This is a genomic window from Pseudomonas sp. 7SR1 (assembly GCF_900156465.1).
Lineage (GTDB): Bacteria > Pseudomonadota > Gammaproteobacteria > Pseudomonadales > Pseudomonadaceae > Aquipseudomonas.
Genome location: NZ_LT707064.1, coordinates 2598387 through 2711270 on the forward strand (window position 1 = coordinate 2598387; position 112884 = coordinate 2711270).

104 protein-coding genes, 2 tRNA genes, 1 other RNA gene, 4 pseudogenes and 1 riboswitch (2 of these 112 running past the window's edge) are annotated in these 112884 nt (G+C 62.1%); of the genes and pseudogenes, 64 read left to right on the forward strand and 47 right to left on the reverse strand.

What is annotated here, in order from left to right:
• The 3 genes from BW992_RS11845 to BW992_RS11855 all read right to left on the reverse strand — a co-directional run.
• Window positions 1–101 carry the start of a tyrosine-type recombinase/integrase gene (locus tag BW992_RS11845; protein ID WP_076406278.1) on the reverse strand. The gene continues 1141 nt to the left of window position 1, outside the view, so only the first 101 of its 1242 coding nucleotides appear in the window; its start codon is at window positions 99–101; its stop codon lies beyond the left edge, outside the window.
• Between the two features lie 166 nt (window positions 102–267).
• Window positions 268–344: transfer RNA gene (locus tag BW992_RS11850), tRNA-Met, on the reverse strand.
• A gap of 103 nt (window positions 345–447) precedes the next feature.
• Window positions 448–2505 (reverse strand): methyl-accepting chemotaxis protein, encoded by a 2058-nt coding sequence (locus BW992_RS11855; RefSeq protein ID WP_072396778.1) that lies wholly within the window; start codon window positions 2503–2505, stop codon window positions 448–450.
• A 333-nt stretch (window positions 2506–2838) separates the two neighbouring features.
• Between BW992_RS11855 and BW992_RS11860 the strand changes: the two genes are divergently transcribed.
• The 6 genes and pseudogenes from BW992_RS11860 to BW992_RS11880 all read left to right on the forward strand — a co-directional run bounded on the left by BW992_RS11860 (window position 2839) and on the right by BW992_RS11880 (window position 9794).
• The gene (locus tag BW992_RS11860) at window positions 2839–4056 is read left to right on the forward strand and encodes an MFS transporter (protein WP_072396781.1); all 1218 of its coding nucleotides are present in this window, start codon (window positions 2839–2841) and stop codon (window positions 4054–4056) included.
• 830 nt (window positions 4057–4886) lie between these two features.
• Window positions 4887–5861, forward strand: a pseudogene (locus BW992_RS27485) (PDC sensor domain-containing protein); the annotation flags it as partial.
• A gap of 429 nt (window positions 5862–6290) precedes the next feature.
• A pseudogene (locus BW992_RS27490) lies at window positions 6291–6809 on the forward strand (methyl-accepting chemotaxis protein); the annotation flags it as partial.
• 313 nt (window positions 6810–7122) lie between these two features.
• Entirely contained in the window at window positions 7123–8676 is a 1554-nt protein-coding gene (locus tag BW992_RS11870) for a TerC family protein (RefSeq protein WP_072431549.1), read from the forward strand.
• An 82-nt stretch (window positions 8677–8758) separates the two neighbouring features.
• Complete coding sequence (locus tag BW992_RS11875) at window positions 8759–9202, forward strand: DUF3592 domain-containing protein (RefSeq protein WP_123397795.1); 444 nt, start codon at window positions 8759–8761, stop codon at window positions 9200–9202.
• Between the two features lie 4 nt (window positions 9203–9206).
• The gene (locus BW992_RS11880; protein WP_072396789.1) at window positions 9207–9794 is read left to right on the forward strand and encodes a hypothetical protein; all 588 of its coding nucleotides are present in this window, start codon (window positions 9207–9209) and stop codon (window positions 9792–9794) included.
• A 95-nt stretch (window positions 9795–9889) separates the two neighbouring features.
• Here the strand turns inward: BW992_RS11880 and ychF are convergent, their stop codons facing one another.
• The 8 genes from ychF to BW992_RS11920 form a co-directional block, all read right to left on the reverse strand.
• Entirely contained in the window at window positions 9890–10990 is a 1101-nt protein-coding gene (ychF, locus tag BW992_RS11885; protein WP_072396791.1) for a redox-regulated ATPase YchF, read from the reverse strand.
• Window positions 10991–11012: 22 nt separating this feature from the next.
• Window positions 11013–11597, reverse strand: coding sequence for an aminoacyl-tRNA hydrolase (pth, locus tag BW992_RS11890; protein WP_072396792.1), 585 nt, complete (start codon window positions 11595–11597; stop codon window positions 11013–11015).
• Window positions 11598–11763: 166 nt separating this feature from the next.
• Entirely contained in the window at window positions 11764–12366 is a 603-nt protein-coding gene (locus BW992_RS11895; RefSeq protein ID WP_072396804.1) for a 50S ribosomal protein L25/general stress protein Ctc, read from the reverse strand.
• A gap of 138 nt (window positions 12367–12504) precedes the next feature.
• Window positions 12505–13446: a ribose-phosphate pyrophosphokinase gene (locus BW992_RS11900; protein WP_003171603.1), complete on the reverse strand. Its 942-nt coding sequence runs from the start codon at window positions 13444–13446 to the stop codon at window positions 12505–12507.
• Between the two features lie 47 nt (window positions 13447–13493).
• Window positions 13494–13568, reverse strand: a tRNA-Gln gene (locus tag BW992_RS11905).
• A 37-nt stretch (window positions 13569–13605) separates the two neighbouring features.
• Window positions 13606–14457 carry a 4-(cytidine 5'-diphospho)-2-C-methyl-D-erythritol kinase gene (gene ispE, locus BW992_RS11910; RefSeq protein WP_072431552.1) on the reverse strand — a complete coding sequence of 284 codons (852 nt, stop codon included), beginning with the start codon at window positions 14455–14457 and terminating at the stop codon, window positions 13606–13608.
• Between the two features lies 1 nt (window position 14458).
• Window positions 14459–15076 (reverse strand): lipoprotein insertase outer membrane protein LolB, encoded by a 618-nt coding sequence (lolB, locus tag BW992_RS11915; protein ID WP_072396816.1) that lies wholly within the window; start codon window positions 15074–15076, stop codon window positions 14459–14461.
• A 4-nt stretch (window positions 15077–15080) separates the two neighbouring features.
• Window positions 15081–16805, reverse strand: coding sequence for a tetratricopeptide repeat protein (locus BW992_RS11920; RefSeq protein WP_072396818.1), 1725 nt, complete (start codon window positions 16803–16805; stop codon window positions 15081–15083).
• 166 nt (window positions 16806–16971) lie between these two features.
• Between BW992_RS11920 and hemA the strand changes: the two genes are divergently transcribed.
• The 6 genes from hemA (at window position 16972) to BW992_RS11950 (ending at window position 22353) form a co-directional block, all read left to right on the forward strand.
• Window positions 16972–18261, forward strand: a complete 1290-nt coding sequence (gene hemA / locus BW992_RS11925; protein ID WP_072396820.1) for a glutamyl-tRNA reductase — start codon at window positions 16972–16974, stop codon at window positions 18259–18261.
• A complete protein-coding gene (gene prfA / locus BW992_RS11930) occupies window positions 18258–19340 on the forward strand; it encodes a peptide chain release factor 1 (protein WP_072396822.1) in 1083 nt (360 codons plus the stop codon). Before hemA ends, prfA begins: the two co-directional genes overlap by 4 nt.
• A gap of 14 nt (window positions 19341–19354) precedes the next feature.
• Window positions 19355–20185 (forward strand): peptide chain release factor N(5)-glutamine methyltransferase, encoded by an 831-nt coding sequence (gene prmC / locus BW992_RS11935; protein WP_072396824.1) that lies wholly within the window; start codon window positions 19355–19357, stop codon window positions 20183–20185.
• Window positions 20179–20934 (forward strand): molybdopterin-synthase adenylyltransferase MoeB, encoded by a 756-nt coding sequence (locus tag BW992_RS11940; RefSeq protein WP_072397207.1) that lies wholly within the window; start codon window positions 20179–20181, stop codon window positions 20932–20934. Before prmC ends, BW992_RS11940 begins: the two co-directional genes overlap by 7 nt.
• The gene (gene murI / locus BW992_RS11945; protein ID WP_072396826.1) at window positions 20927–21718 is read left to right on the forward strand and encodes a glutamate racemase; all 792 of its coding nucleotides are present in this window, start codon (window positions 20927–20929) and stop codon (window positions 21716–21718) included. The genes BW992_RS11940 and murI overlap by 8 nt, the downstream gene beginning before the upstream one ends.
• 116 nt (window positions 21719–21834) lie before the next feature.
• On the forward strand, window positions 21835–22353 hold the full coding sequence (locus BW992_RS11950; RefSeq protein WP_072396828.1) for an acyloxyacyl hydrolase: 519 nt from the start codon (window positions 21835–21837) through the stop codon (window positions 22351–22353).
• 184 nt (window positions 22354–22537) lie between these two features.
• On the opposite strand, the gene BW992_RS11955 is transcribed toward BW992_RS11950, so the two are convergent.
• The 7 genes and pseudogenes from BW992_RS11955 to BW992_RS11980 all read right to left on the reverse strand — a co-directional run bounded on the left by BW992_RS11955 (window position 22538) and on the right by BW992_RS11980 (window position 28303).
• The gene (locus BW992_RS11955; RefSeq protein ID WP_371128612.1) at window positions 22538–22804 is read right to left on the reverse strand and encodes a YkgJ family cysteine cluster protein; all 267 of its coding nucleotides are present in this window, start codon (window positions 22802–22804) and stop codon (window positions 22538–22540) included.
• Window positions 22755–22865 (reverse strand): annotated as a pseudogene (locus BW992_RS27495) (hypothetical protein); the annotation flags it as partial. The pseudogene BW992_RS27495 and the gene BW992_RS11955, both read right to left, overlap by 50 nt.
• Before the next feature lie 6 nt (window positions 22866–22871).
• Window positions 22872–23642 (reverse strand): SDR family NAD(P)-dependent oxidoreductase, encoded by a 771-nt coding sequence (locus BW992_RS11960; protein ID WP_072396832.1) that lies wholly within the window; start codon window positions 23640–23642, stop codon window positions 22872–22874.
• A gap of 118 nt (window positions 23643–23760) precedes the next feature.
• A complete protein-coding gene (gene phrB / locus BW992_RS11965; protein ID WP_072396834.1) occupies window positions 23761–25221 on the reverse strand; it encodes a deoxyribodipyrimidine photo-lyase in 1461 nt (486 codons plus the stop codon).
• Window positions 25222–25232: 11 nt separating this feature from the next.
• Complete coding sequence (locus tag BW992_RS11970; protein WP_072396836.1) at window positions 25233–26171, reverse strand: MerR family transcriptional regulator; 939 nt, start codon at window positions 26169–26171, stop codon at window positions 25233–25235.
• Entirely contained in the window at window positions 26171–27133 is a 963-nt protein-coding gene (locus BW992_RS11975; protein ID WP_072396838.1) for a YbgA family protein, read from the reverse strand. Before BW992_RS11975 ends, BW992_RS11970 begins: the two co-directional genes overlap by 1 nt.
• A gap of 183 nt (window positions 27134–27316) precedes the next feature.
• Window positions 27317–28303, reverse strand: coding sequence for an NAD(P)/FAD-dependent oxidoreductase (locus BW992_RS11980; RefSeq protein WP_072431555.1), 987 nt, complete (start codon window positions 28301–28303; stop codon window positions 27317–27319).
• A 197-nt stretch (window positions 28304–28500) separates the two neighbouring features.
• On the opposite strand from BW992_RS11980, the gene BW992_RS11985 reads away from it, so the two are divergent.
• The gene (locus BW992_RS11985; RefSeq protein WP_072396842.1) at window positions 28501–29406 is read left to right on the forward strand and encodes a TIGR01777 family oxidoreductase; all 906 of its coding nucleotides are present in this window, start codon (window positions 28501–28503) and stop codon (window positions 29404–29406) included.
• An 8-nt stretch (window positions 29407–29414) separates the two neighbouring features.
• A complete protein-coding gene (hemH, locus tag BW992_RS11990) occupies window positions 29415–30440 on the forward strand; it encodes a ferrochelatase (RefSeq protein ID WP_076406283.1) in 1026 nt (341 codons plus the stop codon).
• A 144-nt stretch (window positions 30441–30584) separates the two neighbouring features.
• On the opposite strand, the gene BW992_RS11995 is transcribed toward hemH, so the two are convergent.
• The gene (locus BW992_RS11995) at window positions 30585–31859 is read right to left on the reverse strand and encodes a uracil-xanthine permease family protein (RefSeq protein WP_072396846.1); all 1275 of its coding nucleotides are present in this window, start codon (window positions 31857–31859) and stop codon (window positions 30585–30587) included.
• A gap of 2 nt (window positions 31860–31861) precedes the next feature.
• Window positions 31862–32500 carry a uracil phosphoribosyltransferase gene (gene upp / locus BW992_RS12000; RefSeq protein WP_072431557.1) on the reverse strand — a complete coding sequence of 213 codons (639 nt, stop codon included), beginning with the start codon at window positions 32498–32500 and terminating at the stop codon, window positions 31862–31864.
• A gap of 175 nt (window positions 32501–32675) precedes the next feature.
• Between upp and BW992_RS12005 the strand changes: the two genes are divergently transcribed.
• Window positions 32676–33233, forward strand: a complete 558-nt coding sequence (locus BW992_RS12005; protein WP_072396850.1) for a hypoxanthine-guanine phosphoribosyltransferase — start codon at window positions 32676–32678, stop codon at window positions 33231–33233.
• A 3-nt stretch (window positions 33234–33236) separates the two neighbouring features.
• Window positions 33237–33710 (forward strand): WbuC family cupin fold metalloprotein, encoded by a 474-nt coding sequence (locus BW992_RS12010; protein WP_072396852.1) that lies wholly within the window; start codon window positions 33237–33239, stop codon window positions 33708–33710.
• A gap of 10 nt (window positions 33711–33720) precedes the next feature.
• Here the strand turns inward: BW992_RS12010 and dauA are convergent, their stop codons facing one another.
• Complete coding sequence (dauA, locus tag BW992_RS12015) at window positions 33721–35445, reverse strand: C4-dicarboxylic acid transporter DauA (protein ID WP_072396854.1); 1725 nt, start codon at window positions 35443–35445, stop codon at window positions 33721–33723.
• 186 nt (window positions 35446–35631) lie between these two features.
• Between dauA and BW992_RS12020 the strand changes: the two genes are divergently transcribed.
• Both BW992_RS12020 and BW992_RS12025 read left to right on the forward strand, forming a co-directional pair.
• The gene (locus BW992_RS12020) at window positions 35632–36117 is read left to right on the forward strand and encodes a hypothetical protein (protein ID WP_072396856.1); all 486 of its coding nucleotides are present in this window, start codon (window positions 35632–35634) and stop codon (window positions 36115–36117) included.
• A 61-nt stretch (window positions 36118–36178) separates the two neighbouring features.
• Complete coding sequence (locus BW992_RS12025; RefSeq protein WP_072396858.1) at window positions 36179–36466, forward strand: PA4642 family protein; 288 nt, start codon at window positions 36179–36181, stop codon at window positions 36464–36466.
• 107 nt (window positions 36467–36573) lie between these two features.
• Here BW992_RS12025 and mqo read toward each other — a convergent pair whose 3' ends face one another.
• A complete protein-coding gene (gene mqo, locus BW992_RS12030; protein ID WP_072396860.1) occupies window positions 36574–38082 on the reverse strand; it encodes a malate dehydrogenase (quinone) in 1509 nt (502 codons plus the stop codon).
• A gap of 737 nt (window positions 38083–38819) precedes the next feature.
• The gene (locus BW992_RS12035) at window positions 38820–39053 is read right to left on the reverse strand and encodes a hypothetical protein (RefSeq protein ID WP_072396871.1); all 234 of its coding nucleotides are present in this window, start codon (window positions 39051–39053) and stop codon (window positions 38820–38822) included.
• 198 nt (window positions 39054–39251) lie between these two features.
• On the opposite strand from BW992_RS12035, the gene BW992_RS12040 reads away from it, so the two are divergent.
• Entirely contained in the window at window positions 39252–39836 is a 585-nt protein-coding gene (locus BW992_RS12040) for a YajG family lipoprotein (protein ID WP_072396873.1), read from the forward strand.
• 115 nt (window positions 39837–39951) lie between these two features.
• On the opposite strand, the gene BW992_RS12045 is transcribed toward BW992_RS12040, so the two are convergent.
• Window positions 39952–40158, reverse strand: a complete 207-nt coding sequence (locus BW992_RS12045) for a hypothetical protein (protein ID WP_003185312.1) — start codon at window positions 40156–40158, stop codon at window positions 39952–39954.
• A gap of 349 nt (window positions 40159–40507) precedes the next feature.
• On the opposite strand from BW992_RS12045, the gene BW992_RS12050 reads away from it, so the two are divergent.
• Complete coding sequence (locus BW992_RS12050; protein ID WP_072396875.1) at window positions 40508–40792, forward strand: hypothetical protein; 285 nt, start codon at window positions 40508–40510, stop codon at window positions 40790–40792.
• Between the two features lie 208 nt (window positions 40793–41000).
• Here BW992_RS12050 and BW992_RS12055 read toward each other — a convergent pair whose 3' ends face one another.
• Window positions 41001–42167: a 1-acyl-sn-glycerol-3-phosphate acyltransferase gene (locus BW992_RS12055; RefSeq protein WP_072396877.1), complete on the reverse strand. Its 1167-nt coding sequence runs from the start codon at window positions 42165–42167 to the stop codon at window positions 41001–41003.
• Between the two features lie 140 nt (window positions 42168–42307).
• On the opposite strand from BW992_RS12055, the gene BW992_RS12060 reads away from it, so the two are divergent.
• Genes BW992_RS12060 through BW992_RS12070 form a run of 3 tightly spaced genes read left to right on the forward strand, consistent with a single transcriptional unit; the run spans window position 42308 to window position 43421 of the window.
• Window positions 42308–42490, forward strand: coding sequence for a CPXCG motif-containing cysteine-rich protein (locus BW992_RS12060; protein ID WP_053146513.1), 183 nt, complete (start codon window positions 42308–42310; stop codon window positions 42488–42490).
• Window positions 42491–42501: 11 nt separating this feature from the next.
• On the forward strand, window positions 42502–42762 hold the full coding sequence (locus BW992_RS12065) for a putative signal transducing protein (RefSeq protein WP_072396879.1): 261 nt from the start codon (window positions 42502–42504) through the stop codon (window positions 42760–42762).
• A gap of 35 nt (window positions 42763–42797) precedes the next feature.
• The gene (locus tag BW992_RS12070; RefSeq protein ID WP_072396881.1) at window positions 42798–43421 is read left to right on the forward strand and encodes an SOS response-associated peptidase; all 624 of its coding nucleotides are present in this window, start codon (window positions 42798–42800) and stop codon (window positions 43419–43421) included.
• Between the two features lie 57 nt (window positions 43422–43478).
• Here BW992_RS12070 and BW992_RS27500 read toward each other — a convergent pair whose 3' ends face one another.
• Window positions 43479–44321, reverse strand: coding sequence for a methyl-accepting chemotaxis protein (locus BW992_RS27500; protein ID WP_371264418.1), 843 nt, complete (start codon window positions 44319–44321; stop codon window positions 43479–43481).
• Window positions 44322–44384: 63 nt separating this feature from the next.
• Window positions 44385–45617: pseudogene (locus BW992_RS27505) on the reverse strand (methyl-accepting chemotaxis protein); the annotation flags it as partial.
• 216 nt (window positions 45618–45833) lie between these two features.
• On the opposite strand from BW992_RS27505, the gene BW992_RS12080 reads away from it, so the two are divergent.
• Window positions 45834–46649 (forward strand): M48 family metallopeptidase, encoded by an 816-nt coding sequence (locus BW992_RS12080; protein ID WP_053146507.1) that lies wholly within the window; start codon window positions 45834–45836, stop codon window positions 46647–46649.
• Between the two features lie 109 nt (window positions 46650–46758).
• On the opposite strand, the gene BW992_RS12085 is transcribed toward BW992_RS12080, so the two are convergent.
• From BW992_RS12085 to BW992_RS12095, 3 genes are all read right to left on the reverse strand, one after another.
• Window positions 46759–47343, reverse strand: a complete 585-nt coding sequence (locus BW992_RS12085; RefSeq protein ID WP_072396885.1) for a TMEM165/GDT1 family protein — start codon at window positions 47341–47343, stop codon at window positions 46759–46761.
• Window positions 47344–47433: 90 nt separating this feature from the next.
• Window positions 47434–47556, reverse strand: a riboswitch (yybP-ykoY riboswitch).
• A 49-nt stretch (window positions 47557–47605) separates the two neighbouring features.
• On the reverse strand, window positions 47606–48604 hold the full coding sequence (locus tag BW992_RS12090) for a class I SAM-dependent methyltransferase (RefSeq protein ID WP_072396888.1): 999 nt from the start codon (window positions 48602–48604) through the stop codon (window positions 47606–47608).
• 33 nt (window positions 48605–48637) lie between these two features.
• Window positions 48638–49603, reverse strand: coding sequence for a 2-hydroxyacid dehydrogenase (locus BW992_RS12095; RefSeq protein ID WP_076406285.1), 966 nt, complete (start codon window positions 49601–49603; stop codon window positions 48638–48640).
• A 116-nt stretch (window positions 49604–49719) separates the two neighbouring features.
• On the opposite strand from BW992_RS12095, the gene BW992_RS12100 reads away from it, so the two are divergent.
• The 6 genes from BW992_RS12100 to BW992_RS12125 all read left to right on the forward strand — a co-directional run bounded on the left by BW992_RS12100 (window position 49720) and on the right by BW992_RS12125 (window position 59618).
• Window positions 49720–50349: a LysE family translocator gene (locus tag BW992_RS12100; RefSeq protein WP_072396892.1), complete on the forward strand. Its 630-nt coding sequence runs from the start codon at window positions 49720–49722 to the stop codon at window positions 50347–50349.
• Between the two features lie 165 nt (window positions 50350–50514).
• Window positions 50515–52197 carry a fatty acid--CoA ligase gene (locus BW992_RS12105; RefSeq protein ID WP_072396894.1) on the forward strand — a complete coding sequence of 561 codons (1683 nt, stop codon included), beginning with the start codon at window positions 50515–50517 and terminating at the stop codon, window positions 52195–52197.
• A gap of 334 nt (window positions 52198–52531) precedes the next feature.
• Complete coding sequence (locus tag BW992_RS12110; protein ID WP_076406287.1) at window positions 52532–54391, forward strand: DUF1302 domain-containing protein; 1860 nt, start codon at window positions 52532–52534, stop codon at window positions 54389–54391.
• A gap of 24 nt (window positions 54392–54415) precedes the next feature.
• Window positions 54416–55780: a DUF1329 domain-containing protein gene (locus BW992_RS12115; RefSeq protein ID WP_072396899.1), complete on the forward strand. Its 1365-nt coding sequence runs from the start codon at window positions 54416–54418 to the stop codon at window positions 55778–55780.
• 372 nt (window positions 55781–56152) lie between these two features.
• Window positions 56153–58891 carry a LuxR C-terminal-related transcriptional regulator gene (locus tag BW992_RS12120; protein ID WP_076406289.1) on the forward strand — a complete coding sequence of 913 codons (2739 nt, stop codon included), beginning with the start codon at window positions 56153–56155 and terminating at the stop codon, window positions 58889–58891.
• Window positions 58892–59117: 226 nt separating this feature from the next.
• On the forward strand, window positions 59118–59618 hold the full coding sequence (locus tag BW992_RS12125) for a methylated-DNA--[protein]-cysteine S-methyltransferase (RefSeq protein WP_072396903.1): 501 nt from the start codon (window positions 59118–59120) through the stop codon (window positions 59616–59618).
• Window positions 59619–59696: 78 nt separating this feature from the next.
• Here BW992_RS12125 and BW992_RS12130 read toward each other — a convergent pair whose 3' ends face one another.
• The gene (locus tag BW992_RS12130) at window positions 59697–60134 is read right to left on the reverse strand and encodes a YhcB family protein (RefSeq protein ID WP_072396905.1); all 438 of its coding nucleotides are present in this window, start codon (window positions 60132–60134) and stop codon (window positions 59697–59699) included.
• A 148-nt stretch (window positions 60135–60282) separates the two neighbouring features.
• Here BW992_RS12130 and BW992_RS12135 point away from each other — a divergent pair, with 148 nt between their 5' ends.
• The 3 genes from BW992_RS12135 (at window position 60283) to zapE (ending at window position 63488) form a co-directional block, all read left to right on the forward strand.
• A complete protein-coding gene (locus BW992_RS12135) occupies window positions 60283–60912 on the forward strand; it encodes an alpha/beta hydrolase (RefSeq protein ID WP_076406291.1) in 630 nt (209 codons plus the stop codon).
• Window positions 60913–60936: 24 nt separating this feature from the next.
• Window positions 60937–62292 carry a tryptophan--tRNA ligase gene (locus tag BW992_RS12140; protein WP_076406293.1) on the forward strand — a complete coding sequence of 452 codons (1356 nt, stop codon included), beginning with the start codon at window positions 60937–60939 and terminating at the stop codon, window positions 62290–62292.
• A gap of 101 nt (window positions 62293–62393) precedes the next feature.
• Window positions 62394–63488 (forward strand): cell division protein ZapE, encoded by a 1095-nt coding sequence (gene zapE / locus BW992_RS12145; RefSeq protein WP_072396921.1) that lies wholly within the window; start codon window positions 62394–62396, stop codon window positions 63486–63488.
• 192 nt (window positions 63489–63680) lie between these two features.
• Here zapE and BW992_RS12150 read toward each other — a convergent pair whose 3' ends face one another.
• The 3 genes from BW992_RS12150 to BW992_RS12160 form a co-directional block, all read right to left on the reverse strand.
• The gene (locus tag BW992_RS12150; protein ID WP_072430581.1) at window positions 63681–64517 is read right to left on the reverse strand and encodes an IS3 family transposase; all 837 of its coding nucleotides are present in this window, start codon (window positions 64515–64517) and stop codon (window positions 63681–63683) included.
• Complete coding sequence (locus tag BW992_RS27210; RefSeq protein WP_072430580.1) at window positions 64514–64816, reverse strand: IS3 family transposase; 303 nt, start codon at window positions 64814–64816, stop codon at window positions 64514–64516. Before BW992_RS27210 ends, BW992_RS12150 begins: the two co-directional genes overlap by 4 nt.
• 109 nt (window positions 64817–64925) lie before the next feature.
• Window positions 64926–65822 (reverse strand): GlxA family transcriptional regulator, encoded by an 897-nt coding sequence (locus BW992_RS12160; protein ID WP_172834656.1) that lies wholly within the window; start codon window positions 65820–65822, stop codon window positions 64926–64928.
• 244 nt (window positions 65823–66066) lie between these two features.
• On the opposite strand from BW992_RS12160, the gene BW992_RS12165 reads away from it, so the two are divergent.
• Window positions 66067–67203, forward strand: coding sequence for an acyl-CoA dehydrogenase family protein (locus tag BW992_RS12165; RefSeq protein WP_076406295.1), 1137 nt, complete (start codon window positions 66067–66069; stop codon window positions 67201–67203).
• Between the two features lie 130 nt (window positions 67204–67333).
• On the opposite strand, the gene BW992_RS12170 is transcribed toward BW992_RS12165, so the two are convergent.
• Complete coding sequence (locus tag BW992_RS12170; protein WP_076406297.1) at window positions 67334–68374, reverse strand: NADP(H)-dependent aldo-keto reductase; 1041 nt, start codon at window positions 68372–68374, stop codon at window positions 67334–67336.
• Window positions 68375–68619: 245 nt separating this feature from the next.
• Here BW992_RS12170 and rplM point away from each other — a divergent pair, with 245 nt between their 5' ends.
• The 7 genes from rplM to BW992_RS12205 all read left to right on the forward strand — a co-directional run bounded on the left by rplM (window position 68620) and on the right by BW992_RS12205 (window position 73493).
• The gene (gene rplM, locus BW992_RS12175) at window positions 68620–69048 is read left to right on the forward strand and encodes a 50S ribosomal protein L13 (RefSeq protein WP_053146474.1); all 429 of its coding nucleotides are present in this window, start codon (window positions 68620–68622) and stop codon (window positions 69046–69048) included.
• Window positions 69049–69062: 14 nt separating this feature from the next.
• On the forward strand, window positions 69063–69455 hold the full coding sequence (rpsI, locus tag BW992_RS12180; RefSeq protein ID WP_072396930.1) for a 30S ribosomal protein S9: 393 nt from the start codon (window positions 69063–69065) through the stop codon (window positions 69453–69455).
• Between the two features lie 255 nt (window positions 69456–69710).
• A complete protein-coding gene (gene petA, locus BW992_RS12185; RefSeq protein WP_039591565.1) occupies window positions 69711–70304 on the forward strand; it encodes a ubiquinol-cytochrome c reductase iron-sulfur subunit in 594 nt (197 codons plus the stop codon).
• The gene (locus tag BW992_RS12190) at window positions 70304–71515 is read left to right on the forward strand and encodes a cytochrome b (RefSeq protein WP_053146468.1); all 1212 of its coding nucleotides are present in this window, start codon (window positions 70304–70306) and stop codon (window positions 71513–71515) included. Before petA ends, BW992_RS12190 begins: the two co-directional genes overlap by 1 nt.
• Window positions 71515–72297, forward strand: coding sequence for a cytochrome c1 (locus BW992_RS12195; protein ID WP_072396932.1), 783 nt, complete (start codon window positions 71515–71517; stop codon window positions 72295–72297). The genes BW992_RS12190 and BW992_RS12195 overlap by 1 nt, the downstream gene beginning before the upstream one ends.
• Window positions 72298–72448: 151 nt before the next feature.
• A complete protein-coding gene (locus tag BW992_RS12200; RefSeq protein ID WP_072396934.1) occupies window positions 72449–73066 on the forward strand; it encodes a glutathione S-transferase N-terminal domain-containing protein in 618 nt (205 codons plus the stop codon).
• A gap of 16 nt (window positions 73067–73082) precedes the next feature.
• Window positions 73083–73493: a ClpXP protease specificity-enhancing factor gene (locus BW992_RS12205; protein WP_072396936.1), complete on the forward strand. Its 411-nt coding sequence runs from the start codon at window positions 73083–73085 to the stop codon at window positions 73491–73493.
• Between the two features lie 318 nt (window positions 73494–73811).
• On the opposite strand, the gene BW992_RS12210 is transcribed toward BW992_RS12205, so the two are convergent.
• The 4 genes from BW992_RS12210 to BW992_RS12225 form a co-directional block, all read right to left on the reverse strand.
• Window positions 73812–74390, reverse strand: coding sequence for a BON domain-containing protein (locus tag BW992_RS12210; protein ID WP_072396938.1), 579 nt, complete (start codon window positions 74388–74390; stop codon window positions 73812–73814).
• On the reverse strand, window positions 74387–74980 hold the full coding sequence (locus BW992_RS12215; RefSeq protein WP_007928463.1) for a phosphoheptose isomerase: 594 nt from the start codon (window positions 74978–74980) through the stop codon (window positions 74387–74389). Before BW992_RS12215 ends, BW992_RS12210 begins: the two co-directional genes overlap by 4 nt.
• 110 nt (window positions 74981–75090) lie before the next feature.
• Window positions 75091–75453 carry a YraN family protein gene (locus BW992_RS12220; RefSeq protein WP_076406299.1) on the reverse strand — a complete coding sequence of 121 codons (363 nt, stop codon included), beginning with the start codon at window positions 75451–75453 and terminating at the stop codon, window positions 75091–75093.
• The gene (locus BW992_RS12225) at window positions 75453–77264 is read right to left on the reverse strand and encodes a penicillin-binding protein activator (RefSeq protein ID WP_076406301.1); all 1812 of its coding nucleotides are present in this window, start codon (window positions 77262–77264) and stop codon (window positions 75453–75455) included. The genes BW992_RS12220 and BW992_RS12225 overlap by 1 nt, the downstream gene beginning before the upstream one ends.
• Window positions 77265–77504: 240 nt before the next feature.
• On the opposite strand from BW992_RS12225, the gene rsmI reads away from it, so the two are divergent.
• The 18 genes from rsmI to lpxC all read left to right on the forward strand — a co-directional run bounded on the left by rsmI (window position 77505) and on the right by lpxC (window position 96950).
• Window positions 77505–78377 (forward strand): 16S rRNA (cytidine(1402)-2'-O)-methyltransferase, encoded by an 873-nt coding sequence (rsmI, locus tag BW992_RS12230; RefSeq protein WP_072431565.1) that lies wholly within the window; start codon window positions 77505–77507, stop codon window positions 78375–78377.
• A gap of 74 nt (window positions 78378–78451) precedes the next feature.
• Window positions 78452–78805, forward strand: an RNA gene (gene rnpB / locus BW992_RS12235) — RNase P RNA component class A.
• A gap of 308 nt (window positions 78806–79113) precedes the next feature.
• A complete protein-coding gene (gene mraZ / locus BW992_RS12240) occupies window positions 79114–79569 on the forward strand; it encodes a division/cell wall cluster transcriptional repressor MraZ (protein ID WP_072396977.1) in 456 nt (151 codons plus the stop codon).
• On the forward strand, window positions 79566–80513 hold the full coding sequence (rsmH, locus tag BW992_RS12245) for a 16S rRNA (cytosine(1402)-N(4))-methyltransferase RsmH (protein WP_072431566.1): 948 nt from the start codon (window positions 79566–79568) through the stop codon (window positions 80511–80513). The genes mraZ and rsmH overlap by 4 nt, the downstream gene beginning before the upstream one ends.
• Window positions 80510–80803, forward strand: a complete 294-nt coding sequence (gene ftsL / locus BW992_RS12250; protein WP_053146444.1) for a cell division protein FtsL — start codon at window positions 80510–80512, stop codon at window positions 80801–80803. Before rsmH ends, ftsL begins: the two co-directional genes overlap by 4 nt.
• Entirely contained in the window at window positions 80803–82542 is a 1740-nt protein-coding gene (locus BW992_RS12255) for a peptidoglycan D,D-transpeptidase FtsI family protein (protein WP_172834658.1), read from the forward strand. Before ftsL ends, BW992_RS12255 begins: the two co-directional genes overlap by 1 nt.
• Entirely contained in the window at window positions 82542–84005 is a 1464-nt protein-coding gene (locus BW992_RS12260) for a UDP-N-acetylmuramoyl-L-alanyl-D-glutamate--2,6-diaminopimelate ligase (protein WP_072397004.1), read from the forward strand. The genes BW992_RS12255 and BW992_RS12260 overlap by 1 nt, the downstream gene beginning before the upstream one ends.
• On the forward strand, window positions 83998–85365 hold the full coding sequence (locus BW992_RS12265) for a UDP-N-acetylmuramoyl-tripeptide--D-alanyl-D-alanine ligase (protein ID WP_076406303.1): 1368 nt from the start codon (window positions 83998–84000) through the stop codon (window positions 85363–85365). Before BW992_RS12260 ends, BW992_RS12265 begins: the two co-directional genes overlap by 8 nt.
• On the forward strand, window positions 85365–86447 hold the full coding sequence (mraY, locus tag BW992_RS12270; protein ID WP_072397008.1) for a phospho-N-acetylmuramoyl-pentapeptide-transferase: 1083 nt from the start codon (window positions 85365–85367) through the stop codon (window positions 86445–86447). Before BW992_RS12265 ends, mraY begins: the two co-directional genes overlap by 1 nt.
• Before the next feature lie 5 nt (window positions 86448–86452).
• Window positions 86453–87799, forward strand: a complete 1347-nt coding sequence (gene murD, locus BW992_RS12275) for a UDP-N-acetylmuramoyl-L-alanine--D-glutamate ligase (protein WP_072397010.1) — start codon at window positions 86453–86455, stop codon at window positions 87797–87799.
• A complete protein-coding gene (gene ftsW / locus BW992_RS12280; protein ID WP_072397012.1) occupies window positions 87796–89013 on the forward strand; it encodes a putative lipid II flippase FtsW in 1218 nt (405 codons plus the stop codon). The genes murD and ftsW overlap by 4 nt, the downstream gene beginning before the upstream one ends.
• Window positions 89003–90073 carry an undecaprenyldiphospho-muramoylpentapeptide beta-N-acetylglucosaminyltransferase gene (gene murG, locus BW992_RS12285; protein WP_072397014.1) on the forward strand — a complete coding sequence of 357 codons (1071 nt, stop codon included), beginning with the start codon at window positions 89003–89005 and terminating at the stop codon, window positions 90071–90073. Before ftsW ends, murG begins: the two co-directional genes overlap by 11 nt.
• On the forward strand, window positions 90066–91526 hold the full coding sequence (murC, locus tag BW992_RS12290) for a UDP-N-acetylmuramate--L-alanine ligase (protein WP_076406305.1): 1461 nt from the start codon (window positions 90066–90068) through the stop codon (window positions 91524–91526). The genes murG and murC overlap by 8 nt, the downstream gene beginning before the upstream one ends.
• Window positions 91523–92488: a D-alanine--D-alanine ligase gene (locus BW992_RS12295; protein ID WP_072397018.1), complete on the forward strand. Its 966-nt coding sequence runs from the start codon at window positions 91523–91525 to the stop codon at window positions 92486–92488. Before murC ends, BW992_RS12295 begins: the two co-directional genes overlap by 4 nt.
• A 2-nt stretch (window positions 92489–92490) precedes the next feature.
• Entirely contained in the window at window positions 92491–93357 is an 867-nt protein-coding gene (locus BW992_RS12300) for a cell division protein FtsQ/DivIB (RefSeq protein WP_042729561.1), read from the forward strand.
• A 15-nt stretch (window positions 93358–93372) separates the two neighbouring features.
• Window positions 93373–94632, forward strand: a complete 1260-nt coding sequence (gene ftsA / locus BW992_RS12305) for a cell division protein FtsA (RefSeq protein ID WP_053149737.1) — start codon at window positions 93373–93375, stop codon at window positions 94630–94632.
• A gap of 100 nt (window positions 94633–94732) precedes the next feature.
• Window positions 94733–95926: a cell division protein FtsZ gene (gene ftsZ, locus BW992_RS12310; protein WP_072397020.1), complete on the forward strand. Its 1194-nt coding sequence runs from the start codon at window positions 94733–94735 to the stop codon at window positions 95924–95926.
• Between the two features lie 112 nt (window positions 95927–96038).
• Window positions 96039–96950 (forward strand): UDP-3-O-acyl-N-acetylglucosamine deacetylase, encoded by a 912-nt coding sequence (gene lpxC, locus BW992_RS12315; RefSeq protein ID WP_010452622.1) that lies wholly within the window; start codon window positions 96039–96041, stop codon window positions 96948–96950.
• Between the two features lie 143 nt (window positions 96951–97093).
• On the opposite strand, the gene BW992_RS12320 is transcribed toward lpxC, so the two are convergent.
• From BW992_RS12320 to BW992_RS12340, 5 genes are all read right to left on the reverse strand, one after another.
• Window positions 97094–98590: a sensor domain-containing diguanylate cyclase gene (locus BW992_RS12320; protein ID WP_076406307.1), complete on the reverse strand. Its 1497-nt coding sequence runs from the start codon at window positions 98588–98590 to the stop codon at window positions 97094–97096.
• Window positions 98591–98835: 245 nt separating this feature from the next.
• Window positions 98836–100203, reverse strand: a complete 1368-nt coding sequence (locus BW992_RS12325; protein WP_072397024.1) for a heavy metal sensor histidine kinase — start codon at window positions 100201–100203, stop codon at window positions 98836–98838.
• Window positions 100190–100864, reverse strand: a complete 675-nt coding sequence (locus BW992_RS12330) for a heavy metal response regulator transcription factor (protein ID WP_072397026.1) — start codon at window positions 100862–100864, stop codon at window positions 100190–100192. Before BW992_RS12330 ends, BW992_RS12325 begins: the two co-directional genes overlap by 14 nt.
• A gap of 9 nt (window positions 100865–100873) precedes the next feature.
• Window positions 100874–103987: a multidrug efflux RND transporter permease subunit gene (locus tag BW992_RS12335; RefSeq protein WP_076406309.1), complete on the reverse strand. Its 3114-nt coding sequence runs from the start codon at window positions 103985–103987 to the stop codon at window positions 100874–100876.
• Window positions 103984–105141 carry an efflux RND transporter periplasmic adaptor subunit gene (locus BW992_RS12340; protein ID WP_076406311.1) on the reverse strand — a complete coding sequence of 386 codons (1158 nt, stop codon included), beginning with the start codon at window positions 105139–105141 and terminating at the stop codon, window positions 103984–103986. The genes BW992_RS12335 and BW992_RS12340 overlap by 4 nt, the downstream gene beginning before the upstream one ends.
• Before the next feature lie 233 nt (window positions 105142–105374).
• On the opposite strand from BW992_RS12340, the gene BW992_RS12345 reads away from it, so the two are divergent.
• Window positions 105375–105632 carry a hypothetical protein gene (locus BW992_RS12345; protein ID WP_072397032.1) on the forward strand — a complete coding sequence of 86 codons (258 nt, stop codon included), beginning with the start codon at window positions 105375–105377 and terminating at the stop codon, window positions 105630–105632.
• A gap of 19 nt (window positions 105633–105651) precedes the next feature.
• Here BW992_RS12345 and BW992_RS12350 read toward each other — a convergent pair whose 3' ends face one another.
• Window positions 105652–106620: a LysR family transcriptional regulator gene (locus BW992_RS12350; protein WP_072397034.1), complete on the reverse strand. Its 969-nt coding sequence runs from the start codon at window positions 106618–106620 to the stop codon at window positions 105652–105654.
• 323 nt (window positions 106621–106943) lie between these two features.
• Between BW992_RS12350 and BW992_RS12355 the strand changes: the two genes are divergently transcribed.
• Genes BW992_RS12355 through BW992_RS12370 form a run of 4 tightly spaced genes read left to right on the forward strand, consistent with a single transcriptional unit; the run spans window position 106944 to window position 111746 of the window.
• Window positions 106944–108455 carry an efflux transporter outer membrane subunit gene (locus tag BW992_RS12355; RefSeq protein WP_072397036.1) on the forward strand — a complete coding sequence of 504 codons (1512 nt, stop codon included), beginning with the start codon at window positions 106944–106946 and terminating at the stop codon, window positions 108453–108455.
• A gap of 10 nt (window positions 108456–108465) precedes the next feature.
• The gene (locus BW992_RS12360) at window positions 108466–110670 is read left to right on the forward strand and encodes an FUSC family protein (RefSeq protein WP_072397038.1); all 2205 of its coding nucleotides are present in this window, start codon (window positions 108466–108468) and stop codon (window positions 110668–110670) included.
• Entirely contained in the window at window positions 110660–110860 is a 201-nt protein-coding gene (locus tag BW992_RS12365) for a DUF1656 domain-containing protein (RefSeq protein WP_072397040.1), read from the forward strand. The genes BW992_RS12360 and BW992_RS12365 overlap by 11 nt, the downstream gene beginning before the upstream one ends.
• A gap of 10 nt (window positions 110861–110870) precedes the next feature.
• Window positions 110871–111746, forward strand: coding sequence for an efflux RND transporter periplasmic adaptor subunit (locus tag BW992_RS12370; RefSeq protein WP_072397042.1), 876 nt, complete (start codon window positions 110871–110873; stop codon window positions 111744–111746).
• Between the two features lie 170 nt (window positions 111747–111916).
• Here the strand turns inward: BW992_RS12370 and BW992_RS12375 are convergent, their stop codons facing one another.
• Window positions 111917–112741: an SDR family oxidoreductase gene (locus BW992_RS12375; protein ID WP_072459364.1), complete on the reverse strand. Its 825-nt coding sequence runs from the start codon at window positions 112739–112741 to the stop codon at window positions 111917–111919.
• Between the two features lie 35 nt (window positions 112742–112776).
• Window positions 112777–112884: the 3' end of a multidrug transporter gene (locus tag BW992_RS12380; protein WP_072397046.1), read on the reverse strand. 357 nt of this gene lie beyond the right edge of the window; only the last 108 of its 465 coding nucleotides appear in the window; the start codon falls outside the window, past its right edge; the stop codon is at window positions 112777–112779.

The following is a 112884-nucleotide window of genomic DNA, read 5'->3' on the forward strand; positions in this document are numbered from 1 at the left end:
AGCCCAGGACTGTCTAGTTCGCGGTATGCCCCGGCCTCAGGCTCCAAGCTGGAAAGTGTTGTATCAGCGAGAGGACGTCGCTTGATATCGGCGCGCTTCATCCGTGTATGCCTCCAGTTCAATTAGTTCTGAAGCATACACGTGGGCATACACGGTGGGGAAGGATAGGGGTAGATAGAGGTGGGCAGCCAGAAACAAGAAAGCCCGCACGAGGCGGGCTTCTTGAGGTGATTCATAGACTGCTGTAGACATCTATGGATCGGTACTTGGTGGCTACACAGGGACTTGAACCCCGGACCCCAGCATTATGAATGCTATGCTCTAACCAACTGAGCTATGTAGCCAAGTGGCGCGCATTATTCGCCGGTAACGAGGAAGTGTCAAGCGTAAATCTGAAATATTTCTCTGCGCTTTCAACTGCTTATCCATCCTCGCCACAAATGCCTGTCAGCCGAGTTGAAATCTTCCGGTGTTGGCGCTCAGAGCCTGGCTTCCCTGGCTCAGGGTATCGGCTGCCAGGTTCACTGCCCGTGCACCTTCGAGCAAGCGCATGGCCGCCTGGTCGACCTGCTGGATATTGCCGCTGACCTCATCGGCTGTACTGGCCTGTTCGTCCACGGCGGTGGCGATCTGCGCCAAGGTATCGGTGACGCTTTGCACGGCGCTGGCAATTTCTCCCAATCGTTCGCCCAGGCTGGTGACGGCTTGCGCATCGGTCTGTGCCTGCTCGCAGGCGGCTTCCATCAGGCTGACGGCTTCGTTGACCGTGGCGCGCAGGCTGTCGACGGTGCCCGCGATCTGCTGTGTGGAGGATTGGGTGCGTTGCGACAGGCTACGGACTTCATCGGCCACCACTGCAAAACCACGGCCTTGCTCACCGGCGCGAGCGGCTTCGATGGCGGCGTTGAGGGCCAGCAGGTTGGTCTGCTCGGCCACGCCGCGGATGGTGTCCACTACCATCTGGATCTGTTGCCCTTGCTCGCTTACCCGGCCCAGTGCGGCGGCGGTGTCGTTGAGTCGCTGGTTGAGTTGCTGGATGCTCGCCGTGGTGCGTTGGCTGTCGCGGCTGCTGTCGGCGGCGATGCGTCGGGTCTGTTGGGCGCTGCCGGCTGCCTGTTCGCAGCTTTTGGCCACGCCTTGGGACGTCGCGGCCAGTTGCGTCGCGGCAGCCGCGATCTGGCTGATCTGCAACTGCTGGGCCTCGACTTCGCCCAGGGCCCCGCTGGAGTGGGTGTTGAGGGTGCGCACGGCGTCGCTCACTTGCAACGTCTCATGATCGACCCCCAGCAGGCTGCTGCGTAGCTGCACCACGGCAACGTTCAAGGCTGTGCTGATGGCCGCCAGTTCGTCGCGTCCCTGCACCGGCACTTGCAGGCTGAGGTTACCGTCACGCAGGGCTTCGGCCAGTACGGTGATGCCGCTGGCGCTACGGCGGATAGACGACTGCAGGCAAATGAACAGATAGAGCGCTGCCAGCAGCAGGCAACCCAGTACCGTCGCCACCAGGACGAACTGGCGGATCGCCGAGCCGTGGTAGTGGTCCAGCCGCGTATCCAGCGCCACCAGGGATTGCTGGCGCAGGAGCGCCAGGTCGACGAGGAGGGCATCCAGGTGCTTCTCGAAATCTTCCGGCTTGAGATTGATAGAACCGCCGAACACGCCGTCATCCAGGACTTTGAGGCCCGCATCCAGATGTTTGAGGCTGCCCTGGTATTGACCGGCCCAGCCTTGCAGTTCGCTGGGCAGGCGTGCCTCCAGCAGCCCGCCGGTCTTGAGCAGTTGATCCCGGGCGTCACCGATCCGGCTGCGCAGGTCGCGCAATTGCAGGCGGCTCTGCAGGGTGAATTGGCCTGACACCACCGAAGCCTGGCCCACGCTGGCCAGGCGCCCGACCCGCTCGATCAGGTCTGGGGTCTGCTGGGTGGAGATCTGGGTCAACAGATAGGTCTCGAGCCAGGAGGCGAGGGTCAGGCGGTTGTCCATCACGATCTGCTCGCGCAAGGCTTGCAAGGCGCTGAGCGACGCGGTGAAGCGATCATAGCCGTCCGGCCACCAGCCTACGGAGCCCAGGCTTTTCGAATCCAGGCCTTTGAGGCTGTCTTGCAAGGTCTGGTAACGGCTGAGGGTGTCGCCTTCGGCTCCTTCCGTCTGCAGGGTCGTGCCCAGTTCATTGGCGGCCTGGTTGAGGGCCGGTTGCACGGCGTCGAAAGCCGCCATCGCCGCGAGCGTGGCTGGCGTGGGTTGTCGGTTGGTCTCCGTGGCGCGCCACCGGGCCGCACGGTTGCGCTGGGCGGTCAGCAGGTTGTCCAGGTTATCCAGGGCCAATAGCTGGCGTACCCCGGCGCGTTCGCCGGAAATCAGGTTGAGTTTGTCGCGATAATCCTGGCCGATGATCCACAGGCTGCCCATGATCGGCAGAATGAAAAGCAGGAACAGCAGCTGGAATTTACGGGCGAAACCGAAACGCCCCAGCAGCCTGATGCCCGGTGATAGAAAAGCCTGCATGCCCATACTCCCCTGAACACCCTTGCACTGTTTTTGTGCGTTTCTACACAAGTGCGCAAACGGGTGCCCTTTTAAAAGGCCTCGAAAGTTTGCCCAGGTCCGCTCTGTAGGCAGGCTCTGTAGCGAAACTTCCCATTCTCGGTCCCCTTTGTAAGAGGCCGCGTCGTAGGCGATAAGCAAGGCAAGATTCAGACCATGGCTTTGAGCTATCACCTTGCTCGAGGACAATTTTTCACAGTAGATAGCTAGCTAATGGGATAGCCTTGTTGCACCGAAAAATGGCACATTGATGAACCTGCCCGTGTGCACCCATCCGATGTATGGAAACCTCCCATGGCTATCAGCAATCCCCAGGCCGGCATTGCCCCCATTCCGACCGCCACCGACAGCAGCCCCCTGGTCATGCGCATCATTGGCGCCGTGGCACTGGCGCATCTGATCAATGACCTGATCCAGGCCGTCCTGCCCTCGATCTATCCGATGCTCAAGGACAGCTACGGCCTGAGCTTTACGCAGGTGGGCCTGATCACCTTGACCTTCCAGCTCACCGCTTCGCTGCTTCAGCCCTGGGTCGGCTATCACACCGACCGGCACCCCAAGCCCTGGCTGCTGCCGGCCGGTACGGTGTGCACCCTGATCGGCATCGTGATGATGGCCATGGTGGGCAGCTTCGCCATGATCCTGCTGGCCGCCGCGCTGATCGGCATCGGTTCGTCGACTTTTCACCCGGAAGCCTCACGGGTTGCCCGACTGGCCTCGGGCGGGCGTTACGGCCTGGCGCAGTCGACGTTCCAGGTCGGCGGTAACGCCGGTTCCGCGTTCGGTCCCTTGCTGGCGGCGGCGATCATCGTTCCATACGGGCAGGGAAATGTGGCCTGGTTCGGTCTGTTCGCGCTGTTCGCCCTGTTTGTGCTGTACCGCATCAGCCGCTGGTACGCCAATCACCTGAACCTGTTCAAGCTCAGGCAGGGCCAGGCGGCCACCCATGGTTTGTCCAGGGGACGGGTACTCAGTGCGCTGGTGGTGTTGGGGCTGTTGGTGTTCTCCAAGTATTTCTACATGGCCAGTTTCACCAGCTATTTCACTTTCTACCTGATCGAGAAGTTCGACCTGTCGGTGGCCTCCTCGCAGTTGTACCTGTTCCTGTTCCTCGGCGCAGTGGCGGCGGGCACGTTCTTCGGCGGTCCTATCGGCGACCGGATCGGGCGCAAGGCGGTCATCTGGTTCTCGATCCTGGGCGTGGCGCCGTTCACCTTGATCCTGCCCCATGTCGACCTGCTGTGGACCAGCATTCTCAGCGTGGTCATCGGTTTCATCCTGGCGTCGGCGTTCTCGGCCATTGTGGTGTACGCCCAGGAACTGGTGCCGGGTAATGTCGGAATGATCGCCGGAGTGTTCTTCGGGCTCATGTTCGGCTTCGGCGGGATCGGTGCCGCGTTGCTGGGGCATCTGGCGGACATCCATGGCATCGAGCATGTGTACTGGCTGTGTTCGTTCCTGCCTCTGCTGGGTGTGTTGGCGATCTTTCTGCCAAGGACCAAGAAAGCCTGAGGCGGGCGGTACCGATGTGGCAGGGGACCCCCAGGTCCCTTGCCACGGGCTGTGTTCAACGCTGTTCGACGAGGGTGAAAAAGAGCGGCCGGCCCCGTCGGCGTAGTTGCCCATCCTTTGGAATAACCGTGGCGAACGTCCAATCAGTAGCCGACGAGTCAGTGCCGTTACTACCAAAGTACTGATTTGTATAAGTCCTAAGTTGATGTTGTAGAAATATTGCCCGTGCTAATTTGCTGCCGTGGTTGTTGGTTTGAATGGATTCTGCGGCTTTATTCAAGGTGACCCTGGGTTACAGCAGAAGTGGGCTTCTACATTCTTTCCGCCTATCACCCTCGTGTCGTCGAAAATAACGCCTCCGGTCTTTGATTCGAACGCCTCTACCGCCGCCCGGTGAATAGAGCGATGAACCTTGCCTCCACCTGCCACGTTTCATGCTGATGAGTCAGCTGTATCGCCGTGCCCCTGAAGGCGTTCGCCTGAGAAACGGCGTAAGCAGCAACGATCGTTTGTTATCCGCCACGTCGTGCACACGTTGGAATGCCGTCGTCGTTGACGTCGGCAATAAATAGAATCAGGCAGGGGTTGATATGAAGTTCAAGTCATTGCAGGCACGCATTTGTGTCACGGCGGGCGTATGCCTGTTTGTCTCATCGATCAGCCTGGTTGTGTACGGGCTCTTCAGTGCTCGGGCCAATGAGCAATATGTCGCGATCGAAGTCAGCGCGCTGATTGAAAAGTCGACCATCCGGGAAATCCAGAACCTGGCCGAGTCCCGTGCCAATGCCATCCAGGCCAGGCTGCAGAATGCGCTGGATGCGGCCCGTACGATGGCCAATACCTTTGCCGCCAGCAAGGTGGCGCAAAGCCCCCTGGCCCTGGGACGGGAACAGATCAACAGCGTCCTGCTCGGCGTGCTCAAGGATAACCCGGACTTCAACGGCACCTATTCCTGCTGGGAGCCCAATGCGCTGGACGGGCAGGATGCTGCGTTCCGCAATGCCGAGGACGGCAACAATCCGCTGACCGGCCGCTTCACCCCGTATTGGACACGCAGTGCCGACGGCCATATCGCGGTGCAGCCCCTGGTCGAATACGACTCTGCGGACCGTCACCCCAACGGTGTGCCCAAGGGCGGCTGGTACAGCGGGCCGCGCGATACCCTGAAGGAGAGTGTGCTGGACCCCATTCCCTATGTGGTCCAGGGCAAGAACGTCTGGCTGACGACTCTGTCGGTCCCCATCGTGGCCAACGGCAAGTTCTATGGGGTGGTCGGAGCGGACTTCGATATCGCCTTTATCCAGAAGCTCAGCGAGCAGATGTCCGCTGAACTCTACGACGGTAAAGGTACCGTCACTATCTTGAGTAACCAGGGACTGGTAGTGGCCGACAGTCGGCGTACCGATCTGATTGGCCAGCCCATCAAGGCCCTGTTGCCTGGGTCGTGGGAAAAAGTGCTTCGCGACATCCAGGGCGGGCAGGGCGATGGCTTGCTCAACCCGCAGACGCAGGACATCGAAGTGCTGATGCCCATCAGCCTGGGTCGCACGGGCAAGCCATGGGCGGTGCTGATTCGCCTGCCCAAGGCCGTGGTCATGAGCCAGGCCATCGCCCTCGAACAAGAGCTGCAGGCGCGCAGCATCAACAACAGCATCTGGCAGGTGTCGGCGGGGATGCTCATCTCGCTGCTGGCCTTGGCTGCCTTGTGGTTTGCCGCCGCGAAAATCGTCGGGCCGATTCGCGAGGCCGCAGCCTTGGCCGCCAATATCAGCCTGGGGGATTTTTCCCGGCGCCTGGTGCAGAAATCCGAGGATGAAGTGGGCCAGCTGTCGGCCGCGCTCAATGACATGTCCGAAAGCCTGCAGCGGCAGGTCCGGGTGGCCGAGCGCATTTCCGAGGGCGATCTGGACCTGGAGGTGCGCTTGTCCTCGCCCAACGACACCCTTGGCAAGTCCCTGGAGAAAATGGTCAGTAACCTCAACCAGCTGATCTGCGAAGTCCAGGCCAGCGCCACCCAGATTACCGGCAGCTCGGCCCAGGTCACCGACCTGAGCCAGTCGTTATCCGAAGGGGCGTCCAACTCCGCATCGTCCATCACTGAAATCAGTGCCGTGATGACGCAGATGGCCGCGCAGACCAGGGACAACGCCGACAACGCCAGGAAAGCCGATGAGCAGTCACAGGCTTCGAGGGCCGATGCGGGTGAGAGTGACAAGCTGATGAGCGAGCTGATTGCCGCCATGACCGAGATCGACAACTCGGGCAAGGACATCACGGCGATCATCACCACCATCGATAACATTGCCGCGCAAACCAACCTGCTGGCCCTCAACGCAGCCATCGAAGCGGCCCGGGCGGGTGAGCTGGGACGCGGTTTCGCCGTGGTGGCCGATGAAGTGCGCAGCCTGGCTGCCCGCAGCGCCGAGGCCGCGCAGCAGACGGCGGCGTTGATCGCCGACTCCTCGAGCAAGACCCAGCGGGGCATGATCATCGCGGGCCGGACTGCTGAGTCCTTGAAGAACATCGTCAATGGCACCAGCGCGGTTTCCAATCTGGTCTCGCTGATCTACCAGGCGTCCAGCGAGCAAGCGTCGGGCTTGCAGCAGGCCAGTATCGGGCTGGAGCAGATCGATGAGGTGACGCAGAAAAACCAGTCGAACTCGCAAGAATGCGCAGTGGCTGCCAAGGACCTTTCGGAGCGGGCCTCGTTGATGCAGCGGGTGCTGGGACGCTTCAAAGTCAAGAGAGGCTGAGCGCTACAGATCTGCGCCGGATGAAAAAATCCCCAGCAATGCCGGGGATTCTCCGGGGCCGAGCCGTGGGGCGGCGGGGGCATCGCTGTCTCCATGGGCTGGGTGTTGTCAGATCCGGTAATAATTCATCAGGCATGAGGCGTTCGGAAACGTTGTAGGATTTTTTTCCCCTATTTCTTTTCAGGTCTCTATGAACGCCCCGCTGGAACCTCCCTGTCGTCTGTTTCAATGCACGCCCCCCAAGGGTTCGCTTCACGTCGATAGGCATGCGCCTGCACCATTGCCCTCGATGCTGCGAAAGGAGCTGTAATCCATGGAATGGATCGTCGACCCCACGGCATGGCTTGGCCTGCTGACCCTGATCGTGCTGGAGCTGGTGCTCGGCATCGATAACCTCGTATTCATTGCCATCCTGGCGGACAAGCTGCCACCCGCGCAGCGCGATCGTGCGCGGATCATCGGTCTGTCCCTGGCGCTGTTGATGCGCCTTGGCCTGTTGGCCAGCATTTCCTGGATGGTGACCCTGACCGCGCCGTTGTTCGAAGTCTTCGGCAAGACGTTTTCGGGACGGGACCTGATCATGCTGTTCGGGGGTGTGTTCCTGTTGTTCAAGGCCACCATGGAGTTGCATGAACGCCTCGAAGGCCATGTGGTGCAACGCTCGGGTCAGGGTGCCTATGCGATGTTCTGGCCGATCGTCGCGCAGATCGTGGTACTCGATGCGGTCTTTTCGCTGGACGCCGTGATCACGGCGGTGGGCATGGTAGAGCACTTGTCGGTCATGATGATCGCGGTGATTTTCTCCATCGGCCTGATGATCATCGCGAGCAAGCCCCTGACGCGCTTCGTCAACGGCCATCCCACCGTCATCATGCTTTGTCTTGGCTTCCTGATGATGATCGGCTTCAGCCTCACCGCGGAAGGTCTGGGTTTCCATATTCCGAAAGGCTACCTGTATGCCGCGATTGGCTTCTCGATCCTGATCGAGCTGTTCAACCAGGTGGCTCGCCTGCGTCGCAGGAAGAGCCTGCACGGACAGCGCCCCATGCGCGAGCGTACCGCCCATGCCGTCCTGCGGTTATTGGGGGGACGCAAGCCGGATGCCGACGAAGTGGGTGAGGAGATCGCCGACATGCTGGCGGGCAATGACACCGACCAGGTGTTCGACCGACGCGAACGCGTCATGATCAGCGGGGTGTTGCAATTGGCAGAGCGCCCCATCCGTACGGTGATGACTCCCCGTGCCGAGGTTGATCACATCGATGTGGCCGACTCGCCCGAGAACATTCGTACACGGCTGATGCATTCGTCGTACTCCCGGTTGCCCTTGATCCGGGAAGGGCGGGTGGATGAGCCATTGGGTTTTGTCCACAAGAAAGAGCTGTTCAAGGAACTGCTGGCCGGCAACCAGCCGAATCTGCAAACCATGGCCCGCAAGGCGATCAACCTGCTGGATACCTTCACGATTCTCAACGCGTTGGAGCAGATGCGCAAAGAGTCGACCCACATCGCGTTTGTGGTGAACGAATTCGGTGACTTCGTGGGGCTACTCACCATGACCGATATCCTTGAGTCCATCGCCGGTGAGTTGCCCGATGCCAGTGAAATCGAAGGGCCGAATATCGTGGCCCGGGAAGACGGCTTTCTGGTCAGTGGCGCGTTGAATCTCAGCCAGGTTGGCGAGCACACGGGCTTGCAGGCGAAAGCCACGGACGACTACCAGACCTTGGCCGGGATGGTCATGAGCTTGCTGGACCGTCTGCCTGTCATCGGCGACCGGCTCAATTGGCAGGAATGGAGCATGACGGTGGTGGAGGTCCAGGAACGTCGAGTGACGAGGGTGCTGCTGCGGAAAGAGGAGGCATAAAAGGAGCGAGGCTTCAGGTGCGGCAGGGGCAGGCTTCTTGCTATCCTGCCCCTCTCTTTCATGGACGAGTACTGAGATAACCATGGCTAACGACACCCCGTCGCGGATCGGCAACCTGTTGCTGGGCCTGCTTTTTGCCCTGATTGGTATCGGCTTGCTGAGCGTTGCCGTCAATCTCACACTGGAGCGACGCGAGTTCCTCGCCCATGCACAGAGCGCCGATGGCGTTGTCAGTCGCTTGAATGCCGGTGGCTCGCACCCCGAGATCGCCTTCACCACCGCCAATGGTGAAAAAATTTCCTACCCCCAAGGCGGCTTCATCTTCGGCTATCGACAGGATCAGCCGGTACGGGTGCATTACCTGCCCGAGCAGCCGACAGGCAGCTCCATCGTCGATGACCCGTTCGCACTGTGGGGAACCCCCGGTGTATTGGGGCTGATCGGTCTGGTATTCACCCTTGTCGGTCTGGTGAAAGTCACTCGACACCGTGGCCGCGGTGCGGCTCATTCACCTAAAGGACTTTGAACGTATGAGCTACAACATTCCACTCCCGGTCAACGAAAGTCGCTGGCAGTACCAGACCGCCAGTGGCGGCGGCCTGACCGTGGTCATGGTGGCGGGCAGTGGCGGCTCGATCATCCTGCGTTCGCCCCAGGGCGAGGACGTCAGCTACCGCTACGGCGGCGTTGGAGTCGGCGTCGGCTTTGGCGCGAGGCTGCCACGTTTCGGCAAGATCAATATCCAGATCAAGGGCAAGAGCGTGGCTGGCGTGGGTGCGGCGGAGGCCTTCCCCAGCACGGGCAAGGTGTTTGTCAGCGATGCCTTGGTCGACCGCGATCTGACCAGTGACGACATCACCGGACCCTGCATGTACACCGAAGTGGGCGTGGGGCTGGTGGCGGGCGGTTCGGCCACAGCGTTGCTGTTCGGGCTTGACCCCAAGTTGCTGGCATTGTCGGTGGCCCTGAGCTCCAACCCGGCGACTTCGCTCATTGCGTCCACCACGGTCAACCGGCAACTGGCGCGGTCTGCCAAAGGGGCGCTGGTCATGGCTGGCTTGAACGCCGGCGTGCAGGCCGGTGGCGGTGCCGCGATCTACATGGGCTATCTGTTCTAGGGGTTTTCCAGCGCCGGATGATCAAACGATCCTGGAAGTAGCCCACACACGAAAAAGCCGCGAATCAACGCGGCTTTTTCGATGCCAGATGAGGCTTAGACGTTGAAGCGGAAGTGCATCACGTCGCCATCCTTGACGATGTAATCCTTGCCTTCCAGACGCCATTTACCCGCTTCCTTGGCCCCGGCTTCGCCCTTGTACTGGATGAAGTCGGCGTAGGCGATGACTTCGGCGCGGATGAAGCCTTTTTCGAAGTCGGTGTGGATCACCCCGGCCGCTTGCGGGGCAGTGGCGCCGACGCGGACGGTCCAGGCGCGGACTTCCTCCACTCCGGCGGTGAAGTAGGTCTGCAGGTTCAGCATTTCATAACCGGCACGGATCACGCGGTTCAGGCCAGGTTCTTCAAGGCCCAGGGCCTCCAGGAACATGTCCTTCTCCTCGCCGTCGTCCAGCTCGGCGATTTCCGCTTCGATCTTGTTGCAGACCGGAACCACCATGGCGCCTTCTTCTTCGGCGATGGCCTTGACCACGTCCAGGTGCGGGTTGTTCTCGAAGCCGTCTTCAGCCACGTTGGCAATGTACATGACCGGCTTGGTGGTCAGCAGATGGAAGCCCTTGATCACAAGCTTCTCTTCGGCGCTCATGTTCTTCATCAGGCTGCGTGCGGGCTTGCCTTCGGTGAAGTGAGCGATCAATTGCTCCAGCAGGCCTTTCTGGGCAACTGCGTCCTTGTCGCCGCCCTTGGCATTGCGGGCGACTTTCTGCAGTTGTTTTTCGCAGCTGTCGAGGTCTGCGAAGATCAGTTCCAGGTCGATGATCTCGATGTCGCGTTTCGGGTCGACGCTGTTGGAAACGTGGATCACGTTCTCGTCTTCGAAGCAGCGCACCACGTGGGCGATGGCGTCGGTTTCGCGGATGTTGGCGAGGAATTTGTTACCCAGGCCTTCACCCTTCGAGGCGCCGGCCACGAGACCCGCGATATCGACGAACTCCATGGTGGTCGGCAGGATACGCTTGGGATTGACGATAGCCGCCAGTGCATCCAGGCGCGCATCCGGCATCGGTACGATACCGCTGTTCGGCTCGATGGTGCAGAAGGGGAAGTTCTCGGCCGCGATACCGGATTTGGTCAGGGCGTTGAACAGGGTGGACTTGCCGACGTTAGGCAGGCCGACGATGCCGCAATTGAATCCCATGGTGTTTCCCCGAGAGTTAGAGTCAGGCCTTCTGGCTGTGCAGGTTTTTCATCGCGCGGTTCCATTCACCGGCGAGGATATCCGGCAGCACGCCGAGGGCAAAGTCGATGCTGGCATCGAGTTTTTCCTGTTCGGCGCGAGGTGCGCGACCCAGGACAAAATTTGAAACCATACTGGCGACGCCCGGGTGGCCTATGCCGAGCCGCAGGCGGTGAAAGGTATTCTGATTACCCAGCTGCGCGATGATGTCGCGCAACCCGTTGTGACCGCCATGGCCGCCGCCCTGCTTGAGCTTGGCGACGCCCGGAGGCAGATCGAGTTCGTCGTGGGCCACCAGGATTTCTTCAGGCTTGATGCGGAAGAAACCGGCCAATGCCGCCACGGCCTGGCCGCTACGGTTCATGTAGGTGGTGGGAATCAACAGACGAACGTCCTGACCCTGATGCGAAAAACGCCCGGTCAGGCCGAAATACTTGCGATCGGCCGTCAGGCTGACGCCTTGTGCGTGCGCGATGCGCTCAACAAAAAGGGCCCCTGCGTTATGCCGGGTCTGTTCGTATTCGGTGCCTGGATTTCCCAGGCCAACGATCAGTTTGATGGCAGTCACGATAGGGGCCCTTCCTGGAGTGTGGATAACAAGGTCGCGGTCAGGTGCTTTGGCGACAGTGGACGAAAATTGCGGATCTACCCTTGAGTAAACTTCGCGTTCCCGCCCGCTGCCTCGCTACGTTCCAGTCCGCGATGTTTCCGGTCACTCCGGCGACAGAGTGAAATTACTCTGCAGCGCCTTCTTCGGTAGCTTCTGGAGCAACACGTGGAGCGTGGACGTTGGCAACAGCCTTGTCATCGCCGTGTGCCAGGGCCACGAATTCAACGCCTTTAGGCGCCTTCAGGTCGGACAGGTGAATGATCGTGCCGATTTCGGCGTCAGCCAGGTCGACTTCGATGAATTCAGGCAGGTCCTTCGGCAGGCAGGAAACTTCCAGTTCGGAAGTCACGTGCGAGATCTCGCCGCCTTTCTTGACTGGCGCCGCTTCGTTGATGAAGTGCACTGGAACGGTGGCGGTCAGCTTCTGGCCAGCGACGACGCGAACGAAGTCAGCGTGCATGATGAACTGCTTGGCCGGGTGACGCTGCATTGCCTTGACGATCACGTCTTGCTTCTTTCCGTCGACGTTCAGCTCGATCACGTGGCTGAAAGCAGCCTCGTCTTCGAACAGCTTGGCGACTTCCTTGGCCAGCATGGTGATGGACTCAGGAGCCTTGTCACCGCCGTATACAACGGCAGGAACCTGGTTGGCGAGACGACGCAGGCGGCGGCTCGCACCTTTCCCCAGGTCGGTACGCGCTTGGGCGTTCAGGATGAAATCAGTCATTTTGTATCTCCAAAATAGCCATTGCGGCTGACGCCTGCGACCGACGTCAAAGCAGCATGGGCAAAAAAGCCCCGCCCCAACATGAGTGTTGGGGCGGGGCGCTTTTCGTCAGCGGGATGTCATCGAAGGGCAGGGCCCTTAACGGAACATCGCGCTGATCGATTCTTCATTGCTGATGCGGCGAACCGCTTCGGCAACAACCGGTGCGATATCCAGTTGACGGATACGTGCACAGGCTTGTGCGGCGGCGGACAGCGGGATGGTGTTGGTCACCACCAGCTCGTCCAGCACGGAATTTTCAATGTTCTCGATTGCCCGACCCGACAGCACCGGGTGGGTGCAGTAGGCGAAGACCTTGGCCGCGCCATGCTCTTTCAGAGCCTTGGCCGCATGGCACAGGGTGCCGGCGGTATCGACCATGTCATCGACCAGGATGCAGGTGCGTCCTTCGACGTCGCCGATGATATGCATCACTTCGGAGTGATTGGCTTTCTCACGACGCTTGTCGATGATGCCCAGATCCACGCCCAGGGATTTGGCAACGGCACGTGCACGCACGACGCCGCCAATGTCCGGGGACACGATCATCAGGTTCTCGAAACGCTGGTCTTCGATGTCATCCACCAGAACCGGGGAGCCGTAGATGTTATCCACGGGAATATCGAAGAAGCCTTGGATCTGGTCAGCGTGCAGATCAACCGTGAGGACACGGTCGATGCCGACTACGGTCAGCATGTCAGCTACGACTTTCGCGCTGATCGCCACGCGCGCGGAACGCGGACGGCGATCCTGGCGAGCATAACCAAAGTAAGGGATAACAGCAGTGATACGAGTCGCCGAGGAACGACGGAAGGCATCAGCCATCACGACGAGTTCCATCAGGTTATCGTTGGTCGGAGCGCAAGTCGGCTGAATAATGAAGACGTCTTTACCGCGAACGTTTTCATTGATCTCGGCAGTGATTTCACCGTCGGAGAACTTGCCGACAGAGATGTCACCGAGAGGGATATGCAGCTGACGTACTACACGCCGAGCCAGATCGGGGTTAGCGTTCCCCGTAAAGACCATCATCTTGGACACGCGCAGTACCTGAAGGCTGAGGGTATACCTGGATGAGTATAGGAAAATGGCAGGGGCGGCTGGATTCGAACCAACGCATGGCAGGATCAAAACCTGCTGCCTTACCGCTTGGCGACGCCCCTGTATCTGTTGCTGCGAGTGCCGTGCACTCGATTCCTTTTAGAGCAGGTCCTGCAGCTTGCGATGCAACATCGAAACGTTGCTTCCTTTTGCTACAAACCCTGTAAGGGTCTCTGTAAGAAGGGCCGAGACTTTATCAGCTTCAGCTTTGCTTGGGAAGCCCCCAAACACACAACTTCCAGTTCCGGTGAGTTTTGCTTCGGTAAATTTACCTAACAAATTCAAAGCGTTACGAACATCTGGATAACGCCTCGCTACCACCGGTAAGCAGTCATTTCGACTGTTTCCCTTGGGAACGGGGCGCACTTTAATGGGAGGAGAGTTACGTGTCAACAGTGGATCTGAAAAAATTTCTGCTGTACTTACAGATACTTGCGGCACCAGTACCAGGTACCAGGGTTCCTCGGGCTCTACCGGCGTGAGTTTTTCCCCCACGCCCTCGGCGAAAGCCGCATGGCCACGCACGAAAACCGGGACGTCAGCCCCCAGGGTCAGGCCCAGCGCCGCCAGGCGATCCATGTCCCAATCCAGCTGCCAGAGGTGGTTGAGTCCCAGCAGCGTCGTCGCCGCATTCGAGCTGCCGCCACCGATACCACCGCCCATGGGCAGGATTTTTTCGATCCAGATGTCGACGCCCAGCGGACTTGCGGATTGCTCCCGGAGTCTGTTCGCGGCCTTGACGATCAGGTTGCTGTCGTGGGGAACACCCTCGAATTCGGTATGCAGGCGGATCTCGCCGTCCTCGCGCACGGCGAAGGTGATTTCGTCGCCGTAGTCGAGAAACTGGAAAATCGTCTGCAGCTCGTGATAACCGTCCGGGCGACGGCCGAGGATGTGCAGCATCAGGTTCAGCTTGGCCGGCGAGGGCAGCGTCAGGCGTGCGGCGGTCATGTCATTGCCCCAGCTTGCGCGGCTGCCATTGCTTGATCACCAGCGTGACGTCCAGGTTGCTGCCGTGCAGCTTGATTCGCTCGGGCAGCCAGTAGCCGTTCTGCTGGGCATAGCTGAGGTATTCGATCTGCCAGTCGTCCTGCTCCAGGTTGGACAGGCGGCTGTCGGCGTCGAGGGTCAGGCGGCTCTTGCTGTCCGGTGCGGGCAGTCCGCGAACCCACCAGGTCAGGTGGGAGACCGGCAATTTCCAGCCCAGCTGCTCTTCCAGCAGCGCTTCGGGCGTCGGGGCGTCGTAGCGCCCCTGGTTGGCGACTTCCAGCGAAACCTGGCCGGGACGGCCAGTCAGTCGCGCTGCGCCGCGCCCCAGCGGACCGGACAGGCGGATGTCGTAGTAGTCCTGGCGTTGCAGCCAGAACAGCGTGCCGCTGCCCGAATCCTTCGGGGCGCGAATGCCGATCTTGCCGTCGATCTGCCAGCCGTCGAGGCCGCTCAGTTGTTCCTTGTGCTCACGCCATTGGGCCGGGTTGCCATGGCCCTGGACGGATTCACGGGCGCCAAAGCCCGCGCAACCGGCGAGCAGGGCGATGAAGCTGAAAACGATGAAGTGGCGCAAAAACATGGTCTTAAAGAGTCTCTGATCCGGTCAGGCGTTTGATGGTGCCGCGCAGGATGGGGCTGTCAGGCTGTTCCTTGAGGAACTTGCTCCAGACCTGCCGCGCTTCGCGTTGCTTGCCGTTGGCCCACAGGACTTCGCCCAGGTGAGCCGCGACTTCCTGGTCGGGAAAGCGCTCCAGGGCCTGGCGCAACAGACGTTCGGCTTCGTCGAGGTTGCCCAGGCGATAATTCACCCAGCCCAGGCTGTCGAGGACCGCCGGGTCTTCCGGGTTGATCTGGTGGGCCTTCTCGATCAGTACCTTGGCCTCGTCATAGCGCGTGGTACGGTCCGACAGGGTGTAGCCGAGGGCATTGAGGGCCATGGCATTGTCGGGATCGCGCTGGATGATCAGGCGCAGGTCTTTTTCCATCTGGGCCAGGTCATTGCGTTTTTCCGCCTGCATGGCGCGGGTGTAGAGCAGGTTCAGGTCGTCCGGGTACTGCTTGAGCGCTTGCTGCAGCACGTTCCAGGCCTTGTCGCCCTGATTGTTGGCCGACAGCGTCTCGGCTTCGATCAGGTACAACTGGATCCCGTAGTCGGGCTGGGCGTCGCGCTGGACGGACAGGCGGCTCTGGGCTTCGGCGGTCTTGCCGTTGCTCATCAGGATATCGGCCTGGCGCAACTGTGCCGGCAGATAGTCGTTGCCTGGGCCGACCTGGGCGTATTCGATCAGCGCGGTCTCGGGGTCGTTGCGTTCTTCGGCGATGCGGCCCAGGTTCAGGTGCGCCGAATCGACGTGGCTCTCCCGGGCGATCAGGTCTTCCAGGTAACCCTTGGCCTCTTCCCAGGCCTTGGCTTCCAGGCAAACCAGTGCCAGGGAGTAACGCAGTTCGTCGTCTTCAGGGTATTGCTGGACCAGGCTGGAAAACTCCACCTTGGCGTCGTCCATGCGGTTGTTTTCCACCAGCATGCGCGCGTAGGTCAGACGCAGGCGTTTGTCGTCCGGGTATTTCCTGATGCTTTTTTCCAGCAGCGGCAGGGCCTCGTCACCGCGATTCAAGCCTTGCAGCAGGCGTGCCCGCAGCAGGATCGGCGCCACCTCGCCGGCTTCCGGCGGGTTGTCTTCCAGCAGGGTGAGGGCGCCTTGGGAGTCGCCATCCTGCTGCAGCAGCAGTGCCTTGCCGAAAATCAGCTGGCCGTTGTTCGGGTGGCGTTGCAGCAAACGGTCGAAACTCTTCATCAGGCCGCTGCGGGTTTCCTGGTCGGTATCGGCCGCCGATAGCGCCAGGAAGTCGAAGTGGGTGTCGCCCTTGCCCAGCAGCACCTTCTCCATATACAGCATGGAGTCGTCGTAGCGTCCGGCGCGGGCCAGTTGCACGGCGGCGGCGCGTTGCGCCTCGAGGTCGTCCGGGGCGTTTTTCGCCCAGATCATGGCGGTGTCCAGCGCGGCCTGGTCGGCTCCCAGGTATTCGGCGATGCGAAACGCCCGCTCGGAAATGCCGGGGTCCTGGGTATTGATGGCCTGGGTCACGTAATTGTCCAGGGCAATGTCGAAACGATTGCGCTGGCCGGCCAGTTCGGCGCTCAACAGGCTGAAGATGGTTTCTTCGCTGAACGAGCCGTAGACCTTGGGCTTTTCAGGTGCCTGCGTACTGTCTTCGACCGGCGGCGTGCCGTCCGTCGAAACGGGGTCCATGGACTGGCAGCCACTGAGCAGGGCAAGAGCGAGGAGCAACGCGGAAGATCTATTCATATAGGAAGAGGACGACTAACCTGCGGTCGGATCATCATGACACAAGCCTTCGACCAAAACATAACCGCCCCGTCGATTTACCCGCAGCGATAGAGATCGGGTGGGTTGTTCTGAATCTGGCGAAGTAGGACAATTGCCGGCTTCACGTCACAATCAGCGACCTTGAATGGCCTTCCTTGCACTTGGTATTAACCACAAGACTGCTTCAGTAGACGTCCGCGAGCGCGTGGCCTTTACGCCCGAGCAGCTGGTTGAGGCCCTGCAGCAGCTTTGCCGACTCACCGAGAGCCGCGAGGCTGCGATCCTCTCCACCTGCAATCGCAGCGAGCTTTATATAGAACAGGATCACGTTTCGGTCGATTCAGTGCTGCGCTGGCTGGCCGAATATCACGACCTGAGTCTCGACGAGCTGCGCGCCAGTGCCTATGTGCATGAAGACGATGCGGCCGTTCGTCACATGATGCGCGTCGCCTCGGGGCTCGACTCGCTGGTGTTGGGCGAACCGCAGATTCTCGGGCAGATGAAGTCTGCCTATGCGGTGGCCCGCGAGGCCGGCACCGTCGGTCCGTTGCTGGGGCGGTTGTTCCAGGCCACGTTCAACGCAGCCAAGCAGGTGCGTACCGACACCGCCATCGGCGAGAACCCGGTGTCCGTCGCGTTTGCCGCGGTCAGCCTGGCGAAGCAGATCTTCAGCGACCTGCAGCGCAGCCAGGCGCTGCTGATCGGCGCGGGCGAAACCATCACCCTGGTGGCTCGTCATCTCCACGACCTGGGGGTCAAGCGCATCGTGGTGGCCAACCGGACCCTGGAGCGAGCCAGTACCCTGGCCGAACAGTTCGGCGCCCACGCGGTGCTGCTATCGGATATCCCGTCCGAGCTGGTGCACAGCGACATCGTGATCAGTTCCACCGCCAGCCAGTTGCCGATCCTCGGCAAGGGCGCTGTGGAAAGCGCCCTGAAGCTGCGCAAGCACAAACCGATCTTCATGGTGGACATCGCCGTTCCCCGGGACATCGAGCCGGAAGTCGGCGAACTGGACGACGTTTATCTCTACAGTGTCGATGACCTTCACGAGGTGGTTGCCGAGAACCTCAAGAGTCGTCAAGGCGCGGCCCAGGCGGCGGAAGAGATGATCACCGTCGGGGCCGAGGATTTCATGGTGCGCCTGCGCGAGCTGGCGGCCGTGGACGTGCTCAAGGCCTATCGCCAACAGAGCGAGCGCCTGCGCGACGAAGAACTGCAAAAGGCCCAGCGTCTTTTGGCCAACGGTGGCAATGCCGAGGAAGTGCTGGTGCAACTGGCCCGCGGCTTGACCAACAAACTGCTTCACGCGCCCAGTGTCCAGCTCAAGAAGTTGACCGCCGAGGGCCGTCTCGATGCGCTGGCCATGGCCCAGGAACTCTTTGCCCTCGGTGAGGGTTCACCGAATGGCTTTTCGGATAAAAAATCGCAATGAAAGCGTCACTGCTCAATAAACTGGACGTTCTCCAGGACCGTTTCGAGGAACTGACCGCCTTGCTGGGCGATGGTGAAGTCATTTCCGACCAGAACAAGTTCCGCACCTACTCCAAGGAGTACGCGGAAGTCGAGCCGATTGTCGCGACCTATAAACAGTTGCTCAAAGTGCAGGAAGACCTCGCTGGCGCCCAGGCATTGCTCAAGGACAGCGACCCGGACATGCGTGAGATGGCGGTCGAGGAAGTCCGCGAGGCCAAGGAGCGGCTGGTCGAGCTGGAGAGTGATCTGCAGCGCATGCTGCTGCCCAAGGACCCGAACGACGGGCGCAACGTATTCCTCGAGATCCGGGCCGGTACGGGCGGCGACGAGGCGGCGATCTTTTCCGGCGATCTGTTCCGCATGTATTCGCGTTACGCCGAGCGTCGTGGCTGGCGGGTCGAGATTCTCTCGGAGAACGAAGGTGAACACGGCGGCTACAAGGAAGTCATCGCCCGGGTCGAGGGCGACAACGTCTATGGCAAGCTGAAGTTCGAGTCCGGAGCCCATCGCGTGCAGCGTGTGCCGGCCACCGAATCCCAAGGCCGTATCCATACCTCGGCCTGTACCGTGGCGGTATTGCCCGAGCCGGATGAGCAGGAAGCCATCGAAATCAACCCGGCGGACCTGCGGATCGACACCTATCGTTCCTCCGGCGCCGGCGGTCAGCACGTCAACAAGACCGACTCGGCGATCCGTATTACCCACTTGCCCTCGGGCATCGTGGTCGAATGCCAGGAAGAGCGTTCCCAGCACAAGAACCGGGCACGGGCCATGGCCTGGCTGTCGGCCAAGCTCAACGACCAGCAGGCCAGCGCCGCGGCCAGTGCCATCGCCAGCGAGCGCAAGCTGCTGGTGGGATCGGGGGACCGTTCCGAGCGGATCCGGACCTACAACTTCGCCCAAGGGCGGGTGACCGACCACCGGATCAACCTGACGTTGTATTCCCTCGACGAGATCCTTGCCGGTGGCGTCGAGGCCGTGATCGAGCCGTTGCTGGCCGAATACCAGGCCGACCAACTGGCCGCGATTGGCGAGTAGCAGAGGTAGACCCCATGACCATCATCGCCAGCGTATTACGCGCCGCCGAGTTGCCGGATTCGCCCACGCCGCGGTTGGATGCCGAATTGCTGCTGGCGGCGGCCCTGGGCAAGTCCCGCAGTTTCCTGCACACCTGGCCCGAGCGGATCGTGCCGAGCGAGGCCGCGCTGCTGTTTTCCGAATACCTGCGGCGGCGTCGTTCCGGCGAGCCGGTGGCCTACATCCTGGGACAACAGGGCTTCTGGAAGCTCGACCTGGAAGTCGCCCCTCATACGCTGATTCCGCGACCGGACACCGAGCTGCTGGTGGAAACCGCGCTGGCCTTGTTGCCGGCGACCCCGGCCAGGGTACTGGACCTGGGCACCGGCAGCGGCGCGATTGCCCTGGCCTTGGCCAGCGAACGTGCGGCCTGGACGGTGACCGCCGTCGACCGGGTGCTGGAAGCCGTGGCCCTGGCCGAGCGCAATCGTCAGCGCCTGGACCTGGGTAACGTCACGGTGCTCAGCAGTCATTGGTTCAGCGCCCTGGCCGGCCGGCGTTTCGATCTGATCATCAGCAACCCGCCTTACATTGCTGCCACCGATCCGCACCTGGTCGAAGGCGACGTGCGTTTCGAGCCGGCCAGCGCGCTGGTGGCCGGCGCGGATGGTCTCGATGACCTGCGTACCATCATTGCCCAGGCACCGGCTCATCTCGCTCCTGGCGGATGGCTGATGCTCGAACATGGATACGATCAGGCCGCCGCGGTGCGTGACCTGCTGCAGACCCAGGGATTTGCCGAAGTCCACAGTCGCAAGGACCTGGGGGGCCATGAGCGCATCAGCCTGGGGTGCATGCCGTGCTGAGCGATCAGGAGCTGTTGCGCTATAGCCGGCAGATTCTGTTGCAGCACGTCGACATCGACGGGCAGGTGCGTCTCAAGCAGAGCCGTGCACTGATCGTCGGTCTTGGCGGCCTCGGCGCCCCGGTGGCCTTGTACCTGGCCGCCGCCGGCGTCGGCGAGCTGCACCTGGCGGATTTCGACACGGTGGACCTGACCAACCTGCAACGCCAGATCATCCACGATACCGACAGCGTCGGGCTGGGCAAGGTCGATTCGGCGATGCGTCGCCTGACGGCGATCAATCCCGAGGTCCGCCTTGTGCCTCACAACACGGCCATGGACGAAGACAGTCTGGCCGCCGTGGTCGCGACCGTGGATGTCGTGCTGGACTGCTCCGACAATTTCTCCACTCGCGAAGCGGTGAACGCGGCATGTGTCAGGGCGGGCAAACCGCTTGTCAGCGGTGCGGCGATTCGACTGGAGGGACAGCTATCGGTGTTCGATCCACGTCGCCCCGAAAGCCCTTGCTACCACTGTCTCTACGGTCATGGCAGCGAAGCCGAGCTGACCTGCAGCGAGGCCGGCGTGGTCGGGCCGCTGGTGGGGCTGGTGGGTAGCCTGCAAGCCCTGGAGGCGTTGAAGCTGCTGGTCGGGTTCGGCGAACCCCTGGTGGGACGCCTGCTGTTGATCGATGCGCTGGGCTCACGCTTCCGTGAGTTGCGGGTCAAGCGCGATCCGGGTTGCAGCGTGTGTGGTAGCCAACATGCGTGACGCGCCGGTCGGGGTATTCGATTCGGGTGTCGGTGGCCTGTCGGTGCTGGGGGAGATCCGTCGGTTGCTGCCCAACGAGTCGCTGCTCTACGTAGCCGACTGCGGACATATTCCCTATGGCGAGAAAACCCCGGCCTTCATTGCACAACGCTGCGCGATCATCGCTGACTTTCTCAAGCGCCAGGGCGCCAAGGCGCTGGTGGTGGCTTGCAACACCGCGACCGTCGCCGGCGTGGCCGACCTGCGTCGCGATTATCCGGACTGGCCCATCGTTGGCATGGAGCCGGCGGTCAAGCCGGCCGCGGCTGCGACCCGCAGCGGCATCGTCGGTGTACTCGCCACCACCGGTACCTTGCAGAGTGCAAAGTTCGCCGCGTTGCTCGATCGTTTCGCCACCGATGTACGCGTGGTCACTCAACCGTGTCCCGGCCTGGTGGAACTGATCGAGGCAGGGGACCTGCACAGCCCGGCCTTGCGCCAACTGCTGCAACATTATGTCGACCCCTTGCTGGCGGCCGGCTGCGATACGTTGATCCTGGGTTGCACCCATTACCCTTTTCTCAAGCCATTGCTTGAGCAGATGGTCCCCGGGCACATCAGCCTGATCGATACCGGCGCCGCGGTGGCGCGGCAGCTTCAGCGGCTGTTGGCCGAGCGAGCATTGCTGGCCGAGGGGCCTGCCAGCGAAACCCTGTTCTGGACTAGCGCCGATCCGATACATTTAAGAAAAATCCTACCTGTACTATGGAAATCGCCCGGCGTTGTGCGAAGCTTCGACCTGTGAAGAAATCGTGAAAATTGTGTAAAAATCGCTGAACTTCTGTTTCAACGCGGATTTCTATAGCTCTGTCTGTTTGTAAGAAAAAACTAACTAAGTCTGTTCGGAAAAGGATGTTTCTAATGAAGCGCTTATTCTGCATTGCCGCACTTGCGGCTGCGTTGTTGGGGCACACTTACACTGCGCAAGCGGCAGGTGTGGAGTTTGGAATCGGCCAGACCAGCGATTCGACCATGACCTATCGCCTGGGCATGCAGTTCGACTGGGACAAAAGCTGGTTGCAAAGTGACGTGGGGCGTCTGACCGGCTACTGGAGTGGTGCCTACACCTACTGGGAAGGCGATGAGACTTCCAGTAACCACAGCCTGTCGTTCTCGCCGGTCTTCGTGTATGAATTTTCCGGTCAGAACGTGAAGCCTTATATCGAGGCCGGCATCGGCGTTGCGCTGTTCGCCAACACCGAGCTGGAAGATAACAAGCTTGGTAGTGCGTTCCAGTTCGAAGACCGCATCGGCTTTGGCCTGCGCTTCAATGGCGGGCATGAGGTGGGCATTCGCGCCACCCATTACTCCAACGCCGGTATCTCGTCGAACAACGACGGCGTGGAAAGCTACGCGCTGCACTACACCATGCCTCTGTAACGCTCGCTCAGGCTCTGTCTGAGATGTACCTGCACCCGGCCGTGCTGCATTGAAACGGGCCTTGGTACAGGTACATTCCAGACAGAGCCTGGTGAGAGCGGGCTTTCTCGCGAGGGCGGGGTATCGGTCACATCAATGCTGGCTGATCCGATGACCTCGCGGGCGAACCGTTTCTGACGACGGCCTAACGATATGCCGTCGCGATGCCCAGGCGTTCCTCGACGCATTCCGGCGCGCCCATCTCGAACTCCCTGCAGATCAACGGACGTTTCTCGTAGATCGTGCATTTCATGCTGTCGCGATCCAGTGCCGCGCACCAGCCGTCATCCAGCCGCAACATGGCTTCCCCACCCCAATCATCCATGGCAATGAAACGTGGCGGGACGCCGGTGTCGGTGATCAGCAGCACTTCCAGTCGACAGCAGCATGCCGCGCAGGTCGAGCACGTCACGGCCGGCGCAGTGAGTTCTACGAGAGGGATGGTTTTCATGGCCGGCAGTGTAAGGCAACCACGGCCTTCAAGGGCGACCCTTGATCGGTGACCACACACTGGCCTGGCAAGGGTCGGCGTCGGTTTGTCCGGCCTGGGCCGATGCGGGCAACGGCCAGAGCGCCGCCAGCGCCGCGATAGGGAGTTTCAACTCGGCAGGCCTTTCGGCGAGGTGGGCCAGGATGTAAGCGGCCGCTTCGTCCGTCGAGCCGGCAGTGGGTAATGAGCCGTCGTCCAGACACAGCGACTGATCGTCGAAGCCGGGGTGGACCAATGTCACGGCGATGCCGTCGGAGGCGAGCCTGGCGCGGGTCGTTTCGAACAGCGACCGCAACGTGCTGCCGCTGGCCTCGGTGAGTGACGGCGACAGGTAAGTCGCCGGGCTGGCGATCCCCACCAGATGGGGGAGGGTGCCGGCTTGCAACAGTGGCAAGGCCGTTTCGATGCAAAAACTGGCCATCAGCAGGTTGCTGCGTATCAGGTGTTCGATGAAAGCCTGGGGAGCGGGCTGGCCGTCGGCGTGTTCAGTGCTTCCGGCATTGAGGATGACGGTGTCCAGGGAGCCCCACTGCTGGGTGATCCGCTCGCCGATCTCGCGTACTGTCTGGCTGTCGGTCAGGTCACCAGGCACCATCAGTATCTGGTTCGGATAACGTTCGGAAAGGATTTGGCAGGGTTTACCCGAGCGTGAACTGATCGCCAGGTGCGCTCCACTTTCAAGCAGCTTAACGGCGAGCGAAGCGGCGACGCCATCACTGGCCCCCGTCAACCAATATCGCCGTGGCGGTTTCACACCCATTCCGTGCTCCTTTCGATCGGGTCGCGCCGCGTCTGATACAAGGTTTTCGCGGTGAAACCCATGTATTTAGTAAGACTATATCCTGCGTGGCGAAAACTGCATCCGCCAGGCAGGAATTTCATGTTCGATGATCGCCCTGTGGTTCCGCTGCCGCGTCCTGTCGCGTTGGCAGGTTCCTGAACGCCGCCAGCGCACGCGCTCGGGATCGGCCAAGGTCGACGATCGGAGCGGGGTAGTCCACATTGTCGAACAATCCACAGTAGGCCTTGGGGTTATGGACCTGTTGCCTGTCCAGATCGTTCAGTTCGGGTAACCAACGTTTGATGAAGGCCCCTTCGCGGTCGAATTTCTCCGATTGGCTCAGTGGATTGAAAATCCGGAACCAGGGCGCCGCGTCCGTGCCGGTGGAGGCGCTCCACTGCCAGCCGCCGTTATTGGCGGCCAGGTCGCCGTCGATCAAGTGCTGCATGAAGAAGCGCTCGCCTTCACGCCAGTCGATCAGCAGATTCTTGGTGAGGAACATCGCCACGACCATGCGCAGGCGGTTATGCATCCACCCTGTCTCCAGCAGTTGGCGCATGGCTGCATCGATGATCGGCAGCCCCGTGCGGGCCTCTTTCCAGGCAGCCAGCTCCTGCGGGGCATCGCGCCAGGCCAATGCTTCGGTTTCCGGGCGGAACGCGCGGTTCCGGGACACCCGGGGATAGCCCACCAGAATGTGTTTATAGAACTCTCGCCAAAGCAATTCATTGATCCAGGTCACAGCACCGACATTGCCGCTTTCGAACTCACCCTGGTTGGCTTGTAGCGCGGCGTGCAGGCATTGGCGTGGGGAGACCACACCGGCCACCAGGTAGGCCGAAAGCTGGCTGGTGCCGGGCCGGGCCGGGAAATCCCGGTCGCGCTGGTAGTCGTCGAGGTGCTGGTCGATGAATGCATCGAGACGCCGCCGGGCTTCGTTTTCGCCCGCGGGCCAAAGGGTGCGTAGCGCTTCGCCGGGAGGGTGAAAGCCCTCGGCACGGGTCGGTACCGGATCGCTGTCGATACCGGTTGGCGCTTGCCGGGCCGGAGTGGCGGCCAGGCTCGGCAGCGAGAGGTGCAAACGGCTGTAGCAGAGTTTGCGAAACTGGCTGAACACCTGGAAATAATTGCCGGTCCGGGTAAGTACACTACCGGGCTTGAACAGCAGCTGGTCGAGGTGGCTGTGAAATTCGATGCCCTGGGCTTTCAAGGTCCGGGCCACGTCGGCATCTCGCCGGGTTTCGTTCAGCCCATACTCTTCATTGACGTGCACCGCATCGATCTTCAGCTCGCGGCATAACCCGAGCAGCACCTGTGGCGCCTGGTCCCAACGCGCCGCAGCACGTACCAGCAACGGGATGTTCAGCTCACCCAGGTCCGCGCTCAACGAGGTGAGGTTGCGCAGCCAGAAATCGATCTTGCAGGGGGCGTCGTCGTGGCTGCGCCACTGTTCCGGACTTGGTAGATAGACTGCCACACACGGGCCTCGAGCCGTGGCGGCCGCCAGGGCGGTGTTGTCGTGCAGGCGCAGGTCGCTGCGCAGCCAGATCAGTTGCATAGGGTTTCCATTCAAAGAAGTGCCTGGCGGCGCAGTTCACGATGGGCCGATAACGGGTCTTCGGCCCAGCTGACGTTCGGCATCGCAGCTCCAGTGGATAAGCTGGCGTGGTGGATCGATGCGGCACTGCCGGCGATAATCACCGGGCAGTCGATCCCGTTCAGCAGCCTGGGCAGTTGCGACGGGTTCAAGGCGTGGCTGGAATACAGCAATACACCGCGAGCCGCGAGGCGCTCAACGGCCAAGGCCAGTTCGCCGGCAGGGATCGGTTCGTCGAATACCTCCACGGGACAATCGGTGCTGCTGGCCAGCCAGGCGGTGAGCCACAGCTGAGGGTCCAGGGGCAGGTCGGATTGATTGACCAGCAGCAACGGTGCGCCGCGCAACTGGCGGTTGTTGTGGTAGATCCGGCTGCCGAATTTGCTGCGCAGCCAGGAATGCAGGAACACACGCTCCAGTTGCGCGCCGAACTGCCCTTGCCAGCGGCGGTGCAGATCGGCCAGCAGGGGCAGCAGCAATTGCTCGCAGACGGTCCATGGCGGGTAGAGCGCCATGGCCTGGTTCACCAGGTCGTCGACCTGGCGCTCGGCCAGTTGGGTCACGGCCAGCACCAGCCCATGACGCTGGCGCTGCCAGTCGTTCTCCGGCGTTTCGGGCGGTGGTTGTGGCGTGTCGAGCAGGGGCTTGATCTTGCTCACGGCCACGCCTCGATTGATCCAGGTGACGATGGTCTGGATCCGTTCCACATGCTCGGCGCTGAACAATCGGTGGCCCTTGGGGGTGCGGTACGGCACGATCAGGCCATAGCGACGTTCCCAGGCGCGCAGGGTAATGGCGTTGACGCCGGTCTGTCGCGCCACTTCGCGTATCGGCAGCCAACCTTGGGCCAGGGCCTCGGCAAAGTCGGCTCCCAGGTCCTCGCGTGCGCTCGAATCAGGTTCACGGGCCATCAGATGGCGTTACGCAGGCTGAGGTTTTCCGGGTGCGGCTGCAAGTAGGCCTGCTGCGACAGGTACGGGTCGGGATGCAGGCGCAAGTGATGCTTGAGCAACGTCAGGGGCACCACCAGCGGTACGATGCCCTGGCGATACTGGGTAATGAGGTGTTGCACTTCCTGCTTGTCTTCGGCCCCGATGGCACGCTTGAGATAACCGCTCAGGTGCTGCAGCACATTGGTGTGGGTCCGGCGGGTGGCGCATTTTTTCAGGGCAGCCATCAGCGCGCTGAAGTAGCGCGGCCCCAGCTCGTTGGGATCGGCCTTGCCCATGCTGCCCAAAAGGTTGCCCAGGGCCTTGTATTGCACCGGGTTGTGGGCCATCAGCAGGTACTTGTAGCGCGAGTGGAATTCGATCAGGTCCCGCCGGGTCAGGTTCTTGTGGCGCAGGGGTTGCCATGCCGCGTAGGCGAATACCCGGGTCAGGAAGTTCTCCCGCAGCACCGGGTCGTTGAGGCGACCGTCTTCCTCCACCGGCAGGTCCGGATGGCGATCACAGAACGCCTGGGCGTAGATGCCCCGTCCGCCATCCTTTTGCGGGGCGCCGTCATGGCTGTAGACCTTGACCCGTTCCAGCCCGCAGGACGGTGACTTCTGCATGAAGATGTAGCCGCAGATGTCGTCCAGCTCAGCAGCCATTTGCCTGCCGTACTCGGCCAGTGGGCGCGTCACGTCCAGGTTAGGCTTCACCGTGCCGACCGCGTCGGGGTTCGCGGGATCGCCCACCAGCCGGATCGGTTCTCGCGGAATGCCCAGGCCAATGGCGACTTCCGGGCATACGGGCACGAACTCGAAATACTCCGTAAGGACACGACTGCACAGATGCGATTGTTTATGCCCGCCATTGAAACGGACTTCCTCGCCCATCAGGCAGGCACTGATGGCGATTTTCGGCTTGGCAGCGGCTTCGTTGGGCATGGGCGACCTCTGATTCATTTTCTTGTACAGAAAACTGTTCTTGTACAATTATTTCATCATAGGTTCGCTGCGGCACAAGTCAACCACTTGTGTGGATTTGCAGCAGGCGGCGGCGTCGAACAGGTTGTCGCAGATGGGCTGCTGTCTGCCTCGACAGCAGCGGGTAGCGCAGGGTGACGCGAGTTATTGCAGGCTGGCGTGCAAGCGACGCGCGGCTTCCTGGCCGCTGAGCCACGCTCCTTCGACCCGGCCCGACAGGCACCAGTCGCCGCAGACATACAGCCCCAGGTCGGCATCGGCCAGGGCGCCCCATTCGTGGCTGCCGGCGGGACGCGCGTAGAGCCAGCGATGGGCCATGCTGAAGCTGGGGGCGGGCATTGCGCTGTGCAGCAACTCGGCGAAGGCACCGTGCAGGTGTTCGATCACGGCTTCCTTGGACAGGTCGATGTGCTGCCGGCTCCACTCGCTGGTGGCATGCAGAACCCAGGTATCGAGCTTGCTGTCGCGTCCCGGCTTGCTGCGGTTGCGGGCCAGCCAGTCCAGAGGGCTGTCCTGGACGAAGCAGCCTTCCATGGGCGTATCCAGCGGCTGTTCGAATGCCAGGGCCACGGCCCAGGTCGGGTCCATCTTGACCCCGGCTGCGACCCCGGCCAGTTTCGGTGCGGTGGCGAGCAGGGCAGTGGCCTGGGGCGCGGGGGTGGCAATCACGACCTGGCCGAACGGGCCATGGGTGAAGCCTTCCGCATCCTGCAGGTGCCAGTGTTCCTGGCCGCGGAACACTTCGGTGATCCGGCAGGAGAACTGCACCTGCAATTTGCCCAGCAAGGCCCGGGTGATGGCGCTCATGCGCGGGGTGCCGACCCAGCGGGTCTGTTCGTCCGGCGAAGGGGATAGCTGCCCGCCCTGGAAGTGATAGAGCTGCGGGTTCCATTCCGCGGCCCAGCCGTTGGCTTGCCAACGCTGCACTTCGGTGACGAAGCGACGATCGCGCGCAGTGAAATATTGCGCGCCCATGTCCAGCGCACCGGCGTCGCTGCGTTTGCTGGACATGCGCCCGCCGCTGCCGTGGCTTTTATCGAAGAGTTGAACGATGTGCCCGGCCTCCGTCAGGGCCTGGGCGGCTGAGAGTCCGGCGATGCCGGTGCCGATGATTGCGATAGGTACAGTCATGAGGGCCTCGTTTAGCTTTCTGTACAGACTACGCCGTCGTTCAAAGCTGTACAATTCGGGTTTTTGGTATAAGTTTTACCGTTCGCGTTTGGACAGGTTGTCCTATTGTTAAAACACAGACCCTGTCTGATACGAAAAATCCCTGCTTATAAAAATAGACTAATGGGCCGGGTAAAACGCTCTGCGAGGATCACCTCATGCACATATTGCTGACCGGCGGTACTGGATTGATCGGGCGTCGGCTCTGCCGTCACTGGCTGGAGCAGGGACATCGTTTGACAGTATGGAGTCGTCGGCCTGAACAGGTGGCGAATATCTGCGGAGCACAGGTGCGAGGGATTGCCAGGCTCGAAGAGATCGAAGAGCCGGTGGATGCGGTGGTGAACCTCGCCGGGGCACCGATTGCCGACCGGCCCTGGAGCCACAAGCGCAAGATGCTGTTGTGGAGCAGTCGCGTCACCCTCACGGAGGTCTTGCTGGCCTGGCTGGAACGTTGCGAGCGCAAGCCCCGAGTGTTGGTTTCCGGTTCCGCGGTGGGTTGGTACGGAGACGGCGGTGAGCGGGAACTGACCGAGCAATCCGGTCCCGTGAGCGAGGACTTCGCCAGCCAGTTGTGCATTGCCTGGGAAGAAACCGCACAGCGGGCCGAGGCCATGGGGCTGCGCGTCGTACTGGTGCGCACCGGCCTGGTCCTGGCCACCGAGGGCGGCTTTTTGTCGCGGCTGCTATTGCCCTTCAAACTGGGGCTGGGCGGGCGTATCGGCAATGGTCGGCAGTGGATGCCATGGATTCATATCGACGATCAAATCGCTCTGATTGATTTTCTTCTGCATCGCGATGACGCCAGCGGTCCTTATAATGCGTGCGCGCCAAACCCGGTACGCAACCGCGATTTCACCAAGGCCCTGGGGCGGGTGCTGAATCGGCCAACGGTGGTGCCGATGCCGGAGCTGGTGCTGAAAGTCGCATTGGGAGAATTGTCATTGCTGTTGCTGGGCGGCCAGCGCGCCACGCCGGTCCGATTGCAGGCGGCGGGTTTCACTTTCCGGTTCACTGACTTGCCCGCGGCCCTGGACGACGTTGTCCGGCCGCTTCTGAAATAGGACGTTGCATGACCGATCACGCGTTGCTTCTGGTGAATCTGGGTTCGCCTGCCTCCACCTCGGTGGCCGATGTGCGCCGTTACCTCAACCAGTTCCTGATGGACTCCTACGTTATCGACTTGCCCTGGCCGGTACGGCGGCTGCTGGTGTCGCTGATCCTGATCAAGCGCCCCGAGCAATCGGCCCACGCCTATGCCTCGATCTGGTGGGATGAAGGCTCACCGCTGGTGGTGCTCAGTCGTCGGCTGCAACAGGCCATGACCGCGCAGTGGACCCAAGGGCCGGTGGAGCTGGCGATGCGTTACGGCGAGCCGTCCATTGAGTCGGCGCTGGTGCGCCTGGCCAGCCAGGGGCATAGGAAGATCACCTTGGCGCCGTTGTACCCGCAGTTCGCTGACAGCACGGTCACCACGGTGGTCGAGGAAGCGAAGCGGGTGGTGCGGGAAAAGAAGCTCGATGTGCAGTTCTCGATTCTCCAGCCGTTCTACGACCAGCCGGAATATCTGGATGCACTGGTTGCCAGCGCCAAGCCTTATCTGGAACAGGACTACGATCACTTGTTGCTCAGTTTCCATGGCTTGCCAGAGCGGCACCTGACCAAGCTCGACCCCACGGGTTTCCACTGTTTCAAGGATGCCGACTGCTGCCGGAACGCCTCGCCGCAGGTCATGGCGACCTGTTACCGCGCCCAGTGCATACGCACTGCCGAATTATTCGCCAAGCGCATGGGACTGGCGCAGGGTCGATGGTCGGTGTCGTTCCAGTCGCGGCTGGGCCGCGCCAAGTGGATCGAACCCTACACCGAAGCGCGGCTGGATGAACTGGCCAAAAGTGGTGTGAAGAAAGTGTTGGTGATGTGTCCGGCATTCGTGGCCGACTGCATCGAAACCCTGGAGGAAATCGGCGATCGTGGCCGTGAGCAGTTCCGCGAGGCGGGCGGGGAGGAGCTGGTGCTGGTGCCTTGCCTCAATGATGAGCCGCAGTGGGCACAGGCGTTGAGCACTCTCTGTGAACGGGCTCCCATAGCTTTGTGACGTTCAAGGGCCTCATCGCGAGCAAGCTCGCTCCCACATGGGATCTGCGGGGGGACACAAAGTTTGTGACCACTCGAGATCCATTGTGGGAGCGAGCTTGCTCTCGATGACTATCAGGCCGACAACGAAGTCTTCATGCCTGAGTCAGATCAGCGGCTCATCCGCCTTCTTGTGCTTCCAGCTGTCATTGCCCGGCAGGATCAGGTTCAGGGCGATTGCCACTACCGCGCACAATGCGATGCCCTTGAGGCCGAAATCGTCCGGGCCAGTGCCTGTGCCGACCAGCACGCCGCCAATGCCGAACACCAGGGTCACGGAGACGATCACCAGGTTGCGCGCCTCGCCCAGATCGATCTTGTGGCGGATCAGCGTGTTCATGCCCACCGCCGCGATCGAACCGAACAACAGGCACAGGATACCGCCCATGACCGGCACCGGGATGCTCTGCAGCAGCGCGCCGAACTTGCCGATGAATGCCAGGGCGATGGCGAAGATCGCCGCCCAGGTCATGATCTTCGGGTTGTAGTTCTTGGTCAGCATCACCGCGCCGGTGACTTCGGCATAGGTGGTGTTGGGCGGACCGCCGAACAGGCCGGCCGCGGTGGTGGCAATGCCGTCGCCGAACAGCGTGCGATGCAGGCCGGGTTTTTTCAGGTAGTCGCGGCCGGTCACGCTGCCCACGGCAATCACGCCGCCGATATGCTCGATGGCCGGTGCCAGCGCTACCGGCACGATGAACAGGATCGCTTGCCAGTTGAACGCCGGCGCAGTGAAGTTCGGCAGTGCGAACCATGGCGCGGCGGCGATCTTCGCGGTGTCCACCACGTCGAAGAAGAACGACATGGCGAAACCCACCAGCACGCCGGAAATGATCGGCACCAGGCGGAAAATGCCTTTGCCGAATACGGCGACCACCAGGGTGGTGAGCAGGGCCGGCATGGAAATCAGCATCGCGGTCTGGTAGTGGATCAGCTCGGTGCCGTCACCGGCCTTGCCCATGGCCATGTTCGCGGCAATCGGCGCCATCGCCAGGCCGATGGAGATGATCACCGGACCGATCACCACCGGCGGCAACAGCCGGTCGATGAACCCGGTGCCCTTGATCTTCACCGCCAGCCCCAGGAAGGTGTAGACGAAGCCGGCCGCCATCACGCCGCCCATGGTCTCGGCCAGGCCGAACTGGCCCTTGGCGAGAATGATCGGAGTGATGAACGCGAAACTCGATGCCAGGAACACCGGCACCTGGCGCCCGGTCACCACCTGGAACAGGATGGTGCCCAGGCCGGCGGTAAACAGTGCCACGTTGGGGTCCAGCCCGGTGATCAGCGGCATCAGCACCAGCGCGCCAAAGGCGACGAACAGCATCTGCGCACCGGACAGCACCTGGCGCCAGAGCGGATCGTTGAATTCATCCTGCATGCTCAAGCGTCCTTCTGCTTGGTGCCGAAGATCTTGTCGCCGGCATCGCCCAGGCCCGGGATGATGTAGCCATGCTCGTTGAGCTTCTGATCGATGGAGGCGGTGTAGATGGTTACGTCGGGATGGGCGTCTTCCACCGCCTTGATGCCTTCGGGCGCGGCAACCAGCACCATGGCGCGGATATCCCGGCAACCGGCTTTTTTCAGCAGGTCGATGGTGGCGACCATGGAACTGCCGGTGGCGAGCATCGGGTCGATGATCATCGCCAGGCGCTCGTCGATTTCCGGCACCAGTTTTTCCAGGTAGGTGTGGGCTTGCAGGGTCTGCTCGTTACGGGCCACGCCCACGGCGCTGACCTTGGCGCCCGGGATCAGGCTAAGCACACCCTCGAGCATGCCGATACCGGCGCGCAGGATCGGCACCACGGTGATTTTCTTGCCGGCGATTTTCTCTACCTGGACCGCACCGGCCCAGCCATCGATCTGGTAGGACTCCAGCGGCAGGTCCTTGGTGGCTTCATAGGTGAGCAGCGCACCGACTTCCTGTGCGAGCTCGCGGAAGTTCTTCGTGCTGATGTCGGCACGACGCATCAGGCCGAGTTTATGTCTGATCAGCGGATGGCGGATCTCGAGGATGGGCATGGGAAGGCTCCGGCGGCGGGCAAAAAAACCGGGCTAGATTAATCTATCCGGGGATGTTGTCCTATAGACAATACAGAACGTTAGTCCACAAACGCTTGATCTGGCCGGGCGGGATGCGTACCTTTGCCCGCTTTTCCGAACCCGTCCCTCCCTTCAACCTCCCCTGGAGAGCGCCATGTCCGCTGATCTCGAGCATATCCGTCAAATCATGCGAGAGGCTGACTGCCTGTACACCGAAGCCGAAGTCGAAGCGGCCATCGCCCGTGTCGGTGCGCAAATCAATGAACAACTGGCCGAGTCCAACCCGGTGGTGTTCTGCGTCATGAACGGCGGGTTGATTTTCTCCGGCAAGCTGCTGACCTACCTGAACTTCCCGCTGGAGGCGTCCTACCTGCACGCCACCCGTTATCGCAATGAAACCAGCGGCGGCGACCTGTTCTGGAAAGCCAAGCCGGAAGTGTCGTTCATCGATCGCGATGTCTTGATCATCGACGACATTCTCGACGAAGGGCACACCCTGGGCGCCATCATCGACTTCTGCAGGCACGCCGGTGCCCGTGCCGTGCACACTGCCGTGCTGATCGACAAGGACCACGACCGCAAGGCTCGTCCCGACCTGAAGGCTGATTTCGTGGGCCTGCCATGCGTCGACCGCTATATCTTCGGCTATGGCATGGACTACAAGGGTTACTGGCGCAACGCCAACGGTATTTTCGCTGTGAAAGGAATGTAATCGATGACCCGGCCAGGCTTTCTGGATCAGGCGTTGTTCGATGAACTGGCCGAGAAAGCCACGGCCAGTCCTCGCGGACGCCAGCACCATAATTTCCATCGCATGGAAGAGCCCTGCCACCGCATGGCCGTGGGCCTGCAGCCTTCGACCTACATCCCGCCGCATCGGCACCTGAGCGCTGACAAGGCCGAGACGCTCCTGGTACTCAGGGGTCGTCTCGGTGTGTTGATCTTCGACGAGGCCGGGGGAGTGGTGGACAAGCGCGTCCTGCAGGCCGGAGGCGATTGCCTTGGCGTCGACCTGCCGGCCGGTGTGTATCACGGCCTGGTGGTGCTGGAACCCGACAGCCTGATGTTCGAATGCAAGGCAGGCCCTTACCGGCCCGTGGGCGAAGGCGAACTGGCCCATTGGGCACCCCGTGAAGGCGAGCCCGGCGTTGTCGAGTACCAGGCCTGGATGCGCGCCCAGTTCGACTGATAGACCCAGGTCAGGCGTGGTTGGCTTGCAACCACTGCTCGCTCTTGACCCGCGCCTGCTCCAGGGTTTGCACATACGCCAGTTGGCGCCGTTCGCGATGAACGCCGGCACGGCGTAGCTTCAGGCGCACCCTGGGGGTGGTTGCCACCAGGATCAGGCCGATGTTCTGCTTGCGATAATCCTTCAGGATATTTTCAAACGCCGCCAGGGCGGTCATGTCCAGCATCGGCACCGCGGCCATGTCCACCACGACGACCCGCACATCCGGATCGAATCTGCGCAGCACGTCCAGGGCCTTTTCTGCCGCGCCGAAGAACAGCGGGCCACGAATTTCATAGCAGCGCACATGCTCGGGCATATCCAGCAAGGCTTGGTGGGCGTGACGCGGCAGCTCGGCGCTGTCGGTCAGTTCGCTCATGCGCTTGATGAACAGCCCGGCCGCCAGCAGCAGGCCGACGGCGACCGCCAGTACCATGTCGAACAGCACCGTCAGGCTCAGGCAGGTGAGCAGCACCAGCACATCACTGCGTGGGGCGATGCGCAGGGTGTGCAGTACATGTCCGGCCTCGCTCATGTTCCAGGCGACCATCACCAGCAACGCAGCCATGGCAGCCATGGGCAGGTAGCTGAACAGCGGTGCCAGCAGCAACATCGCCAGCAGCACCACGAGGCTGTGGATGATCGCGGCCAGCGGAGAGGACGCGCCGCTGCGCACGTTGGTGGCGCTACGGGCAATCGCCGCCGTGGCGGTGATGCCACCGAACAGCGGCGCAACCAGGTTGCCCAGGCCCTGGCCCATCAGTTCGGCGTTGGGGTCGTGCTTGCTGCCGGTCATGCCATCGGCCACCACGGCGCACAGCAGCGATTCGATGGCGCCGAGCATGGCAATGGCGAACGCCGGCGCCATCAATTGGCGGATCAGGTCATAGGAGAGGCCCAGTGGCTGGCCATCGCCGGCTGGCAGGTTCCACGGCCAGTCGAAGGTTGGCAGCAAGGGCGGGATGCCGGGATGGCTGATGCCATCGACCATATAGCTGAAGCGTTCGCCCAGTGTCGCGATGGGCCAGCCACCGAGCTCCAGCAGCACCCCCAGCAGCGCCCCGACGAGCAGTGCGACCAGATGCCCCGGAACGCGCGGGACCCAGCGTGGCCAGACGATCAGCACCGCCAGGCAGGTGATGCCGACAATGCCATCGCCCAGTCGTGCGCTGGGCAACGCCACGATCAGGGCGCCCAGCTGTTCGATGTAGTGCTGGGCCTGGCCGATGGTGGTCAGGCCCAGCAGGTCCTTCAATTGCAAGGTGGCAATGACCACGCCGATACCGGCGGTAAAGCCCAGGATGACCGGATAGGGAATGTACTGGATCAGCCGCCCGGCCCGCATCAGTCCCAGGGCGATCAGGATCAGGCCGGCCAGCATCGTGCACAGCAGCAGGCCACCCAGGCCGTATTGCTGGGTGATGGGAAGCAGGATCACCACGAATGCCGCTGTTGGCCCGCTCACGTTGAAGCGCGAGCCGCCGGTCAGGGCAATCAGCGGTGCCGCTACCAGTACGGTGTACAAGCCATGCTGCGGTGGCACGCCGACGGCGATTGCCAACGCCATGGCCAGGGGGATGGCGATGATGCCGACCGTCAGCCCGGCCACCAGGTCGCCACGCAGGCGCTCGAGGGTATAACCGGTGCGCCAGGCCTGGCGCCAGGCAGCGAACAAGGGCGGGGCGGAGAAAGACATAGGCACTCCACTAACTGAACGGGACGCATCTGGACCTGCCGGACACCAGTCCCTGGCCACGATGAAACCAAGGCTGATGGCCATCTGAGTATGCCGCGCCGGAGCCCCGGATGTATTGACCCGGCTCGCTTATTTTTATCGTTCCTGCTCATGCTAGAGTGCCGGGCCAAGACCTCGGAGCCTGACATGAGAGTATCGATCCGCCGCTGCGCCGTTCCGCTGTTGATATCCAGCCTGCCCCTGGCGGTGGTCGCCGCGCCGATGCACAGCCAGTTCCTGCCGCCTGACGACCTGGTGGTGCGCCAGGAACAGCCCGAACAACAGCAACTGCTGCAGGTCACCGAGTACTCGGTGGTGCTGGGCAACCAGCGGCAATCCAACCAGCAACCGATACCGGTGACCTCGCCACTGCTGGTTCGCCTCAAGGGCAAGCCCCTGAACAAGGGCGCCACCATCAGCCAGGTGATCCTCAATTTCGATGGCGAAAGCAAAAGCCTGAAGAAACCGCTCTTCGACGAAGCGAGCAAGACCCTGACCCTGTCTTATCCACAGGCCCAGTATCGGGTGGTCATCGATCTGTTGCGCAACGACACGGTCTACGTGCAGTTTCTGACCTACGCCAATGGTCATATCTGGGCCGACCTGCACACCGGCACCGAACGCTCGCGTTGAGCCCTGGGGCCCGCCGGGGGTAAACTGCCCGCCCCGTGAACTGTGCGAGCTGGAGCCGGCAATGCGTAAAGACAAGAAACAGGTGATTGGTGACGAGATTGGCGACGAACAGATCAAACTGTTCCTCAACTTCGAACCGGCCGATGCCACCTCGCCGTCGCTGCACAAACTGATCAAGGGCTATCGCGGTCTGCGGGTCGACGATTTCGAGCGCTTCCTGACCTTCTTCGTCGAAGCCGGCTATGACCTCGATGGCAAGGACGAACATGGCAACGATTTCGTCGCGTTGATCAAGGACCAGCGCAACGCCGAGGAATACATCGAGTTGTTCAACAAGGCGCGCGGTTGACTGGCCGAGGGGCTGCCTGGCGGACCAGCGGGCGCCATCCCAAGCTTCTCCCATAAAAAAACGCCCCGTATTCATGGAGTACGGGGCGTTTTTTTCATGCGGACCAATCAAGCGTAGCTTGGGGTCTCGCTGTTTTCTTCAACCAGTTCCAGTGCGACGTTGTTCTGCGCATTGACCTTGCGATACAGCGCCGCGTCGGTCTCCAGCACTTTTTCCCGGGCCGGGAAGATTTCCGCGAGCTTGGCGGCCCATTCGCCCTTGGCCTTCTCGGGGAAGCAGCGCTCGATCAGTTCCAGCATGATCGAAACGGTCACCGAAGCACCCGGCGATGCGCCCAGCAGGGCGGCGATGGTGCCGTCCTTGGCCGCCACCAGTTCGGTGCCGAATTGCAGGACGCCACCTTTCTTCGGGTCTTTCTTGATGATCTGCACTCGCTGGCCGGCCACTTCCAGGCGCCAGTCCTCGGCTTTCGCCTCGGGATAGAAACGACGCAGGGCTTCCAGGCGCTGCTCCATGGACTGCATCACTTCGCTGATCAGGTACTTGGTCAGGTCCATGTTGTCACGTGCCACGGCCAGCATCGGCCCGATGTTGCCGGCGCGCACCGACAGTGGCAGGTCCATGATCGAACCGTGCTTGAGGAACTTGGTGGTGAAGCCGGCGTACGGCCCGAACAGCAGGGATTTCTTGCCGTCGACCACGCGGGTGTCCAGGTGCGGTACCGACATGGGAGGCGAGCCCACGGCGGCCTGGCTGTAGACCTTGGCCTGGTGGTGCTTGACCACGTCCGGGTTGTCGCAACGCAGCCACTGGCCGCTGACCGGGAAGCCGCCGAAGCCCTTGCTTTCCTCGATGCCCGAGGCTTGCAGCAACGGCAGCGCCGCGCCGCCGGCGCCCAGGAAGACGAACCTGGCATCGACTTCACGAGTGCTGCCGGAATTGACGTCCTTGATGCTGACCGTCCAGCCGGCGCCATTGCGCTTGAGGCCGGTCACCCGCTTGCAGTACTTGACCTGGGCGTCCGGGGCACTGGTCAGGTGCTGGAGCAACTGATTGGTCAGGGCGCCGAAGTTGACGTCGGTGCCGTTCATGACCCGGGTGGCGGCGATGACTTCGTCGTCCGGCCGGCCGGGCATCATCAACGGCATCCACTCGGCCATCTTGGCCTTGTCCTCGGTGTATTCCATGTCGGCGAAGGCGTGATGCTGCTTCAACAGTTCGAAGCGCTTCTTCAGGAACGCCACGCCTTTCTCGCCCTGCACGAAGCTCAGGTGCGGCACCGGTGCGATGAAGGACCTGGACGAGCCGAACGTGCCCTTGCGGGTCAGGTAGGTCCAGAACTGCTTCGACACCTCGAACTGGGCGTTGATATGCACGGCTTTCTTGATGTCGATACTGCCATCGGCCGCCTGGGGGGTGTAGTTCAGCTCACACAGCCCGGCGTGGCCGGTACCGGCGTTGTTCCAGGGGTTGGAACTCTCCGCGGCACCGGAATCCATCAGCTCGACGACTTCCAGCGAAATCGCGGGGTCGAGCTCCTTGAGCAGCACGGCCAGGGTGGCACTCATGATGCCGGCCCCTACCAGAACTACATCGACTGCTTCGTTATGCGCCATTTAACGCGTCTCCAAAATCTGCAGCACCAAATTGTCGGCATAGCGGCCAGGAGTGGCGGGGCAAGGTCAGTTGCGCCCCAGGTACCCATGGCCAGGATCGCCATGTCCGAATCTTCGCAATTCATTCGCAACACTGCGGATGCATGCAGCCTGGCCTCAAGAGTCATATGAACTCATTTAAGCGCCGGGCAGGCAATTCGACTTATGGCCGAGACATCCACTCGTGCAACCAAATCCGTAGCGGACAGGCTTCAGGCGCCAGTTCTTGAGCGATATCCGGTCCTGTGTCGTTGGGCTATTCCAGACGCTGATGGTGCTTGTTCAGACGCAAAACTCTTCATTTGCTCGCCACACTCTCGTGAAGTTGTGAAAACCCGTTTTTTCACGCTCTTTTGAAGACGTGAACCTCAAAAAAGGGCTGTCCCAGCCTGGCACCGTGCCCGGATCGGTTGCCCCCATGGAGTACATGACAGGCAAAACGGGCAGACAGCTCAGTGACCGAGCGTAATGACAGCTCTGCAGATTCGCGAAAAGTGGTGATTGGCCCGGAAACAGCAGGCGCGCCAGCTTCACTCGATCTGTGTGGGCGGCTCTCTGTGGGCGATGCTGGGTGCCGATGACCATGCATCAGCGGTGTTGCGAGGCCCGATCAGGAGACGTCCTTATAATCGGGGGGAGATTGTAACGAAGAAACGCAGGGAAATGGTCGTGTTTAATGACTTTTATTAGCCATCTGGTCAGATGGCCAACAATTGACGGTTGCGAGCGCGGGCACGAAGCGGTTGTACGCGGGCGCTGGCGGGCAAGGGCTGGTTCAGCCAGCTGAGCCGGATCTCTTCGATTTCCACCCAACCTTCGCCCATGGGTTGCAGGCTGCATTGCTTGAACGCCTGGCAGCGACCGTCGCGGTCCAGCAGGGCGAAACTGCGGTGATGGGGGCGAGGGGTAAACAGGGAGATAAGGAGGCGCATGATCGTTACCGTGTCGGGATGCTTGGGAACAGCCTGGCATTGGGTCATGACATGCCGGTGTAAGGACCGTGACAATGGAGTGACAGGAACCGAGATAGCCGGTTCATGTCAGATATTTCAGCATTCATCGGCTGGTTCGCCGCGGTGGCGCACCGCTATACTGCGGGCTTGTCAGTGCCCGATTCTGGAGAGAAGAGCATGTTGCAACGCCTGTTGTTCGGTTTGATCGCTGTGACCAGTCTGACCCTCGTCGGCTGCGCCCACAGCCCGCAACAACTTAACCCTGAACCCAGGCTCAACGCCCAGCTGGCGCCAGTCGGACGTGGCCAGCCAGTAGTCGTGCGTGTGGTGGACGGTCGTCCCTCGCCAACCCTCGGTACCCGTGGCGGACTGTACCCGGAAACCAGCGTGATCACCGTGCAGGGGGCGCAGATCCTGCCCAAGCTGCAGGCCCAGGCCGAAGCCGCTGTACGTTTGCTGGGCTTCACCCCGACCGCGAACGCGATGAATGCACCGCAACTGACCGTGACCCTGGCCGAGCTCAAGTATCAGTCGCCCAAGGAAGGCATGTACGTGACGGAAGCCACCATCGGCGCGACGTTCCGCTCCGATGTGCAGAACGCCAACCGTCGCTACAGCGGTCGGTATGGCGCTTCGCTGGACCAGCGTTTCGGCATGGCGCCCAACCAGGACACCAACACCAAGCTGGTCGGCGACGTGTTGAGCGATGCCCTGACCCGGCTGTTCAAGGATCCGACCATTGGCCAGGTGCTGGCTGAGTAAGCATTAAGTCCTGTAATCCTTGTGGGAGCGAGCTGGCTCGCGATAGCGGTGGATCGGCCAACATCGAGGGGGCTGACACTCGTCTATCGCGAGCCAGCTCGCTCCCACAGTTTTTTCAGGCGGCCTGGGAATAGAATTCCAGCACGCTGATCCCGGTCAGCAGGTCTGTCTCAGGCAAGTCGGCATGCTGGTGGCCGCCCAGGGCGCAATACACCAGCCAATGGCGGTCCTGCACATTGAAGGACAGGCTGTCGACGAGGTTCTGTTGTTCGTCGCTCGGGCTGATGAGGTAGAGGCGATCCTGGTTTTCGGCGTGCAGCATGACGGGTTCCGTGCAGGTTTGGAGGGCGACAGAGTGGCCTATCCAGATGACGAAACCGTGACGCGAAGAATTACGATGGATCGCGGCCTTTCTGCCGTGGCGAAGGGATCGATTCCCGCTCGAGTGCGTGGCACTCGCAGGCGCTTGGGCCCGGCAGGAAGCCCGGGGCTGCTTCGCAGCCGGCGGGGATCAATCCCTCTGCCACAAAGTCGCTACGCCAGCATCCGAAGCACCGAACAGATCGTTACTGGTCGGAAAAAATGCGGCAGTGCGCCGGCCTTTCGGTAGAATCCGCGCCCTGTTCGCTGTCGCGGGCCGCGTCCTGTCCGTTTTTTCCTTGAGGTTTGTGATGTCGCTGCATCTGTTTTCGCTGTTCGCCGCCCACCCTGCCAAACTGATCAACCTGCTGGCCTTGTTGTTTGCCTGCCCTGGAGGTTGGTTGCTGCACGCCACTCGTCGTCGCGAGCTGCGGGCGCGGGCCAGCCTGCAAGCGCGCAGTGGCAACGGCGAGGAGCGCTTCGAAGCACTGCTGGACCTGGCCACCCAGCGCATGAACCGATTCTTCTATCGGTTCGGTTTTGCCTGCCTGGCGCTGGCGTTGCTGGTGTCGTGGATCAGTACGCAGGTTCACTGAAAAACGCGAAATGGCGGCTTGCACCGCCGGTCACGGATGTTTTTGTGGCGAGGAGATTGATCCCCGCTGGGCTGCAAAGCAGCCCTTCGAACCCAATAGATCAGCCTTGATCTACAGCCATTTTGCGGTGGCTGCGCAACCGAGCGGGACGGTGCGACGTTTCGCCAAACCCCTCGCCAGATATCCTTGTATCGGCAGCTAGGCGGCGTTACAACGGCAACCCCGCCTTGACCCGATACTGATTACGCACCGGCGTCGCGTATTGCAATACCAGGAACGGCCGGTATTCTGCCGGGCAAGCGTCCAGCCGGCGTTGCCATTCCTCCTCGGCCTTGGCCAGCTCTTCGGCACCGAACATCTGCGCCGCCCTGGGAACCTGCAATTGCGGGTCCGCGTCGGCCCATTGGGCGTAGGCCAGGTAGTGCACCGGGAACAGGCGATAACCGCCGAGAATCTGCCGGTCCATTTCCTGGGCCAGTTGCTTGGTGTCCTCGAACAGCTCGGTGATCGGCGCGGCGAAGTTCACATGGACCCGGCCCTTGTAGCCGGTGATGCCCTTGGCGATGCTCACGTCATCCTCGCCCGGTGCCTTGGTGTAGCTGCCGGTGGTGGCGCGGATATACAGCTCGCGGGCCTTGGCCTGGTCGCACGGGTCGTATTCATAGCTGATCGACACCGGCGTGAGGTTCAGCGACTGGATCACCTCGCCGAACGGTTCGTCCTTGCGGCTCATGTGGAACATCTTGAGGATCGCCGACTCGGTACGGTCGTCGCCGTCCTTGGCCCGGCCTTCGGCCTGGGCGATCCAGATCGAAGCGCAGTCGTGCCGGATCGAGTGGTTGATGTACGCCGAGAGCAACTGATAGGCCGCCAGTTTCTCCTTCCGCCCGGTGAGGGAGCGGTGCACGATGAAACTCTTGTTCAGGCGCATCAGGTCGCTGACGAAGGGTTTCTGCAGCAAGTTGTCGCCGATGGCGATGCGCGGGGTCGGCAGGCCGGCGTGGTACACGGCGTAGTTGACGAAGGCCGGGTCCATCACGATATCGCGATGATTGGCGATGAACAGGTAGGCGCTGCCGGACTTGAACTGCTCCACCCCGGTATAGGTCACGCCGTCGGTGGCGCGCTCGATGGTGTGGTCGACGTAGAACTCCACTTTGTCCTGCAAGGTGGCGACCGACGTCACGTCGGCGAACTCACGGCGCAATCTTTGCGCTATAAGAGGTTTGAGCAGCCAGCCGAAGGCTCCGGCCAGGCGCGGAAAGCGGAAGTGGGTGAGGATATCTAGAAACGCCTTGTCACCGAGCAGCCGAGCCAGTACCGCTGGGACTTCGCTGTCGTTGTAAGGTCGGATGGCATCGAATTCGCCCATCATGCTCTCTTGTTGGAAACGGCTAGGGTAAGTTAAGGGTTCGATCAAAAAACCGACAGGGCACGGCCTGGAAGATAAGCCAGACGAAAATAGCCCTGCAAATAGACCGGCGATTATACGCACAAGTCACCTGGGAGACCGCGATGCTGGAAACCGAGCGCTACGAATGTCCTTATTGCGGTGAACCGGCTGAAGCGGTTCTGGACCTGTCCGGTGGCGACCAGACCTATATCGAGGACTGTCCGGTGTGTTGCCGCCCGATCTATTTCATCCTGCAAACCGATGGCCATGAATGGTTGCTCGAGGTTCACAGCGAGAACGAATGACGGGGGCGTCCATGCAGCGAATCTACGAACTGGAAAACCTGATGGAAGGCGAGCTGCTGCAAGGCATGCTCGCCAGCGAAGGCATCACCGCGCACCTGGTGGGCCGCGACCTCGTGGGCGGTGCCGGCGAGTTGCCGATGCAGGGGCTGCTGGGGCTGGCGGTGGAGGATGAGCAGGCCCAGTACGCCCGCGAGCTGATCGCCGCGTACAATGTCGCGCTGCCGTTGCCCGGCGATGAACCGGACAGCTATCCCGGTACCCTGGTCTGTTAGGCTGACGGCCGTTCAATCGAGAGTCCTGTTGCCCCATGTGTGGACGTTATGCCCTGTTTCGCTGGAATCCCGCTTTCGCGGCCCTGCCTGGCTTTCCCGCCGACCAGAAGGCCCAATGGAATATTTCGCCCAACGATTCGGTGCTGATGCTGCGGGCCGGCGCCGAAGGCCAGCGCGAACTGGCCCGGGCTCGCTGGGGGCTGACCCCGGCGTGGCTGACGGACCTGTCGCGTACACCGGCCCATGCCCGGGCCGAAACCGTGGCCGAGCAACCGATGTTCCGCGAAGCCCTGCGCCTGCGTCGCTGCCTGTTGCCGGCCAACGGCTTCTACGAATGGCGTGGCGGCACGCGCAAGCGACCCTACTGGCTGACGCCGGGGGAGGGTTCGTCACTGTTTTTTGCCGCGATCTGGGAAGCCTATCCGGTGCAGGAGCAGGTGTGGTTGAGCACGGCGGTCATCACCCTGCCGGCGGCGGGCCAGCGCCGGCCGTTGATCCTGGATGAAGAAGGGCAGCGGCTGTGGCTCGATCCCCAGACGCCGTTGCATGCCTTGCAAGGGTTGCTGGCGAGCGAGCCGGCGCCATTGCGCGAGCGGGTGCTGGCCAACCTGGTCAACGATCCGAAACTCAACGGGCCGGAGTGCCTGACTCCGGCGTGAGTGTCGCGGTGCCCATGCGGGCCTCATCGCGAGCCTGCTTGCGATGAGGCCCCGGGGTCAGACCCTGAACTGATTGATCAAGCGCCGCTGCTGCTCTGCCAGTTTGGTCAGGCCGGCACTGGCCGCGCTGGACTCGTCCGCGCCGCCCGCCACTTCGTTCGCCACTTGCCCGATGTTGATGACGTTGCGGTTGATGTCATCGGCCACGGCACTCTGTTCCTCGGCGGCGCTGGCGATCTGGGTGTTCATGTCATTGATCACCGACACGGCCTGGGTGATGGTTTCCAGGGCCTGGGCGGCCTTTGCGGCATGCTGGACACTTTCATCGGTACGGTGCTGGCTGTCTTCCATCACCCGCACCACATCCCGGGTGCCCTGTTGCAGTTGCTGGATCATCGACTGGATTTCTTCCGTGGCTTGCTGGGTCTTCTGCGCCAGGTTGCGCACTTCATCGGCCACCACCGCAAAACCACGGCCCTGTTCACCGGCCCGGGCGGCTTCGATGGCTGCGTTGAGGGCCAGCAGGTTGGTCTGCTCGGCGATCCCGCGGATGGCAGTGAGAATCGCGTTGATGTTCTCGCTGTCCTTGGCCAGGTTTTGCACGACGCCTACCGCCCTGCCGATTTCCTGGGCCAGGGCGCCGATGGACGTGGAGGTGTCCTGCACGATCCGCATGCCCTGGCTGGCGGCCTGATCGGCATGACTGGCGGCCTGGGCCGCCTGGGTCGCGTTGCGCGCCACATCCTGGGCAGTGGCGGTCATTTCGTGCACGGCGGTGGCGACCTGATCGATCTCCGCCATCTGCTTGTGCACGCCCTGGTTGGTACGTATGGCGATATCGGCGGTGTGCTCCGACGAGTCGCTGACGCTCTGCACGGATATCACCACCTGGCTGATCATCCCCTGCAATTTGCTCAGGAACGTGTTGAACCCCTTGGCGATAGCCCCCAGCTCATCGGCGCGGTCGCTGACCAGGCGCCGAGTCAGGTCGCCTTCACCCTGGGCGATGTCATCGAGCATGGCCACCATCTGCTTGAGTGGCCGGGCGATGCCATGGCCCACCAGCCAGATCACCAGCAGGCCAATACCGGCGATCACCAGGCCCACCACGGTCATGCCGAGGATGTCGGACTGGCGCTGATCGTCCAGGTCATTCTGCAAGGCTTGCAGATCGGCCATTACCGCGTTCAGCGGCAGTTGCAGCATCAGCGTCCAGCGGGCGTTGGTTTCGCCGATGCCGAATGGCATGTACACCTCGATATGCCCATGTGCTTGATCGATGTCGTAGCGCACTTCGCCGATGCTGAGGCGGGTCAGGTTATCCAGTTCGTTGGCGTCCAGCAGGTCACTGCCTTTTTCCCCCAGCTTGCTCGGGTCCTTGGTAAAGGCCACCAGGCGGTTGTTGGTGGACAGCAAGGCCATTTCCCCGGCTCCGTCGTACAGCTTGGCGTCGGCGGCCACGAGCATGTCCTGGATGAAGTTCACCGACAGGTCCGCCCCGGCGATGCCCTGGAATGCGCCGTTGATCATGATCGGTTCGATGAACGAGGCGAGCATGGTCATGGTGTCGCCGACGCGGTACGGCGCCGGGTCGATCACGCAGGCTTTCTTGCTGTCCTGGGAGCACAGGTAATATTCGCTGGCGCGAATGCCGGTGGAGAGCATTTTCTGGTCGGCCACGTCGGCAAGTTTTTCCAGGCCCAGGGTACCGTCCTGGTTGCGGAACCACCAGGGCAGGAAGCGCCCGTTGGTTTCCATGCCCAGGACCTGGCTGTTCACGTAACTGGCGTCGTCGTGGTCGATGGCGTTGGGCTCCCAGGCGATGTAGGCGCCAAGGACTTTCGGGTTGCGCACCACGGTTTCACGCAGCAGGTTGATCAACTGCTCGCGTGGCACTTTCAATTGCGGGCTGCCATCCGTGCCGGCCATGCCCATGAGGGCGTTGGTTGTGGCCAGGCCCTTGGCGAGGGACAGCGGCGCCTCCAGTTCCCGCTGGATCAGGCTGGCCTGGGTGCGGGCCAGGGCGCTGAGGCGTTGCTCGATCTGTTGCTTGAATTGCGCCTTGGTTCGCTCTTGCACCATCTCCTGGGTGCGCGCACCGGCGAACAGCGCGTACAGCACCAGGGCACCGACCACGCTGAGGACGATGGCGCCCGCCAGGGCGGCCACGGAAAACTGGATAGATCTGAACTTCATAAAGACTCCGGACGTGTAAATGACGCCTGGACGCTGTATCGGCGTTTGCGTGGCCCTGCATGAGTGGCTGTTCGTCGGGTGACTGTTTTGGAATCGTGGGTGTCGCAAATGGACTTCGATGAGATCCGTCCGAATTAGCTGTAATCCCTCGCTGTGTATCTGGCGCAGATACAAAACCGCGCATAGGATACGCCCACGTTTTCAGGGAGCTTCGTTATGAACAAGACATTGATGGTAAGTGCACTGAGCGCGGGCCTGTTGCTTGCCGGTTGCCAGTCGGTCAACACCACCAGCGGCGGAGCCGTGGGCGTAGAGCGCAAGCAGTACATGTTCAGCATGCTGTCCAGCGCCGAGGTCAACCAGATGTACGCCCAGTCCTATCAGAAGACCATGGGCGAGGCGAGCGCCAAGGGCGTGCTGGACAAGACCAGCGCCGATGCCAAGCGCGTCCAGGTCATTGCCGACCGGCTGATTGCCCAGGCCCCGGTGTTCCGCCCGGATGCGGCGCAATGGAACTGGGAAGTGAACCTCATCAAGAGCGACGAGCTCAACGCCAACTGCGGCCCCGGCGGCAAGATCATGTTCTACACCGGGCTGATCGACCAGTTGAAGCTGACCGACGCTGAAATCGCCGCGATCATGGGCCATGAAATCGCCCATGCCCTGCGCGAGCATGGGCGCGAAGCGATGTCCAAGGCTTATGGGATCGAGATGGCCAAGCAGGGCGCCGGTGCGTTGTTCGGCCTGGGCCAGGACAGCCTGGCATTGGCCGACACCGTGGCGAACTATGGCATGACCTTGCCCAACAGCCGTGGCAACGAAAACGAAGCCGACCTGATCGGTCTAGAACTGGCCGCTCGCGCCGGCTACGATCCGAACGCCGCGATCACCCTGTGGAACAAGATGAGCAAGGCTTCGGAAGGTGCTCCACCGGAATTCATGAGCACCCACCCTTCGTCGAGCAGCCGGATCGCTTCGTTGCAGGCGGCGATTCCCAAGGTCATGCCGCTGTATCAGCAGGCCAGGAAATAAGCATCGTCATGCGGTGAGGCGGCTGGCCTCGTCGCGAGCAAGCGCGTTCCCACAATGATCTTCAGCCCCTGTGGGAGCGAGCTTGCTCGCGATGAACGATGACGCGGTATCAAACCCACCCACTGCTCTGCATCGCCTTGTACACCGCGACGATCGCCAGGATGAAAAACGCCGAGGCGGCCAGGCGGCGGATAAGGGCGAGGGGCAATTTCTCGGCGGCGAAATTACCCGCCAGCACCACTGGCACGTTAGCGATCAACATACCCACGGTCGTGCCGATGATCACCAGCCAGAGCTCCGGGTATTGCGCGGCGAGCATCACCGTGGCGATCTGCGTCTTGTCGCCGATCTCTGCCAGGAAAAAGGCGATCAGTGTGGTCAGGAACGGCCCGAACCTGCGGGCGGTATTGGCCTCTTCATCGTCCAGCTTGTCCGGGACCAGGGTCCAGAGAGCCGTGGCCGCAAAGCTCGCCGCCAGGATCCAGTGCAGGACTCCATCCGAGAAAATGCTGCTGACCCAGGCGCCCACCGCACCGGCGGCGGCGTGGTTGGCGAGTGTCGCGGCGACGATGCCGGCGATGATCGGCCAGGGTTTGCGAAAGCGAGCCGCCAGGATAAGCGCGAGCAATTGTGTCTTGTCGCCGATTTCGGCCAGCGCAACGATTGCGGTCGGTACCAGGAAAGAGTCCAGCATCAGGGGGATTCCTAAAGGGGCGGGTCGACACGGCTATGACACGTACAGCCTTCCCGCCCCGGGTAAGGTGTGCGTGTCATAGGTCTTGTCAAACCCAGCGACCATCTGCGTGGACGCTTGGGCCGCATACGCCATGGTCTGCTGACCAAGTATGTTGACGTATGCCGGGCGAGCAGGGCGCTCGCGGGAGACTACTCCCCTAGGACGGAGCGGATTCTGCCTAGGCAAATCCGATAGGGCAAGTGCTGTTTCGTGAAAAAATTCAGCCGCGCTTGGCCCGGTAGATGCGGAACCCCTGACCCTCGGCCTTGATCGTGCAAACCCCCAGGTGTTCTTCGATCAACGGCTGGTACTTGAGGAAACTGTTCGCCACCAACCGAAGTTCGCCGCCATTTTTCAGGTGTTTGGCAGCTTTTCTCAGCAAGTTCTCCGTGGCCTGGTAATCGGTGTGCACACCGACATGGAAGGGCGGATTGCTGAGGATGGCATTCAGGCCCATGGGCGCTGCGTCGATACCGTCTGCGGTCAGTACTTCGGCCTCCAGCCCGTTGGCAGCCAGGGTCAGGCGGCTGCTGGCGGTGGCGAAAGCGTCCACGTCCAGCAGGGTGACGCTGTTGTGTGGGTAACGTCGCTTGACGGCCGCTCCCAGCACGCCGGCACCGCAGCCGAAATCCAGCAGGTGGCCGCTGGGCAGTTTATCCAGGTGCTCGAGCAACAGCGCACTGCCGCGATCCAGCCGACCGTGGCTGAACACCCCCGGCAGGCTGACGATCTTCAGAGGGCCTTCGGCCAGGGGCAGCTCGTAGGTCTGGGCCAGGCTTTCCAGGGGCTTGGCCTCGGGCGCATTGGCGACGGTGACCTGCCACAACTGGCAATGCCGTGCGCTGTCGAGCTTGCGCGGCTTGCCGAATGGGTTGAGTTGCTTGGATGCGCTTTCGATGCCGGCGCGTTTTTCGCCCACCAGATAGACCTCCCGACCGGCCAGGCGCGCCGCCACGGCGTTGAGCAGGTAATCGGTGAGGTCCTTGGCCTTGGGCAGGAACACCACCGCAGTGTCGAATGCGCGCTCGGGAACGTTCACGCCGAAGTGGCTGCGCTCAGGGAAACGCGCGTCCAGTGCGGCCTGGTCCCCTGCGTGCCAGCACCAGCCATGGGCCCCGGGCAGGCGGCCGAGCAGGTCGTCGGCGGGCAGCCCGGCCAGCAAGACCGATCCTTGGAATAACTCGGCCTGACGAAGCAGTACTTCACTGCGCGGATCCATGGTCTGCTCCTTGAAAAAAAGTGCGGCAGTTTATCAACTGACGACTCGTCGTGCTGCACCGCTGAAAAAGCCCTGGGCGTTTTCAGTCAGTTGACCGACGATCCGCTGCCGCGCCTCGCGGCTGCCCCAGGCGTTGTGGGGCGTGACGATCAGGCGGGGAATATCGGCGGCCAGCAGTGGGTTGCCCTGGGTCGGTGGTTCCACGCTCAGCACATCGGTGGCGGCGCCGCCCAGGTGGCCGCTGCGCAGGGCATCGGCCAAGGCCTGTTCGTCGATCAGACCGCCTCGGGCGGTGTTGAGGACAAAGGCCCCGGGCTTGAGCAGCGCCAGTTCCCGCGGGCCGATGAAGTGGCGGGTGTGCTCGTTGAGCGGACAGTGCAGGGTCAGGGCATCGACTTGCGGCAGCAACTGATCCAGCGGCAGGCGATCGGGGCGGGCAGGGCGACCAGGGACCTGCCCCAGCAGCACGCGCATGCCAAATGCCTCGGCCAGCCGGCCGACGGCGCTACCCAGCTCGCCGTGGCCGAGCAAGCCCAGGGTCTTGCCTTGCAGTTCGACGATGGGATAGTCCAGCAGGCAGAACTGCGCGGCCTGTTGCCAACGACCTTCACCCACTGCTTTTTGATAATCGGCCAGGCGCGTCGCCAGGTTCAGCAACAGCATGATCGTGTGCTGGGCCACCGACGGCGTGCCGTACCCCTGGCAGTTGCAGACGGTGATGCCGTGGCGACGAGCCGCCTGCAGGTCGACATTGTTGGTACCGGTGGCGCTGATCAGGATCAGCTTGAGGCTGGCGTTTGCGGCCATGGCCGCTGCGTCGATCACGACCTTGTTGGTGATCGCCACCGTGGCGTCCTGGAGTCGTTCTGTCACCTGGCCGGGCAGGGTCCGGGCGAACAGTTGCAGTTCGCCGAAGCAGTTGCGCAACGGGGCCAGGTCCAGGTCACCCAGGTCCAGGGAAGAATGGTCGAGAAAAACGGCGCGGGCGGTGTTCGTCATCAACTGTACCTTTTGTGTCAGAAGCCGAAGGCGTAATGTGGCGAGCCTATCAGATGAGTTGCGGCCCTGGCGCCGCACGGCATCCACTCAACAAGGCCTACCCACGAGGAGCCCCCATGTACCTCACCGAATTCCTCACTGTCGCCCTGATCCACTTGTTGGCGGTCGCCAGCCCCGGGCCGGATTTCGCCGTGGTGGTGCGCGAAAGCGTGACCCACGGCCGGCGCGCGGGAACCTGGACGGCGCTGGGCGTCGGCACGGCGATTTTCCTGCACGTGGGCTACTCGCTGTTGGGTATCGGCCTGATCGTGTCGCAATCGATCGTGCTCTTCAACGCCTTGAAGTGGGCCGCTGCCGCCTACCTGCTGTACATCGGCTTCAAGGCGCTGCGGGCCAAGCCAGCCGGTGCTGCCGAAGACCACCTGCACAAGGAGGTGGGTGAGCGTAGTGCCCGTGGCGCGTTCACCTCGGGCTTCATCACCAACGGCCTGAATCCCAAGGCGACGCTGTTCTTCCTGTCGCTGTTCACTGTGGTCATCAACCCGCATACACCGTTGGCGGTACAGGCCGGTTACGGCGTATACCTGGCGGTCGCCACGGCCTTGTGGTTCTGCATGGTCGCCATGTTGTTCAGCCAGCAGCGGGTGCGCGCCGGTTTCGCCCGCATGGGCCACTGGTTCGACCGCACCATGGGCGCGGTGCTCGTGGCCATCGGCGTGAAGCTGGCGTTCACCGAGACGCATTGATCTGCGAGCGTATCCGTCCAGGCTGCGTGAACGCGTGCAAATACTGGCTCAAGGCTAGTATTTGCCTGCTGAATAAATCATTCCTTTGGCTGATTTGATCCGTGTATAAGCGCTCTAGAGTGCTCACCTCCAGCCACGACTATGCAGTCAGAAAAAGGGATTCTTATGTTGCAGACTCGCGTTATTCCTCCTGCCGAAGGCGCTTATCAATACCCGCTGCTGATCAGGCGGCTGTTGATGTCCGGGGCCCGTTACGAGAAAACCCGCGAGATCGTCTACCGTGACCAGTTGCGCTACAACTATCCGACACTGGTCGAACGGGTCGCGCGGCTGGCCAATGTGCTGACCGAAGCCGGGGTCAAGGCGGGCGATACCGTCGCAGTGATGGACTGGGACAGCCATCGGTATCTGGAATGCATGTTCGCGATACCGATGATCGGCGCGGTGATCCATACGATCAACGTGCGCCTGTCGCCGGAGCAGATCCTCTACACCATGAATCATGCCGAGGACCGTTTCGTGCTGGTCAACAGCGAGTTCGTCGGGTTGTACCAGGCCATTGCCGGCCACCTGACCACGGTGGAAAAGACGCTGCTGCTGACCGACTTGCCGGAAAAGACCGCCGACCTGCCGAACCTGGTGGGTGAATACGAGCAACTGCTGGCCGCGGCGAGCCCCGTCTACGACTTCCAGGACTTCGACGAGAACTCGGTCGCCACCACCTTCTACACCACCGGCACCACGGGCAACCCCAAGGGGGTGTACTTCACTCACCGGCAGTTGGTGCTGCATACCCTGGGCGAGGCGACCATCATGGGGGCCATCGACAGTGTGCGGCTGCTGGGCTCCAATGACGTGTACATGCCCATCACGCCGATGTTCCATGTACATGCCTGGGGCCTGCCGTACGTGGCGACCATGCTCGGCCTCAAGCAGGTCTATCCCGGCCGGTACGATCCGGAATTCCTGGTCCAGCTATGGCGCAATGAGAAGGTCACGTTCTCCCACTGCGTGCCCACCATCCTGCAAATGGTCCTCAACGCCAAGAGCGCCCAGGACGCCGATTTCGGCGGCTGGAAAATCGTCATCGGCGGCAGTGCCCTGAACCGTAGCCTGTATGAAGCCGCCAAGGCCAAGGGCATCCAGCTCACCGCCGCCTACGGTATGTCGGAAACCGGCCCCCTGGTGTCCTGTGCCCACCTGAACGACGAATTGATGGCCGGCAGCGAAGACGAGCGCATCACCTACCGGATCAAGGCCGGCGTACCGGGGCCTCTGGTGGAGGCGGCGATCGTCGATGCCGAGGGCCGCTTCCTGCCTGCCGACGGCGAGACCCAGGGGGAGCTGGTACTGCGGGCGCCCTGGCTCACCGAGGGTTATTTCAACGAGCCGCAGAAAGGCGCCGAGCTCTGGGCCGGTGGCTGGCTGCACACCGGTGACGTCGCCACGCTGGACGGCATGGGCTTCATCGACATCCGCGACCGTATCAAGGACGTGATCAAGACTGGCGGCGAATGGATCTCCTCCCTGGACCTGGAAGACCTCATCAGCCGTCACGTGGCGGTACGTGAAGTAGCAGTGGTGGGTATTCCGGATCCACAGTGGGGCGAGCGTCCGTTTGCCTTGCTGGTGATTCACGAAGGGCACCAGATCGGGGCTCGGGAGCTCAAGGATCACCTCAAGCCGTTCGTCGAGCAGGGGCACCTGAGCAAGTGGGCGATTCCGAGCCAGATTGCCCTTGTTACGGAAATTCCCAAGACCAGTGTCGGCAAGCTCGACAAGAAGCGCATCCGCGTCGATATCGTCGAATGGCAAAGCAACAACAGCACCTTCCTTTCCACGCTTTGAAGCGTTCCTGCCGTGCCCGAAAGGGCACGGCAGCCCCACCAAGCAAGCGCTTGCCTTGTCAAACCGGAAAAATCAGCCATCCTTGCGGTGCCGATATCTGTCGGCCTGGCGAAAGGACTGTTCCAGAGTGGTCGAGGGCTGCAAATCACACTTTAGAGGGATCAAGCCGTACTACCTGCTGGCTATAGTCCGCTCACGGATTTTTCAGGAACGGGGCGCACGCACGAAAGAGCGATGCGACTTCCGCGGGGTATCGGGGCGTTGCCGCGCCCAGGCCGTCGAAGTGTTCCTGGAACGTTCACTGCCATAACAATAAGCACATGGAGTAGCGTCGATGACCACAGCAACCACGTTCTGGCGCCGGGCAAAATTGCCTCTGGCGGTCAGTCTCGCCTCTTCGCTCGCCGGGCCGGCATTTGGCGTCAGCTTCAATATCGGTGAAATCGAAGGCCAGTTCGACTCGTCCCTGTCGGTGGGCGCAAGCTGGTCCACGGCCAAGCCCAACAGCGACCTGATTGGTGTCAACAACGGCGGCAAGGGGTTGTCGCAGACCTCCGATGACGGACACCTGAACTTCAAGCGTGGCGAAACCTTCTCGAAGATCTTCAAGGGCATCCACGACCTGGAACTCAAGTATGGCGATACCGGCGTGTTCGTACGCGGCAAGTACTGGTACGACTTCGAGCTGAAGGACGAAAACCGCCTGTACAAGGACATCAGCGACAGCAATCGCAAGGAAGGCGCCAAGTCTTCCGGCGGGCAGATCCTCGATGCGTTCGTCTATCACAACTACGCCATTGCCGATCAACCGGGCTCGGTGCGCCTGGGCAAGCAGGTGGTCAGCTGGGGTGAGAGTACCTTCATCCAGGGCGGCATTAACTCCATCAACCCGATCGACGTGTCCGCGTTCCGTCGTCCCGGTGCCGAGATCAAGGAAGGCCTGATCCCGGTCAACATGTTCTACGTGTCCCAGAGCCTGACCGATAACCTGTCGGCCGAGGCCTTCTACCAGATTGAATGGGACCAGACCGTGGTGGATAACTGCGGTACGTTCTTCTCCCAGCCCGATGTGATTGCCGATGGTTGCAATGACAACCTGCGGGTATTGAACAAACGCTCAAGCATTCCGTTTCCGGGTATCGTCCTCCCGATACTGGAAGGCCAAGGCGTCGACATCAACGAAGAAGGCGTGCTGGTGCGTCGCGGTCCGGACCGCGATGCCCGCGAGAGCGGCCAATGGGGCGCGTCTCTGAAGTACATGTTCGAGCCGCTGGACACCGAGTTTGGCGCCTACTTCATGAACTACCACAGTCGTGCGCCGATCTTCAGTGCTACCGGTGCGCCGCAGTCGGTCTACAACAGCGCTCCGCTTTTTGGTCAGCTGGCGCCCCTGATCGTGGCGGGTAACTCGAATTATTTCGTCGAATATCCTGAAGACATCCGTTTGTATGGCCTGAGCTTCTCCACGACGCTGCCCACCGGTACGGCGTGGAGCGGTGAACTGAGCTACCGTCCGAATGCTCCGGTGCAATTGAGCACCACCGATATCCTGTTTGCCGGTGTCACCCCATTGCCCGGGCTCGGCAATGCGTCGGTGCTCCAAGGCACTCCGGGCCAGGACCTGCATGGCTATCGCCGCAAGGAAATCACCCAGTTCCAGACCACCTTCACCCACTTCCTCGATCAGGTCATGGGCGCCAGCCGCCTGACCCTGGTTGGTGAAGTCGGTGTCACTCACGTCGGTGGCCTGGAAAGCAAATCCGATGCTCGTTACGGTCGTGATCCGGTGTTCGGTCCAGGCCAGTTGCCCAACGGCTTCTGCAGCACGCTCAACTCTTCGACCGCCGCAGGTGGTGGCCAGACCGCCGCCAACGTGAACAGCAACTGCAACAACGACGGCTTCACCACCTCCACCTCCTGGGGCTACCGCGCTCGCGCCATCTGGGAATACCCGGACGTGTTCGCCGGTGTGAACCTCAAGCCCAACGTGGCCTGGTCCCATGACGTCAAAGGCTACTCGCCAGGCCCTGGCGGCAACTTCGAGGAAGGCCGCAAAGCTGTCAGCCTCGGTCTGGATGCCGAATACCAGAACACCTACAACGCGAGCCTGGCCTACACCAACTTCTTTGGTGGCGACTTCAGCACCGTTGACGATCGCGATTTCCTGGCGCTCAGCGTCGGCGTGACCTTCTAAGCACCGTATTTCAGGATGATCACTATGAAAATAACAAAGAGTCTGTTGCAGGTCGGTGCGTTGGGGCTTTCCCTGCTGGCCGCCAGCGTCATGGCGGCGGTGCCTGCCGCCGAAGCCGACAAACTGGGCAAGAGCCTGACGCCGATGGGCGCCGAGATGGCCGGCAATGCCGACGGTTCGATCCCAGCCTGGAAACCCATGGCCAAGAACGCCGGTTCCGTGGACAGCAAGGGTTTCCTGTCCGATCCGTTCGCCAGTGAAAAACCGTTGTTCACCATCACCGCGCAGAACGTCGACCAGTACAAGGACAAGCTCGCGCCGGGCCAGTACGCGATGTTCAAGCGCTACCCGGAAAGCTTCAAGATGCCGGTCTACCCATCCCATCGCGGTGCCACCGTTCCGGATGAGGTGTTCGCCTCCATCAAGAAGAATGCGGTCAACACCAAGCTGGTATCCGGTGGCAACGGCCTGGAGAACTTCGAGACGGCCATTCCGTTCCCGATTCCCCAGAGCGGCGTCGAAGTGATCTGGAACCACATCACCCGTTATCGCGGCGGCAGCGTGACCCGCCTGGTGACTCAGGCCACCCCGCAGCCCAACGGCTCCTACAGCCTGGTGTACTTCCGCGACCAGTTCGTGTTCCGCGACAAGATGAAGGACTTCGATCCAGCCAACCCCGGCAACATCCTGTTCTACTTCAAGCAGCAAGTGACCGCGCCGGCGCGCCTGGCCGGTGGTGTGCTACTGGTGCACGAAACCCTCGACCAGGTGAAGGAACCTCGCTCGGCCTGGGTCTACAACGCCGGCCAGCGCCGTGTGCGCCGTGCGCCACAAGTGTCCTATGACGGCCCGGGGACCGCCGCCGACGGCCTGCGTACCTCCGACAACCTGGACATGTACAACGGTGCGCCGGATCGCTACGACTGGAAACTGGTAGGCAAGAAAGAGCTGTACATCGCCGCCAACAGCTACAAGATCGACTCGCCGCAACTCAAGTACGCCGACATCCTCAAGGCCGGCCACGTCAACCAGGACCTGGCGCGCTACGAGCTGCGTCGTGTCTGGCATGTGACCGCGACCCTGAAGGAAGGCCAGCGCCATATCTACGCCAAGCGTGACTTCTTCATCGATGAAGACACCTGGCAAGCCGCGGTGATCGATCATTACGACGGTCGTGGCCAGCTCTGGCGCGTCGCCGAGGCCCATGCCGAGAACTACTACGACAAGCAGGTGCCGTGGTACGCCCTGGAAACCCTCTATGACCTGCAGTCCGGGCGCTACCTGGCCCTGGGCATGAAGAACGAGGAGAAATCGGCCTACGACTTCGGCTTCACCGCCAGCACCGCCGACTTCACCCCGAACGCGCTGCGCCAGGACGGTATCCGCTAATGGCTTTACCCGAGGCCGCATCCTCGAAAAAACGCCCCGACTGGTTCGGGGCGTTTTTTTGTTGGGGCTAAACACAAATGAGCGGGTAAACACAACGTTGTGGCGCGGGGTTCATCCCCGTTGGGTCGCGAAGCGGCCCCTCAACCCGCCAACTCGAAGCGACAGATAGATGCCTTCAATCTTTGGGGCCGCTTCGCAGCACAACGGGGATGAACCCCTCGCCACAGAAGTCATGCCTGACGCGCCTTTCAAGTTGAATCGACGTGTAGTCTTTTTGTAGCCATTTGTAGCACTCCCTTCAATACCTTCCCGTTTACCGCTAGTCTGCGAAAATCTGCAACGCCGCCATCCGTAATTCAACAAGAGCCGGCCATGACTGATTTGTCTGCACCTGCACACTCTGACCGCGCAGCCATCGCGGTACGGGACGGGCGCTTCTACCGACCGCCGCTGCCCGATGGGCACGTCGCGCGTCCACGGTTGTGCGAGCGCTTGAGCGCGGGGCTCGGTGGTCGGTTGCTGCTGGTGAGTGCACCGGCGGGGTTCGGGAAAAGCTCCCTGGCCGTGGAGTTCTGCCAGAGCCTGCCGGCCCATTGGCAAAGCCTCTGGCTGGGTCTCAATACCCGCGATAGCGACCCGGGGCGTTTCCTGGAGCGGCTGCTCGAAGGGCTCCAGGCCTTTTTCCCCCAGTTGGGAGGCCGTGCGCTGGGGTTGCTGAAGATGCGTCAGCGCCACCAACCCTTCGCGTTCGAAGAGTGGCTCGACGGCCTGCTGGATGAACTGACCACCCACCTGTCGCCCTGCTTCCCCTTGCTGCTGGTGCTCGACGATTATCACCTGGCCCAGGGCGCCGTCCTGGATCGTTGCCTGCAGTTTTTCCTCAACCACCTGCCTGACGGATTACTGGTGCTGGTTACCAGCCGCCAGAGACCGGACTGGCATCTGGCGCGCCTGCGCCTGTCGCGGCAACTGCTCGAACTGAACGAGCAGGACCTGCGCCTGACTCACGACGAAGCCCAGATACTGCTCGAGCATCACAGCATTTCGTTGCGCGGCGAAGCCCTGGAGAATCTCATCCAGCGCAGCGAAGGCTGGGTGGCGGGGTTGCGTTTCTGGCTGCTGGCGGCCTCCGAAGCCGGCACCGAGGGCCGATTGCCCCAGGCGCTGCATGGCGGGGAAGGGCTGATCCGCGATTATCTGCTGGAGGAAGTGATCGACTGCCTGCCTGCCGATGTGCAGGCGTTCCTCTACGACACCGCGCCGCAGGAGCGCTTCTGCAGCGAGTTGTGCGACGCCGTGCGTGAAGCCCATGACAGCGCCGAGATCCTGCGCTACCTGGCGGCCCACCAGGTCTTTCTGGTGCCATTGGACGAACATGGTCGCTGGTATCGTTATCACCATCTGTTCTCCGATCTGCTGCGCAGCCGTCCCAGCGAGTCGGCCATGGTGCCCGCGGCCACCTTGCACCTGCGGGCCTGTCGCTGGTTCAACGCCCAAGGCCTGATCGACGAGGCCGTGGAACAGGCCTTGCGGGCAGGGCACCTGGACGTGGCGGCAAACCTGGTGCAGAACCTTTCGGAAGAGCAATTGCTGGCCGAGCAGAACGTCGGCATGTTGCTGCGCTGGAAAATGGACCTGCCGGACAGCCTGCTCATCAGTACGCCTCGGCTCATCGTGCTCTACAGCTGGGCGCTGGGGCTGGCCTGCCAACTGGATGCGGCCGAGGAGCTGGCCGCCCACTTGAGTCGTTTCCTGCCGGCGCCTTCGGCTACCGCGCAGAAGTCCATGCTTGCCCAGTGGCTGGCGCTGAGCGGTATCGTCGCCCGAGGGCGTGGGGATCGTGAGGCCACGGTGCGTTATTGCACCGAAGCCCTGGAGAGCCTGCCGCAAAAGCGCTATGGCCAGCGCCTGATGTGTCTGTCCACACTCTCGAACCTGGCGATTGCCGACGGCGACCTGTGGCGTGCACGCAACCTGAATCGCGATTCCCTGGAACTGGCGCAGCGGGTCGGCAACCCCTTGTTCGAAGCCCTGGCCCATTACGATCGCGCCCGGGTGCTGCAGGCCCGGGGGGAAATCGTGCGGGCACTGGATGAGGTGCGCCAGGGCCAGCAGCGCCTGCACAAGCTGTCGCCACAACGGCTGTATGCGGTGCGGGCGCGGTTGACCCTCTACGAGGGCTTCCTGCTGACCTTGCGCATGCAGCCCGAGGCCGGACTGACGCGGTTGCAGGCGGGCCTCACCGAAGCCCGCGCCTGTCGCGATATCAGCGTTTTGATTGGCCATTGCGTGATCGCAAGGGTCGAAGGCCATAACGGCGAGTTTGCCCGCGCTTTCGCCGAACTGGCCGAGGCCGAACGCCTGATGCATATCTGGGACGTTCCGCCGGTCTACTACCTGGCGATGATCACCCTGGTCAAATGCGAGCTCTGGCTGGCCCAGGGACGCACCGATCTCGCCGAGGCCTGGCTGTTGCGGTTGGGGCGGACCTACACGGGCGAGCGGGCCGCCGCGCCGCCGGAGTTCCATCCGCAATTGCCGTTGCATGTGGAATTGCAGCAGGCCGTACTGGAATCCATCCGGGGCCAACCGATGCTGGCCGAAGGGCGGCTCAATGCCTTGCTCGAACATGGCCAGCAGACCGGTCGGCAGATGCTCAGCGTGATGGCGCTGAACCAGAAAGTGGCGCTGCTGTTGAGCATCGGCCGCGAGCCGGCCGCTCGCAGTGCCCTGGCCCAGGCGTTCGACGCCGCCGCCGGCGGTGTGCTGCAACCGTTCCAATGGCTATTGGCCGAGGAACATCGGGACTGGCTGCGTGAGCAACTGCTGCACGCGCCGTCCACGCCCCTGTGCCAGAGCCTGCTGGAGCGCCTGCCGTCGGCGACGGCGCAAGCAGCCGATGCCCCGGCGCCTGTCGAAGCCCTCAGCAGCCGCGAGCGCGCGGTGTTGCAACTGATTGCCCGAGGCTGTTCGAACCAGGAAATCAGCGAGCAACTGTTCATTTCGCTGCACACCGTCAAGACCCACGCCAGCCACATCAACAGCAAGCTTGGCGTGGAGCGGCGTACCCAGGCCGTGGCGCGGGCGAAGGAGTTGGGGTTGCTGGGCTGAGTGTGTTCCAGGCTCTGTACGAAAACTGCCTGCGCGACGATCATGCTGCGTTGAAAACAGGCTCATGCGCGAGTCCGATCGGAATGCTCATCTACAATCAGTCAACTCCGCTTTCTTGTCGGTTTTCGCCGTGCCTGATTACCGCTTGGCGACGTTTCGTATAGAGCCTGATGATGTCGAGAGGCTCCGTGGCGATAACGGCCAGGGGCAGTAGAGGAATGAATCGATGTTACCCAGCTGCAAGACCATTCAATCTCCCGTGGGTCAACTGATCCTCGTAGCCCGGGAGACGAAACTGGCCGCCGTCCTGTGGGAAAACGAACGACTCAACCGCGTGCGCCTGGGGCCCCTGGAAGAAGACAGCCAGCACCCGGTGCTCAAGGAAACCGAACGCCAGCTCATGGAGTATTTCGCCGGCCAGCGTCGCCGTTTCGAGCTGGAGCTGGACTTTGCCGGTACGGATTTCCAGGTGCGGGTCTGGCAGGCGCTGCTGGGCATTCCTTTTGGCGAAACCCGCAGTTACCGCGACATCGCCATCCAGATCGGCCAACCGACCGCCGTGCGAGCGGTGGGCGCCGCCAATGGCCGCAATCCCATCTCGATCATCGCACCGTGCCACCGTGTCATCGGCACTTCCGGCAGTCTCACCGGTTTCGCCGGCGGGCTCGCCGCCAAGCAGTTGCTGCTCAGCCTCGAGGGCCAGCAAACCCTGCAACTGGCGTTCTGAGCCGGCCGCTGCGCGAGCTCAAGAAAAAGCCCGCCGGGATCACAGGATCGGGGCGGGCTTTTTCGTGTCGCTGCCTGATTACTTTTTCAAGCCGTAATGCTCATCGAGCATGCCGGGGGAGTTGGGCGCCTTGGGCGCGTAGTCCCGTGGCGGTTCCTGAACCTCTCGTGGCGGGGTCAGGCGTTCCCGGGGAGCCTGTCCTGCATCGGCGTGCAGGGCGGCCAGCAGGCGTTGGCGAGTCTGCTCGTCCAGGGCCAGGCGGTTGGCGCCCTCGGACAGGTGATCCTGGACATCCTGGTAGCTCTGGGTGAGTTTCTTCACCAGGGCAGCGGTGCTGTTGAAGTGAGTGACCACTTCATTCTGATAACTGTCGAAACGTTCCTGGATGTCGTCCAGCTGGCGTTGCGTGCTGTTGGGCACCGCATTGGGCAGCAGTCGGGCAAGCAGGAATCCAATGGCGACACCGGCGACCAGGGCAAGAGTCGGCAACAACCAAACTAAGAGCGAGTGTTCCACGAGTCCTTCCTCTATAAACGGCTTTGCTTTACGTTAACGGCTCGGACCTGCGCTGTATACCGCGAAGAACATCGCAATCATGCCAGGCACAGACTTTTAGCTAGACGAGTCGACCCAATTCGGGGTCACGGAGTTCTTTCCCTTGCTTATGCGCGAAACCCCTGTAGTCATCGATGGCCCAGTGGGCCAACTGGAAGCCTTGTACCTGGACAGCGAGGCGCCCCGCGGCCTGGCGCTGATCTGCCACCCGAACCCGGTGCAGGGCGGGACCATGCTCAACAAAGTGGTGTCGACCCTGCAGCGCACCGCCCGGGATGCCGGCCTGGTTACCTTGCGTTTCAATTATCGTGGCGTTGGCGCCAGCGCCGGCAGCCACGACATGGGCACCGGCGAAGTGGACGATGCCCAGGCTGCGGCGGCGTGGCTGCGGGAAAAACACCCTGGCTTGCCCCTGACCCTGTTCGGTTTTTCCTTCGGCGGCTTCGTCGCTGCCAGCCTTGGCGGACGGCTCGAAGCCCAGGGCCAGTCGCTCAAGCACCTGTTCATGGTGGCCCCGGCGGTGATGCGCCTGGATGAACAGTCGCCCCTGCCGACCGGCGGTGCGTTGACCGTGATCCAGCCGGAAGACGACGAAGTGGTCGAGCCCCGCCTGGTCTACGAATGGTCCGATGCGCTCCAACGCCCCCATGAGCTGCTGAAAGTGGCAGAATGCGGACACTTTTTTCATGGCAAGCTGACCGATCTCAAGGATCTTCTCCTGCCGCGCCTCTCGAACTGACAGCAGCCTGACAAGCGATAACCCATGACCACTCGTACCCGCATCCTGACCGGCATCACCACCACCGGCACCCCGCACCTGGGCAACTACGCTGGCGCCATCCGCCCGGCGATCCTTGCCAGCCGCGACAGCAATGCCGATTCGTTCTACTTCCTGGCGGATTACCATGCCCTGATCAAGTGCGATGATCCGCTGCGCATCCAGCGCTCGCGCCTGGAGATCGCCGCGACCTGGCTGGCCGGCGGCCTGGATGTGAACCGCGTGACCTTTTATCGCCAGTCCGATATTCCCGAGATCCCGGAACTGACCTGGTTGCTGACCTGCGTCGCCGCCAAGGGCCTGCTCAACCGCGCCCATGCGTACAAGGCCTCGGTGGACAAGAACGTCGAGGCCGGTGAAGACCCGGACGCCGGCATCACCATGGGCCTGTACAGCTATCCGGTGCTGATGGCCGCCGACATTCTGATGTTCAATGCTCACAAGGTGCCGGTCGGTCGTGACCAGATCCAGCACGTTGAAATGGCCCGGGACATCGGCCAGCGCTTCAATCACCTGTTCGGCCAGGGCAAGGAGTTCTTCACCCTGCCCGAGGCACTGATCGAGGAGAGCGTCGCCACGCTGCCGGGCCTGGACGGTCGCAAGATGTCCAAGAGCTACGACAACACCATCCCTCTGTTCAGCAGCGCCAAGGACATGAAAGAGGCGATCTCGCGGATCGTCACCGACTCCCGCGCCCCGGGCGAAGCGAAGGATCCGGACACCTCGCACTTGTTCACGTTGTTCCAGGCGTTCGCCACCCCGGAGCAGGCCGCCGAGTTCCGTAGCGAGCTGTTGCAGGGCCTGGGTTGGGGCGAGGCCAAGAACCGTCTGTTCCTGCTGCTGGACGAACAGTTGGGGGAGTCCCGAGAGCGTTATCACCAGTTGATCGAGCGTCCGGCGGACCTGGAAGACCTCCTGCAACTGGGCGCGAAGAAAGCCCGGGCCGTGGCGACGCCGTTTCTCAACGAGCTGCGCGAAGCCGTCGGCCTGCGCTCGTTCGTCAGCCAGGTCAAGGTGGCCGCCAGCACGAAGAAGAAAGCCGCCAAGGCTGCGCGCTTCGTCAGCTTCCGCGAGGACGACGGCAGCTTCCGCTTCCGGTTGCTGGCGGCCGATGGCGAGCAATTGCTGTTGTCTCGTCATTTTGCCGATGGCAAGACGGCCGGCCAGGTCACCAAGCAACTGCAATCCGGCCAACCCTTGGACGTGCGCAGCGAGGCATTGGCCTTCAGTGTCTGGCTCGAAGGTGAATGCGTGGCAGACAGCCCGGCGTTCGCGGACGAAGCCGCCCGGGATGCCGCCATCGAGGCGCTGCACGTTGCGCTGACACCCGCGCAGGACTGATTCGAAGCACCACCCGACCATCGGCCCGAATAAGGGCCGATTGCCATTCCTCGGGGCCGTCGCTACAGTGGCTGCCCGTTTTTGTTGCCTTGCTAACGAATATGACACCCCTAGAACGATATCAAGCTGATCTGAAACGCCCGGAGTTCTTCCACGACGCAGCCCAGGAAACGGCAGTGCGGCACTTGCAGCGCCTGTACGATGACTTGATCGCCGCGTCGAACAACAAGCCGGGCTTGTTGGGCAAACTGTTCGGCAAGAAGGAGCAGGCACCGGTCAAGGGCCTGTACTTCTGGGGTGGCGTGGGCCGTGGCAAGACCTACCTGGTGGACACGTTCTTCGAAGCGCTGCCGTTCAAGGAAAAGACCCGGACGCACTTCCACCGCTTCATGAAGCGGGTGCACGAAGAAATGAAGACCCTGGGCGGCGAGAAGAACCCGCTGACCATCATCGCCAAGCGTTTTGCCAGCGAAACACGGGTGATCTGCTTCGACGAATTCTTTGTCTCCGATATCACCGATGCCATGATCCTCGGCACCTTGATGGAGGAGTTGTTCAAGAATGGCGTGACCCTGGTCGCCACCTCCAACATCGTGCCGGACGGCCTCTACAAGGACGGCCTGCAGCGAGCGCGCTTCCTGCCAGCCATTGCGCTGATCAAGGAACACACGGAAATCGTCAACGTCGACAGCGGCGTCGACTATCGCCTGCGTCATCTCGAGCAGGCGGAACTGTTCCATTACCCCCTGGATGCCGCTGCCGAAGAAAGCCTGCGCAAGAGCTTCCGTGCCCTGACACCGGAATGCACCCAGGCGGTCGAAAACGACGTGCTGATCATCGAGAATCGCGAGATCCGTGCCATTCGCACCTGTGACGACGTGGCCTGGTTCGACTTCCGCGAGCTGTGCGACGGCCCTCGTAGCCAGAACGACTACATCGAACTGGGCAAGATCTTCCATGCCGTGCTGCTCAGTGGCGTCGAACAGATGAGCGTCACCACCGACGACATCGCTCGCCGCTTCATCAACATGGTGGACGAATTCTACGACCGCAACGTCAAGTTGATCATCTCGGCCGAAGTCGAACTCAAGGACCTCTACACCGGCGGTCGCCTGACCTTCGAATTCCAGCGGACCCTGAGTCGCCTGCTGGAAATGCAATCCCACGAGTTCCTGTCGCGGGCGCACAAGCCGTAGGGTGATTCGGAAAACAGGAAGGGCCTGCGATCGCAGGCCTTTTTTGTGCGCGCCAGATCAGCAGTTCACGGATAACCCTGTGGCAGCGAGCTTGCTCGCGCTGGCGTCTTGTCAGTCAACATCAGTGCTGCCGAACCATCGCCATCGCGAGCAAGCTGAACTGGTCAAGTAATCTTGGACACCAGTTAAGGCTTACGCCGCCAGCCGTTCTTTGGCGACCGGTGACCGATAGTCGTTGTAGCTATGAGGCCTGACGGTGTTGTAGCGCGATACATAGCGCTGCACATCCGCTCGGGCTTCATGCTCGGATTCGTAGCCTGTTTCGGGTACCCACTCTGATTTCAGACTTCCAAAGAAACGCTCCATTGGGGCGTTGTCCCAGCATTCGCCTTTACGACTCATGCTCTGCTGTAGCCCGTGTTCCATCAGTACATTCCTGAATTTATGGCTGGTGTACTGGCAACCCTGGTCGGAGTGAAACAGCACGTTTGCAGGGCGACGGCGCACTTCAACCGCCATTCGTAGAGCTTCGCAGGTCAACGTGGCATCGGAGATCATCGAAAACGCCCAACCCACCACCCGGCGAGCATACAAATCCAGAACCGCCGCGAAGTACAGCCATCGCTTGCCCACCTTGATGTACGTCACGTCTCCACACCACACCTGATTAACCGCCGTCACATCAAACTTGCGCTTGAGTATGTGTGGCGCCACCAGCGCTTCCACCCCTGGTGACTTGTACTTATGACGCCTGCGCTGACGACTGACAATGCCTGCCTCTCGCATCAAACTGCGAGCCATAAACCGCCCGACACTGTGTCCGCTGGCTTGCAACTGCTTGGCCAAGGTGCGGGCCCCCGCCGACTCTCTCGACGCCTTGTGATGCTTGACCAGCACGGCCTTGAGCTTTTCTCGCCGAGGATTCACTTTGTCTTGGCGCTGACGCCAGGCGTAAAAGCTGCTGCGGTTGATGCCAAGCACCCGACAGCACTCATTGACGCCGTATTGCTCGCCCAGCTCACAGATCAACGAGAGTGATCTTTGGCGTCCAAAAGCAGGAGAGCACTGGCCTTTTTTAGGATTTCGATATCCCGATCCTTTTGCCGCAGCAACGCTTTGAGCTCCTGGATCTCACGTTGATCGGCGGTAATCGCTTTGGCCCCTGCCGGCGTTGAACCTTGGCGTTCCTGACGAACCTGATCGACCCAACGGCGCAAGGCTGTAGGGCCAATATCCAAACCGACACAGACCTCAGGTACCGATTGCCCCTCGTCCAGCACCATGCTGGCGGCCTTGAGTTTGAACTCTCTCGAATAGGATTTACGCATAGCCAAACACCTCAGATTTGGGCGCTATCATAGCGCCCGATTGAGGTGTCCAAAATCATTAGGCCAGTTCAAGCTCGCTCCCACAGGGAATCGTTGCCAAGCCCTCGGCCTACGCCGCCTGCTGGAACTGCTGGCGATACTGATTCGGCGACAGGTCGGTGTGTTGTCGGAACAGCCGCGCGAAAAAGCTCGCATCGTCGTAGCCCACTTCATAGCTGATGGTCTTGATGCTCTTGCGGCTACCGGACAGCAGGCCCTTGGCGGTCTCTATTCGCAGCCGCTGCAGGTAATGCAGCGGTTTGTCCCCGGTGGCGGTCTGGAAGCGACGCATGAAGTTGCGAATGCTCATGCCATGTTCCCGGGCGACGTCCTCGAAGCGGAACTTGTCGGCGAAGTGTTCTTCGAGCCATTGCTGGATCTGCAGGATGATCACATCCTGATGCAGCTTCTGGCCACCGAAGCCGATGCGGCCCGGCGAATAGTTGCGCTGCACTTCATACAGGATGTCCCGTGCCACGGCCTGGGCCACGTTGGCGCCGCAGAAGCGTTCGATGAGATAGATGTACAGGTCGCAGGCCGACGTCGTGCCGCCGGCGCAGAACAGATTGTCGGCATCGGTCAGGTGCTTGTCCTGGTTCAGGTGCACCTGGGGAAAACGTTCCTTGAACGCGTTGAAGAAGCGCCAGTAGGTGGTGGCTTCCTTGCCGTCGAGCAATCCGGCTTCGGCCAGCCAGAAAACCCCGGTGGCTTCGCCGCACAGCACCGCGCCGCGGGCATGTTGCTCCCGCAGCCAGGGCAGGATCTGAGGGTAGCGCTGGCAAAGGCTGTCAAAATCATCCCAGAACGCGGGCAGGATGATCACATCGGTGTTTTCCAGGCCTCCGTCCACCGGGATGATCACATCGCTGAAGCTGTTCACCGGCTTGCCGTCGGGGCTGACCAGGCGGATTTCAAATGCCGGGGTCAGGCCTTGGCCCAGTTGTTTGCCATAGCGCAGGCTGGCCAGATGGAAAAAATCCTTGGCTTGCATGAGAGTGAAGGCGAAGACCCGGTCGATAGCCAGGATGCTGACGCGCCGCAAGGGCGTGGAGACGTGCTTGGACATAATTCATCTTTATTTTTATAGGGGATAGTGGTCACCAGACGGCTGGATCGTCTTATTTTTTGTCGGATGTGTCCAGTGTCCTGTCACTCCCCGCAGGCTTAGGCTCTGTGGGATAACCACATCCAACAATAACGAAAGGTGCGTCATGATCCCAAGAACCCTGTTCAGTCCCGAGCACGAATTGTTCCGTGACAGCGTACGAACCTTCCTTGAAAAAGAAGCCGTGCCCTACCACAGCCAGTGGGAAAAACAGGGTCATATCGACCGCCAGCTCTGGAACAAGGCGGGGGAGGCGGGCATGTTGTGTTCCCATCTCCCCCAGGCTTATGGCGGGCTGGAGGCGGACTTTCTCTACAGCGCGGTGGTGATCGAGGAAATCGGCCGCCTGGGCCTGACGGGCATCGGTTTCTCACTGCACTCGGACATAGTCGCGCCTTACATCCTGCATTACGGCAGCGAAGCGTTGAAGCACAAGTACCTGCCGAAACTGATCTCCGGCGAGATGGTCACGGCCATCGCCATGACCGAGCCGGGCGCCGGTTCCGACCTGCAAGGGGTGAAGACCACGGCCGTGCTGGACGGGGATGAGTATGTCCTCAACGGCTCGAAAACCTTCATCACCAATGGCTTCCTGGCCGACCTGGTGATCGTGGTCGCCAAGACTGACCCGAAGGCCGGCGCCAAGGGCACCAGCCTGTTTCTGGTGGAGTCGGGCACGCCTGGCTTCGAAAAAGGCAAGCGCCTGGAAAAGGTCGGAATGAAGGCCCAGGACACATCGGAACTGTTTTTCCAGGATGTCCGCGTGCCGAAGGAAAACCTGCTCGGGCAGGCTGGAATGGGTTTCGCCTACTTGATGCAGGAGCTGCCCCAGGAGCGCCTCACTGTCGCCATCGGCGGCCTGGCCTCGGCCGAAGCCGCGCTGCAGTGGACGCTGGACTACACCCGCGAGCGCAAGGCGTTCGGTAAATCCATTGCAGACTTCCAGAACACCCGTTTCAAGCTCGCGGAACTGGCCACCGAAATCCAGATCGGCCGGGTTTTCGTCGATCGCTGCCTGGAATTGCACCTGCAAGGCAAGCTCGACGTGCCGACCGCGGCGATGGCCAAGTACTGGGGCACCGATCTGCAATGCAAGGTGCTCGACGAGTGCGTGCAGTTGCATGGCGGCTACGGCTTCATGTGGGAATACCCGATTGCCCGTGCGTGGGCCGATGCCCGGGTGCAGCGGATCTATGCAGGGACCAATGAAATCATGAAGGAGATCATTGCGCGGTCGCTTTGATGCGGTGGTGAGCCTGGGTTCGCTATCGCGAGCAAGCTCGCTCCCACAAGGGTTCTGTGCTGATCACAATGTGATCATACACAAATCGCCTGTGGGAGCGGGCTTGCTCGCGATGGGGCCTATGAATCAATCAAGGCGCCGGGTTCGGCTGATCCTTGTGGATCGCCTCGATCCCCGCCAGCACCTCGTCCGACAGCTTCAGGTCGAGGCTTTCGATGTTGCTGTCCAGTTGCTCCAGGGTGGTGGCGCCAATGATGTTGCTGGTCACGAACGGCTGTTGGGTGACGAACGCCAGTGCCATCTGAGCCGGGTCCAGGCCGTGCTCGCGGGCCAGCGCCACGTACCGGCTGCACGCGGCTTCCGATTGAGGGTTGAAATAGCGTGTGAAACGGCTGTAGAGGGTCAAACGACCCTTGGCCGGCCGTGCGCCGTTCTCATATTTGCCCGACAGGAAGCCAAACGCCAAGGGTGAGTAGGCCAGCAGGCCGCACTGTTCACGAATGGCAATTTCTGCAAGGCCGACTTCGAAGCTGCGGTTGAGCAGGTTGTACGGATTCTGGATCGACACCGCGCGCGGCCAGCCACGGGCTTCGGCCAGGGCAAGGAATTTCATGGTGCCCCAGGGTGTTTCGTTGGACAGGCCGATATGCCGGATCTTGCCGGCCCGCACCTGTTCGTCCAGGGCCTCGAGGGTTTCTTCCAGTGGTGTGAAGTTTTCATCGGCCTTGTGCTGGTAGCCCAGTTGCCCGAAGAAATTGGTGCTGCGCTCAGGCCAGTGCAGTTGGTAGAGGTCGATCCAGTCGGTCTGCAGGCGCTTGAGGCTGGCGTCCAGCGCCTGGACGATGTGCTGGCGGTTGTGCTTGAGGTTCTTGTCGCGGATGTAGTCGATGGTGTTGCCGGGACCGGCGATCTTGCTCGCCAGGATCCAGTCGGCGCGGTCGCCGCGGCTCCTGAAGTAGTTGCCGATGTAGCGTTCGGTGGTGGCGTAGGTGTCGGCTTTCGGCGGGACCGGATACATCTCGGCGGTGTCGATGAAATTGATGCCGGCACCCTTGGCGCGTTCGATCTGGGCAAAGGCCTCGGCTTCGCTGTTCTGTTCACCCCAGGTCATGGTTCCGAGACACAGGGCGCTTACGTTCAGATCGGTACGGCCTAGCTGGCGATAGTCCATCGGGGACTCCTCGGGCAAAGCAAGCATAAAAGCAGGTTGAATTATTTTTCGCAATCTGCATAATTGCGCACCTCTTTCTGCAGTGGAAGTGATGCCCCGCCGCCGAAGAATCTTGCCGTTGAACGGACGCGCCGACCCGAGCCCCCGAAAGCGTCTGTATCCGGCTGCCTTTGACTTGTCAAAGTACGCACTATTCAGTAAGATCCGCCGTCTAATTTACAGGGCGGCCCCTGAGGCTATAAAGAATGAAAACTTTTACTGCTAAACCGGAAACAGTAAAGCGCGACTGGTTCGTCGTCGACGCTGCTGGTCAGACCCTGGGTCGTCTGGCCACCGAAATCGCGAGCCGTCTGCGTGGCAAGCACAAGCCTGAGTACACTCCTCACGTCGACACCGGTGACTACATCGTTGTGATCAACGCCGAGCAGGTACGTGTGACGGGTGCCAAGACCTCTGACAAGATGTACTACTCCCACTCCGGTTTTCCTGGTGGCATCAAGTCGATCAACTTTGAAAAGCTGATCGCCAAAGCCCCTGAGCGCGTGATCGAGACCGCGGTTAAAGGCATGCTGCCTAAGAACCCGCTGGGTCGCGACATGTATCGTAAGCTGAAGGTTTATGCGGGCGCTGCTCACCCTCATACTGCTCAGCAGCCCCAAGAACTGAAGTTTTAACGGAATAGTTCATTATGTCGGCGACTCAAAATTACGGCACTGGCCGTCGCAAGACTGCAACCGCACGCGTTTTCCTGCGTCCGGGCACTGGCAACATCTCCATCAACAACCGCTCCCTGGATAACTTCTTCGGCCGCGAGACTGCTCGCATGGTCGTTCGCCAGCCGCTGGAACTGACCGAGACCATCGAGAAATTCGATATCTACGTCACTGTCATCGGTGGTGGTGTAAGTGGTCAGGCTGGCGCCATCCGTCACGGCATCACTCGTGCCCTGATGGACTACGACGAAACTCTGCGCAGCCCACTGCGCAAAGCCGGCTTCGTTACTCGCGATGCTCGCGAAGTTGAACGTAAGAAAGTCGGTCTGCGTAAAGCGCGTAAGCGTCCTCAGTACTCGAAGCGTTAATTCGTCTTCGCGTTCAAAAAAACGCCCAGTTCCATACGGAGCTGGGCGTTTTTTTATGGGCAAAATAATTTGCTGTGACAACTTGCCACATCCGTAGAGCCCCTATACTACAAGGCTTGGCGGTATGACCGCTCGGTAATTACCTTGTCAGAATTGGGGGTTTTCATTACCATTCGGCAAAATTTTTATAAGTTCAGATTTTTACTTAGTAGACGCCTGATTCAACAGGCCACAAAGCTGATGGGAGAGGACTGAATGAGCAATGACGGCGTGAATGCAGGCCGGCGTCGCTTCCTGGTAGCAGCCACATCCGTGGTGGGTGCTGCAGGAGCGGTGGGGGCTGCGGTCCCGTTCGTGGGGTCATGGTTTCCCAGCGCCAAGGCGAAAGCTGCCGGCGCACCGGTGAAAGTGAATGTCAGCAAGATCGAGCCAGGCCAGCAGATGATTGCTGAGTGGCGCGGCCAGCCGGTGTTCATCGTCCGCCGTACGGAGGAAATCCTGGGGAATCTGAAAAAGATCGAGGGTCAGTTGTCCGACCCATCCTCCAAGAACTCGGTCCAACCGGAATACGTCAACCCTGAAACGCGTTCGATCAAGCCGGAAGTCCTGCTGCTGATCGGTATCTGTACGCACCTGGGTTGCTCGCCAACGTTCCGTCCCGAAGTGGCCCCTGCCGACCTGGGCAAGGATTGGGTCGGCGGCTATTTCTGCCCTTGCCACGGCTCCCATTACGACCTGGCCGGTCGCGTCTACAAGTCGCAACCCGCACCTCTGAACCTGCCAGTTCCCCCGCATTCCTATGAGACCGATGACATCATTGTCGTTGGCGTCGATACGGAGAAAGCGTGATGAGCAAATTAATGGATTGGTTCGATGCGCGCTTTCCCGCGACCAAAATGTGGGAAGACCATCTCAGCAAGTACTACGCCCCGAAGAACTTCAACTTCTTCTACTTCTTTGGCTCCCTGGCACTGCTCGTTCTGGTCAACCAGATCGTTACCGGTGTCTGGCTGACCATGAGCTACACCCCGTCGGCGGAAGAGGCGTTTGCCTCCGTCGAGTACATCATGCGCGACGTCGAGTACGGCTCGATCCTGCGTCTGCTGCACTCCACCGGTGCCTCGGCATTCTTCATCGTGGTCTACCTGCACATGTTCCGCGGCCTGCTCTACGGTTCGTACCAGAAGCCTCGTGAGCTGGTGTGGGTCTTCGGCATGCTGATCTACCTGGCGCTGATGGCCGAGGCCTTCATGGGCTACCTGCTGCCGTGGGGCCAGATGTCTTACTGGGGTGCCCAGGTGATCATCTCGCTGTTCGGTGCGATTCCTGTCATCGGCGACGACCTGACCCAGTGGATCCGTGGCGACTACCTGATCTCGGGTATCACCTTGAACCGCTTCTTCGCCCTGCATGTGGTGGCCCTGCCGATCGTGATCCTCGGCCTGGTGGTGCTGCACATCCTGGCGCTGCATGAAGTCGGTTCGAACAACCCTGACGGCGTGGATATCAAGAAACTCAAGGACGAAAACGGCGTACCGCTGGATGGCATTGCCTTCCACCCGTACTACACCGTGAAGGATATCGTCGGCGTGGTGGTGTTCCTGTTCATCTTCTGCTCCATCGTGTTCTTCTTCCCGGAAATGGGCGGTTACTTCCTGGAGAAACCGAACTTCGAGCAGGCGAACGCCTTCAAGACGCCTGAGCACATCGCTCCCGTCTGGTACTTCACACCGTTCTACGCGATTTTGCGGGCGGTTCCGGACAAGCTGCTGGGGGTCATTGCCATGGGTGCGGCCATCGCGGTGCTGTTCGTGCTGCCGTGGCTGGACCGCAGTCCGGTCAAGTCGATGCGATACAAAGGCTGGCTGAGCCGGATCTGGCTCGTGGTGTTCTGCATCTCGTTCGTGATCCTGGGCGTGCTGGGCGTATTGGCGCCAACGCCGGGTCGTACGTTGCTGTCGCAGGTCTGCACCTTCCTGTACTTCGCCTACTTCATTCTGATGCCTTTCTATACCAGGCTCGAGAAGACCAAACCGGTTCCGGAAAGGGTGACTGGCTGATGAAAAAACTATTCGCTGTATTGATTCTCGCTGCCATGCCTGTCCTGTCCTTCGCGGCCGAACACGGCGGACCAGAACTGGAAAAAGTCGACATCGACGTTTCCGATAAGGCCGCCATGCAGGACGGTGCCCGTACTTTCGCCAACTACTGCATGGGCTGCCACAGTGCCAAGTTCCAGCGTTACGAGCGCGTGGCCAATGACCTGGGCATCCCTCATGAGTTGATGCTGGAGAAGCTGGTGTTCACCGGCGCCAAGTTGGGCGACCACATGAACATCGGCATGCAGCCGGCAGACGCCAAGACCTGGTTCGGCGCCGCGCCGCCCGACCTGACCCTGGTCGCTCGCGTGCGTGGGACCGACTGGCTCTATGGCTACCTGCGTTCGTTCTATGAAGATCCGGCGCGTCCATGGGGCGTGAACAACAAGGTCTTCCCGAACGTGGGCATGCCGAACGTCCTGGTTGGCCTGCAGGGTCGCCAGGTCGTGGGCTGCAAGCAGGTCCAGATCGTCGAGGACGGCAAGAAGCAATTCGACCCGCTGACCGGCACTGCCTTGACCCATGAGGCTTGTGACCAGTTGACGATCCTGCCCAATACCGGCAGCCTCACTCCCGAGCAGTTCGATGAGAAGGTCAAGAATCTGGTAACCTTCCTGGCTTACTCGGCGAACCCGGTGAAGCTGGAGCACCAGCGCATTGGTACCTACGTGTTGCTGTACCTGGCGTTCTTCTTCGTATTCGCCTATCTGCTCAAGCGTGAATACTGGAAAGACGTACATTGATAAAGCTGTAAGCCGTTGCTGTTAATCGTGCGCGCCCAAGGGCGTCTCTGAAGGTGTAACGAGCCTGGTTGGCCAGGTGTTACGGGAGACGCCCTCTGGGCGCGCTCGTTTTTCCGTTTTTCAAGAATTTCAACAAGCGAGGAGGATCGCCATGGGCGTGACCAATCGGTTGGCCTGTTACTCCGACCCCGCCGACCACTATTCCCACCGGGTACGTATCGTACTGGCAGAGAAAGGTGTCAGCGCCGAGATCATTTATGTCGAGGCGGGTCGTCAACCGCCAAAGCTGATCGAGGTGAACCCTTACGGTAGCCTGCCTACGCTGGTCGATCGTGACCTGGCGTTATGGGAGTCGACCGTGGTGATGGAATATCTGGATGAGCGTTATCCGCATCCACCCTTGCTGCCGGTGTACCCTGTCGCTCGTGCGAACAGCCGTCTGCTGATTCATCGTATCCAGCGCGACTGGTGCGGATTGGTGGACCTGATCCTGGATCCGCGAACCAAGGAGTCGGATCGGGTGGTCGCGCGCAAGGAGTTGCGCGAAAGCCTGACAGGCGTATCGCCGCTGTTCATCGACAAACCGTTTTTCCTCAGTGAGGAACAAAGTCTGGTGGATTGCTGCCTATTGCCCATACTCTGGCGTTTGCCGATTCTGGGTATCGAACTGCCGCGGCCCGCCAAGCCGCTGCTTGATTATATGGAGCGCCAATTCGCGCGTGAGACGTTCCAGGCAAGCCTGTCTGGTGTCGAGCGCGACATGCGCTGAGGCTTAGGGAGCCGCTATGAACTCCAGTCGACCTTATCTGGTCCGCGCGCTCTATGAGTGGATTGTGGACAACGATTGCACCCCGCATATGCTGGTCAACGCCGAGTATCCTTCGGTGCAGGTGCCGCAGGGTTTTGCCAGTGATGGGCAGATTGTCCTCAACGTTTCGCCGGCCGCCGTGCGCCATCTGCACATGGACAACGACGCCGTAAGTTTCGAAGGGCGCTTTGGTGGTGTGCCGCACACGCTGTATGTGCCTATTGCTTCGATCCTCGGGATCTACGCCCGGGAGAATGGTCAGGGCATGGTGTTCGAGTTGGAAGCGCCATTGGATGGCGAGGATGAGTATGAGGCGGATGATGACTTGCCGCCGGATGACGAGCCGCCGCGGCCTAGTGGGCGGCCTAGTCTTAAGGTGGTGAAGTAGGGTTTTGTGTGTAGATCCGTTTCTGCGGTAACGGCTGCTTACGGTTCCGCCCTTACGGCGGGTCACTTTTGGCAGACGCCCCAAAAGTAACCAAAAGGTCTGTGCCCAGTGGTGGGGCCAAGCGCTTTTGGTTACTTTTGGCGCTTTTCCAAAAGTGACCCGCCGTCAGGGCGGAACCCTAAGCAGCCGTTACCGCAGAAACGGATATACACACAAACCAACCCCCCCAAAAAAAACGGCACTTCCCCATCTGAAGAAGCACCGTTTTCCAGCCAAGCCAAGCCAAGCCAAGCGCAGCATCAAGAACCGCAACTGCCCTCAGTCAATATACTCAAACAACTTAACGATCTTCTGCACCCCGGAAACTCCCTGCACCAGATTGGTCGCCTGGGCGGCCTCTTGCTTGGTCAGCAGACCCAGCAGATAAACAATACCGTTCTCGGTCACGACCTTGATGCGCGAGCCTGGAATACTGGCATCGGTGAGCATCTGGGTCTTGATCTTGGTGGTCAGCCAGGCGTCGTTCTGGCGCGCCAGCAGCGAGGAGGGTGGCAGGACCTGCAACTCGTTATGGACGGTCTTGACCCGTTGCACAGCGCTGGCGGCTTGCTCGGCCTTGGCCTTGAGGTCTTCCCTCGGGGTCTGGCCGGCCAGCAGCACGACACCGTTGAAGCTGGTGACGACGATATGCGAGTTGTTGTCCAGGTCCGGGTCGGCCTTGGCGATGTTCACGCCGGCCTTGGTTTCGATCAGAGAGTCGTCGATCTTGCTGCCGAAGGTGCGGGTGCCGCGGTCGTCTTCAATCGGCTTCTCCCGGCTGGCGTTCACCACCGATGTGCAGCCGCTGATGCCGAGGCACAGGGTCAGGGCCAGAAGGCCAAGGCGATTAGGGGTCATTCTTCACTCCCGAACAGTTGGCTGTCGATCAAGTCGCAGAGACAGTGGATCGCCAGCAGGTGGACTTCCTGGATACGTGCGGTGACATTGGCCGGTACGCGAATCTCGACGTCCTCGGGCAAGAGCAGTGATGCCATGCCGCCGCCATCGCGTCCGGTCAATGCTACGACAATCATTTCGCGATCATGTGCGGCCTGGATCGCCTGAATAATGTTGGCCGAGTTGCCGCTGGTGGAGATCGCCAGCAATACATCGCCAGGCTGGCCCAGGGCGCGGATCTGTTTGGAGAAGACTTCGTTGTAGCTGTAGTCGTTGGCGATGGAGGTGATCGTCGAGCTGTCGGTGGTCAGGGCGATGGCCGGCAGGCTCGGGCGCTCGCGCTCGAAGCGATTGAGCAGCTCCGACGAGAAGTGCTGGGCGTCGCCGGCCGAGCCGCCGTTGCCGCACGACAACATCTTGCCCTCGTTGAGCAGGGCGTTGACCATCACCTGGCTGGCTTGCTCGATGTGCGGTGCAAGTACGTCCATCGCCTGCTGCTTGGTGTCGATACTGGCCTGAAAAAGCTGGCGGATTCGCGATTGCATGTCCATCTGTGTGACCTTAAGTAGCGCGACTTATCGGCACAGGCGTGTGCGGCGCGCAAAGCAAAGAGCAAAAATTGAATGAAGGTGTCCGGCCCGGTTCGTCATGACGTTGGCGTTCAACTGTCGAAGGCGTTCTGTAGCCAGTTCAACTGATCGGCGTTGCTGTCGATGGCAACCACGTCGAAACGACAGGGGTGATCGGCCCATTGAGATTCGCATTGCAGAAAATACTGCGCGGCGAATATCAGCTTCTGGCGCTTGCGCGCGTCGATGCTGTCGAGGGCGCCACCCCATTGGGTGTTTTTTTTGTAGCGGACTTCGACAAATACTACTGTATCGCCATCAAGCATGACCAGATCAAGCTCGCCGCGTTTACACAACCAGTTCTGCGCCACCAGGCGCAGACCGTGTTGCTGGAGATGCGCGAGGGCGAGGCCCTCGGCATTCCGACCGCTTTGCTGGCGTGATCGCTCGGGCATCAGCGCTGAGTGTCCGGCAGGCGCTGCACTTGACCGTTGACGAACTCGGCCCAGGGCAGTTGCCGCTGGATCCGCTGGGATTGCGACACCGCCAGGCTACCCGACAGGCCTTCGATACGGCTGTCCGGCAGGGTCTTGAGCTGACCCAGGCGTGGCGCCAGGCGGTAGGCATCCGCGCCCATCGCGTACAACCGGCCCAGGCTGCCGCCGGCCTGGGGCCATTGTGCGGTGACCTGCTTGCGCAGCGGGTCGTTGGCATCGAGCAGCCACGGGGTTTCGCAGAAACGGATACCGTTCATGTCGTTGTACTGGTTCTGGTCGCCGCTGGCACTGAACACCTGGGACGTTGCGTAGACCGGCACGTCGCCAGCGTATTGGAAGTTCAGGGTCGGCTTGATCTGCTGGGCCTGTTGCGGAGTCGAGGCCAGGAAAATGAATTCGATGTCCTGGCGACGGGACGGCTGGGCCGCAACCGTGGTGCCCACGGTGCTCTGCAGGCTCTTGGCGCGGGCTTCGCTCTGGCGCAGCTGGAACATGTCGGCGATCTGCTGGGCCAGTTGTACTGGCTGGTCGACGCGTTCGATAGCGACGATGGTGCCGCCGTTGGCTTGCCAGTCCTGGCTGAAGGCCTTCAGTACCCGATCACCCCATTCGCCTTTCGGCACCATCGCGGCCGCGCGATGCAGGCCGTCGGCGCGGGCGCGACGAGCGACTTCGCGAGCTTCGTCCTCCGGAGCCAGGCCGAACTGGAATAGCTGGGGTGGGCCTTGCTCGCCTTCGCTGTAGTTCAGCGCCAGGGTGGTGATCGGCAATTGCGGCCGCGTGCTGATCTGCTTGACCAGCGGTTTTTCCAGGGGGCCTACCACCAATTGCACGCCGTCCGCCTGGGCCTTGCGATAGAACTCGTCCATGGAGGTCAGGTTGGTGCTGTCGTAGAACTGGATGCTGGGTGGATTCTGCCCGGCCTGTTGGGCCTGGTAGTGGGCGGCCATGAAGCCTTCGCGCAGGGCCTTGGCAACCGTAGCCAGCTGGCCATTCTGGGGCAGCAGCAATGCGATTTTGCTCAGTGGCTGGCTGGCCAGCTCCTTGAGCTTGACCAGGGGTGTCGGCAGCTGGATCGCGGCGGGATGCTTGGGATTCTGCTCGCGCCAGCTATTGATGGCGGCCTGCTGCTGCTCCAGGGTGCCGGCGGTTTTCACCGCACGGGCCAGGCTCAGCCAGCCTCCGAGGTCATCGGTGGTGCTCGGTTGCAGTTGATCGGTGGGCAGCGAGGCGATCAGCGACCAGATGGCTTCGTGGTTTTTCGCCGCGGCCTCGTTCTCGAGCAGTGGTGCGATGAAGATCCGTTCCCGGGCGGCCGCCAGGGTCTGGCCATCGGCCTCCAGGGCACGGGCATGCACGGTGCCGGTACGGATCTGTTGTTCAACCGGCATTTCGCCCAGGTGCTGCTGGCTCGGATGGCTCAGGGCAGCCAGCGCCGCCTTGGGCTGATTGCGTGTCATGGCCAGTTCCGCCGACAGGGTGCTGGCGAAGATCTGCTGGCCAGGCTTGAGCTGTTCCAGCGGCACCTGTTGCAGGATCTGCGCGGACTGGCCGGCATTGCCTTGACGGTAGGCCAGGTCCGCCGCGCTCAGGCGCAGCAGGGCGGCTTTTTCCGGAGTTTTGCTTTGGGCGGCCTGTTCGAGCAGTTGCTCGATACTGGCATCCGGGGTCCGTGGAAGCTCGCCAAGGCTGGACGAGGGCGAGCTGGCGCAGGCCGCCAGAAGGGCAGCGAGGCAGAGAGCGGAAAACAGCCGCAGGCAAGCGATCATGTAAATGTTCCTGATACGAGATCAAATTAGCGTCGAATTGTACCCAAGCGCTGGCCGGGGTGCGATGTCGGTGGCGTGAATCGATCGATTTAGGTATTTCAAAGGGTGCGGCGCGCCACAAAAGTCAGGTATTGACCTGTGGCCAGGGGGCGCGCTCCCTGGCCACAATGGCTGAAGTGAACAGCCGAGACGGCCGGCACACGCTACAATGGCGGTTTTACCGATCATGAGGTATGCGCTTTGACTGTTCCAGGTGCTTTGAATTCCGCCGCCGGCTCGCTTTATGTGGTGGCGACGCCCATCGGCAACCTGGACGATATCAGCGCCCGGGCGCTGAAGATTCTGCAGGATGTTGCCCTGATCGCGGCCGAAGACACGCGCCATTCCCAGCGTCTGCTGCAGCATTTCGGCATAGGCACGCCGTTGGCGGCCTGCCATGAGCACAATGAGCGCGATGAAGGCAGTCGCTTCATCACGCGCCTGTTGGCGGGCGATAACGTTGCGCTGATTTCCGATGCCGGTACGCCGCTGATTTCCGACCCCGGCTATCATCTGGTGCGCCAGGCCCGTGCCGCCGGTATCAATGTCGTACCGGTGCCGGGAGCCTGCGCGCTGATCGCAGCGTTGTCGGCGGCCGGCCTGCCGTCGGACCGTTTCATCTTCGAAGGTTTCCTGCCGGCCAAGGCGGTGGGGCGGCGGGCGCGCCTGGAGTCTATAAAGGAGGAGCCTCGTACCCTGATTTTCTACGAAGCACCGCATCGGATCCTGGAATGCCTGCAGGACATGGAGTCGGTATTCGGTCCCGAGCGCCCGGCGCTACTGGCCCGCGAGCTGACCAAGACCTTCGAAACCCTCAAGGGGCTACCGTTGGCGCAGTTGCGGGCTTTCGTCGAAAACGATAGCAACCAGCAGCGTGGCGAATGCGTGGTGCTGGTGGCAGGCTGGACGGCGCCGGAAAATGAGGAGGGTGTCAGCGGCGAGGCGATGCGCATCCTGGACCTGTTGCTCGAGGAAATGCCGCTCAAGCGCGCCGCCGCGCTTGCCGCGCAGATTACCGGCGAGCGCAAGAACGTGCTGTATCAGGTAGCGCTGGATAAACAGAAGGCCCGGTAAAACCGGACAGGCAACCTGGCCAAAGGCTTTTAGCGCTTGTTCTTCGCACGCTCTGCCGTTAACCTTCGCGGCGGAGAGTCGATCGGACAGTCGCTGCCCTCTATGAGAATTAGGGGGGGGAGGAAAGTCCGGGCTCCATAGGGCGAAGTGCCAGGTAATGCCTGGGAGGCGCGAGCCTACGGAAAGTGCCACAGAAAATAACCGCCTAAGCGCTTCGGCGCCGGTAAGGGTGAAAAGGTGCGGTAAGAGCGCACCGCACGGCTGGCAACAGTTCGTGGCTAGGTAAACCCCACTTGGAGCAAGACCAAATAGGGTCCCAAGGCGTGGCCCGCGCTGGGACCGGGTAGGTTGCTAAAGATGTCCAGTGATGGCCATCGTAGACGAATGACTGTTCAAGACAGAACCCGGCTTACAGATCGACTCTCCACCTTTTCCCTCCCTGCTGAAATCATCGGCAGCAGCAGTTGCTAATACCAAAAAAATCTTACTCTTAATAAATCACTTTAACTTGTGAGCGCAGTTTCCTGTGTTCGCTCGAATTATGGTGAAAAATCCTACGTCAGATTCCTGTTAGCCCTCCAGATCCGCTCCTAAATCTCCGATCTATAAGGCTTTTCCTTCAATCCGCGCCTTGACGGTGCAGTGGGCGCGTTCCTATAGTGTGCGCGAGTGGAGGAAAGTGGCATGAAGTGGGTTTTTTGGGCGGTAAAACGCTGAATCTGGGAGAAACGCTGACGTGTTTCGCGGAGCTAACGCCATCAGTCTCGATGCAAAGGGCCGTCTCGCCATGCCGAGCCGGTACCGTGACGAGCTCGTTTCGCGTAGTTCCGGGCAATTGATCGTCACGATCGATGCTGTTGACCCCTGCCTGTGCGTCTACCCCCTCGATGAATGGGACGTCATCGAAACCAAACTGCGCGCACTGCCTTCGCTGCGTGAAGAAAACCGCCGTCTGCAACGTTTGCTGATCGGTAATGCCGTCGATCTCGAGCTCGACGGCAGTGGTCGTTTCCTGGTCCCGCCGCGCCTGCGCGAATACGCCAAGCTGGACAAGCGCGCGATGCTGGTGGGCCAACTGAACAAGTTCCAATTGTGGGACGAAGATGCCTGGAATGCGGTTTCCGCCGCCGACCTCGCTGCTATTCAACAACCGGGTGCCATGCCCGATGAACTGCGTGATCTGATCCTGTGACTATTGATAGCGGCTTCAAACACATCACCGTACTGCTGGACGAGGCCGTCGACGCTCTCGCCGTACGTCCTGATGGCTGCTATCTGGACGGCACGTTCGGGCGCGGTGGGCACAGTCGGCTGATTCTCAGCCAGCTCGGTCCGGACGGCCGGCTGCTGGGGTTCGACAAGGATCCTCAAGCGATTGCCACCGGGCAAGCGCTGGCGGCCGAAGACGGCCGCTTTGTCGTTGTGCAGCGCAGCTTTGCCGAGCTGGGTTCGGAAGTCGCCGAGCGGGGCCTGGCCGGCAAGGTCAGCGGCGTCCTGCTCGACCTGGGCGTGTCTTCGCCGCAACTGGACGACCCGGAGCGCGGTTTCAGTTTCCTCAACGATGGCCCGCTGGACATGCGCATGGATCCTTCCCGTGGCATCAGTGCGGCCGAGTTCGTCAATACCGCCCCAATGGAAGAAATCGCCCGCGTCTTCAAGGAATATGGCGAAGAGCGTTTTTCCGGGCGCATGGCGCGTGCCGTGGTGGAACGGCGCGAGATCAAGCCTTTCGAACGCACTGGTGACCTGGCCGAAGTGCTGAAGGTCGCCAATCCGGCGTGGGAAAAGGGCAAGAATCCGGCGACCCGTGCTTTCCAGGGGCTGCGCATCCACGTCAATAATGAATTGGGCGATCTCGAAGCCGGCCTCGAAGCGGCCCTCGATGCGCTGGAGATCGGTGGTCGGCTGGTGGTGATCAGCTTCCATTCCCTGGAAGACCGTATCGTCAAGCTGTTCATGCGCAAGCTGACCAAGGGCGAAGCCGATAACCTGCCGCGCAACCTGCCGGTGCGTTTCGAAGCCTTCGTGCCCAGGATCAAGATCCACGGCAAGGCCCGGTTCGCCTCCGAGGCTGAGCTCAAGGCCAATCCACGCGCCCGTAGTGCCGTCATGCGTGTCGCGGAGAAGTTGCGGTGAGCCGGCTCTTCGCCAAGCCCCTGCCAGGCGGCAGCTTTTTCATGCTGCTGCTGTTTATCGGCGTGCTCGTGTCGGCCATTGCCGTGTCCTACAGTGCCCACTGGAACCGTCAGCTGCTCAATACGCTTTACAACGAACTGAGCGTGCGCGACAAGGCGCAGGCCGAATGGGGGCGGTTGATCCTGGAGCAAAGTACCTGGACGGCCCATAGCCGTATCGAAGTGCTGGCCACCGAACAACTGAAAATGCGCATCCCGGGCGCTGCCGAAGTGCAGATGGTGGCGCCATGATGAAGCTCGAAGGGGCGCTGTTCCCGTGGCGGTTCCGTCTGGTCCTGGGGTTGCTCGGGATCATGGTGGCTGCCATTTCGTGGCGCATCATCGACCTGCAGGTCGTCGACCGTGATTTCCTCAAGGGGCAAGGTGACGCCCGCAGTGTGCGTCATATTCCTATTCCGGCTCACCGCGGCCTGATCACCGACCGCAATGGCGAACCCCTGGCCGTGAGTACGCCGGTGACCACCTTGTGGGCCAATGCCAAGGAAATGCAGCTGGCCAAGGACAAGTGGCCCGCCCTGGCGGCCGCTCTCGGGCAGGATCCCAAGGCTTTGGCCGAGCGTCTCGAAGCACAGGCCAACAAGGAGTTCATCTATCTGGTTCGCGGCCTGACCCCGGAACAGGGCCAGAGCGTGCTCGACCTGAAGGTGCCGGGTGTCTATGGCATCGAAGAGTTCCGGCGTTTCTATCCCGCCGGGGAAGTCACGGCCCACATGGTCGGATTCACCGACATCGATGACCGCGGCAGGGAAGGGGTCGAACTGGCCTACGATGAATGGCTTGCCGGGGTGGCCGGCAAGCGGCAAGTCATCAAGGATCGGCGCGGCAGGCTGATCAAGGATGTCCAGGTCACCAAAAACGCCAAGGCCGGAAAGCCCTTGGCGTTGTCCATTGATCTGCGCCTGCAATACCTGGCCAACCGCGAGCTGCGCAATGCCATCGTCGAGAACGGTGCCAAGGCCGGCAGCCTGGTGATCATGGACGTGAAGACCGGCGAGATCCTCGCCATGGTCAACCAGCCGACCTACAACCCCAACAACCGTCGCAACCTGCAGCCGGCGATGATGCGTAACCGCGCGATGATCGACGTGTTCGAGCCTGGTTCCACCATGAAGGCGGTCTCCATGGCCGCCGCCCTGGAGACCGGACGCTGGAAACCGAGCGACACCGTCGAGGTGTATCCGGGGACCTTGCAGATCGGCAAGTACACCATTCGCGACGTGTCCAAGACCGAAGGCCCGGTGCTCGACCTGACCGGTATCCTGATCAATTCCAGTAACGTCGGCATGAGCAAGATCGCCTTCGACATCGGCGGCGAAACGATCTACCGCCTGGCCCAGAAGATCGGCCTCGGCCAGGACACCGGCCTGGGGTTCCCGGGTGAACGTGTCGGCAACCTGCCGAACTATCGGGAATGGCGCAAGGCCGAAACGGCCACGCTGTCCTATGGCTACGGTGTCTCCGTGACGGCGATCCAGTTGGTCCACGCATTTTCGGCGTTGGCCAACAATGGCCGTATCGCACCCCTGACCCTGATCAAATCCGACAAGCCGCCGCAAACCACCCAGGTGATCCCGGAGAATGTCGCCAAGACCATGCAGGGCATGCTGCAGCAGGTGATCGAGGCGCCGCGCGGGGTGTATCGCGCCCAGGTGCCGGCCTATCACGTCGCGGGCAAGTCGGGTACGGCCCGCAAGACCTCCGTGGGGACCAAGGGCTATGCCGAGAACTCCTACCGTTCGCTGTTCGCCGGCTTCGGCCCGATGAGCGACCCTCGCTACGCCATCGTGGTGGTCATCGACGAGCCGAGCAAGGCCGGTTACTTCGGTGGCCTGGTTTCAGCGCCGGTCTTCAGCAAGGTCATGTCCGGCACCCTGCGCCTGATGAACATTACTCCGGATAACCTGCCGCCGACCCAGCAGGCGAGTACCGCGCCGGTCGTCCCCTTGAAAGCCGATGGAGGGCGTGGCTGATGTCCCTGAGCCTGAACAAGATATTCGCCCACGCCGGTCACGATCTGCTGATTCGCGAACTGGCCCTGGACAGCCGCAACGTCCGTGCCGGGGATCTGTTCCTGGCCGTGCCGGGCGCGCGTTCCGATGGCCGTGCCCATATCGCCGATGCCTTGAAGCGCGGGGCTGCCGCCGTGGCCTATGAAGTGGAAGGCGCCACCGTGCTGCCGATCACCGATGTCCCGCTGATCCCGGTGAAGGGGCTGGCGGCGCAGCTGTCGGATATCGCCGGTCGCTTCTATGGCGAGCCGAGCCGTCACCTGAACCTGATTGGCGTGACCGGCACCAACGGCAAGACCAGCGTTACCCAACTGGTGGCCCAGGCGCTGGACCTGCTGGGCCAGCATTGCGGCATTGTCGGGACACTGGGCAATGGTTTCCACGCAGCGCTGGAAAGCGGCCTGCATACCACGCCGAACCCGATCGCCTTGCAGGCGACCCTGGCCGACCTGAAGAAGGCTGGGGCCAAGGCCGTGGCCATGGAAGTTTCCTCCCACGGCCTGGACCAGGGCCGCGTGACCGCCCTGGCATTCGACGTCGCGGTGTTGACCAACCTGTCCCGCGACCATCTGGATTACCACGGCACGATGCAGGCCTATGGCGAAGCCAAGGCACGGCTGTTTGCCTGGAACGACCTGAAATGCCGGGTCATCAATATCGACGACGCGTTCGGCCGGCAATTGGCCGCCGAGCACCGCGAGTCCCGGTTGATCACCTACAGCCTGGAAGATGCCAGCGCCTACCTTTATATACGCCAGGCGCAATTCACCGACGAAGGCGTGCGCGCCACGCTGGTCACGCCCCAGGGCGAACATCACCTGCGCAGCACCTTGCTGGGGCGTTTCAACCTGAGCAACGTGCTGGCCGCGGTGGGCGCCTTGCTTGGCCTGGACTACCCGCTGGATGAAATCCTCAAGGTCCTGCCGAAACTCGAAGGCCCGGCCGGTCGCATGCAGCGCTTGGGTGGCGGTACGCAACCGCTGGTGGTGGTCGATTACGCCCATACCCCCGATGCCCTGGAGAAAGTCCTGACGGCCCTGCGGCCTCACGCCCGGGGCAGGTTGCTGTGCCTGTTCGGCTGTGGTGGCGATCGCGACCGCGGCAAGCGTCCGCTGATGGCCGAAGTGGTCGAGCGGCTGGCCGATGGCGTGCTGGTCACCGACGACAACCCACGGACCGAAGACCCGATGCGGATTTTCGACGACATCCGCGCCGGATTCACCGCTGTGGATAACGTCACGTTCGTGGCCGGCCGTGCTCAGGCGATTGCGCAATTGATCGCTGGCGCTTCGGCGGACGACGTCATTGTCCTGGCTGGCAAGGGCCACGAGGACTATCAGGAAATCAATGGTGAACGCCACGCTTTCTCCGATCTGGTGGAAGCCGATCATGCCTTGACCGCGTGGGAGGTGGCCCATGCTTAAGGCCTTGAAACTCAGTGAACTGACCCATGCCTTGAACGGGCGCCTCGTCGCCGCGGACGCTACCTTCGACGGCGTGAGCATCGACAGCCGGGCCATTGTCGCCGGGCAGCTCTTCGTGGCCCTGGCCGGGCCGCGTTTCGACGGCCATGACTACCTGAACGAGGTCGCCGCCAAAGGCGCGGTCGCCGCGTTGGTCGAGCGGGAAGTGAGCAACAGCACGTTGCCGCAATTGCGGGTGGATGACACCCGCCAGGCCCTGGGCCAACTGGGCGCATTGAACCGTGCGGCGTTCGACAAGCCGGTCGCGGCCATCACCGGTTCCAGCGGCAAGACCACGGTCAAGGAAATGCTTGCCAGCATCCTGCGCACCCGTGGGCCAGTGCTGGCGACCCGTGGCAACCTGAACAACGACCTCGGCGTGCCCCTCACCCTGCTGGAGCTGGCGCCGGAACACAGTGCCGCCGTCATCGAGCTCGGGGCCTCGCGGCTCGGCGAGATTGCCTACACCGTGGCCATGACCAGGCCTCACGTGGCGGTGCTCAACAATGCCGGTACCGCCCACGTCGGCGAGTTCGGCGGTCCGGAGAAAATCGTCGAGGCCAAGGGCGAGATCATCGAGGGGCTGGATGCCAATGGCGTCGCCGTGTTGAATCTCGATGACAAGGCTTTCGAAATCTGGAAGGCCCGGGCCGGTGAGCGCAAGGTGCTGACCTTCGCCCTGAGCAATCTCGCCGCGAACTTCCATGCCAGCGACCTCGATCGCGATGCCCGCGGCTGCCCGGCCTTCAACCTGCACGGTCCCGACGGCGCCGAGCGGGTCCAGTTGAACCTCCTTGGCACCCATAACGTTGCCAACGCCCTGGCCGCGGCGGCGGCTGCCCATGCCCTGGGCATTTCGCTGCCGGGCATCGTCGCCGGGTTGAACGCGGTGCAACCGGTCAAGGGGCGCTCGGTCGCGCAATTGGCCAGTAACGGCATGCGCGTGATCGACGACACCTATAACGCCAACCCGACGTCCATGTGCGCAGCGGTGGATATCCTGGCCGGGTTCTCCGGTCGCACCGTGCTGGTGCTGGGGGATATCGGCGAGCTGGGCGAGTGGGCGCAGCAAGGCCATCACGATGTCGGGGCCTATGCCCGTGGCAAGGTCGACGCGCTGTATGCGGTCGGCCCGATGATGGCCCATGCGGTCGCCGCCTTTGGCGAGCACGCGCGGCATTTCACCACTCAGGCCGAGCTGATCGAGGCCCTGGGTGCCGAACAAGACCCGAACACCACTTTATTGATCAAGGGCTCTCGTAGCGCCGCGATGGAAAACATCGTCGCGGCGCTGTGCGGCACCCGTATGGAGAAACATTGATGCTGCTGCTGCTAGCGGAGTACCTGCAACAGTTCCACAAAGGCTTCGCGGTCTTCCAGTACCTGACCCTGCGCGGGATCCTGGGCGTGCTGACCGCGTTGTCGTTGTCGCTGTTCCTGGGCCCGTGGATGATCCGCACCCTGCAGAACCTGCAGATCGGCCAGTCGGTGCGTAACGACGGCCCGCAGTCGCACCTGTCCAAGTCCGGTACTCCCACCATGGGCGGTGCGCTGATCCTGTCGTCCATCGGCATCAGCACCTTGCTCTGGGCCGACCTGGCGAACCGCTACGTCTGGGTCGTGCTGTTGGTGACCCTGTTGTTCGGCGCCATCGGTTGGGTCGACGACTACCGCAAGGTCATCGAGAAGAACTCTCGTGGGCTGCCAAGCCGCTGGAAGTATTTCTGGCAGTCGGTGTTCGGCCTGTGCGCGGCGATCTTCCTTTATATGACCGCCGCCTCGCCGGTGGAAACCACCCTGATCCTGCCGATGCTCAAGGACTACAGCATCCCGCTGGGCGCCGGCTTCATCGTGCTGACCTACCTGGTGATCGTCGGTTCCAGCAACGCGGTCAACCTCACCGACGGCCTCGACGGCCTGGCGATCATGCCCACGGTCATGGTCGGCGGCGCGCTGGGGATCTTCTGCTACCTGTCGGGTAACGTGAAATTCGCCGAATACCTGCTGATTCCCTACGTACCGGGGGCGGGTGAGTTGATCGTGTTCTGTGGCGCCCTGATCGGTGCCGGCCTGGGCTTCTTGTGGTTCAACACCTACCCGGCGCAAGTCTTCATGGGCGACGTCGGCGCCCTGGCGCTGGGCGCGGCCCTGGGCACCATCGCCGTCATCGTTCGCCAGGAAATCGTCCTGTTCATCATGGGCGGCGTGTTCGTGATGGAGACCCTGTCAGTCGTCATTCAGGTTGCTTCCTTTAAATTGACCGGCCGCCGCGTATTCCGCATGGCACCGATCCACCACCACTTTGAACTCAAGGGCTGGCCCGAGCCACGCGTGATCGTCCGTTTCTGGATCATCACCGTGATCCTGGTGCTGATCGGCCTTGCCACCCTGAAACTGAGGTAGAACGAGTGTCCCTGATCGCTTCTGACCACTTCCGCATCGTTGTCGGCCTCGGCAAGAGCGGCATGTCCCTGGTTCGCTTCCTGGCGAACCGGGGCGTGTCGTTTGCCGTGGCCGATACGCGGGAGAATCCACCTGAGCTTGCGACGTTGCGTCGCGACTATCCGCAGGTGGACGTGCGTTGTGGCGAGCTGGACGTCGAGTTCCTGTGCCGCGCCGATGAGCTCTACGTGAGTCCCGGCCTGGCCCTGGCGACGCCGGCCCTGCAGGCGGCCGCTGCCCGTGGCGTGAAATTGTCCGGTGACATCGAGCTGTTCGCCCGCAACGCCAAGGCGCCGATCGTTGCCATCAGCGGTTCCAACGCCAAGAGCACCGTCACCACCCTGGTGGGCGAGATGGCCGCGGCCGCCGGCAAGCGGGTCGCCGTCGGTGGCAACCTGGGCACTCCGGCCCTGGACCTGCTCAGCGATGACGTCGAGCTGTATGTGATGGAGCTGTCGAGCTTCCAGCTCGAAACCACCGACCACCTGGGCGCCGAAGTGGCCACCGTGCTCAATATCAGCGAAGACCACATGGACCGCTACAGCGGCCTGCCGGCCTATCACCTGGCCAAGCACCGGATCTTCCGGGGCGCCCGGCAAGTGGTGTTCAACCGCCAGGATGCCCTGACCCGCCCGTTGTTGGGCGAGGGCATGCCGTGCTGGTCCTTTGGCCTGGGGGTACCGGACTTCAAAGGGTTCGGGTTGCGCGAAGAGAATGGCGAGAAATACCTGGCCTTCGAATTCCAGAACCTGATGCCGGTGCGCGAGCTCAAGATCCGTGGCGCCCATAACCAGGCCAATGCCCTGGCGGCGTTGGCCCTTGGACATGCGGTCGGCCTGCCGTTCGATGCCATGCTCTCGGCCCTGCGGACCTTCGCCGGGCTCGAGCACCGTTGCCAGTGGGTGCGCGACCTCGATGGCGTGGCCTGGTACAACGATTCCAAGGCCACCAACGTCGGCGCTGCGCTGGCCGCCATCGAAGGCCTGGGCGCGGACATCCAGGGCAAGCTCGTGCTGATCGCCGGCGGCGACGGCAAGGGCGCCGACTTCAAGGACCTGCGCGATCCGGTGGCGGCCAACTGCCGCGCCGTGGTGCTGATGGGGCGTGACCGCGAATTGATTGCCCAGGCCATCGGCGATGCCGTGCCGCTGGTTCGCGTCGACTCCCTGGACGAGGCCGTGCGGCAATGTCGCGCCCTTGCCCAGCCGGGCGACGCGGTGCTGTTGTCGCCGGCCTGCGCCAGTTTCGACATGTTCAAGAACTACGAAGAGCGTGGGCAGCTGTTTGCCCGGGCGGCGGAGGACTTGGCATGAGCCTCATGAATATCATCAAGCCGTACCCGTCGCCGTTGATCACCGGCCGTGGCATCGACCTGGACTTCCCGATGCTTGCCGGCTGCCTGGCGCTGCTGGGCCTGGGCCTGGTGATGATCACTTCGGCGTCCTCGGAAGTGGCCGCGGTGCAATCGGGCAACACGCTTTACCACATGATCCGTCACCTGATCTATCTGGTGATCGGCCTGGGCGCGTGCATCGTCACCATGATGGTGCCGATCGCCACCTGGCAACGCCTGGGCTGGATGATGCTGCTCGGCGCCTTTGGCCTGCTGGTGCTGGTGCTGGTGCCGGGGATCGGTCGCGAGGTCAACGGTTCGATGCGCTGGATCGGCTTCAGCTTCTTCAACGTGCAGCCTTCGGAAATCGCCAAGGTCTTCGTGGTGCTCTTCCTGGCCGGCTACCTGGTGCGGCGCCAGAAGGAAGTGCGCGAGAGCTGGATGGGCTTCTTCAAGCCATTCATCGTCCTGCTGCCCATGGCGGGCCTGTTGCTGATGGAGCCGGACTTCGGTGCCACGGTGGTGATGATGGGCGCTGCGGCGGCCATGCTGTTCCTGGGGGGCGTCGGACTGTTCCGTTTCATCCTGATGGTGGCGCTGGCGGTCGCGGCCGTGACCGTACTGGTACAGGCGCAGCCCTACCGGATGGCGCGCCTGATCACCTTCACCGACCCGTGGGCCGACCAGTTCGGTTCCGGCTACCAGCTGACCCAGGCCCTGATCGCCTTCGGGCGCGGGGAGTGGCTGGGTGTTGGGCTGGGCAACAGCGTGCAGAAGCAATTCTACCTGCCGGAAGCCCACACCGACTTCGTGTTCTCGGTCCTGGCCGAGGAGCTGGGCGTGGTGGGTTCGCTGTGCACCGTCGCGCTGTTCGTCTTCGTCTGCGTGCGGGGCATGTACATCGGCCTGTGGGCCGAGAAAGCCAAACAGTTTTTCGCCGCGTACGTGGCGTACGGCCTGTCGTTCCTGTGGATCGGTCAATTTTTGATCAATATCGGGGTGAACGTCGGCCTGTTGCCGACCAAGGGCCTGACCCTGCCATTTCTCAGCTATGGCGGCAGTTCCCTGGTGATCTGCTGCGCCTGCCTGGGCCTGCTGCTACGCATTGAATGGGAAAGCCGGACTCACCTGGGCAGCGAAGAAATGGAATTCCATGAAAGCGACTTCGCCGAGGAGCCGACTCATGGGCGCTAACGTGCTGATCATGGCGGGCGGTACCGGCGGGCACGTGTTCCCGGCGCTGGCCTGTGCCCGTGAGTTCCAGGCCCGTGGCTACACCGTGCACTGGCTGGGCACGCCGCGGGGCATCGAGAACGAGCTGGTGCCCGGCGCCGGCCTGGAGCTGCACCGGATCGACGCCAGCGGGCTGCGAGGCAAGGGCCGGTTGTCGTTGCTCAAGGCGCCACTGATGCTGCTCAGGTCGATCTGGCAGGCGCGGGCGATCATTCGGCGGCTGCGGCCGGTATGCGTGGTGGGGTTTGGCGGTTATGTGACCGGTCCCGGTGGTGTCGCGGCGAAACTGGCCGGCGTACCGGTGATCGTTCACGAGCAGAACGCCGTGGCCGGTACCGCCAATCGGTTACTCGTGCCGTTGGCCGCCCGGGTCTGTGAAGCCTTTCCCGACACCTTTACCCTGTCGGGCAGCCGGCGCACCACCGGCAATCCGGTGCGTACCGAGCTGTTTCTCGATACACCGCGCCCGGCCCTGGCCGGACGCAAGGCGCGTTTGCTGGTCCTGGGCGGAAGCCTGGGAGCGGAACCGTTGAACAAGCTGCTGCCCGAAGCCTTGTCGCAGGTCGCCCCCGAACTGCGGCCGGAAGTGTTTCATCAGGCCGGCAGGAACCACGATGAAGTGACCGCCGAGCGCTACCGCGCCGCAGGCGTCGAGGCGCAAGTGCAGCCTTTCATCAAAGACATGGCCCAGGCCTATGGCTGGGCCGACCTGGTGATCTGTCGCGCAGGCGCGCTGACCATCAGTGAACTGGCTGCCGCCGGTCTGCCCTCGATGCTGGTGCCTCTGCCCCACGCCATCGACGATCACCAGACCCGTAATGCCGATTATTTGGCCCGTGAAGGCGCTGCCTTCCTGATGCCGCAAAGAACGACTGGCGCCGCGGATCTCGCCGCGCGCCTGACAGAGGTATTGATGCAGCCGCAACGACTCGAAGACATGGCCCGCGCCGCGCGCCGCCTGGCCAAACCCGATGCTACGACCCAAGTGGTCGATACCTGCCTGGAGGTGGCCCATGGTTGAGAATCGCAAAGCCATGCCACAACCGGAAATGCGCCGTATCCGCCGCATCCACTTCGTCGGGATCGGCGGAGTGGGCATGTGCGGCATCGCCGAAGTGCTGTTGAACCTGGGCTACGAAGTTTCAGGCTCCGACTTGAAGGCTTCGCCGGTCACCGAGCGACTGGAGTCCTTCGGTGCGCAGATCTTCATCGACCACCGCGCCGAGAACGCCGCCAATGCCGACGTGCTCGTGGTGTCCAGTGCCGTGAACACTTCCAACCCTGAAGTGGCCACTGCCCTGGAACGCCGTATTCCCGTGGTGCCACGCGCCGAAATGCTGGCCGAGCTGATGCGCTACCGCCACGGCATCGCCGTGGCCGGCACCCATGGCAAGACCACCACCACCAGCCTGATCGCCTCGGTGTTCGCCGCCGGAGGCCTGGACCCGACCTTCGTCATCGGTGGCCGTCTGAACGCCGCGGGCACCAATGCCCAGCTGGGCACCAGTCGCTACCTGATCGCCGAAGCCGACGAGAGCGATGCGAGCTTCCTGCACCTGCAACCGCTGGTGGCGGTGGTGACCAACATCGATGCCGACCACATGGCAACCTACGATGGCGACTTCAACAAACTGAAGAAGACCTTCGTCGAGTTCCTGCACAACCTGCCGTTCTACGGGTTGGCGGTGGTGTGCCTGGACGACCCGGTCGTACGCGAGATCCTGCCCCTGATCAAGCGCCCGACCGTGACCTACGGGTTCGGCGAAGACGCCGATGTGCGGGCCATCAATGTACGCCAGCAGGGCATGCAGACCTTCTTCACCGTGCTGCGTCCCGAGCGCGAGCCGTTGGATGTGTCGGTGAACATGCCGGGTAACCACAACGTGCTCAATGCACTGGCAACCATCTGCATCGCCACCGACGAAGGTGTCAGCGACGAAGCCATTGTCCAGGGGCTCTCCGGGTTCCAGGGCGTGGGCCGGCGCTTCCAGGTCTACGGCGAACTGCCGGTGGACGGCGGCAACGTGATGCTGGTGGACGACTACGGCCATCATCCGACCGAAGTCGCGGCGGTGATCAAGGCCGTGCGCGGTGGCTGGCCGGAGCGGCGCCTGGTGATGGTCTACCAGCCGCACCGCTACAGCCGTACCCGCGACCTGTACGACGATTTCGTCCAGGTGCTGGCCGATGCCAACGTGCTGCTGTTGATGGAAGTCTATCCGGCCGGCGAAGAGCCGATTCCCGGTGCCGACAGCCGCCAGTTGTGCCACAGCATTCGCCAACGCGGCCAATTGGACCCGATCTACATCGAGCGCGGCGTGGACCTGGCGCCGCTGGTCAAGCCGCTGCTGCGCGCCGGTGACATCCTGCTGTGCCAGGGCGCCGGCGACATCGGCGGGCTCGCTCCGAAACTGTTGAAAAGTCCGTTATTCGCCGGGGCCGTCGTGGCATCCAGCGAGGGGAAACTGAAATGACTGCTGCCTACGCCAACCTGGTCTCGACCCTCGACCCGAAAGCTTTCGGCCGTGTCGCCGTGCTGTTCGGTGGCAAGAGCGCCGAGCGCGAGGTGTCCCTCAAATCCGGCAGGGCCGTACTCGAAGCCCTGCAAAGCGCCGGTGTCGATGCGTTCGGCATCGACGTGGGCGATGACTTGCTGCAGCGCCTGCTGAGCGAAAAGATCGACCGCGCATTCATCATTCTCCACGGGCGCGGCGGCGAAGACGGCAGCATGCAGGGCCTGCTCGAATGCCTGGGCATCCCCTACACCGGCAGCGGCATCCTGGCTTCCGCGCTGGCGATGGACAAGCTGCGCACCAAGCAGGTCTGGCACAGCCTCGGCATTCCGACGCCGCGGCATGCCGTGCTGGCATCCGAGGCCGACTGTATTTCGGCGGCCACGGAACTGGGCTTCCCTTTGATCGTCAAACCGGCCCATGAAGGTTCAAGTATCGGCATGGCGAAAGTGAATTCGCTGCCTGAATTGACCGCGGCATGGAAAGACGCCAGTTCCTACGATTCGCAAGTGTTGGTCGAGCAGTGGATCACCGGTCCCGAGTTCACCATCGCCACCCTGCGTGACCAGGTGTTGCCCCCGATTGCCCTGGGCACGCCGCACACGTTCTACGACTACGACGCCAAGTACATCGCCAACGATACCCAGTACCGCATTCCCTGCGGGCTGGACGCCGCCAAGGAAAAAGAACTGATGGACCTCACGGCCAAGGCTTGTGAGGCGCTGGGTATCGCCGGTTGGGGCCGGGCGGACGTGATGCAGGACGCCGAGGGGCAGTTCTGGTTCCTGGAGGTCAATACCGCTCCGGGCATGACCGATCACAGCCTGGTACCGATGGCGGCCCGTGCCGCCGGTCTGGATTTCCAGCAACTGGTGCTGTCGATCCTGGCGGCCAGTGTCGGCACGCAAGAGGCAAGAGGTTAAGCATGCAAGGCGCATCGCTTCGTCATCAGCCCTCCGCACCCGGCCGCAAGCCGGTGCCGCGGGGTGCCAGCCGAATGGTGGCCAAGGAGCCGATGTCGGCGCGCCTGCCGAAAGCCAATTTTGGTTTCCTGAAGAGCCTGTTCTGGCCGGTACTGCTGGTGGCGTTGGGGTTCGGTACGTATGAAGGGGCGCAACGGCTGCTGCCCTATGCCGACCGGCCGATCGCGCGGATCAACGTCCAGGGCGACCTGAGCTACATCAGCCAGCAAGCGGTGCAGCAGCGGATCGCCCCGTTCGTGGCGTCGAGCTTCTTCACCATCGACCTGGCGGGCATGCGCACGGAGCTGGAGCAGATGCCCTGGATCGCCCACGCCGAGGTCCGCCGGGTGTGGCCCGACCAGGTGTCGATCCGCCTGGAGGAACAGCTGCCGGTGGCCCGTTGGGGCGACGAGTCGTTGCTGAACAACCAGGGGCAGGCGTTCACGCCACGGGAACTGGCCAACTACGAACATTTGCCACAGCTGTTCGGCCCTCAGCGGGCCCAGCAGCAGGTGATGCAGCAATACCAGGTGTTGAGTCAGATGTTGCGGCCGCTGGGCTTCTCCATCGCGCGCCTGGAATTGCGCGAGCGCGGCAGCTGGTTCCTGACCACTGGCGCGGGCAGCTCGGGACCGGGCATCGAGCTGTTGCTCGGTCGCGGCAACCTGGTGGAAAAGATGCGCCGCTTCATCGCCATCTATGACAAGACGCTCAAAGAACAGATTACGAACATCGCGCGCATCGATCTGCGCTATGCCAACGGCCTGGCCGTCGGCTGGCGGGAACCTGTGGCGCCCACGACGGCCGAACCCGCCGTCGCGAAGAATTAAGAAGAGGCAGGACCCATGGCAAACGTGCAAAGCGGAAAAATGATCGTCGGGCTGGATATCGGCACTTCCAAGGTGGTTGCGCTGGTAGGTGAGGTCGCGGACGACGGCACGCTGGTCATCGTCGGGATCGGCACCCATCCGTCCCGCGGCTTGAAGAAAGGCGTGGTGGTGAACATCGAGTCCACCGTGCAGTCGATCCAGCGCGCCATCGAAGAGGCGCAACTGATGGCCGGTTGCCGGATCCACTCGGCGTTCGTCGGCGTGGCGGGCAATCACATCCGCAGCCTGAACTCCCACGGTATCGTGGCGATCCGTGATCGCGAAGTCAGCTCCGCCGACCTCGAGCGCGTACTGGACGCGGCCCAGGCCGTGGCGATCCCGGCTGACCAGCGTGTGCTGCACACCCTGCCGCAGGACTACGTGATCGATAACCAGGAAGGCGTGCGCGAGCCCCTGGGCATGTCCGGCGTGCGCCTGGAAGCCAAGGTCCACGTGGTCACCTGCGCTGTTAACGCCGCGCAGAACATCGAGAAATGCGTGCGTCGCTGTGGCCTGGAGATCGACGACATCATCCTCGAGCAATTGGCCTCGGCCTATTCGGTGCTGACCGACGACGAGAAAGAACTGGGCGTGTGCCTGGTGGACATCGGCGGCGGCACCACCGACATTGCGATCTTCACCGAAGGCGCCATCCGCCACACGGCCGTGATCCCGATTGCCGGCGACCAGGTGACCAACGACATCGCCATGGCGTTGCGCACCCCGACCCAGTACGCCGAGGAAATCAAGATCCGCTACGCCTGCGCCCTGGCGAAACTGGCTGGCGCCGGTGAAACCATCAAGGTGCCCAGCGTTGGCGACCGTCCGCCGCGCGAGTTGTCGCGCCAGGCCCTGGCCGAAGTGGTCGAGCCGCGTTACGACGAGCTGTTCACGCTGATCCAGGCCGAGCTGCGTCGCAGCGGCTACGAAGACCTGATCCCGGCCGGCATCGTGCTGACCGGTGGTACGTCGAAGATGGAAGGCGCGGTCGAGCTGGCCGAGGAGATCTTCCACATGCCGGTACGCCTGGGCGTGCCCCATGGCATCAAGGGCCTGGACGACGTGGTTCGCAACCCGATCTATTCCACGGGCGTGGGCCTGTTGATGTACGGCTTGCAGAAACAGTCCGACGGGATCTCGTTCTCGGGGATCGGCAGCCGCGACAGCTACAGCAGCGACGAGCCCAAGGCGCCGCTTTTCGAGCGGCTCCAGGCTTGGGTCAAAGGCAATTTCTGAACCAGGTTCAACACTTCAGGCGGCGAGTCTCAGGCTTGGCGCCGGAAGGCAGTAAAAACGCAGTAGGCGAAAAAAACTAGAGAATGTAAGGAGAGGGAAAATGTTCGAACTCGTAGACAACATCCCCGCTAGCCCGGTTATCAAAGTAATCGGTGTCGGCGGTGGCGGCGGCAACGCTGTCAATCACATGGTCAAGAGCAACATCGAAGGCGTCGAATTCATCTGCGCCAACACCGATGCTCAAGCGCTGAAGAACATTGGCGCGCGGACCATCCTGCAACTGGGTACCGGCGTGACCAAGGGCCTGGGTGCCGGCGCGAATCCCGAGGTTGGCCGTCAGGCTGCCCTGGAAGACCGCGAGCGCATCGCTGAAGTCCTGGCCGGCACCAACATGGTGTTCATCACCACTGGCATGGGGGGGGGTACCGGTACCGGTGCGGCGCCGATCATCGCCGAAGTGGCCAAGGAAATGGGCATCCTCACCGTTGCGGTGGTGACCCGTCCGTTCCCGTTCGAAGGCCGCAAGCGCATGCAGATTGCCGATGAGGGCATCCGCGCGCTGAGCGAGAGCGTCGACTCGTTGATCACCATTCCCAACGAGAAGCTGCTGACCATCCTGGGCAAGGACGCCAGCCTGCTGTCGGCTTTCGCCAAGGCCGACGACGTACTGGCCGGTGCCGTTCGCGGTATCTCCGACATCATCAAGCGTCCGGGCATGATCAACGTCGACTTCGCCGACGTACGCACCGTGATGTCCGAAATGGGCATGGCGATGATGGGCACTGGCTGCGCCAGCGGTCCGAACCGTGCTCGCGAGGCCACCGAAGCGGCCATCCGCAACCCGTTGCTCGAAGACGTGAACCTGCAAGGTGCTCGCGGCATCCTGGTGAACATCACCGCCGGTCCCGACCTGTCCCTGGGCGAGTACTCCGACGTGGGTAGCATCATCGAGGCGTTCGCCTCCGACCACGCGATGGTCAAGGTCGGTACCGTGATCGATCCGGACATGCGTGACGAGTTGCACGTGACCGTGGTTGCCACCGGTCTGGGCGCGAAGATCGAGAAGCCGATGAAGGTGATCGACAACACCGTTCAAACCGCCATGGCCGCACAGCCTCAGCAGCAAGCCCCCGTTCGTCAGGAACAGCCTGCGGTGAACTACCGCGACCTGGACCGTCCGACCGTCATGCGCAACCAGGCCCAGGCCGGTGCTGCGACTGCCGCGAAGATGAATCCGCAAGACGATCTGGATTACCTGGACATCCCGGCTTTCCTGCGTCGTCAGGCCGATTGATGAAATGTATCAGGGGGATACGGGTGATTGGTGTTCAGCAAAGGTCTGGTCTGCTATCATCGCCAGCCTTTGTTGATACCAGTTCGCAATTTGCGCTGAAGCGGCCCATGCCATGATTAAACAACGCACCCTGAAGAATATTATCCGTGCCACAGGTGTCGGCCTGCACTCCGGCGAGAAGGTCTACCTGACCCTCAAGCCCGCGCCTGTCGACACCGGCATCGTGTTTTGTCGTGCCGACCTCGACCCTGTGGTGCAGATTCCTGCTCGCGCGGAAAATGTTGGTGAAACCACCATGTCGACCACATTGGTCAACGGTGACACCAAAGTGGACACGGTGGAGCATTTGCTCTCGGCCATGGCTGGCCTGGGCATCGATAACGCCTACGTCGAGCTCTCCGCGTCCGAAGTCCCGATCATGGATGGCAGTGCCGGACCCTTCGTATTCCTGATTCAATCGGCTGGCCTGGAAGAGCAGGACGCAGCCAAGAAGTTCATCCGCATCCTGCGGGAAGTGACAGTGGAAGACGGCGACAAGCGCGCCACTTTCGTCCCTTTCGATGGCTTCAAGGTGAGCTTCGAGATCGATTTCGATCACCCGGTTTTCCGTGACCGCACCCAGAGTGCAAGCGTGGATTTTTCCAGCACTTCGTTCGTAAAAGAAGTCAGCCGCGCCCGTACCTTTGGTTTCATGAGTGACATCGAGTACCTGCGCAAGCACAACCTCGCACTCGGCGGCAGTGTTGAAAACGCGATCGTGGTCGATTCCGATGGCGTGTTGAACGAAGACGGCCTTCGTTATGAAGACGAATTCGTCAAGCACAAGATCCTCGATGCAATCGGCGACCTCTACCTGCTGGGCAATAGCCTGATTGGTGAGTTCAAGGGCTTCAAGTCCGGCCACGCACTGAACAACCAGCTGCTGCGCAAGTTGATTGAGCAGAAAGATGCTTGGGAAGTCGTGACGTTCGAAGATGCCAGCACCGCACCAATCTCTTACATGCGTCCTGTAGCGGCCGTGTAAGCAAAAAACCTCTCTAGTTTTTTAAAGGCTGCCTTCGGGTGGCCTTTTTTTATGGATGTTTCCTGAGGATCGGATGAGCCCTGTGGCGAGGGATTTTTCCCTCGCTACAGGGACCGTATCCATCGCCTTTGGGGGCCGCGGTGTTACATCGCGCACACCACACGATTGCGCCCGCTGGCCTTGGCCTGGTACAGCGCCTTGTCGGCGGCGAAGAGCAACTCTTCAAGTTCGCCATAAGGGCCCTGGGCCCAGGTGGCGATGCCGATGCTGACCGTCATGGGGCCGTCGCCCGGGATCCTGGGTGGCTTCTGCTCTACGGCTTCGCGAATGTGCTGCGCCATGGCAAATGCCCCGGCGGTGGTGGTCTCCGGCAATACCACCGAAAATTCCTCGCCACCGTAGCGTGCCGCCAGGTCGGCGGGCCGTCGTACGTGCTCGCCGATCAGCTGCGCCAGGGCCTGCAGGGCTTCGTCGCCACCCTGGTGGCCGTGGCGGTCGTTGAACGCCTTGAAATGATCCGCATCGATCATCAGGACCGACAACGGTTGGCCCGAACGTTGGGCCCGCAGCCACTCCTGTTGCAGCGTTTCATCCAGGGTGCGTCGATTGGCGAGGCCCGTCAGGGCGTCGGTGGAGGCCTGCTGGGCCAGTTCACGCTCGGCACTGTGGCGGCGCCTCAATTCACGCCGCAGGAGCCACGTCAGCCAGAGCAAGCCGATGCACAGCGCGCCGGTGGCGCCGCTGACCAACAGCGCCGTACGTTGCCATGAGGCGAATACCTCCTGGGAGGACAGCGCCACCACGACGATCAATGGCAAGTTCCCTACCTGGGAAAAGGTGTACAGGCGTTGCGTCTGATCGACACTGGATACGCTGGTGAAACTGCCGTCGCCCTCGCGCAGGATGCGCATGAAATTCGGTCTGTTACTGAAGTCCTTGCCGATCATGTCCTCGGCCAGGGGCGGTTCCTGTGCCAACAGGAATCCGTCTCGACTGACCAGGTTGACCGTCCCGCCATGGCCAATGTTCAGGCTCTTGAACAACTGGCTGAAGTAGTTCAGGCGCATCGCCGCCTCGGCCACGCCGATGAACTCACCACGCTCGTCGTTGATTCGATAGCTGAAGCTGATACGCCAGTCGTGGGCGGCACTCCTGGAACGGAACGGGCGGCTGATCATCATGCCCAGGTCCGGGTTCTGCCGATGGGACTGGAAATATTCCCGGTCGGCGTAGTTGCCTTTGCGTGGTTCGATGGAGGCGGAATCGGCGATGACATCGCCATGCTTGTCCAGCAGCAGGATATCGCCCTTGTACGGCGCTGCGGTGGCGCGGTCGAACAGGGCCAGGTGGCGGACCGTCGGCGAAACCTCCTTCAGGTCATCGCGTTTTGCCGTGGCGATCAAGCCCTGCAGCGACAAGTCATAGAGCTCGACGTTGCGCAGCACATCGGCATCGATCAACTGCACGATGTTGGTCGCTGCACGGGTGGCAGCCTGCTGGGCGCTGGCATGTTCGCGAATCAGCAGGAACGTGACGATGCTCAGGATGGCGATGACGACCAGTGAACTGGCCAGTACGAGTGCGCGTTCCGAAGGTTTGGAGGGTTGGGTGGTGCCGGGTGTCGCACTGCTTGCACTCATGGTTCCAATGTCTGCATTGTCATGTGGCAGGGATCCTTCCCAATGGGTTGCATAACGGGCAATGAACCAGATGCTGGCCTTTTGCTGATTGTGCTTGGATCGGTGGAAGCGGGCAATCGGTGTTCGTGCAATAGCCCCGGGATTGGCCTGAGCCTGGTTTGCGATTTTGATCGAGTTGGCTTTCGCCCAGCATTCAATGGCTGCAAAGGCCTGCGCTGGATGCCGTGGGAGCCTTTGGGAGGATGTCAGGCCGGCAAGCGGATGCCGAAGGTGTTGGCGCCCTGGTCGCTGTGCACGAAGACTTCCCCGCCGTGCATCAGTGCAATCGCCCTGACGATGGCCAGCCCCAGTCCATGATTGGCTCCGCTGTTGCTGCGGGAGGCATCGACCCGGTAGAAGCGTTCGAACAGGCGCGGCAAGTGTTCGCCGGCGATCGGTTCGCCGGGGTTGGTGACGGCCAGGGTGACCTGGTCGCCAAGGGCTTCGATGTGCACGTCGATCACCTGCCCCGGAGCGGTATGCTGCACGGCGTTGCTCAGCAGGTTGATCAGTGCCCGGCGCAGATGGGCGATCTCGATGTTGGCCTGGGCATCGCCGCTGACCCGGACCTGGACCTGGGCGTCCTCGAGGATGAAGTCGAGGTAGTCGAGGGTGGTGGCGACCTCGCCGGCCAGGGACGCATGGGTCAGTTTGGTCGCCTTGCTGCCCTGGTCGGCGCTGGCGAGGAACAGCATGTCGTTGATGATCGAGCGCAGCCGTTCCAGTTCCTCCAGATTCGATTGCAACACTTCGAAGTAGTGCTCGGCCGAACGCCCGCGGGTCAAGGCCACCTGGGTCTGGCCGATCAGGTTGGTCAGGGGCGAACGCAGTTCATGGGCGACATCGGCGTTGAACGACTCCAGGCGCGAGTACGCCTGTTCGACCCGGTCGAGGGTAGCGTTGAAGGAACTGACGAACTGACCGAGTTCCGGTGGTAGCGGCGACAGATGCAAGCGCCCGCAGAGGCGTGGCGGGGCCAGGCGCCGGGCTTCCTCGGACAGCTTGATCAGCGGCTTGAGGCCGATGCGCGCGACCCAGTAGCCCAGCAACGAGGCCAGCAGCACGCCGATGCATGCCAGGCTCACCAGCGCCACCAACAGGCGGTGCTGGGTCTGGGAGAATGTTTCGGTGTCGATGCCGATCATGAAGCGTAGCGGCGGTCGCTGGTCCTTGGCCGGGAACTGGCTCACCAGCACCTTCATCGGGTAGTCCCGGCCGGGCAACTGCAGGTCGTGCTTGCCCAGTGGCCCTTGGGTGATGGCCCGGATCTGCGCGTCGGGGTTGCCGTACTCGAAGCGGGGATCGCCGCTGACGATCCAGAAGTGGATGCGCTTGTCTTCTTCGGCCAGCAATCGCAATTTGTTGTTGATCTTCACCCAGTGCTCGGGCGTGCCGTAGCGACCCACCGTGGATTCCAGCACGCTGTAGCGGGCGTCGAGTTCGGCTTCGGGCAACAGCCCCAGGCCTTTTTCGACCTGTTGGTAAAGCGCGCCGCCGATCAGCAGGAACACCACGGCGGCCACCAGTGTGAAGAGGCCGCTGAGTCGCAACGCGATGCTGTTACTCACCGCGATTCTCCAGGACGTAACCCATTCCGCGAATGGTGTGCAGCAGTTTCTGTTCGAACGGCCCGTCCAGCTTGGCCCGCAGGCGCTTGATCGCCACCTCCACCACGTTGGCGTCGCTGTCGAAGTTGATGTCCCACACCATTTCGGCGATGGCGGTCTTGGAGAGAATCTCCCCCTGGCGGCGTGCCAGCACGCTGAGCAGGGAGAACTCCTTGGCGGTCAGGTCCAGGCGTTGGCCGGCGCGAGTGGCCTTGCGGCTGATCAGGTCGATCCACAAGTCGGCGATGCTCACCTGCACCGGTTCATGACCCCCGCTGCGGCGGGTCAGGGCCTGCAGGCGGGCCACCAGTTCCAGGAACGAAAACGGCTTGCCCAGGTAATCGTCGGCCCCGTCGCGCAGGCCCTTGATGCGATCCTCGACCCGTTCCCGGGCGGTGAGCATGATTACCGGTGTCTGCTTGCGGGCGCGCAAGGCCCGCAGCACGCCGAAGCCGTCCAGGCCCGGCAGCATGACATCGAGCACGATCACGGCGTATTCGCTCTCCAGGGCCAGGTGCAGCCCCTCGACGCCGTTCGCTGCCACGTCCACGGTGTAGCCCTGTTCGGTCAGGCCGCGGTGCAGGTAGTCCGCGGTTTTCTCTTCGTCTTCGATGATCAGAACGCGCATGGCCTTGCCTCAGTCTGTAGTCGCCAGCGCCGCTGTCGAAGCGGGCCCGGGTGGAAGTGGGCGCCGATGGAACAGTCGCTCGAGCCACAAGTATATGACCGGTGTGGTGAACAGCGTCAGCGCCTGGCTGACCAGCAGGCCGCCGACCACCGCGATGCCCAGGGGCTGCCGCAACTCGGCACCAGCGCCATAACCGAGCATCAACGGCAAGGCACCCAGCAGGGCGGCCAGGGTGGTCATGATGATTGGGCGGAACCGGGTCAGGCAGGCCTGGAAAATCGCCTCCTGGGGGGCAAGCCCGCCGTTGCGCTGGGCATCGAGGGCGAAATCGATCATCAGGATGCCGTTCTTCTTGACGATCCCGATCAGCAGCACCAGCCCGATCAGCGCCATGATGGAAAAATCCTGGCCCAGCAGCCAGAGCATGATCAACGCGCCGAGGCCGGCCGAGGGCAGGGTGGAAATGATGGTCAGTGGATGCACGAAACTCTCGTAGAGCACGCCAAGGATGATATACACCGCCACCAGCGCGGCAAGGATCAGCCACGGCTGGCTCGCCAGGGAGCTCTGGAAGGCCTGGGCCGCACCCTGGAAGCTGCCGGTGATGGCGGCGGGCATGCCGATCTCGTTCTTGGTCTGTTCGAGGATGCGCACCGCGTCCCCCAATGCCACGCCGGGCGCCAGGTTGAACGAGAGGTTGGCCGCCGGGAACATGCCGTCGTGGGCGATGGACAGCGGACCGTTAGTGGGAGCATCGAAGCGCGCCAGGGCCGAGAGCGGCACCATTTCTCCGCTCAGGGGCGAACGCAGGTAGAAGTACGCCAGGCTCTCGGCCTTGCCACGTTGCAGGGTGTCCAGCTCAAGGATGACGTTGTACTGGTTGGTCTCGGTCTGGAATTCGTTGATCTGCCGCTGGCCGAAGGCGTCGTACAGGGCCTGGTCGACATCGCTGGCGGTCAGGCCGAAGCGCGCCGCCGCGCTGCGGTCGATGTTGATATGGGTGATGCTGCCGCCCAGTTGCAGGTCGTTGGAGATGTCGCGAAACGCCGGGTTGCCGCGCAACCGGTCGGTGAGTTTCTGCGTCCAGGCCGTGAGCGTCGGCCCGTCGTTGCTCTTGAGCACGTACTGGTACTGGGCGCGGCTGGGCCCGGAGCTGAGGTTGATGTCCTGCCCGGCACGCAGGTAGAGCACCACGCCAGGAACCTTGAGCAATTGGGGCCTGATCCGGTCGATGAAGCCGCTGGCCGATACGTCGCGCTCCCCCCGTGGCTTGAGGGCGATCCAGAAGCGGCCATTGGCGATGGTCTGGTTGTTGCCCGAAACGCCGACGGAATGGGAGAAGGTCTGCACCGCGGGGTCGGCGGCGACGATTTCGGCCAGGGCCTTGTGCTTGGCCACCATGTCCGGGAAGGACACGTCGGCCGCTGCTTCGCTGGTGCCCAGCACCAGGCCTGTATCCTGCACCGGGAAGAAGCCCTTGGGGATGAATACGTAACCCACCACGGCCAGCGCCAGGGTCAGGCCGAAGACACCGATCATCAGGGTCTGGTGGGCCAGTGCCCGGCGCAGGCCCCGTTCGTACCAACCCAGCAGGCGTTCGCCGAACCCCGGGTGGCGGTGCGCCGCATGCACCGGAGCGCGCATGAACAGGGCAGCCAGGGTGGGCGCCAGCGTGAGGGAGACCACCACCGAAATCAGGATGGTCGAGGTGGCGGTCAGGGCAAACTCCTTGAACAGGCGCCCGACCACGCCGCCCATGAACAGCAGCGGTATGAACGCGGCCACCAGCGAGAAACTGATGGAGACCACCGTGAAGCCGATTTCCCCGGCCCCCTTGATCGCCGCCTCGCGCATGCCATCACCGGCCTCCAGGTGCCGGTGGATGTTCTCCACCACCACGATGGCATCGTCCACCACGAACCCCACCGAGATGACGATGGCCACCAGGGTCAGGTTGTTCAGGCTGAAGCCCATGACGTACATCAGGGCGAAACTGGCGATCAGCGACACCCCCAGCACCGCCGATACAATCAGGGTCGCCGAAAGCTGGCGCAGGAACAGCGCCATCACCGCCACCACCAGCAGCACCGCGATCAGCAGGGTGATTTCCACTTCGTGCAGCGAGGCGCGGATGGTCTGGGTCCGGTCGATCATCACCTTGACCTGCACCGAGGCGGGCAGCATGGCTTCCAGGGTGGGCAGGGCCGCCTGGATGCGGTCGACCGTCTCGACGATGTTTGCGCCCGGCTGGCGGAAGATCACCAGGTTGACGCCGGGGTCCTGGTCGGACCAGGCCTGGACGTAGGCGTTCTCCGAACCGCTGACGACCTGGGCGATGTCCTTCAGGTGCACCGGTGCGCCGTTCCTGTAGGAGACGATCAGGTCGCCATATTCCTCGGGCTGGAACAACTGGTCGTTGGTGGAGAGGGTGGAGATGCTCGACTGGCCATACAGCGCGCCCTTGGCCAGGTTGAGGCTGGCTTGCTGGAGCGACACGCGCAGGTCGGCCAGTGTCAGGCCGATGGCGGCGAGACGGTCGGCGGAAGCCTGGACCCGGATGGCGGGACGTTGCTGGCCGGTAATGTAGATCTGGCCCACGCCGTCGATCTGGCTGATCTGCCGGGCGAGCAGCGTTTCGACGTAGTCGCTCAGTTCGGTGCCGGGCATCAGGCTGGAACTGATACTGAGGATCAGCACGGGGCTGTCGGCCGGGTTGACCTTGCGCCAGGTGGGCAGGTTCGGCATGTCGCTGGGCAATTTGCCGGCAGCGGTATTGATGGCCGCCTGCACTTCCTGGGCGGCGGTGTCGATGCTCTTGTCGAGACTGAATTGCAGGGTCAGGTTGGTCGAACCCAGGGCGCTGCTGGAGGTCATCTGGGTGATGCCGGGAATGGCGCTGAATTGCACTTCCAGCGGCGTCGCCACCGACGACGCCATGGTTTCGGGACTGGCGCCGGGCAATTGGGCGCTGACCTGGATCGTCGGGAACTCCGCTTCCGGCAACGGAGCCACGGGCAGGCGAGGAAAGGCGATGCACCCCAGCAGCACCAGGGCAAACGTGAGCAGCACCGTGGCCACTGGATGATCGATGCACCACGCCGAAATAGAACCGCGACCCTTCATGGCTGCGGCTCCGATGCCTTGGCGAGGGCCGGTGGATCACTGAGCACCTGGATGCTGGCCCCCGGCTTGAGCCGCGATTGCCCGTCGCTCACCAGTTGGTCGCCGGCGTCGACCCCCTTGATGATGTGCATGTCGCTGTCCTGGTAGACCATCACTACCGGTACGCTCTCGACCTTGTCGCCCTTGATCCGGTACACGAAATGCTGCTCCAGCCCACGCTGGACCACGGTGGGCGGCACCACCAGGGCGTCCTTGTCCAGGGCGGTCTGGATCTTCAGCGTGACCAGTTGCCCGGGCCACAGGCGTTGCCCGGCGTTGCTGAATTCGGCCTTGGCCCGCAGGGTGCCGGTATTGGCGTCGATCTGGTTGTCGATGAGGCTCAGCCGGCCCTCGCCCAACAGCTCTCCCTGACCGCCATCGGTGCCAATATAGGCCTTGACCAGGGCGGGCTCGGGGGAGGCGATCAACCTTTGCAGGGTGGGCAGCATCTGCTGGGGCAGGGAGAATTCCACCGCGATCGGGTCGATCTGGGTCACGGTGAACAGGCCTTCGGTGTCGCTGGTGCGCAGGAAGTTGCCTTCATCCATGTTGCGAATGCCGACACGACCGGTCACCGGAGAGCGGATCTGGGTATAGGACAGTTGCACTTGGGCCGAGTCGATGGCCGCCTGGTTGCCCCGGGCGGTGGCCTTGAGCTGGTTGACCAGGGCCTGCTGCTGGTCGTAGGTCTGTTTCGATACGCCGTCGTCGACACTCAATGCCTTGTAGCGCTTGAGATTGACCTGGGCCACCGCCAGCTGTGCCTGGCTTTCGCCGAGCTGGGCCCGAGCCTGGTCGAGGCTGGCGCGGATGGAGCGGTCGTCGATGGTCGCCAGCAGGTCCCCCTTGTTGACCCGTTGCCCTTCCTTGACCAGCAACCGGGTCAGGATGCCGTCCACCTGGGGACGGATCACCACGCTGTGCAGCGACAGCACCGTGCCGATGCCTCTGGCGAAGCGTGGGACATCCTTTCGCTCCACGCTGATCACCCGCACTGGAACGGCGGCGGGAGCACCGGGCCTGGCGGTGACGGGCTTCATGACAAACCAGAGGACAAGTGCCGCCAGGGCGGCCAGCAGTGCGACAAGCAGGACGGTTTTTTTCTGGATGTGCATGAATGTGGGAAGCCGGTTCGGACGAAGGGATTTTTATGTTTCTTATATAGCGTTGCGAGACGGTCAGGAAGGTGACGGCTAGCTGACGGGCGTGTCAGTTTCGTCCCGGATTCCTGTCAGACACGTATCCATGCCTATTGAAACGGCCCGGTGCGTTCGCCAACGGGCAGGTATACTGCCGCCTCGCGCCCTGTGAGCGGGGCCGACTCGCATGCATTTTCCCGGAGCCTTACATGACTTCCCCGACACCCTCGTCCGCGGACGAGCGCCCGAGCGACCACCAGCTGGACTCGCCTGCCGGCGACGTTACCGCTACCGCCGACGCCAAGGCGGCCATCCCGGCCTTCAAATTCCCGTTCAAGCCCGGTGAACTGGCCGCGGCCAAAGGGGCCGGCCAATTGCCGTGGTACAAGAACGGCGTGAAGGACGGTCATACCAAGACCCCCGGAGCCGCGCCTCCCGGTACCCGTCGTTCGATGGGCAAGCGCTGAGCCGAACGGGCGGGGGAGCTCAATGGGGCCCCCGTGCCCCCGCCAGGCTGCCGCTCAGTTCGTAGGCGGTCAGCTCGGCTTGATGCGCCGCCAGGATTTCCGGCAGCGAGCCTCGCAAATACTCGACCCAGGTCTTGATCTTCGCATCCAGGTATTGGCGCGAAGGATAGATGGCGTACAGGTTCAGTTCCTGGGAGCGATAGTTGGGCATGACCCGCACCAGCGTGCCGTTGCGCAGGCCTTCGATGGCGGCATATACCGGCAATACCCCCACGCCCATGCCGCTGGTAATGGCGGTTTTCATGGCGTCGGCGGAGTTCACCAGGAACGGTGACTGATTGATGGTGACCATCTCCTGGCCTTCAGGGCCATCGAACACCCACTTCTCCAGCGGAATGACCGGACTGACCAGGCGCAGGCAGGCGTGGTTGAGCAGGTCGCTGGGTTTTTGCGGGCAGCCGCTGGCCTTCACATAGGCGGGCGAGGCGCAGACGATGCTGTAGGTGATCCCCAGGCGCTGGGAGACGAAGCCTGAATCCGGCAGTTCGCTGGCCAGCACGATAGAGACGTCGTAGCCCTCGTCGAGGATATCCGGTACGCGGTTGGCCAGGGTCAGGTCGAAGGTCACGTCCGGGTGTGTCTTGCGATAACGGGCGATGGCGTCGATCACGAAATGCTGGCCGATACCGGTCATGGTATGGACTTTCAGCTGCCCCGCCGGGCGGGCGTGGGCATCGCTGGCCTCGGCTTCGGCTTCCTCGACGTAGGCCAGGATCTGCTCGCAGCGCAGCAGGTAGCGCTTGCCGGCCTCGGTCAGGGCGATACGGCGAGTGGTGCGGTTGAGCAGGCGGGTTTGCAGATGGGCTTCCAGGTTGGAAACCGCACGCGAGACGTTGGCTGTGGTGGTGTCGAGTTGCCCGGCGGCGGCGGTGAAACTGCCGGCTTCGGCAACACAGCAGAACGCACGCATGTTTTGCAAGGTGTCCATGAACGGTTCTCTTGGGAGGTGGCAAATTGTGACATGAAGTTACAGCGCGAAGGGACCCCGACTAATGGATTATCGCGTTAACGGTAACAAAGAATCACAGAAAGGTCGGCTTATCGCCGCTCGACGCCCTGCCTAGAATTGCCGCCAAAGCAGGAGCGGGACCTTGTGGACACCTGTGGGAGCGAGCTTGCTCGCGATAAGGTCGTCTCATTCGACATTTGAATTGAATGTCCGGACGCCTTCGCGAGCAAGCTCGCTCCCACAAGTCTGCGTCAACAGGCCGCCATTCTCGTCGTCATGCCCCCCTCAGGAATTTTGTGCAAGTGCCGCGTTGCATCAGCAGAGAGCTGAAGACTCTCAGTGTTTGGGTTTTGGCGTCAGTCATTGGCGGTTGCATCGGGACGGGAGGGATTGCCCCCCAGGGCGAGGCCTTGCCGGCCAATGGGCTGGCCACCGATGCCGTGATCCGCGAAGCCGCCCGGGACGCCCATTGGCCGACCCGACAGTGGTGGAAAGCCTACGGCGATCGGCAACTGGATCGTTGGGTCGACCTCGCGCTGCAAGGCAGCCCGAGCCTGGCGATGGCGGTGGCCCGGGTGCGTCAGGCCAGGGCCCTGGCCGGGGTCGCCGAGGCCGCCGAGTCCCTGCAGATCAATGGCCAGGCGAATCTCAAGCGGCACGACTGGCCCACCGACCAGTTCTACGGCCCTGGCGAGCTGGCCAATACCACCACCTGGGACAACAATGCCGGCTTGGGCTTGAGCTACGCCCTGGACCTGTGGGGCCGGGAGCGCAATGCCAGCGAACAGGCCGTCGACCTGGCCCACATGAGCGTGGCGCAGGCACGGCAGGCGCAGCTGGAATTGCAGAACAATGTCGTGCACGCCTATATCCAGTTGTCGCTGCATTACGCTCAGCGCGATATCGTCGCCGCGACGCTGCACCAGCAGGAGCAGATCCTCGAGCTGGCCCGAAAACGCCTGGACGGCGGCATCGGCACTCACTTCGAAGTCAGCCAGGCCCAGGCGCCCCTGCCGGAAACCCATCGCCAGCTCGACGCCCTCGATGAAGCCATTGCCCTGAGTCGCAATCAATTGGCGGCGCTGGCGGGCAAGGGGCCGGGAGAGGGCGCGCGATTGCAACGGCCGACCCTGGCCCTTGGTGCACCCTTGAAGCTGCCGTCGGCGCTGCCCGCCGAACTGCTCGGCCAGCGTCCCGATGTGGTTGCCGGGCGCTGGCAGGTGGCGGCCCAGGCCAGGGGTATCGATGTGGCCCGTGCCGGGTTCTATCCCAACGTCGATCTGGTGGGCAGCCTTGGCTACATGGCCACCGGCGGCGGGGCGCTGGAGTTCCTGACGGGCAAGAAACTCACCTACAGCGTCGGGCCGGCCCTGTCGTTGCCGATTTTCGACGGTGGGCGCCTGCGCGCACAATTGGGAGAGGCCGCAGCCGGTTATGACATCGCCGTGGCGCACTATAACCAGACGCTGGTGAACGCGCTGAAGGGCCTTTCCGACCAGTTGATCCGTCGCGAGTCCATGGACAGGCAACAGGCGTTCGCGGCCGAATCGGTGGCGGCCGCGCAGCGTACCTACGACATCGCCCTGGTGGCGTTCCAGCGCGGGCTCACCGACTACCTCAGCGTGCTCAACGCCCAGAGCCTGCTATTCAGGCAACAGCAGATCCAGCAGCAGGTGGAGGCGGCGCGCCTGAGCGCCCATGCCGACCTCGTGACGGCATTGGGGGGCGGGCTGGAAGCAGGCAACGATACGCCGGCCGCCGCGGCGACACGCCCGACCCCGGCTCCGGCCATTCTTGGCGCATTGGACCGGTGAGCCTGCCTCGATGACTTCCTTGCGCGCCTCATGGCGCTGGCTGCATCGCCTCGAATGGCGCCGCGGTTTTTTCGACTGGGCCCGCAGCGACGGGGTGACCTGGGTCTACATATTCAAGGTGCTGTTCGCCGCGTTCCTGACTCTGTGGCTGGCGATGCGCCTGGAACTGCCGCAACCGCGCACGGCCATGATCACGGTGTTCATCGTCATGCAGCCCCAGAGCGGCCAGGTGTTCGCCAAGAGTTTCTACCGCTTCCTCGGGACCCTGGCCGGTTCGGCGGTGATGGTGGCGCTGATCGCCTTGTTTGCCCAGAACACCGAATGGTTTTTGGGCTGCCTGACGATCTGGGTCGGTTTCTGTACGGCGGGGGCGACACGTTCGCGCAACTTCAGGGCCTACGGTTTCGTGCTGGCCGGCTATACCGCGGCGATGATCGGCCTGCCTGCCCTGGCCCATCCGGAAGGGGCGTTCATGGCGGCGGTCTGGCGGGTGCTGGAAATTTCCCTGGGTATCCTCTGTTCCACCCTGGTCAGCGCCGCGATCCTGCCGCAAACCGCCAGCGCCGCCATGCGCAACGCCTTGTACCAGCGCTTCGCAGTGTTTGCCCTGTTCGTCACCGACGGTCTGCGTGGACGCAGCAGGCAGGAGGCATTCGAGGCCGGCAACGTGCGTTTCATCGCCGAGGCCGTGGGGCTGGAGAGCCTGCGCAGCGTGACCGTGTTCGAGGATCCGCACATGCGTCGGCGCAACGGTCGGCTCAGCCGGCTGAACAGCGAGTTCATGGGCATCACCACGCGCTTCAATGCCTTGCACCAGTTGCTTGAACGACTGCGCGACAGTGCGGCCGACCATGTAGTGAGCGCCATCAAGCCAGGCCTGAACAACCTGGCCGAACTGCTGGACAGCTTCAGCGCCCGGGCCCTGACCGACGCTGACGCCGCGCGGCTGGTGGTGGCCTTGGCCGAGTACAAGGCCCAGCTGCCGGCACAGGTGCGTCGCTTGCGGGCACTGTTCCAGGAAACGGGGCCGAGTGAGGCGCAGTTGCTGGATTTCCACACGGCCTACGAGTTGCTCTACCGATTTGTCGACGATTTGCATGGCTATGCCCTGACCCACGCTTCACTGGTGGATCACCACCACGAACGCGAGCGCTGGGACGAGCCGTATGTGCCGCGGACCAACTGGCTCGCGGCCCTGGCATCAGGGTTTCGCGCCGCGTTCATTCTGCTGGTGCTGGGCAGCTATTGGGTCGCCACGGCCTGGCCGAGCGGGGCGACCATGACCATGATCGCCGCGGCCACGGTGGGCTTGTCGGCGGCGACGCCGAACCCCAAGCGCATGGCATTCCAGATGGCCTGTGGCACTTTGCTCGGGGCACTGGTGGGTTTCGTCGAGATGTTCTTCATCTTCCCGTTGATCGACGGTTTCCCTTTGCTCTGCATGGTGCTGGCACCGGTGCTCATGCTGGGTTCGTTTCTCGGTTCGCGACCGCAATACGCCGGGGTCGGGCTCGGGTTGCTGATCTTTTTCTGCACGGGCTCGGTGCCCGACAACCTGACGGTGTACAACCCCTACACCTTCATCAACGACTACATCGCGATGATTCTCGGCATGCTGGTGTGTGCCGCTGCCGGGGCGATCATTCTGCCGCCCAACAGTCGCTGGCTGTGGCGCCGGCTCGAACAGGACCTGCGCGAGCAAGTTGTGTTCGCCATCAGCGGCCGGCTCAAGGGGCTGGCATCGGGCTTCGAAAGTCGTACCCGAGATCTGCTGCATCAGGCCTATGGGCTGGCAGCGGGGCAGCCCCAGGTGCAGCGGGACTTGCTGCGCTGGATGTTGGTGGTGCTGGAGGTCGGGCACGCGATCATCGAATTACGCAAGGAACAGGCGATCCTGCCGGTGCATCCGGCCTACGCCGAAACCCAACCGTGGCGCCAGGCGATCCGCGTGATGGGACGAGCCCTGGTGAGGCTGTTCCGCCAGCCGTGCCAGAACAATCTGGAGCGTGCCCTGGTGGCAGTGGACCAGGCGATCGGTCGCGTCCAGGCCACCGATGAACCGTTCGCGCCGCACTTCGACACATCGGCCCTGCGCCGGGTGAAGAGTTACCTGCATTTCATCCGTACTTCCTTGCTGGACCCGCAATCGCCATTGGCCGGCTATGCCATGTCGCATGCCGCCCCGCTGTCCCAGGACCCTGACCATGCCTCGTGAAATCGCCTTCCATGGCGTCTACATGCCCACCATGACCCTGATGTTCTTCATCGCCGCCGCACTGGCCTGGGCCCTGGATCGCTTCCTCTCGGGCATGGATCTGTACCGCTTCTTCTGGCACCCGGCGCTGCTGCGCCTGAGTCTGTTTACCTGCCTGTTCGGCGCGCTGGCGCTGACGGTCTACCGTTGAGATCGATGCGATGAAAAAATTCTTCAGCCTGCTGGCGACGCTGTTGGTACTGGCCTTGGCGCTGTGGGTCGGCCGTACGCTATGGGTGCACTACATGGACACGCCCTGGACCCGCGATGGACGGGTGCGGGCCGACATCATCAACGTCGCCGCCGATGTCAGCGGCGAAGTGGTCGATGTGCCCGTGCGCGACAACCAGCGGGTGAGCAAAGGTGACCTGTTGATGCGTATCGATCCCGAGCACTATCGCATCGCAGTCAAGCAGGCTCGTTCCCTGGTGGCGTCGCGCAAGGCCACCTGGGAAATGCGCAAGGTCAACGCTCATCGTCGCGCGGACCTGGACAGCCTGGTGATCTCCCGGGAAAACCGCGATGACGCCAGCAACATCGCCGATTCGGCCCTGGCCGACTACCAGCACGCCCAGGCGCAACTGGAGGCGGCCGAGCTGAACCTGTCGCGCACCGAGGTGCGTGCCGCGGTGGACGGCTATGTCACCAACCTCAACGTGCACCGTGGCGACTATGCCCGTATCGGCGAGGCGAAGATGGCGGTGGTGGACATGAACTCGTTCTGGGTCTATGGCTTCTTCGAAGAAACCAAGCTGCCCAAGGTCCGCATCGGCGATCCGGCCCAATTGCAGTTGATGAGCGGGGAGCTGCTCAAGGGGCACGTGGAAAGCATTTCCCGTGGCATCTACGACCGCGACAACCCGGCAAGCCGGGAACTGGTGGCCGACGTCAACCCGACCTTCAACTGGGTGCGCCTGGCCCAGCGGGTGCCGGTGCGGATTCATCTTGATGAAGTGCCTGATGGCGTGCTGCTGGCGGCGGGGATGACGTGTACGGTGGTGGTCGAGCCGCAGGGTGAGCCCATTCTTCACCGCTAAGCCCTGTGGGAACGGGCTTGCCCGCGCAAGCGGAGTGTTGGCTTGCGACGATGTTGAAGGTGAGGCCGCCATCGCGAGCAAGCTCGCTCCCACATTGGATTTCCAGTGGGCACGGGTTTTGTGTGCGGCCCGATCCCCTTGCTACAAAGCGCCTGTTGTCGCTTTCGCATCTACAGTGTTCTACCCAGCCCAAACCGCTTCATCAACACCTTCTCCAGCAACCCCTTGGGCAGTAAGCCAGCCATCAGCGGCAGGGTCCGGCTGCCATTGCCCAGGCGCAGCAAGCGGGCAGGCCTGGGTTGTTGCACGGCCTTGAGCAGCCCGCCGGCGAATTCGCCGGCCGGGGTCGGCTTGTCCTGGGACGCCTTGGTCCGGGCGCGGATACCGTCGCGCAGGGGCCACCAGGGTGATTGCTCGTTGATCAACTGTTCGGCTTCATGGCCGGCATTCCTGGCGAAACTCGAAGCGATGGCGCCGGGTTGGACTTCCATGACGCGGATACCGAACGGCGCCAGTTCCATGCGCAGCGCGTCGCTCAAGGCGTGCACCGCGGCCTTGGAGGCGCAATAGGCGCCAGCGAACGGTGTGACCAGCACACCGGAAACACTGCCGATGTTCACCACCAGGCCCCTGGCCCGGCGCAGCACCGGGAACAGCGCGCGGGTCACGCCGACGATGGCGAACACATTCGTTTCGAACTGGCGCTGCAAGGCGGGCACACCGCCGTCCAGCAACGGGCCCATGGCGCCGTAGCCGGCATTGTTGACCAGCACATCGAGGCCGCCGTGCTGCTGGTTGATCCGTTCGCTCAATTGCTCCAGCGCCTGGCCGTCGTTCACGTCCAGCTGGACGGCGGTGAAGCCGGCGGCGCTGAGCGCTGCGACGTCCTCAGCCTTGCGGGCGCTGGCCCAGACCTGGTATCCGGCAGCCTTGAAGGCATCGGCGAGGGCGCGGCCGATGCCGCTTGAACATCCGGTAATCAACGCAACGGGCATGGCGCGTTCCTTGTGCAGAAAAAGAGGGAAGTGGCTCAATCGGAGAAGCTGCCGTGCAATCGCTCGGCACGAAACTCCAGCGTCTGCGGGCGATAGCCGGGACGCAGCGGGGGCAGGGGCAGGCAATCCTGCCAGTCGGCACC

Bases quoted from the DNA above. Each gene is read 5' to 3' on its own strand.
- BW992_RS11855 (WP_072396778.1), bottom strand. From the start codon at position 2,505: ATGCAGGCTTTTCTATCACCGGGCATCAGGCTGCTGGGGCGTTTCGGT.
- BW992_RS11860 (WP_072396781.1), top strand. From the start codon at position 2,839: ATGGCTATCAGCAATCCCCAGGCCGGCATTGCCCCCATTCCGACCGCC.
- BW992_RS11870 (WP_072431549.1), top strand. From the start codon at position 7,123: ATGGAATGGATCGTCGACCCCACGGCATGGCTTGGCCTGCTGACCCTG.
- BW992_RS11875 (WP_123397795.1), top strand. From the start codon at position 8,759: ATGGCTAACGACACCCCGTCGCGGATCGGCAACCTGTTGCTGGGCCTG.
- BW992_RS11880 (WP_072396789.1), top strand. From the start codon at position 9,207: ATGAGCTACAACATTCCACTCCCGGTCAACGAAAGTCGCTGGCAGTAC.
- ychF (WP_072396791.1), bottom strand. From the start codon at position 10,990: ATGGGATTCAATTGCGGCATCGTCGGCCTGCCTAACGTCGGCAAGTCC.
- BW992_RS11895 (WP_072396804.1), bottom strand. From the start codon at position 12,366: ATGACTGATTTCATCCTGAACGCCCAAGCGCGTACCGACCTGGGGAAA.
- ispE (WP_072431552.1), bottom strand. From the start codon at position 14,457: ATGACCGCCGCACGCCTGACGCTGCCCTCGCCGGCCAAGCTGAACCTG.
- lolB (WP_072396816.1), bottom strand. From the start codon at position 15,076: ATGTTTTTGCGCCACTTCATCGTTTTCAGCTTCATCGCCCTGCTCGCC.
- BW992_RS11920 (WP_072396818.1), bottom strand. From the start codon at position 16,805: ATGAATAGATCTTCCGCGTTGCTCCTCGCTCTTGCCCTGCTCAGTGGC.
- hemA (WP_072396820.1), top strand. From the start codon at position 16,972: ATGGCCTTCCTTGCACTTGGTATTAACCACAAGACTGCTTCAGTAGAC.
- prfA (WP_072396822.1), top strand. From the start codon at position 18,258: ATGAAAGCGTCACTGCTCAATAAACTGGACGTTCTCCAGGACCGTTTC.
- prmC (WP_072396824.1), top strand. From the start codon at position 19,355: ATGACCATCATCGCCAGCGTATTACGCGCCGCCGAGTTGCCGGATTCG.
- murI (WP_072396826.1), top strand. From the start codon at position 20,927: ATGCGTGACGCGCCGGTCGGGGTATTCGATTCGGGTGTCGGTGGCCTG.
- BW992_RS11950 (WP_072396828.1), top strand. From the start codon at position 21,835: ATGAAGCGCTTATTCTGCATTGCCGCACTTGCGGCTGCGTTGTTGGGG.
- BW992_RS11960 (WP_072396832.1), bottom strand. From the start codon at position 23,642: ATGGGTGTGAAACCGCCACGGCGATATTGGTTGACGGGGGCCAGTGAT.
- phrB (WP_072396834.1), bottom strand. From the start codon at position 25,221: ATGCAACTGATCTGGCTGCGCAGCGACCTGCGCCTGCACGACAACACC.
- BW992_RS11970 (WP_072396836.1), bottom strand. From the start codon at position 26,171: ATGGCCCGTGAACCTGATTCGAGCGCACGCGAGGACCTGGGAGCCGAC.
- BW992_RS11975 (WP_072396838.1), bottom strand. From the start codon at position 27,133: ATGCCCAACGAAGCCGCTGCCAAGCCGAAAATCGCCATCAGTGCCTGC.
- BW992_RS11980 (WP_072431555.1), bottom strand. From the start codon at position 28,303: ATGACTGTACCTATCGCAATCATCGGCACCGGCATCGCCGGACTCTCA.
- BW992_RS11985 (WP_072396842.1), top strand. From the start codon at position 28,501: ATGCACATATTGCTGACCGGCGGTACTGGATTGATCGGGCGTCGGCTC.
- hemH (WP_076406283.1), top strand. From the start codon at position 29,415: ATGACCGATCACGCGTTGCTTCTGGTGAATCTGGGTTCGCCTGCCTCC.
- BW992_RS11995 (WP_072396846.1), bottom strand. From the start codon at position 31,859: ATGCAGGATGAATTCAACGATCCGCTCTGGCGCCAGGTGCTGTCCGGT.
- upp (WP_072431557.1), bottom strand. From the start codon at position 32,500: ATGCCCATCCTCGAGATCCGCCATCCGCTGATCAGACATAAACTCGGC.
- BW992_RS12005 (WP_072396850.1), top strand. From the start codon at position 32,676: ATGTCCGCTGATCTCGAGCATATCCGTCAAATCATGCGAGAGGCTGAC.
- BW992_RS12010 (WP_072396852.1), top strand. From the start codon at position 33,237: ATGACCCGGCCAGGCTTTCTGGATCAGGCGTTGTTCGATGAACTGGCC.
- dauA (WP_072396854.1), bottom strand. From the start codon at position 35,445: ATGTCTTTCTCCGCCCCGCCCTTGTTCGCTGCCTGGCGCCAGGCCTGG.
- BW992_RS12020 (WP_072396856.1), top strand. From the start codon at position 35,632: ATGAGAGTATCGATCCGCCGCTGCGCCGTTCCGCTGTTGATATCCAGC.
- BW992_RS12025 (WP_072396858.1), top strand. From the start codon at position 36,179: ATGCGTAAAGACAAGAAACAGGTGATTGGTGACGAGATTGGCGACGAA.
- mqo (WP_072396860.1), bottom strand. From the start codon at position 38,082: ATGGCGCATAACGAAGCAGTCGATGTAGTTCTGGTAGGGGCCGGCATC.
- BW992_RS12035 (WP_072396871.1), bottom strand. From the start codon at position 39,053: ATGCGCCTCCTTATCTCCCTGTTTACCCCTCGCCCCCATCACCGCAGT.
- BW992_RS12040 (WP_072396873.1), top strand. From the start codon at position 39,252: ATGTTGCAACGCCTGTTGTTCGGTTTGATCGCTGTGACCAGTCTGACC.
- BW992_RS12045 (WP_003185312.1), bottom strand. From the start codon at position 40,158: ATGCTGCACGCCGAAAACCAGGATCGCCTCTACCTCATCAGCCCGAGC.
- BW992_RS12050 (WP_072396875.1), top strand. From the start codon at position 40,508: ATGTCGCTGCATCTGTTTTCGCTGTTCGCCGCCCACCCTGCCAAACTG.
- BW992_RS12055 (WP_072396877.1), bottom strand. From the start codon at position 42,167: ATGATGGGCGAATTCGATGCCATCCGACCTTACAACGACAGCGAAGTC.
- BW992_RS12060 (WP_053146513.1), top strand. From the start codon at position 42,308: ATGCTGGAAACCGAGCGCTACGAATGTCCTTATTGCGGTGAACCGGCT.
- BW992_RS12065 (WP_072396879.1), top strand. From the start codon at position 42,502: ATGCAGCGAATCTACGAACTGGAAAACCTGATGGAAGGCGAGCTGCTG.
- BW992_RS12070 (WP_072396881.1), top strand. From the start codon at position 42,798: ATGTGTGGACGTTATGCCCTGTTTCGCTGGAATCCCGCTTTCGCGGCC.
- BW992_RS27500 (WP_371264418.1), bottom strand. From the start codon at position 44,321: ATGATCAGCCAGGTGGTGATATCCGTGCAGAGCGTCAGCGACTCGTCG.
- BW992_RS12080 (WP_053146507.1), top strand. From the start codon at position 45,834: ATGAACAAGACATTGATGGTAAGTGCACTGAGCGCGGGCCTGTTGCTT.
- BW992_RS12085 (WP_072396885.1), bottom strand. From the start codon at position 47,343: ATGCTGGACTCTTTCCTGGTACCGACCGCAATCGTTGCGCTGGCCGAA.
- BW992_RS12090 (WP_072396888.1), bottom strand. From the start codon at position 48,604: ATGGATCCGCGCAGTGAAGTACTGCTTCGTCAGGCCGAGTTATTCCAA.
- BW992_RS12095 (WP_076406285.1), bottom strand. From the start codon at position 49,603: ATGACGAACACCGCCCGCGCCGTTTTTCTCGACCATTCTTCCCTGGAC.
- BW992_RS12100 (WP_072396892.1), top strand. From the start codon at position 49,720: ATGTACCTCACCGAATTCCTCACTGTCGCCCTGATCCACTTGTTGGCG.
- BW992_RS12105 (WP_072396894.1), top strand. From the start codon at position 50,515: ATGTTGCAGACTCGCGTTATTCCTCCTGCCGAAGGCGCTTATCAATAC.
- BW992_RS12110 (WP_076406287.1), top strand. From the start codon at position 52,532: ATGACCACAGCAACCACGTTCTGGCGCCGGGCAAAATTGCCTCTGGCG.
- BW992_RS12115 (WP_072396899.1), top strand. From the start codon at position 54,416: ATGAAAATAACAAAGAGTCTGTTGCAGGTCGGTGCGTTGGGGCTTTCC.
- BW992_RS12120 (WP_076406289.1), top strand. From the start codon at position 56,153: ATGACTGATTTGTCTGCACCTGCACACTCTGACCGCGCAGCCATCGCG.
- BW992_RS12125 (WP_072396903.1), top strand. From the start codon at position 59,118: ATGTTACCCAGCTGCAAGACCATTCAATCTCCCGTGGGTCAACTGATC.
- BW992_RS12135 (WP_076406291.1), top strand. From the start codon at position 60,283: ATGCGCGAAACCCCTGTAGTCATCGATGGCCCAGTGGGCCAACTGGAA.
- BW992_RS12140 (WP_076406293.1), top strand. From the start codon at position 60,937: ATGACCACTCGTACCCGCATCCTGACCGGCATCACCACCACCGGCACC.
- zapE (WP_072396921.1), top strand. From the start codon at position 62,394: ATGACACCCCTAGAACGATATCAAGCTGATCTGAAACGCCCGGAGTTC.
- BW992_RS27210 (WP_072430580.1), bottom strand. From the start codon at position 64,816: ATGCGTAAATCCTATTCGAGAGAGTTCAAACTCAAGGCCGCCAGCATG.
- BW992_RS12165 (WP_076406295.1), top strand. From the start codon at position 66,067: ATGATCCCAAGAACCCTGTTCAGTCCCGAGCACGAATTGTTCCGTGAC.
- BW992_RS12170 (WP_076406297.1), bottom strand. From the start codon at position 68,374: ATGGACTATCGCCAGCTAGGCCGTACCGATCTGAACGTAAGCGCCCTG.
- rplM (WP_053146474.1), top strand. From the start codon at position 68,620: ATGAAAACTTTTACTGCTAAACCGGAAACAGTAAAGCGCGACTGGTTC.
- rpsI (WP_072396930.1), top strand. From the start codon at position 69,063: ATGTCGGCGACTCAAAATTACGGCACTGGCCGTCGCAAGACTGCAACC.
- petA (WP_039591565.1), top strand. From the start codon at position 69,711: ATGAGCAATGACGGCGTGAATGCAGGCCGGCGTCGCTTCCTGGTAGCA.
- BW992_RS12190 (WP_053146468.1), top strand. From the start codon at position 70,304: ATGAGCAAATTAATGGATTGGTTCGATGCGCGCTTTCCCGCGACCAAA.
- BW992_RS12195 (WP_072396932.1), top strand. From the start codon at position 71,515: ATGAAAAAACTATTCGCTGTATTGATTCTCGCTGCCATGCCTGTCCTG.
- BW992_RS12200 (WP_072396934.1), top strand. From the start codon at position 72,449: ATGGGCGTGACCAATCGGTTGGCCTGTTACTCCGACCCCGCCGACCAC.
- BW992_RS12205 (WP_072396936.1), top strand. From the start codon at position 73,083: ATGAACTCCAGTCGACCTTATCTGGTCCGCGCGCTCTATGAGTGGATT.
- BW992_RS12210 (WP_072396938.1), bottom strand. From the start codon at position 74,390: ATGACCCCTAATCGCCTTGGCCTTCTGGCCCTGACCCTGTGCCTCGGC.
- BW992_RS12215 (WP_007928463.1), bottom strand. From the start codon at position 74,980: ATGGACATGCAATCGCGAATCCGCCAGCTTTTTCAGGCCAGTATCGAC.
- BW992_RS12220 (WP_076406299.1), bottom strand. From the start codon at position 75,453: ATGCCCGAGCGATCACGCCAGCAAAGCGGTCGGAATGCCGAGGGCCTC.
- BW992_RS12225 (WP_076406301.1), bottom strand. From the start codon at position 77,264: ATGATCGCTTGCCTGCGGCTGTTTTCCGCTCTCTGCCTCGCTGCCCTT.
- BW992_RS12255 (WP_172834658.1), top strand. From the start codon at position 80,803: ATGAAGCTCGAAGGGGCGCTGTTCCCGTGGCGGTTCCGTCTGGTCCTG.
- BW992_RS12260 (WP_072397004.1), top strand. From the start codon at position 82,542: ATGTCCCTGAGCCTGAACAAGATATTCGCCCACGCCGGTCACGATCTG.
- BW992_RS12265 (WP_076406303.1), top strand. From the start codon at position 83,998: ATGCTTAAGGCCTTGAAACTCAGTGAACTGACCCATGCCTTGAACGGG.
- mraY (WP_072397008.1), top strand. From the start codon at position 85,365: ATGCTGCTGCTGCTAGCGGAGTACCTGCAACAGTTCCACAAAGGCTTC.
- ftsW (WP_072397012.1), top strand. From the start codon at position 87,796: ATGAGCCTCATGAATATCATCAAGCCGTACCCGTCGCCGTTGATCACC.
- murG (WP_072397014.1), top strand. From the start codon at position 89,003: ATGGGCGCTAACGTGCTGATCATGGCGGGCGGTACCGGCGGGCACGTG.
- murC (WP_076406305.1), top strand. From the start codon at position 90,066: ATGGTTGAGAATCGCAAAGCCATGCCACAACCGGAAATGCGCCGTATC.
- BW992_RS12295 (WP_072397018.1), top strand. From the start codon at position 91,523: ATGACTGCTGCCTACGCCAACCTGGTCTCGACCCTCGACCCGAAAGCT.
- BW992_RS12300 (WP_042729561.1), top strand. From the start codon at position 92,491: ATGCAAGGCGCATCGCTTCGTCATCAGCCCTCCGCACCCGGCCGCAAG.
- ftsA (WP_053149737.1), top strand. From the start codon at position 93,373: ATGGCAAACGTGCAAAGCGGAAAAATGATCGTCGGGCTGGATATCGGC.
- ftsZ (WP_072397020.1), top strand. From the start codon at position 94,733: ATGTTCGAACTCGTAGACAACATCCCCGCTAGCCCGGTTATCAAAGTA.
- lpxC (WP_010452622.1), top strand. From the start codon at position 96,039: ATGATTAAACAACGCACCCTGAAGAATATTATCCGTGCCACAGGTGTC.
- BW992_RS12320 (WP_076406307.1), bottom strand. From the start codon at position 98,590: ATGAGTGCAAGCAGTGCGACACCCGGCACCACCCAACCCTCCAAACCT.
- BW992_RS12330 (WP_072397026.1), bottom strand. From the start codon at position 100,864: ATGCGCGTTCTGATCATCGAAGACGAAGAGAAAACCGCGGACTACCTG.
- BW992_RS12335 (WP_076406309.1), bottom strand. From the start codon at position 103,987: ATGAAGGGTCGCGGTTCTATTTCGGCGTGGTGCATCGATCATCCAGTG.
- BW992_RS12340 (WP_076406311.1), bottom strand. From the start codon at position 105,141: ATGCACATCCAGAAAAAAACCGTCCTGCTTGTCGCACTGCTGGCCGCC.
- BW992_RS12345 (WP_072397032.1), top strand. From the start codon at position 105,375: ATGACTTCCCCGACACCCTCGTCCGCGGACGAGCGCCCGAGCGACCAC.
- BW992_RS12350 (WP_072397034.1), bottom strand. From the start codon at position 106,620: ATGGACACCTTGCAAAACATGCGTGCGTTCTGCTGTGTTGCCGAAGCC.
- BW992_RS12360 (WP_072397038.1), top strand. From the start codon at position 108,466: ATGACTTCCTTGCGCGCCTCATGGCGCTGGCTGCATCGCCTCGAATGG.
- BW992_RS12365 (WP_072397040.1), top strand. From the start codon at position 110,660: ATGCCTCGTGAAATCGCCTTCCATGGCGTCTACATGCCCACCATGACC.
- BW992_RS12370 (WP_072397042.1), top strand. From the start codon at position 110,871: ATGAAAAAATTCTTCAGCCTGCTGGCGACGCTGTTGGTACTGGCCTTG.
- BW992_RS12375 (WP_072459364.1), bottom strand. From the start codon at position 112,741: ATGCCCGTTGCGTTGATTACCGGATGTTCAAGCGGCATCGGCCGCGCC.